Here is a 107,206-nt window from a genome sequence, read left to right as displayed (position 1 = left end):
ACAACGACATCATCGAAGGTGACATCATCGAGACCTTCGAGATGCGCGAGAAGCCGCGCGTCTAAGCTGTCTCAGCCTTACCGGTGCGGGGCCGTGGGGGTTTTTAGGCGGCCCCCCCCCCCCCCCCGGGGGGGGGGGGGGGGGGGGGGGGGGCCCCCCCCCCACGCCGTGAGCCGCCGCCGGACGGCTGGACTGCCGGCTAGAGCGTGGCCAGCAACTGCTTCATCCGGGTGATTTCCGCCTGCTGGGCGTCCACGATGTCATGGCCCAGCTTCACTGCATCCGGGGACTTGCCGGCGCTGATCTCCTGCTGTGCCATCTCGATGGCGCCCTCGTGGTGGCCGATCATCTGCTCGAGGAACAGCTTTGCGGCATCGGCCCCGGTGGCGGACTTGAGCTTTTCGATGCCGGCGTCGTCCACCATGCCGGTCATGCCGTGGCCGGAGTGGTCGCCCATCGCGGTGGGGATGCCCCAGCCTGCCAGCCAGCCGGTCATCTGCTGGATCTCAGGTGCCTGGGCGGCCTTGATCTTGGTGGCAAGCGCGGCCACCTCTGCCGGCATGCCGGATTTGGCCAGGATGATGTCGCTCATCTCCACTGCCTGCGAGTGGTGGGGGATCATCATCTGGGCAAACATGATGTCCGCCTGGTTATGGTCAGCGTTGGCACCGGTCGACATGCTGCCGGCGCTGGGCATGGCACTGGACATGGCGCCGGCGCTGCCGTGGTCCATCGGCATGCTGTTGCCGGAACCGGCGTTGGCGGCGCATCCTGCCAGGCCGAGCGAGGCAGCCAGGGCAGCAGCAATGGACAGGGTCTTAAAAGTGGTGTTCATGATTATCCTTCAGGGGAGGTACGGGAACTGGGCCGTGATGGGTGACGCGGTCCGGTTTACGTCCGGCTGATGGACAGTTCGCAGGGGGTGGGGCTGGGCGGCAGGTAGCCGTAGGCGGAACCGGCGTTCCCGGTTGACGGCAGCAGCGGCAGGGCCGCCTGCGTTGCCTGCGGCGGGGCAACGGTGATCGGGCCGCTGGGTGCCGTTGGGATGCACGGCGCCCCCGATTCCTGCGCGCCGGGGCAGGAATCACCGCAGACAGCGGGGGCAAGCCCCTGCATGGCCGTGGCGGAGGCGCCCGGCGTGTGCCCGGCATGGGCGGCGCCGGCAGAATGCGCGACGACGGTGTGCCCGGCAGGTGCCCCGTGCGAGGCGTGGCCGGAGGTCATGACGTGCATGCCCAGCAGTCCGGCGATGACGGTCAAGGCGGCGGCGAACAGCCAGGCCCTGTGAAGGAGGGCCGCCACGGCGCGGGTGGTCATGGCGGTGCCTCCTTCCGCTCGGTCCGCAGTACTCAACGTACCTCGGACGGGTTCAGTTTCAGGCGCCGGAGCAGCTGGGCGTTCAGCGCCACCACCACGGTGGATGCGGACATCAGTACGGCCCCTGCGGCGGGGGAGAGGACCACGCCGGCAAACGCCAGGACGCCGGCGGCCAGCGGCACGGACACGATGTTGTAGCCGGTGGCCCACACCAGGTTCTGCCACATCTTCCGGTAGCTGGCCCGGGACAGGTCCACCATGGACAGCACGGCCCGTGGATCGTTTCCTGCCAGCACCACGCCGGCGGATTCCACCGCCACGTCGGTTCCGGCGCCGATGGCGATGCCCACTTCGGCGCGGGCCAGGGCAGGGGAGTCGTTGACGCCGTCGCCCACCATGGCCACCTTCAGTCCGCGGCCCTGCAGCTCGGCCACCTTCTTGTCCTTGTCGGCGGGCAGGACCTCGGCGAATACCTCGTCGATGTCCAGGTCCGCGGCCACGGCCCGGGCAACCTGGCGCGCATCGCCGGTGACCATGGCCACCTTGACTCCCCGCCGCTGCAGGGCTGACACGGCCTGCCGCGACTCCGGCCGCACCGCATCCTCCATGCTCACGGCACCCAGGACGGACCCGCCGTCGACCACGTGCAGCACGGCCGCTCCACGGTCCATCCATGCACGCGTCCGGATGGCCAGGGAATCGGGTTCGACGACGCCGAGCTCGCGCAGGAGGGCAGGCCCGCCAACGTGCACGGCCCGGCCGTCCACGGTGGCCCGGACTCCGCGGCCCGTCAGCGAGGTGAATTCGGTGGCCGCCGGCAGCGTCAGGTTGCGTGCCTTGGCCGCCCGCACGATGGCCCGCGCCACTGGGTGCTCGCTGTCGGACTCCACGGCGGCGGCCAGGGCAAGGACCGCGTCAGCATCGGCTCCTTCGGCCACGGCGACGTCCTTCAGCTCGGGCTCTCCGGTGGTCAGGGTGCCGGTCTTGTCGAACAGGACTACGTCGATGGTGCGCATCCGCTCCAGCGCCATCCGGTTCTTGATCAGGACACCGGCCCGTGCTGCCTGTTCCGTGGAGATGGCTATCACCAGCGGGATGGCCAGGCCAAGGGCGTGGGGGCAGGCGATCACCAGGACGGTGACGGTCCGGGTGACGGCGTCGGGGACGCTTCCCAGCAGGGTCCAGGCGATGAAGGTCAGGACGCCGGCCCCGGCGGCAAAGTAGAAGAGGAACGCCGCGGCGCGGTCCGCCAGTGCCTGGGCGCGGGACGATGACGCCTGCGCTTCCTCCACCAGCCGCTGGATCCCGGCCAGGGCGGTCTGGTCCCCCACGGCCGTGACCCTGACGCGGACACTGCTGTCTGTGGCTACGGTTCCGGCCACCACGGGGTCTCCGGCGCCGCGGGCCACGGTCTTGGATTCGCCGGTGATCATGGACTCGTCGAACTCGGCCTGGCCCTCCACTACGTTGCCGTCAGCCGGCATGCGGGCGCCGGGACGGACCAGGACCAGGTCCCCGGGGTTGAGTTCGGACACCGGGACGGTCTCGGTGCCGCTGTCCGTGATGCGTTCGGCCTCGTCCGGGAGCAGTGCGGCGAGGGCGTCAAGGGCGCCCTGCGCGGAGCCGAGGGCCCGCATTTCGATCCAGTGCCCCAGGAGCATGATGGCCACCAGCAGTGCCAGCTCCCACCAGAAGTCCAGGTCGAAGCCGCCGATCCCCAGGCTGGTGACCCAGGACGCGGCGAACGCCACGGTGATGGCCATGGCGATCAGCAGCATCATGCCCGGGGCGCGGTCCTTGAGCTCCTGCAGGCCGCCCTTGAGGAATGGCTGGCCGCCGTAGAAGAAGATGACGGTGCCCAGGACCGGAGGGATCCAGGCGGAGCCGGGGAACTCCGGCGGCATGTAGCCCAGGAGGTGGGCCATCATGGGGCTGAAGTAGACCACCGGAACGGCAAGGGCCAGCGTCAGCCAGAACTTGTTCTTGAACATGGCCGTGCTGTGCCCGGCGTGCTGGCCGTGGGTGTGGACGGTGTGGTCGTCGTCGGCGTGGTGGCCGGGCTGGGCATTTCCGGTGTGCTGGGTGTGCGCGGCACCGTGGGCCGGCGGTTCGGTAAGCGTGCCGCTGGGCGGCTGGTGGTGGTGGGAGCCGTCGGGATGGTGAGAGTCGTGATGGTCCTGCATTGTTCCTCCTTGGAGGCAATCGCTGGCTGTGTCAGGCAAGGGTGTAGCCGGCGGATGTGACGGCCGCGCGGACGGCGGCGTCAGACGCCGGGCCAGTGACGGCAAGCCGGGACAGGCCGCCGGGCACCAGGTCAACGGAGGCCGACGTCACGCCGGCAAGCGCGGACACAGCCATCTCAACGGACCGGACGCAGTGACCGCACGTCATGCCCTCCACGGCGAAGTTCCGCAGGGTGGAGGCGGCGTCGGAAGGTACGACGGCGGCAGTTGCGTCCTGCGGCGCGGTTGCAGGCAGGCTTCGGGACGGCTCCACGGCCCTGGATGGGGCGCAGCAGCTGCAGCCGGAGGCAGCGAGGGGGAGTGGGACGCGGTTCCCGATGTTCATGTCAGTTCCAATCCGTTGAAGGAATCAAGGGGTGCTGGGGTTGAACGGCTGTGAAAGGCTGGCGCGCGCACCGGCCGGGACATACCACTTCACTGACAACACCCCAAATATACCCCCAGGGGGTATCAGCGTCAAGCACTCTACTGCATCCATCCGCCAACTTCCATGGGACCTCCCGCACTACCTTCTGCTGTCCCGGGCGACCATACTGGAAGTAGCGAGGACAGAGCCCGCCCGCTGGGGGCTGGCCTTTGCGCGGGAGGTGGACCTGTGACGGAGCTCAGTGATTTGTATGTCTATTCGAGCGCCCTCGGGGACAGCGAAAGTGATGCCGGCATCTTCAGGGTGGACCTGGGGCCTGACGGCCCCACATTCCATTGGTCCGAGGGCATGTACCGCCTGCACGGTTACCAGCGTGGGGAAGTGGTCCCCACCCTGGAGTTGATCTTCGCCCACAAGCATCCCGATGACCGGGAGCGGTGCGAGGAAATCGTGGCGCAGGTTTCCAGTACCGGGGGGTTCTTCTGCATGTACCACCGGATCGTTGATGCGCGGGGCAGGACCCGGCGGGTGCTGACCTCGGGAGAGTCGGTTCTTGGCGCCGACGGCTCCGTGGCGGCGCTCGAAGGCGTGACCGTGGACCTCAGCCGGACGCTGCAGCGCGAAACCGAGGAGACGGCCCGGGACGCGGTGGCAGGCGCCACGGCCACCAGGACCGTCATCGACCAGGCCCGCGGCATCCTCATGGGCCAGCTGAAGCTCGGTTCTGACGACGCCTTCCAGATGCTGGTGAGCACCAGCAGCCACCGCAACGTAAAGCTGGTGGTGGTGGCGGCGGAGCTGGTGCAGCTGGCTAACTCGCCGGAGGCACGGAACTACCTGGACCGGGCTGTGCGGGCCATCCAGGTGCACGGCCGGACGGAGCACGCCGGAGACCGCCGCGCCGGTTAGGCCCTGTGGCCCGTAAGATGGATGGAGGTGCGCCGGGAAGTCTGGTCGGCATGGATTTGTCGAACCCGGATTAAAGGACGCCTGCATGGACTCCGCAACGCCCCCTCCCAGCCGGAACAGGTTTGTTGGTTCCACCGTTTTTTCGCGTGGCAGCTACGCCGAAGCACTGCGCATCGGCGAGATCCTGCGCAAGGAGACCGTGGGCGGCGCCCTCCTGGTCCTTGCCGCTGTCATCGCCCTCATTTGGGCCAACTCCCCGGCGTCGGACAGCTACTTTGCCCTCCGCGACTTCACCGTGGGCTACGAGCCATGGCACCTTGAACTGAGCCTCGGGGCGTGGGCGGCAGACGGACTGCTGGCCATCTTCTTCTTCCTGGTGGGCCTGGAGCTCAAACGCGAATTCGTTGCCGGTGACCTGCGCCAAATCAGCAAGTCGATCGTCCCCGTGGCCGCCGCCGTGGGTGGCGTGGCGGTCCCGGCGGTGATCTACGCCCTCGTGAACCTCGCCAGCCCCGGGACACTGCGCGGCTGGGCCATCCCCACCGCCACGGATATTGCGTTCGCCGTTGCCGTCCTGGCGATCATCGGCTCCCACCTGCCCAGCGCGCTGCGGATCTTCCTGCTGACACTGGCCGTGGTGGATGACCTGATCGCCATCACCATCATCGCGTTCTTCTACTCCAGCGACATCCAGGCCACGCCCCTGCTCCTGGCGCTCATCCCGCTGGCCATCTACGCGTTCCTGGCGCAAAAGTACCGCCGGTTCTTTGGCCGCCACGCAGCCGCCGCCTGGCTGATCCTGCTTCCGCTGGGCGCGGTGACCTGGGCTCTGGTGCACGCCTCCGGCATCCACGCCACCGTTGCCGGGGTCCTGCTGGGCTTCGCCATCCCTGTGATCCGTTCGCAGGCCTCGGGCGGACCGGAAGCCGGCCCCGGGCTTGCAGAGATTTTCGAGCACCGGTTCCGGCCCATTTCCGCCGGTGTTGCCGTGCCCATTTTTGCCTTCTTTTCCGCGGGCGTGGCTGTGGGCGGCTGGGATGGCCTGGGCTCGGCCCTGGCCGATCCGGTGGCACTGGGCATCATCCTGGGCCTGGTCCTGGGCAAGCCGGTGGGAATCCTGGCCACCACCTGGGTCCTGACCAAAGCCACCAGGGCCACCCTGGACAGCTCCTTCAAGTGGATCGACGTGTTCGGCGTTGCCCTGCTGGCAGGCATCGGCTTCACCGTCTCCCTGCTGGTGGCGGAGCTCAGCTTCGGAAACGGCAGCCTGCATGACGACCATGCCAAGGTGGGTATCCTGGCCGCGTCACTGATCGCCGCGCTGCTCGCGACGGCCGTGCTGCGCACCCGCAACCGCCAGTACCGGGCCGCCGAAGAGCTGGAGCGGGTGGATTCGGACCAGGACGGCGTCCCGGACGTCTATCAGGAACGCGCCTGACGCCTCGCCGGGCTCCAGGTGGACATCTAGGCCGGCGCGAGTGGCTTCGCCGGGGGCTGTGGCTTGGCTGAGACTTCCACCGTGACCGGGGCCGGGTCCACGTGGCGGATTTCCAGGGCCTCCGGATCCAGCAGCTTGCGCGTGCCGGTGCGGGCGTCCAGGATCCAGAAGAGTTCCAGGGCCGGGACGACGTCGGTCACCCGGCCTTTGTGGAAGAGCCTGCCGCGGTGCCACGCCTCGATCTGGTCCCCGATGCGGAGCTGGGCCGTACGTACTCCTTGTGCCTCCATGCGGGCTGCCTCCTGCTGTTGTATCCCCGTAAGCACAGCTTGCCGGGGCCAGGTTGCCGGAGTGTTTCCGCGCGGTGATTTTTCTGTGTCGGCGGTGCCGGGCCAGGGACGTCGGGGCGGTCAGTCCTCCACGGGGAACGCAACGGCTTCGCCCACGACCCGCAGGCACAGCTCCATGCCGGGCCGGGCGATCGAGGCGTTCCAGTGCCGGATGGTGATGACTTCTCCGCCACCCGGGTAGCGGTGGTCGGCGTGCTCCGCCACTTCCTGGGGCACGTTGAGCTTCAGCCGCACCGTGGTTTCGGGACCGAAGTAGTCGGTGTCCACCACCACACCGCGGATGGGGCCGTCCTCGGCAATGCGGATTTGTTCCGGCCGCAGCATCAGCTGCACCCGCCCCTGGGCCGGCGGGCGGCGGACGGGGATGCCGCCCAGTGAGCAGGTGGCCAGCGAGCCTTCCAGCCATGCGTCCAGGATGACGGCGTCGCCCAGGAACTCGGCGGTGGCCCGGTCTGCCGGGCGGGTGTAGACCACAAAGGGGTTGCCGATCTGTGCCAGTTTGCCGCCGCGCATCACGGCAACCTGGTCGGCGAAGGAGAGGGCTTCAGCCTGGTCGTGCGTGACCAGGATGGTGGTGACTCCTGCTTCCGCAAGGACCTTGGCCACGGCGCGGCGGGTGGCAACGCGCAGGCCCGCGTCCAGGGCGGAGAACGGCTCGTCCAGGAGCATCAGTTCCGGTTCCCGGGCCAGGGCGCGGGCCAGGGCCACTCGCTGCTGCTGGCCGCCCGAGAGCTGGTGCGGCCGGCGCTTGGCCATGGACGCATCAAGCGACACCATCTCCAGGAGTTCGGCCACGCGCGCGGCAGCGGCGCGGCGGCCGCCGTCGAGCTTGGCCGGATCCAGGCCGAAGGCAACGTTCTGGCCCACCGTGAGGTGAGGGAACAGGGCACCGTCCTGGGCCACGTACCCGATCTGCCGCTTGTGCGCCGGAAGCCAGGCGCCTTCACCGGCCACGACTGTTCCGTTGAGGGAGATGCTCCCCGTGTCCGGGTGTTCAAACCCGGCGATCAGGCGCAGCAGCGTGGTCTTGCCTGAACCGGACGGGCCGACGATGGCGGTGGTCCCGCCCTTGGCCACGGACAGGTTGACGCCCTTCAGGACCGCCTGGGATCCGAAGTTCTTGGTGACGTCCGTAATCTGCAGGTGGCTGTTGGTGGTTGCTGCCACGGAGGGCGCCACCCGCGGCTCGGGCAGCCTGCGGGTTGATGGTGCTGTCACTGTCCGGCTACTTTCTTGGACTGTTGGAAGAGGAGATAGGTCATGGGGGCGGAAAGCAGGATCATCAGCAGGGCATAGGGCGCGGCGCCGGCGTAGTCGATTTCGCTGCTCTTGCTCCAGAACTCGGTGGCCAGGGTCTTGGTGCCGTTGGGGGACAGCAGCAAGGTGGCCGTCAGTTCGTTGGCGATGGCCAGGAACACCAGGGCCGCGCCGCCGGCAGCGGCCGGAGCGGTCAGCCGCAGGGTGACGCGGATGAAGGCCAGCAGCGGCGGCTTGCCCAGGGCCTGGGCTGCCTCATCCAGTTCCTTGGGGGCCTGTGCCAGCCCCGCACGGAGGTTCACCAGGGCCCTCGGGAGGAAGAGGAGCACGTAGGCTGCCACCAGCACGCCGGCCGTCTGGTAGATCCCCGGCACAACCCGGATGCTGACGGTGACGAAAGCCAGCGCCACCACGATGCCGGGCATGGAGCTGGTGACGTAGTTGGACAGTTCCAGGGACTTGCTGAACCAGCCGGGCTTCCGGACCGCGAGGTACGCCATAGGGAAGGCCACCACTACGGTGGCCAGGGCCCCGGCGAGTCCGTAGCCGAAGGTGGCAAGGAGGGCCGGAAGGAATTCGGCAGCAGTCCAGACCTCGGCCCCACCGGCAAGGATCCACTTCAGTACGTAGTACAGGGGGAGGCCGAACGCGAGGGCCGTCAGCGCCAGCAGGAAGATCTGGGCCGGCGCCTGGTAGGCGTGCAGCGGAAGCCGCAACGCCCTGCCCTGGACACCCGAGCCGATCCTCGCGTACCGGGCTGTGCCGCGGCTGCGGACCTCGGCCACCAGCAGGAGCAGGCAGAAGAACACCAGCACGCTGGCCAGCATGTTCCCGGCGGCCCCGTTAAACGTGGACCGGTACTGGGTCATGATGGCCGTGGTGAACGTATCGAACCGGATCATGGCGAACGCACCGTATTCGGCGAGCAGGTGCAGCCCCACCAGCAGGCCGCCGCCCGTCAGGGCGATGCGCATCTGGGGGAGCACCACCCGGAAGAAGGCCCGCCACGCGCCCAGTCCGAGCGCGGCGGCTGACTGCTCGATGGCGGGGTCCAGCCGGCTGAGGGTGGCTGCCGCCGGAATGTACACCAGCGGGAAGTAGGACAGGGTGGAGATCAGGATTCCCGAGCCCAGCCCGCCCAGCGACGGGATGGCCGAAACCCAGGCGTAGCTGTTCACGAACGCCGGGATTGCCAGCGGCGCGGCCAGCAGGACCGCCCAGATCCGGCGCCCGCGGAGGCTGGTCCGTTCCACCAGCCATGCCCCCGCCACGCCAAGCAGCAGGCACAGCGGGATAGTGGCGGCCATCAGGAGCAGGGTGTTGGCCAGCAGTTCCCCCACACGCGGCCGCAGGATGAGCCCGACGGCGGTGTCCCACCCGGTCGCCACCGTCATGTAGACCACGTACCCCAGGGGGACGAGGGAGAAGAGGGCGATCAGCACCGCAAGGACGGACACCGCGGAAACGCCGAAAGGCGGGCGGGGGCTGGTGCCCCGGCCCGCCGTCGTCGTGCTCCGCCTGGAGGGAGCCGATAGATCGGTGGTCACGGAATTAGAGGAGTCCGGCCTGGGTCATCAGATCGCTGACCTTCTGGGAGTTGAGCTTGGCTGCGTCAACCTTGGGGGCCTGCAGGTCCTTGATGGGAACCAGCTTGTCGTTGGCGGGCACATCGGATCCGATGGCGTACTCGAAGGACGTTCCGTTCTTCAACACTTCCTGCCCCTTCTTGCCGGTGATGAACTTCAGGAATGCCTGCGCAGCGGCAGCATTTTTGGAGGACTTGAGCACGCCGCCGCCGGAGACGGACAGGAACGCGCCCGGGTCTTCGTTCTTGAAGTAGTACGGCGTGACGTTGTTGGAGTTCTCGCCGGTCTTGGCCTGGTCGCCATAGTAGTAGTAGTGGTAAATCAGCGCAGCATCAACTTCACCGGCGTTGACCGCTTTCATGGCCGTGCTGTTTCCCTTGTACGCCTTGGAGTTGTCCTTCATGGCCTTCAGCCAGTCCTCGGTGGCGCTTTCGCCCTTGAGTTCAAGCAGGGCCGAGACGATGGCCTGGAAGTCGGCGCCCGTGGGGGAGGCGGCCCAGCGGCCCTTCCACTCGGGCTTGGCCAGGTCCAGCATGGACTTGGGCAGCTGGTCCTCCGTGAGCTTGGTCTTGTTGTACACCAGGACGGTGGAGCGGGCGGCGATGCCCGTCCACTTGCCGGTGGACGGCGAGAACTGGGCAGGGACCTGGGCCAGGGTGTCCTTGTTGACGTCGGCGAACAGGCCGGCGTTCTCCACCTGAGTCATGGCGGGGGAGTTCTCGGTCAGGAAGACATCGGCGGGGGACGCCTGGCCTTCCTGGATGATCTGGTTGGACATCTCGGTGTCATCGCCCTGGCGGAGGGTCACCTTGATGCCGGTTTCCGCGGTGAAGGCGTCCACCCATTCCTTGGTGAGGCTCTCGTGCTGGGCGTTGTACACCGTGATCTCGCCGGAGGGGGCGCCGTTGGAAGCGGCGCTGTTGCCGCCGGCCGGGGTGCCGCCGCCGCAGGCGGTCAGGCCAAGAGCTGCGGTGGCGGCGAGTGCGATACCTGCCAGCGCGCTGTTGCGGATCTTCATTGAGGCTGCTTTCGGTGGGGAAAAAAGTCTGCTTGAACCTAGGTCCTATTAGGCAACATGAATGTTGCCTATGTCAGAAAACTGTAGGGTAGGCAAACCTAAGCACCAAGCTGGAAAGCGCTTTAAGTGACGAGGTTCACATCAATTACGAAAGCATGGCGTGACGTAATTCGATGCAGGGTGGGGAAGTGTGATGTGCTGCGCAAAAGCCCCGGCGCTGCCCTGATTTGGGCAGCGCCGGTGCTTTTGCGCGTCGAAAAGTGATTGCCGTGTCGCGAAGCAGCTCCGCTACTTGTTGGGGTTGGGGTCGTGGAGGTCCTGTTCGCCGATGTCGGCCGCGCCCAGGAGGCTCTCCGCGGGAGCGTCCCCGGACGGATGCATGCGCACGCTCAACTCGGGGTGGTGCAGATCCAGGGCAGGGCGCTCGGATCGGATCCGGGGGAGCGAGGTGAAGTTGTGGCGTGGCGGCGGGCAGGATGTGGCCCACTCAAGTGAGGCGCCGAAGCCCCAGGGGTCGTCCACCGTGACTTTCTTCCCGGCCCGCCACGTGATGTAGACGTTCCAGAAGAACGGGATGAGGGAGGCCCCCAGCAGGTAGGAGCCGATGGTGGAGAACTGGTTCATCCAGGTGAAGTTGTCCTCCGGCATGTAGTCGGCGTACCGGCGGGGCATGCCCAGGACGCCGAGCCAGTGCTGGATGAGGAAGGTGGCGTGGAAGCCCAGGAAGAGCATCCAGAAGTGGATCTTGCCCAGGCGCTCGTTGAGCATGGTGCCCGTGAACTTGGGCCACCAGAAGTAGAAGCCGGCGAACATGGCGAACACCACGGTGCCGAACACCACGTAGTGGAAGTGCGCCACTACGAAGTAGGAGTCCGAGACGTGGAAGTCCATGGGCGGCGAGGCCAGGATGATGCCGGTGAGGCCGCCGAAGAGGAACGTGGCCAGGAAGCCCATGCTCCACAACATGGGGGTCTCGAACGTCAGCGACCCGCCCCACATGGTGCCGATCCAGTTGAAGAACTTCACGCCCGTGGGCACCGCGATCAGCATGGTCATGAAGGCGAAGAACGGCAGGAAGATGGCGCCGGTGACGTACATGTGGTGCGCCCACACGGTCACTGACAGAGCGGCGATCGCGATGGTGGCGTAGACAATGCCCTTATAGCCGAACAGGGGCTTGCGGCTGAAGACCGGGAAGATCTCCGAGACGATGCCGAAGAACGGCAGCGCGATGATGTACACCTCGGGGTGCCCGAAGAACCAGAACAGGTGCTGCCAGAGAATGGCTCCGCCGTTGGCCGGATCGAAGATGTGCGCACCGAACTTGCGGTCCGCACCCAGGGCGAAAAGGGCGGCGGCCAGCGGCGGGAAGGCCATCAGCACCAGGATGGCGGTGACCAGGGTGTTCCAGGTGAAGATGGGCATCCGCCACATGGTGAGCCCCGGGGCGCGCATGCAGATGATGGTGGTGATGAAGTTGACCGAGCCCAGGATGGTGCCGAAGCCGGACAGTGCCAGCCCGAAGACCCACAGGTCTCCGCCGATGCCGGGGGTGAACGTGGTGTTGGACAGCGGTGCGTAGGCAAACCAGCCAAAGGAAGCAGCACCTTGGGGGGTGATGAACCCGGACACGGCGATGGTGGAGCCGAACAGGAAGAACCAGAACGCCAGCGCATTCAGGCGGGGGAACGCCACGTCGGGGGCGCCGATCTGCAGCGGCATGATCACGTTGGCAAACCCGGCGAACAGCGGGGTGGCGAACATCAGCAGCATGATGGTGCCGTGCATGGTGAACAGCTGGTTGTATTGCTCCTTGGTCTGCAGGATCTGCATGCCGGGCTCGAACAGCTCGGCGCGGATCAGCAGCGCCATCACGCCGCCCGCGCAGAAGAACACGAATGACGCGATCAGGTACATGTAGCCGATGGTCTTGTGGTCAGTGGAGGTGATCCAGTTGACCACAATGGTGCCTTTGGGGCGCCGGACCACTGCCGGCGCAGCCGTGGCCGCGGTTCCGCCCATTCTCTGGCCTGTGGTGGTCATTGCGGTGCCGTCCTTTACTCTGCTGGTTCCGGAAGCTGCGGTGCCGGGGCTGACTGCGGCTGCCTCACGAAGTCGCTGCCGAGGCTTCCGGTATTGCCCTTTGCCCTCAAATCGGCGATGTGGCTGTCATACTCCTGCTGGCTGACCACTTTGACTTTGAAGAGCATCTCGGAGTGGTATTCCCCGCACAGCTCGGCGCACTTGCCCATGTATTCGCCCGTGCGGTTGGGCGTGATGTCGATGTAGGGGTTGTACTGTTCGTGGCCCGGGTAGAGGTCGCGCTTCTGCAGGAAATCCACCACCCAGAAGGAATGCTGCACGTCACGGGACTGCAGGTGCAGTTCCACTTTCTTTCCCACCGGCAGATAAAGGGTGGGAAGCCGGTCCGGGGCACCGTAGTCGCCGGTCAGGTGGGCCTGCTGGCCCGCGTCCTCGTGGACCTGTTCCTTGACGTAGTTGAAATCCCATGACCACTGTTTGCCGAAAACATCGATCACCACGTCAGGGTTGGGATAGCGTTCGTCGATGGCGCGCTGATCCCGGTCTGTGAAAACGAACAGGACGCCGATGACGATCAGCGGAACTGCCAGGTAGAACACTTCCAGCGGAAGGTTGTAGCTCAACTGTGCGGGGAAGCCCACCGTGTTCTTCCTGCGCCGGTAGGCCACGATGACCCAAATCATGAGACCCCAGGTGATGATGCCCACCGTGAGTGCGGCGATCCAGGAGTTGACCCACAGGTCCATGATGAGCGGCGTTTTGTCTGTGGTCCCGCGGTCTCCGGGCAGGAAGCCGCGGGAGACCAGGTCCGAACAGGAGGTCAGTGCCGGCAGGGAAAGAAGGCCCGCGGCCAGTGCCGCGAACCGACGCATGCTGTGGTTTTTGGATGGTCTTCTACCCACAATGGTCCCTCCGGCATGCTCCAGAAGCCCAACTGCATGAGCCCACCACGGCCCCTGGGGGCAGCGGTTGTGTGCCCCACCCTACGCGCGCAGGATCCTGATGTGAAGAGGTTTGGCTGCGTCTGGGAATTGGCTGGGAGCACGCAGTGCCCGGGCTCGGAAACGGCGTTACGCCGTCATACCTTTTGCCGCCTGGAGGGTGAGCAGTCAGCGGGTCGCGGCCGAGGGTCAGGCGATTCCCGTGGTGCCCAGCAGGCTTCCCACCGCGAAGGTGAAGGCCATGGCCAGCGCACCGCCCACCACGAGGCGCAGAGTGGCCTTGCGCTTGGAGCTGCCGCCGATCTTGGCGCTGACAGTACCGGTCAGGGCGAGCGCCAGAATGACGGCGACGAACGTGACCGGGATACGGGCCTGTTCGGGCGGGAAGATGATGGCCAGCATGGGCAGGATGGCGCCGACGGTGAAGGCGATGGCGGAGGCGAATGCGGCATGCCAGGGACTGACCACTTCCTCTTCGTCAATGTTCAGTTCCGCGGACAGGTGCGCCTTCAGCGCGTCCTTCGCGGTCAGCTCTTCGGCCACGGTCCGTGCGGTGGCTTCGCTGAGGCCCTTGGCCTGGTAGATGTGGGCAAGTTCTTCGAGTTCGCCCTCCGGGTCATCCCTGAGTTCCTGGCGTTCCTTCTCAATGAGGGCCCGCTGGCTGTCGCTCTGGCTGCTCACGGACACGTATTCGCCGAGGGCCATGGACACCGCACCGCCCACCACCGCGGCGGTGCCCGCCACCAGGATGGGTGCAAGGTCGTTGGTCACGCCCGCGACGCCCACCACTGTGGCCGCCACGGAGACGATGCCGTCGTTGGCGCCCAGGACGCCGGCGCGCAGCCAGTTCAGGCGCGCTGCCACGCTGCTGTCGTGCGGCTCGTTGCGGCTCAGCTTGAGAGTTTCAGACATGCTGGCAGTAAACCACCGCGGGATTCCCTTCGCCACGAAGGTTTGCATCCCCTAACAGCCGCGGCCGGAGAGGGGGCGTCAGGCCGGGGCGTGGACTTTGGTCCGCGGGAGCCGACTTTCGGCCCTTGCTGTGGCGTGCCTGCCCGCAAGAAGCTGGAAGCGTTCCCATTGAAGGATCTGCCATGGACGTCCGCATCCTCTCGCAGGTGCTGTACCTGCGGGCAACGTGGCGCCAAAGGGACGGGTGGGACGCCGCCCGCATCGCCGCCCACCAGGAACAGGCGCTGCACCGGCTTCGCGCCGCCACCTATGCCGGATCGGAGTTTTACCGCCGCCGGCATGCCGGACTGCATGACGCGCCGCTCACAGAGTTGCCGCCCGTTACCAAAGCGGAGTTGATGGAGAACTTTGACGAAGCGGTTACCACCCCGGACTTGAGGCTGGCCGATCTCGAAGCCCATCTGCGCTTCCTCACCCAAAGCGGAGGTGACCCCGCCCGGCCGTTCAGGGGGCGATGGCGGGTTGCCGCGACAGCCGGGACCTCCGGGCGGCGGGGAATTTTTGTCTGGAACCGCTCCGAGTGGGCGTCCGTCCTGGCATCGTACGCCCGCGTCAATGATTGGGCGGCCGTCGCCACCGTCCCCGGTAAACCTGTGAAAATGGCGCTGGTCAGTTCCCGGGTGCCCACCCACCAGTCCGCCATCGTCGGTGCATCCCTGGCCTCACGCTTCGTGCCGACGCTGCGCCTCGACGTCACCGCGCCCATCGACGAAACCGTCAGCGCCTTGAATGCCTTCCAGCCCCGGGTGCTGGTGGGCTACGCCTCGGCCTTGAGGCCGCTGGCGGCCGAACAACGGGAGGGACGGCTGCACATCGCACCCGCGGGCGTCATGTCGGCCTCCGAAGTACTTACTGCCCAGGCGGCGGCGGAGATGCAGGACGCCTGGGGAAGTGCACCGTTCGACATATACGCCGCCACCGAAACGGCCGGGATCGCCTCGCCCTGCGTTTACCGCAACCGGCATGTCTACGAGGATCTGGTCATCGTGGAGCCCGTGGACCGCGGCGGCAGCCCGGTCCCGCCGGGAACAACCGGCGCGAAACTGCTGGTGACCGTGCTGTTCTCCCGTACCCTGCCGCTGATCCGCTACGAAATGTCGGACACCGTCCGCTTGGACGGGCGTGGCTGCCCCTGCGGCCGGTCCTTCAGCCTCTTGGAGGACATTGAAGGCCGCATGGAGGACGTCCTCCAACTGCCGGGCAGGAAGGGCAGTGCCAGCATCCACCCCAACGTGTTCCACGCCGCGCTCGACGACGTGGCCACCTCAGGCTGGCAGGTCATCCAGGACCCTTCCGGCCTGCGCGTCCTCGTCGCTGGGATCACGCCCGGGCATACCACGGCCGGCATCCGGGCGGCAGTGGCAGCAGCACTAGCCGGGGCAGGAGCGTCACCGCTTCCGATTGACGTGCAGGTGGTGGATCGGCTCGAACGGACTGCCTTGGGTAAGGCGCCCTTCGTCCGGGCACTGCGGCCACGGGCATGACCATGAACTATAGACACAGCCAGGGCTCACCCCGGGACCGGGCTCTCCTGCTCCGGAATCATGCAACGGCCGGGTAGCTGCTGAGAATGTAGTCGGCCGCGGCGGGGCCGGTCATCCGCAGCCCGGAGTCCCGGATGTCCACGCCGCAGCGCAGCATTCCGGCACGGAAGGCCTGGTCCGGTTTGGGGGTCAGTCCGTGGAGTTCCGCCCAACTGACGTAAAGGCCGTAAAGGCAGTCGGGGCCGAGGCGTGAGTCGCCGGAGGGATCGGGGGTGGTTGCTTCATTCAGGAATTGCTGGAAATGCGAGGCGGACATGCCCATGCTCTTTCGCTCTTGCATAATATGCTGCCGTTCGGCTACAGCAGCTGCTCCCGCTGGGCCTTTGCAGAAGGGCCCGGGAGGGCGGGCGTGGCGCCCGTCACATCCCCAAATTTACCCGTGAGTAGGAGTGAAGTTCAACGGGGCCGGGCCGGCACTGCGGCCCACCGCTTTCAACGTGTTTATACGCGTGCCTATCGTGACGGTCCTTTGGTGGTGAGCAGAGTCCCTTGGGCAGGCGGCACCGGTCCGTTTGCGCGCACTTGCAAGGAAGCAAGGGAGAGGGGACGACGGCGATGGACACCTACGGCAATGACCTGACCGGCGGGGCGAGAGCAGGCAGGCGGACGTTCGGAATAGAGGAGGAACTGCTCCTGGTGGATCCGGCCAACGGGGAGGCCGTGCCCATGGCCCGCGGGTTGCTGAACCCCGTGGGCGTCAGGGTGGCCGCGCTGGGCACCTCACCGCTGCCCGCCAACCCGCACCCCGTGCAGCTGCGGCGGTTCAAGGCCATGGCGGAGGAATACGGGCTGACGGCACGCGAACAGCTCGCAGACGGCACCGGCGCAGTCCGCCAGCTGGAGGTGCTGCCCCGCACCGGGGACCTGCAGCGGGTGGCGGAGGACGCCGCGAACTCCACGGTGGCCGGGTCCTGAGCCACCCAACCAACCCAGGGACCAACCCTGGGGCCACGCTCAGTACGTGGTGGCGTTGGGCAGGATCAACGGCGGCAGCGGTGCCTGGTTGAAGTCGAAGGATTTGGCCAGGTCGCCCAGCTGCGGGTTGGCTTCGCGGACATCCGGGCGGGGATCCGGCCGGCCATCGGTGGCGGGATCGATGCGCTCGCCGCCCAGGAAGTCGTCCTCAATGAACTTGAAGTAGGCGTCCTGGCTGAGGACCTGGTGGTCGATGTACCCCTTCCTGGCGTAAGGACTGATGACCAGGGCCGGGACGCGCAGCCCGTAGCCGTTGTTGTCCACCACCGGCGGGGTTTCGTGGTCGTAGAACCCGCCCCAGTCGTCCCAGTTGAGGAAGATGGCGGTGCTGTTCCAGTCCGGCCCGCTCATGACCGCGTTGATCAGCCCTGCCACGTACGCCTGGCCGGTGCTGATCTTGGCTGGGGGATGTTCGCTGACCTTGTCCGTGGGCGACACCCAGGTGACGGCGGGCAGCGTGCCTTTCCGCGCGGCGTCGTAGAACCCGCTCAACGGCTGGACGTTGCCCTGTTCGCCATCCTCCTTGACCGTGTCGAAGTACAGCAGCGGATTCCACAGGCCCGGGGTTTTTGCGTCCTGCTTGACCGGATCACAGGTGGCGGCATCGTTGCGGCAGTCTGGTTCGGTCCCGTTGAACACGTAGTAGGCCCAGGACACCTGATGCTTGTGGAGCAGGAATGTCAGGTCCGTCCAGGCGTAGTCCGGCAGGTCCAGCTTCTTGGCAGCCTCGGTGAGCTTCTTCTTCAGGTCCGGAGACACGGGCGCCGCATCCACTGCCGCCTGGCAGACCGCGTATGAATCGGTGGGCTTGCAGCTGGTGCCGATCAGCTGGTCGATCTGCGCCGCGAGGGCCGGATCGATGTCGGCGGCTTCCAGCGCCTCCCGGCAGGGGTCCAGGTCCATTCCGGCCTGGCACTGTCCGATCAGGGTGTTCTTGATCATCTGCGGCTCCGGGACCGGGTCCGGGTCCTGCAGGGCGTTTACGCACGACGTCGGGTCCCCGGCCTTGCTGCACTTGGCCGACCACTCAGAGACCAGATACAGGTGCGCCGGCAGGCTCCAGGAAGCCGCGGAGGCGAACATGTGGTCCTGGAGGGTGAAGTTCTGCGCGTAGGTCCAGTAGTTGGGCAGGTCCCGCCCGTCGTGGTATCCCATCACATCATTGGGCATGTTGTCGGTGTACTGGCATTTGGCGCTGCCGGCGCCGCAGCCGGACAGGCCTTTCTCCGCCTGGGCCACGAATCCGTCCATGGCCCCGCCGTTGATGTCCATCGTGGCGTCGGTATGGCTGTGTGGTCCGCCGGCATTGCTGTCCGCGGAGTTGTAGAAGGGCTTGGTGCAGCCGCCGTCGGCAGGGTCGGGAAGGCACACGGCAGGCGTCCCGTCCTTCATGGGGATCCCGTCAGCGCCCGGGTAGGTTCCGAAATAGCTGTCGAAGGACCTGTTTTCCTGGGTGATGATCACCACGTGCTTGATCTTGCCGATCCCGGTGCCGGAATCCGGCTCCCCTGCGGGGACGGCCGGTGGCACCGTGGCGGGCGATGGTGATGCGGGGAGGCCGGCGTGAAAGGCCGTGGGAAGGACGACGGCAAGGAGTACCAAAGCGAGCACTGCCGCACCTGCCAGCACGGCGGCCCGCCGTCGTCCGTTCTGCCATAACTTCACGTCAGGACTCCTTACGGTAAACGTCGTCGCCAAAGGTATTGACGCCCGGGTCGCCGGCCAGCCCCAGGCGGGGGAGGTGGAACAAGTCCTCGATGGTGGCCAGCAGGCTGTAGTGGTTGTACGGAGTGGTCGAGGAGGTACCCGTCTTGCCGAACGGGGACAGGACCAGCGCGCCCACCTGTCCTCCTGCCGTTCCACCCGCCGGGGCGCTGCCCGGATCGGTGGAATCCGTTTCGTTGCCCTCGGCCTCGTCGAAAGTGATCACCAGCATCCCGTCCTGCTTGTAGGCGGGCGAAGACAGAATGGCCGGCACCTGCTCCTTAAGCCAGCTGTCCGCCGCCGCCAGGCCACCCTCGGAGCCGTCGATGCAGGTGTTGTCATGCCCGTCATGGCACAGGTTGGGCGAGATGTAGGCCAGGTTGGGGGTGGTGGCCACGGTTTTCAGGTCGTCATGGAGCGCGGAGAAGTTGACCACGTTCGCCGCGCAGTCCGGAGACGACGTGATGGACCGGAAGTACACGAAGGGGTTGTGGTGCGTGGAATACTGCTCCTCCGGGGTGGCCTTGATGTGGTCATCCGCCTCGCCCAGGACCGGATGCTCGCACGGCTGCTGCATGTCCTCCATGTAGCCCTTCCACGTCTTGCCCTGCGCGGTGAGCTGCCCGGCCAGGGTCTGGGTGTCCTGGGGGTAGACACAGCCGTCGCCCTGCAGAGCGCCGTCCGGGTCGGTGCCAGTGGCGATGAATTCCGTATAGGTATGGCAGTCGCCCACCGTGCTGTCGTTGGGGCGCTGTCCGGAGATCTGGGCCAGGTAGTTGGGCAGTGAGTTGTGGGCCACGCCGTAGTAGTTCTTCAGCAGCACGCCTTTCTTGCGAAGCGTGCCGGACAGGTACGGGGCCGCGGAGTTGTCCCCCCAAACACTGGAGTATCCCTTGTTCTCCAGATTGATCACGAAAATGTGCCGTGGGGTCCCGGCTGCCTTTGCTGAGTCCGCGGGTTTGGTGCCGGTGCCCGCCCCGGCGGTGGAGCTTGGGGATGCCTCGCTGCCAGGCGGCGTGGTTTCACCCTGCGTCGGTGGGGCGCTGGCGGACGGGGCCGGCGAGGGCCGGGGAGCAGGGGGCTGGCAGGCGACCAGCCCGGTCAGCACCAGGGCCAGCATGGGGAGCGCCGCAAGTGACGGCAGCACGCGCCCCGGGGAGCGCCACCGCCTTCTGGCGGATGGGCGGCCTGGTCTCTGGTTCACGCGCGGCCCCTGCTGTCCGATACCGAAAATTTACGTCCCAGCGTTGGCCACACTCTTGCATACCGGAACCCCGTTTTGCAGGGGGAGAAGCTGTGAGTTGGCAGTGAATCGGGGCAGTGCCACACGCCCTTGGCCGTAGGTCTTTCTGCCCTACAAGGTCCGTGCCGGCAGGCGTTGACTTATATCGCGGGAACCCAAGGCCCGCCGGGCGGAGCCGCACTGGGCGGCCGCCTGAACCAGAAAGGAAAGTTCAGTGAAGAAGTGGTATCGGTGGCAGGACTACGCAACGGTTGCCGCCGGACTCTTTACCGCGGTGGCGGTCCTGTTCACGCGGCAGCAAAACATGTCCACCACCCTCATGCTCGTCTTCGGCGGGCTCCTGGTGGTCAGTGGCATCATCAACCTGGCCATGCCGGGAACACCGGCCATGGAATACGTGCAGGCCATCCTCGCAGCAGGACTGGTCCTCTCGCCATGGCTCGGTTCGTACACGGGCGCGACAGGCGCCGCCTGGACGTCTTGGATCGCAGGGGCGGTGGCACTGGTGGTAACAGCGGTGGCCATTAAACCCAGCACCGACGTCCGCCGGACCTACCGCGTCTCGCATTAGCAAAGGGAATCCGCCATGACCGAAGTGCTGCGCTACGAAGTGGGATCCGGCACCGTGCTCGTCGAGGCCGCCGATGACAGCTACGGCGTGGACCATCCGGCGCGGAACGAGCAGGGGATCCTGGACACGGGACGGCGGCTGGAGGACGCGCTTGCCAGCGTCCGCCCGGCGGCCCGCGCGGCACTGGAGGCCATGGCGGAACTTACCCCCGAACACATCGAGATCGAGTTCGGGGTAAAGCTTGCGGGGGACGCAGGGGCGGTGATTGCCAGGAGCAGTTCTGATGCCCACTTCGTCCTCCGCATGTCCTGGGCTCCCGCGGCGGCTGTCCCGCCCGGTGAAGAAATCACGCATGGCGGGTGACGGTGATGGTTGTTTTTCATGACAGGTCCGACGCCGGGCGGCGGCTGGGCAAACGGCTCGCCGCCCTGCGCGGACGGGACGTGGTGGTGCTGGGCCTGCCCCGTGGCGGTGTTCCCGTGGCATTCGAGGTGGCAAAGGCCCTGGACGCGCCGCTGGACGTAATTGTGGTCCGGAAACTGGGGGTTCCCTTCCAGCCGGAGGTGGCCATGGGGGCCATCGGGGAAGGCAACGTCCGGGTCCTGGATCCGCGCACCATCTCAATGGCCCGCGTGTCCCAGGAAGACCTGCAGCAGGTGGAACGGCAGGAACGGGCCCTGCTGGAAAGCAGGGTGGCCCGGTTCCGCCAGGGACGCCCGCGCATTGATCTTGCCGGCCGCACGGTGGTCATTGTGGATGACGGCATTGCCACGGGCTCCACCGCCAGGGCAGCCTGCCAGGTGGCCCGCCACCTCGGCGCGGCGAAGGTGATCCTCGCTGTGCCTGTTGCCCCCGCCCGGACCATCGTGGAGCTTAAGGAGCCGGACGACGTCGTCTGCCTCCTCTCGCCCCAGGAATTCCAGGCGGTGGGCTACTACTACCACGACTTTTCGCCCACGGAGGATGGTGAGGTGGTGCAGCTTCTGGACGCCGCCGCCTCTCCGCCGTCCCCACGGGGTGCGGAAGGCGGCGACGGGAGCCTGGAGGATGAGGTGGAAATCCCGTCAGGAATGGCCGTGCTGCGGGGCAGCCTCTACCTGCCGGCCAGGTGCGACGGAACCGTCCTCTTCGCCCACGGCAGCGGCAGCAGCCGGCACAGCCCGCGCAACCGCTTCGTGGCCTCCGTACTGCACGGCGCAGGCCTGGGCACCCTGCTCCTTGACCTGCTCACTCCGGAGGAGGAGGTCAACCGCGCCAACGTGTTCGACATCGGCCTGCTGGCGCAGCGGCTTTCCTCCGCGACCCACTGGCTGGAAGCGCGCCATGACGGCTCCGCCGGGCGGATCGGCTACTTCGGGGCCAGCACCGGCGCAGCGGCGGCGCTGTGGGCCGCCGCCGAGCCGGGAGCCCAGATAGCCGCCGTGGTTTCCCGCGGCGGACGGCCCGATCTTGCCGGCCCCCGGCTCGCCGCCGTAAGGGCCCCCACGCTCCTGATCGTAGGCGGCGCCGATACCCAGGTGCTGGCCCTCAACCGCCAGGCGATGGCCAGCATGCAGGCACCCACCCGGCTGGAGATCGTCCCCGGCGCCACCCACCTCTTCGAGGAACCGGGCACCCTTGCCACGGCGGCCACCCTTGCCGCGGACTGGTTCCGGCACTACCTCCTGCCGGCACCGGTGGGGCGGTCCATGCCGGAGGCCAAGGGATGAACGCCTCCCGCGACACCGGCGGCCGGTGGGCCGAGCCCCCCGCCGAACGTGCTGCCGAAGCCGCCCAGATCCGCAGCCTCGCCCACCCGCTCGCCACCGCTGACGACCTGGAACCCCTCGTCCGCCTCGCTGCCCCGGCCCGCTTCGTCTGCCTGGGCGAGGCATCGCACGGCACCCGGGAGTACTACCACTGGCGGGCCCTGCTCAGCCGGCGGCTCATTGAGGAGTACGGCTTCACCTGGATCGGCGTGGAGGGCGACTGGCCGGACTGCTGGCGCATCAACCGCTGGGTCAGGGGGGAAACCGGCCAGGACATGGACGCCCGCCAACTGCTGGCCGGTTTTGAACGTTGGCCCACCTGGATGTGGGCCAACCAGGAGGTGGCCGAATTCCTTGAGTGGCTCCGGAAATGGAACCTGCGCCTGCCGGAACACCAGCGGACGGGCTTCTATGGCCTTGACGTGTACTCGCTCTGGGATTCACTGCGGGAAATCTTCTCGTGGCTGGAGGAGAACGCCAGCGAGGCGCTTCCGGCGGCGCTGCACGCGTGGCACTGCTTCATCCCGTTCCGCGAGGACCCGCAGCGGTATGCCCTGAGCAACCGTCTTGTGCCGCAGTCCTGTGAAGCGGACGTGGTGGCACTGCTGGCCGAAGTACGGCGGCGGACACTGCACCGGATGCAGGACGACCCGGCCGCCTTCGACGCCATCCAGAACGCCATCGTGGCCACCAACGCCGAACGCTACTACCGCACCATGGTGCGCGGCGACCAACAGTCCTGGAACATCCGCGACCACCACATGAGTGACACCATCGACCGGCTCGCCCGGCACCACGGGCCGGAATCGAAGGGCCTGGTGTGGGCGCACAACACGCACGTGGGGGACGCCCGGGCCACGGACATGGCCCGCGACGGCATGGTCAACATCGGCCAGCTGGTCCGCCAGCGGCACCCTGGCGAGGTGGTACTGGCCGGGTTCGCCTCCTACGCCGGGTCAGTCACCGCCGCCGAGTCCTGGGGCTCCCCGGAATGGGTGATGGACGTTCCGGCCGCTGTCCACGGAAGCCACGAGGAGCTCCTCAATGAGGCGCTTCGGGAGCCGGCGGTCCTGGTGTTCGGCCCGGACAGGACCGGGCCGTGGCTGGAGTCCTGGCGCGGCCACCGGGCTATCGGGGTGGTGTACAACCCGCACCGGGAGAGGGGCAACTACGTGCCCACCCGGATGGGGGAACGCTACGACGCACTGTTCTGGCATCCGCGGACCGAGTCGTTGCGGCCGCTGCACCACGAATACCAGCCCGGTGAACCCGAGCTGGAGACCGAGCCCACGGGCTTCTAGCCATGACCGGAGGAGCGCCATGACCACAGGAGTTGAGGGTTCCACCCGCTGGCCTGCCATCACCAAGAACGTGGCCGCCTTCCCGGTGCAGCCAAACCTGCTGGACTACGACGCCGCGCGCAGGGACTTCAGCTGGGACCAGGCGCGGCAGGCGCTGGCCGGGTTGCCGGGCGGCCGGGGCCTGAACATCGGTTACGAGGCCGTGGACCGCCACGTGGCGGAAGGCCGCGGCGCCAAGGAGGCGCTGCGCTTCGTAAGGGCCGACGGCGGCACCCGGTCCCTGAGCTACGGTGACCTTGCGGAGGCGTCCGGGAGGTTCGCCTCAGTGCTGCGGAGCCTGGGCGTGGGGCGCGGCGAACGCGTGTTCTCGCTGCTGGGCCGCAGCCCGGAGCTGTATGTGGCGGTCCTTGGCACCTTCAAGAACGGCAGCGTCTTCTGCCCGCTCTTTTCCGCCTTCGGTCCCGAACCCGTGCGGCAGCGGCTGCACCTGGGGAGCGGGCGGGTGCTGGTGACCACAAGGGCGCTGTACCGCAGGAAGGTGGCGCCCGTGCGGGACTCCCTTCCGGACCTCCGCCACGTCCTGCTCGTGGACGCGGACGGCGGCGGGGAACATGTACCCGCCGAACCCGGAACCCTGGACCTGGCAGCGCTCCTGTCCCAGGTGGACCCCGTCGAGGAGATCGCGGACACCCAGCCGGAGGACATGGCTCTGCTGCACTTCACCAGCGGCACCACCGGCACCCCGAAAGGCGCCATCCACGTCCATGATGCCGTGGCCGCACACTACGCCACGGGCCGCTTCGCGCTGGACCTGCACCCGGACGACGTCTACTGGTGCACTGCGGATCCGGGCTGGGTGACCGGGACGTCCTACGGCATCATCGCGCCGCTGGTGCACGGGGTCACCGCCATTGTGGATGAGGAGGAACTGGACGCGGACCGCTGGTACCGGATCCTCGCCGGGCAGCACGTCACCATCTGGTACACCGCACCCACGGCGCTGCGGATGCTCATGAAGGCCGGCGCGGAGCGCGCTGCGGGGCATGACCTCTCCGCGCTGCGGTTCATCGCCAGCGTGGGGGAACCGTTGAACCCGGAGGCCGTGGTGTGGGGCCAGGAGGTCCTGGGCCTGCCCGTGCATGACAACTGGTGGCAGACCGAAACCGGCGGAATCATGATCGCCAACTATCCGGCCATGGACATCCGGCCCGGTTCCATGGGCCGCCCGCTGCCGGGCATCGAGGCGGCGCTTGTGGCGCGGGACGCCGACGGCAAGGCGGTCATCAATGACGGCCAGGCTGTCCTGGTCACCGACCCGGACACCATGGGGGAGCTGGCGCTGCGCCCCGGCTGGCCGTCCATGTTCCGCGGCTACCTCAACGAGGAGGAGCGGTACCGCCGCTGCTTCGCGGGCGGCTGGTACCTGACGGGGGACCTGGCAAAGCGCGACGGCGACGGCTACTTCTGGTTCGTTGGCCGCGGCGACGACGTCATCAAGTCCTCCGGCCACCTGATCGGCCCCTTTGAAGTGGAGAGCTGCCTCATGGAGCACCCGGCCGTGGCCGAGGCAGGAGTGATCGGGGTGCCCGACCCCGTGGCCGGCGAAGTGGTCAAGGCCTTCGTGGAACTCAAGGCCGGCCATGAGCCCAGCGAGGACCTCCAGTTGGACATCATCGGCTTCGCACGGAAACGGCTGGGCGCCGCGGTGGCACCCCGGCTGCTGGACTTCACCACCACCCTGCCCAAGACCCGCAGCGGCAAGATCCTCCGCCGGCTGCTGAAAGCCCGTGAGCTCGGGCTGCCGGAAGGCGATACCTCCACCCTGGAATCCCCGGCAGCGCCGGCCGCGGCAAGGCAGGACCGGCCATGACCGGCCTCAAGAACCAGGGCGTCCCGGACGCCGGACATGCCCTGCACCTCCTGCGGCAGATGCTGCGGGTGCGCCGGCTGGAGGAAAAGTGCATCGAGCTCTACAGCGCGGCCAAGATCCGCGGTTTCCTGCACGTCTACATCGGCGAGGAAGCCGTGGCCGCGGGGGTCATGGAAACTCTGGCACCCGATGACGCCGTGGTGGCCACCTACCGCGAACACGGGCACGCCCTCCTCCGCGGCGTCTCGGCGGGAGCCATCCTGGCCGAAATGTACGGCCATGCCGAGGGCTGCTGCAGGGGCCGCGGCGGTTCCATGCACCTGTTCGACGCCGCCACCCGCTTTTACGGCGGAAACGCGATCGTGGCCGGCGGCCTGCCACTCGCCGTCGGGCTGGCACTCGCGGACCGGATGGCCGGGCGCCAACGGGTGACCGTGTGCTTCTTCGGCGAAGGCGCGGTGGCCGAAGGGGAGTTCCACGAAAGCATGAACCTGGCCGCGCTGTGGCAGCTGCCGGTGCTGTTCTGCTGCGAGAACAACCTCTACGCGATGGGAACCGCCCTGGGCCGCTCCGAATCCCAGACGGACATCGCGCTCAAGGCCGCCGCGTACGAGATCCCTGCGTGGGCGGTGGACGGCATGGACGTGCTCGCCGTCGAGGAGGCCGCCCGGCGCGCCGTGGATGCCGTGAGGTCCGGCGGCGGGCCCCACTTCCTGGAACTGCGCACCTACCGCTTCCGCGCCCACTCCATGTTCGATCCCGAGCTGTACCGGGAAAAGTCCGAGGTGGCGCAGTGGATGGAACGCGATCCCATCAGCCTGCTGCAGGGCGCCATGGAGGCGGCGGGACAGCTGCCGGCGGAGGACTGGACCGCGCTGCAGGCGGACGTGGAGGCGGAGATCAGCACCGCCGTCGGATTCGCCGAAAACGGGACGCCGGAACCGGTGTCCGAACTGCTCCGGTTCGTCTACAGCGACCGGCCGGACGACGGCAACGGCGGGACAGGGAATGCAGAGGCGACAGGCAATCCAGAGGCGACAGGGAAAGGCAGGGCAGCAGGATGAAAACCACGTACCGGGAAGCCATGCGCGCGGCCCTCCGCGACGCCATGCAGCGCGACGATCGGGTGTTCCTCATGGGCGAGGACGTGGGCCGGTACGGCGGCAGCTTCGCCGTCAGCCTTGGGCTGCTGGAGGAGTTCGGGCCGGAACGGATCCGCGATACCCCGCTCTCCGAATCCGGCTTCGTGGGAGCCGGGATCGGCGCGGCGCTGGGCGGCATGCGTCCCATCGTCGAAATCATGACCGTCAATTTCAGCCTGCTGGCCCTGGACCAGATCATCAACAACGCCGCCACCTTGCTGCACATGTCCGGCGGCCAGTTCAACGTGCCCATCGTCATCCGGATGACCACCGGCGCGGGCCGGCAGCTGGGCGCGCAGCACTCGCACAGCCTGGAGGGCTGGTACGCGCACATCCCGGGCCTGCGGATCCTGGCCCCGGCCACCCTGGCGGACGCCCGCGGCATGCTGTGGACCTCGCTGCAGGACCCGGACCCCGTGCTGATTTTCGAGCACGGCTCGCTGTACAACGTGGCGGGGGAGATCGACGACGACGCCGGCGCGGTGGACATCGCCAAGGCCGCGGTCCTGCGGCACGGGGACGCCCTGACGCTCATCACGTATGGCGGGACGCTGCCCATGGTGCTGGACGCCGCGGAACAGCTGGCCGGCGAGGGCATCGAGGCCGAGGTGATCGACCTGCGGAGCCTCCGCCCGCTCGATGAACACACCATCCTGGACAGCGTGGCCAGGACGCACCGGGCCGAGGTGGTGGACGAGGGCTGGCGCAGCGGCAGCATCTCCGCGGAGATCACGGCCAGGATCGCGGAGAAGGCCTTCTACGACCTGGACGCGCCGGTGGAGCGGGTGTGCAGCGCAGAGGTCCCCGTCCCGTACGCCAAGCACCTGGAGCAGGCAGCGCTGCCGTCGGTGGAGCGGATCATGGCCGGCGCCCGAAGGGCCGTGGGCGCCGGTGGCTGAGTTCCGGATGCCGTCCCTGGGCGCGGATATGGAGCACGGCAAGGTGGTGGAGTGGCTGGTCAAACCCGGGGACTACATCCACAAGGGCGACCTGGTGGCCGCCGTGGACACCGACAAGACCGTCATGGATATCGAGTCGTTCCAGGAGGGCGTGCTGGCCGAGTTCCTGGTGGACATCGGCGACACCGTGGACGTGGGCACCCCCATCGCCCGGATCACCGCCACCCCCGCCGAAGTCCCGCCCCCCTCGAAAGCGCCGCCACCCGAACCGCCGCCCGCCCCACACCCGCGTGCCGCGGGCGGCCTTCCGGAGCCGGGCGCAAAGGTCCCGCCGCCGGTCCGGCACCTTGCGCACACGCTGGGGGTCGACGTCGGACGCATCAGCGGCAGCGGTCCCGGCGGCGAAGTGACCAGGGCCGACGTCGAACGCGCGGCGGCTCCGTCCGTCACCGGGGCGCCTCCACGCAAGGAGGAAGAGCAGCCCGAAGCCCGCCCCACACCCGCCGAAACGCGCCGCGTCCGGTCCTCGCCGCTGGCCCGGCGCCTGGCCGCGGAACTTGGCGTGGACCTTCAGGGCATCGCGGGCACTGGCCCCGGGGGAGCGGTGACCGAGGACGACGTGCTCTCTGCCGTCCCGCCCAGGGGGCAGCCGGCCGCCCCGGTTAGCGCGGAGAAGCCGGCGGAAGCACCGCCGTCGGAAGCCGCGGAACCATCGGAACCAGCAGCACCGGAACACGTGGAGCCGCAGGAAGCGCCCCGGCGCGGCCGCAGGGAAGCCGGCAGCAAGGCGGAGAGCCTGCGGCAGGCCATCGGGGCCCTGATGTCCCGGTCCAAGAAGGACATCCCGCACTACTACCTCTCCACCACCCTGGATCTCGCGGCAGCGATGGCGTGGATGCAGGCCGCCAACCAGCAGCGGCCGGTCTCAGCGCGGCTGGTGCCGTCCGCCCTGCTGCTGAAGGCCACCGCGCTCGCGGCCAAGGAGGTGCCGGACATGAACGGCTTCTTCGCCAAGGGTGCCTTCCAACCCAGCAGCGCGGTGCACCTGGGCGTGGCGGTGGCCCTGCGGCACGGCGGCCTGGTGGCCCCTGCCCTGCACGACGCCGACACCCTGACCCTCGATGAGCTCATGGACCAGCTCCGCGACCTGGTGGCCCGCGCCAGGGCGGGCCGCCTGCAGCGTGCGGAGATGGCGGACCCCACCATCACCGTCACCAACCTGGGCGATCTCGGCGTCGAAAGCGTGTACGGGGTGATCTATCCGCCGCAGGTGGCCATGGTGGGCTTCGGCAAGGTCCTGGAACAGCCGTGGGCGCACAACGGGATGCTCGGCATCCGGCAGGCGGCCATCGCCACGCTGTCCGCGGACCACCGGGTGAGCGACGGGCTGCGCGGCGGACGTTTCCTGGGCCGCATCGACGAACTGCTGCAGGCACCGGACAGGCTGTGAGCCGCCCGTGACCATTGGACCCGTGAACGAGGAGGAGCCGTGAACGAACAGGACGCGCGCCAGGCGGTGGAGTCGGCGATCGGGAAAGTAGCCCCCGACGTCGAACCCGAAGACCTGGCCCCCGGGGCACGGCTGCGCCAGGACCTGGAACTGGACTCGCTGGACTTCCTCCGCCTGGTGGAGGTCATCGCGGAGAGCACCGGCGTGGATATCCCGGAAGCCGACTATCCCGCCGTGGCCACCGTGGACGGGTTGGTCACGTATGTCGCCGGGCACGGATAGAGGATCTATCCCGCCGTGTGGTCATTCCCGCGCATCCTGACGGCGACCACCACGCCGGAGGCCGCGGTGAGGACCCCGACGGCGGCGATCGCGGTGGGGATCCCGTACAGGTCGGCGAGGACGCCGGAGAGGAGGGCACCCACGGCGAATCCGCCGTCGCGCCAAAGCCGGTAGACCCCCACTGAGCGGGCCCGCCAGGTGGGGTGGGCGACATCGCCGATGGCGGCCAGCAGGGTGGGGTAGACCATGGCGGTACCGAGGCCCAGCACGACGGCGGCGGCGAGCCAGGGCCCGAAGCCGTGCGCTGAGGCGATGATTGCCAGGGCGCCTGCCTGGACCAGCATGCCGGCCGCGATGAACCATTTGCGGCCCCACCGGTCGGAGGCCGCGCCGGTCACCAGCTGAGCGGCGCCCCAGGCGGCGGGGTAGGCGGCGGCCAGGATGCCGATCTGGCCAAGGTCCAGCCCGGCACCGGCGAACAGGACCGGGAAGAGGCCCCAGGCCAGGCCGTCGTTGAGGTTGTTGACCAGGCCGGCCTGGCTCGCGGCAGAGAGCGACCGGTCCTTGAAGCTGGTGAGGGTGAAGACCTGGCCGGTGGTGAGGCCGGCATGGGCGGTGCCCCGTCCCTTGGCATGCTGCGCGGCCTCCGCCCTGGCATGGTGGTGGGTTTCCCTCACGGCCAGGACCGTCAGGCCCAGGCCGAGGGCGATGTACGCGGCTCCCAACAGGAAGGGTGCGGGCCGGAGGCCATAGGCCGTGGCGAGGTACCCGGTGGCGAGGGCCGTGACGGCGACGCCCAGGTAGCCGGCTGCCTCGTTAAAGCCCATGGCCAGGCCGCGCTGCTTGGGGCCCACCAGGTCCATTTTCATGATCACGGCGGTGGACCAGGTGAGGCCCTGGCTGACGCCCAGCAGCACGTTGGCTGCCACGATCCAGCCCCAGGACGGGCCGAAGATGAGCATAAGCGGGACCGGCACTGCGGCCAGCCAGCCCGCGATGAGGACGGGCTTGCGGCCGTACCGGTCGGACAACGTCCCGGCGAAGTAGTTCATCGCTGCCTTGGACAGGCCGAAGGCGAGGATGTAGGTCAGCGCACCCGTGTAGAGGTCCAGGTGGAAGGTCCGGGACGCGAGCAGGGGCAGGACGGTGCGTTCCTGCCCCAGGGTGCCGCCTACCAGGGCATTGACGGCAACCAGCAGCATGAACTGCGCCAGGTTTTGCCGCAGGCCCAGCACAGTTGGGGTTGATCCGGCGGTGCGGCGGGGGAGGGTATTGCCCGGCATCGGGTGCTCCGTTCCTGGTGGGGACATCGGGTGTTTCCTGGACATTAAGGTGGCCCGGGCGTGCGGGGGCACGCCCGGGCCGGGATGCCCGGGCAGGAGGGGGGTCATGCCCGGGCGGTCTTGGGGTGGTTCAGCCGTGGTTAGGCTGCGGGGACGCTGTTCCGCCAGGCGTTCCAGCCGGCGTAGCTGCCGTCGAGTTCGACGACGTCGTACCCGGCACGGCGCAGGGCGCTCGCGGCCACGGAGTTCCGTACACCTGACTGGCAGTAGCTCACGATGGTTCCACCGATGGGCAGCTCGTCCAGGTGCCACATGACGCGGCCGCCGCTGAGCTGGTACGAGCCCGGCACGTGTCCCGCCTTGTGCTCGGTCTTGTTGCGGACGTCCAGGACCATGGCGGCGTCGAAGTTGTCGAGTTCTCCGGGCTGGATCAGCTTGGGGGTGAACGTGGGCAGGCCTTCGATGCCGGTCAGGTAGCCGGCCACGTTGTCGATGCCCACGCGGACCAGGTGGTCCCACATGTCCTGGGCCTGTTCCTGGTCCTTGGCCAGGAGCACCAGCGGGTTCTTGTCCGTTTCCGGGTTGACCACCCAGGCGCCGTAGCTGGCAACGGACTTGCCGGCCGGGACGTTCAGGGAGCGCACCACGGTGCCTTCGTGGACCTCACCGTTGGAGCGGGTGTCGATGAAGGTCAGGGTGTCCTCCGCCAGGCCCGCGGCGACGGCGGCGGTGTCCAGCTCCTTCAGCGGGGCACGTTCACCCATCACGTCAGGACCCACGCGGTTTTCGCGCTTCATCCGGCCGAAGTAGGCGTGCGCGTCGGGCTGGCCGTCGAGGAGTTCGTTGATGAAGCCCTGCTCGTCGTTGGCGGCGAGATAGGGGCCCCACCAGGCGTAGAGGCGTTCGTACCCGACGGTTGAGGACGGGATGGCGCCGAGGGCCTTGCCGCAGGCGCTGCCGGCGCCGTGGGCGGGGTGCACCTGGACGTAGTCCGGGAGGGTGAGGAACTTGTCGCGCAGGCTGGCGAAGAGCTGCTTGGCGCCCTCAAAGCGGGTGTCGATGCCGCCGGCGGCTTCATCCAGCAGGTCGGGACGGCCCAGGTCGCCGGAGAACACGAAGTCCCCGGAGAGCAGGTAGCCGGGCTTGTCGCTGAACGCGCCGTCCGTCACCAGGAAGGACAGGTGCTCGGGGGTGTGGCCCGGGGTGTGCACCGCCTTGATGCTGATGTTGCCCAGGGCGATGGTGTCGCCGTCGTAGAGCCGTTCGCCGTCAAACTCGTACTGCCAGTCCGGGCCGCCTTCGCCGGAGACGTAGATCTTGGCGCCGGTGGCGGCGGCGAGCTCGCGGGTGCCGGAGAGGTAGTCGGCGTGGATGTGGGTCTCGGTGACCGCCACGATCTTCATGCCGTTCCTGGCGGCCAGGTCCTGGTAAACGGCGATGTCACGGCGGCCGTCCACCACAATGGCTTCACCCTTGGCCTGGCAGCCGATCAGGTAGCTGGCCTGGGCGAGGTCTTCGTCGTAAATGCGCTCGATAAGCATGTGGTGCTCTCCTTCAGTTGAAAGGGGATTGGGAAGTTGTTCTGAATCCAGTATAGATACCCCGGGGGGTATATCGCAACGAGGGGTATGCGCCCGTTTGGAGCGACAGGTCAGGCGTGCTGGTGCCCGGCTTCGGCGCGCAGCTGGTCCACGTCCAGGTTTTTGACTGCCTGGATGACTTCCTCCAGGCCGGTGGCGTTGAGGGCTCCCGGCTGGGAGAACACCAGGGTCTTGTCCTTGAAAGCCATGAGCGTGGGGATGGCAGTGATGTTCGCTGCTGCGGCCAGCGCCTGCTCGGCTTCAGTGTCCACCTTGGCGAAGGTGATGTCCGGATGGCGTTCCGCGGCCCCGCTGAAAATCGGGGCGAACATGCGGCAGGGGCCGCACCAGGCTGCCCAGAAGTCAACGAAGACGATGTCGTTGTCCTCCAGCGTCTGGGCGAAGGATTGCTGGGTGATGTCGATGGTTGCCATGGTCTGTCGAGTCCTTTCGGGCGAATCTTGTTGGTTTGCCCAGTGCCGCGAGGGGCGGGGCTTAGGTGGTGGGGAGTCCGGCGCGGGTCCAGGCGGTCATGCCGCCGGCCATGGTGTCTGCCTTGTAACCGGCGCCGTTGAGGGCATCGGCGACGGCGGCGCTGCGGTTACCGCTGCGGCAGACGGCGATCACGGGCACGGCCGGGTCAAGCTCACCCAGGCGGGCCTGCAGCTGGCCCATGGGGATGTGCAGGGCGCCGGGGATCATGCCCTCGGCGACCTCAAAGTCCTCGCGGACGTCCAGGATGCGCGCGTTGGAGCGGCGCTGGTCAGTTTCGGTGATGGTGATTTCAGCCATGATGGTTTCTCCTTCGAAGTGGTTGTCGGCTGGTGGTGATGTGTCTAGCGGACGGGTTCGCCGGCCTGGCGCCAGGCGGCCATGCCACCGCGCACCGAGTAGGCGTCGTAGCCCTTGGCGGCCAGCATCCGGGCCGCGGAGGCGGACCGTACGCCGGAAGCGCAGACGGCAATCACCGGCCGGGTCTTTTGGATACCGGCCGTACTGGTCTGCAGCCGGTCCAGGGGGACGTGCTTGGCCTGGGGGGCCCGGCCGGTCCGCCATTCCTGGGCGGACCTGACGTCGATCAGCGTGGCACCCGAACCCAGCAGTTCCTTGGCCTGGGCCACGGAAATCGTCTTATAGGGCTTGCTGAAGGCCTTCTTGAGGGAATCGATCAATCCCATGGTGTTCTCCTCTGTGGGTAGGTCAGGCGGTGACCGTGCCGGCGGTGACCCACGCCGCGACGGCGAAGATGAGTACCGCGAATGAGATGCGGATGTGCTTGTCGTGCAGGCGGCGGGCAAACCGGGCGGCAACCAGTGATCCCACGATCGCCGGGATGGCGAACGCCAGGGTGGTGGCCCAGTCGATGGTGTAGCCGGCTGCGTGGGCGCTGAACCCGGCAGCCGAGTTGACCACGATGATGGCCAGGGAGGTTCCCACGGCCTGCTTCATCCGCAGGCCCAGGAAGATGGTCAGTGCGGGGGTAATCAGGAAGCCGCCGCCCACTCCGAGGAGGCCGGTGAGGAAGCCGACGAGCAGGCCTACGCCCACGGCCTTTGGGGCGCAGGACCGGAAGGCCCGGTGCGGCCCGATGCTGCAGGAGCCCTCGGTTTCGCGGGGTTTGCTGAGCATCCGGATTCCCGCCACCACCATGATCGCGGCGAAGGCCAGCATCAGGATGTTCGGATCCAGCAGCTTGCCCACGGCCGCGCCTGCCCAGGCTGCCGGGATGCCGGCCGCCCCGACCAGGGCGATGACAGGCCAGTTCAAGCCCTCACGGATGCGGGGGAACAGGGCCGCCAGCGAGGAGATTCCCACCACCAACAGCGAGGTGGGAATGGCCTGGGCGGGGCTCATGCCCACGCCGTACACCAGGGCCGGAACGGCAATGATGGACCCGCCGCCGCCTACTACGCCCAGTACAACGCCGACGACGAGCCCCAAACCCAGGGCCGCGATCATGCCGCAGCGCCCTCTTCAGCCGGCTGCACGGGAAGCTGCAGGATGGCGCTTTCGCGGGTGGGTTCCTTGGCGGCCTTGTTCCACGGCATGGCAGAGAGGGCCTTGCCCATGGCGCAGGTGTTGGTGGCGGCCGAGAACGTCAGCCCGGTGCCGATGGCGCCGGCCAGCATGCGGACCTTGGGCGAGACGAACTTGCCGCCGGCCAGGCCGAGCATCACCAGGGAGCCGGCTGCCAGGCGGACCTGCCGTTCGAGGTCCCAGCGGTCTTTGCCCTTGACCACGTCGCCGCCCGCGGCGGCAAAGCCGGGAACCCCGCCGGTGAGGACATAGGCGGTGTCCAGGCCCACGGTGGCCATGCGCTGGCGGGCCTGCTCGGCGCGGACGCCGGACTGGCAGACCAGGACCACGCGCGAGCCCAGCCGGGCGGCCAGTTCATCGGTGTGCTCGGACAGCAGCGGCAGCGGCACGTTGTAGGAGCCGCGGATGTGCATGGACTCGAATTCGGCGGCAGAGCGCACGTCGATCACCATGAGGTCCTGGTGCTCTTTGATCCAGGACTGCAGGGTCTCGGGAGCGAGTGCGGTCACGGCGCCTGCTTTGGAAGGGGAAGTCATAAGTAGCCTCTCGGGAGGGGTCTGGTGGATACCCCACCGAGTATTACAGATACCCCCGGGGGTAGTCAAAACACCCACCGGGGTATATAGTTGAGGGCAAGCCCCCCATCAATGGAGACCCCTTATGGAACTGAACCCAACCGAACTCACACCCGTGATCAACCGCCTCAAGCGCGCGCAGGGCCAGCTCGCCGCCGTCACCCGGATGCTTGAGGAAGGACGGGACTGCAAGGACGTCGTCACCCAGCTGGCGGCCGTATCCAAGGCCCTCGACCGGGCCGGCTTCGCCATCATCGCCACCGGACTGGAGCAGTGCATCGTCCAGAAGGACGAGACCATGGACCGGAAAGACCTGGAGAAGCTCTTCCTCTCCCTGGCATAATTCGACCCCCCGGCAGCCCAAAGGCAGCGGACCATCCGGCAACTCTAAGGAGCACCATGAGCTACACCCTGGCCACCACCGTCTCCCTCCCTTGGGCGGAAGCCGTGGACCGCACCCGTGAAGCCCTTGCCGCCCAGGGTTTCGGAATCCTGACCGAAATCAACGTCCGTTCCACCTTCGAAGCCAAGCTTGGCACTGAAGCCGCGGACGCCGTCGGGGATTACGTCATCCTCGGCGCGTGCAACCCCGCCCTTGCCAGCCGCGCCCTGGCCGCCGAACCTGAAATGGGCGCCCTGTTGCCCTGCAACGTCGTCGTGCGCCGGAACCAGTCCGCGGACGTGACCACAGTGGAAGCCATCGACCCGCAGACCATGGTCCAGCTCAGCAGCGCCCCTTCAGTTAAGGAAGTAGCAGACGACGCCGGCACGCGCCTGCGCAAAGCCCTCGCCAGCCTGGGCGGGGAAAGCAACTGATGGCTTCGGACAGCGGACCCGCGGTGGGCGCCCCGGATGAAGGCACCCGTGGGCTGCTCATTCATGCCGCCGGCCCGCTTGGGCACGACGCGCTCACCGGCATCCTGCGCAGCGCCGCCAACGCCCGCGCCGCGCTGGGTACCGCTGCCGCCATTGAAGTAGTGGTCCAGGGCCCCGGCGTTCAACTCCTCGCCAACGGTGCGGCCCTGAACGAAGCCGTGGACGACGCCCGCCAACTGGGGGTGCAGCTCCTCGCCTGCGGCAACAGCTTCCGGTCGGCAGGGCTCGAGGACTCAGACCTCACGGCAGGGGTGCAAACGGTGCCTGCAGCCATCGCCCACCTGGCCCGGCGCCAGTGGGACGGATGGGCCTACGCCCGCCTCTGAGCCCGGCGCCGGCATCATGAGGCGCACCTGTCGGCAGCGGCCCAAGGGGCGGTGAATACCCGGGCGACGGAACACCGGCTGCTTGGTGGCATCGGCAGCAATCGCCGTGATCTACTGATAAGTAGCCTGACGATTTTGTTGCAGCGATCAAGGGAGCTCCCGCTGATGCCTGAACTGTCCGCCGTCGCCCTCATATGCACCCTGACACCTTCCCCGGAGCCGTCCAGCAGCGAACTGATGGCCCAGCACATCCTGGACGAACTGGAAGGCCACGGCGTCGCCACCGACTCACTGCGCGTCGTCGACCACGACGTCAAGCGCGGCGTCCAAGTGGACATGGGCAACGGTGACGAGTGGCCCAAAATCCACGCGAAAATCCTGGCGGCGGACATCCTGGTCCTCTCCACCCCCATCTGGACGGGCCACCCCTGCAGCGTCGCCCAGCAGGTGATGGAGCGCCTGGACGCCGACCTGTCCGAAACGGACGACGACGGCAGGCCCGTCATGTACGGAAAGGTTGCCACCGTTGCCGTGGTGGGCAATGAGGACGGGGCGCACAAGACTATTGCGGACATGATGCAGGGACTGAACGACGTCGGCTTCAGCCTTCCCGCCCAGGGCGGCACGTACTGGGTGGGCGAGGCAAAGCAGACCGTGGACTTCAAGGACCTCGACCAGGTGCCGGACGCGGTCGCAGCCACCAACGCAGGTCTTGCCCGCAACGCCGTGCACCTGGCCAAGTTCCTTCGCTCGAACCAGTACCCCGCCAAGTAAGGCTGCCCCGCCAGGAAAGGCGCCGGAACAGAGCCGGAATAACGAAAGGGAAAATCATGGCCGAACCCCTGGTCATCGTCTTCGATGTGAACGAGACCCTGTCCGACATGGCCCCGCTCGGCGAAGCGTTCGCGCAGATCGGCGCGCCACGAGGACTGGCAAAACTGTGGTTCGCCACGCTCCTGCGCGACGGCTTCGCCCTCGCCGCCTGCGGGGACAACCAGGCCTTCGCCGCCATCGGAACCGATGCCCTCCGCACCCTGCTGGAAGCCGAAGGGATCTCCGGGAACCTGGACACCGCCGTCGAACGCATCATGGCGGCCATGCAGAACCTGTCCCTCCACCCGGATGTCCCTGAGGGTGTCCGCTCCCTGGCCGCGTCCGGGCACCGGCTGGTCACCCTGACAAACGGGGCAACAGCCAACACGGACAAGCTGCTGGTTGCCGGCGGCATCCGGGACAAGTTCGGGCTGCTCCTCTCCGTGGAGGACGCTCCTGCGTGGAAGCCGGCCAGGTCAGCCTATGAGTACGCGGCGACGTCCACAGGATCCGATCCGTCAGGCATGCTGCTGGTTGCCGTGCACCCCTGGGACATCCACGGCGCAGCCAAGGCCGGACTTCGGACGGCATGGATCAACCGGACCGGTGCCCGCTACCCCTCCTATTTCCAGTCCCCGGACATCGTCATCCCGGCCCTGACCGGACTGGCGGCGGTCCTCGCGGCATAAGCAGGCAGTCCCGGGCCGGTACAAGCTGGCCCGGACCAGCCACCACAGCCAGGAAATGGAGACCACCTATGGCCCGGTGCGCCGGATGCCGTGGCCAATGGCCATCCTGGAGCATCTGGCTAGCGGACGATGGTCTGCACCCGGGCTGCCAAGGGGAGTTCCGCGCGGCGGAGCCGTTCGAGTTCGACGACGTCACGCCCGAACGAGAACAGGAGCAGCGTGAGTGCCACCGCCGGAGCCGCGGCAGCAACAGTTGGCGGTGCGGCGGGGACCAGGCTCGCCAGCAGGGCGAACGGCTGATAGGCCCCGATCAGCCTGCGGGACGGCCTGGGCTGCAGTGCCGCGCGGAGGTGGGGCAGGAAGAGCCCGGCGGCCACGAAGGCGTAGTACATGGCGCCGATGCCCAGGGCCCAGGGGCCAACCACCGCGGCGGACGCGACGGAGAGCACCAGGACCAGGGCGGCGTCGGTGGCGGCATCGAACCGTGCCCCTTCCGCCGACGAGGTTCCCGTGCGCCGCGCCACGGCACCGTCGAGCCCGTCCAGGAGGAAGGCGATGCCGCCCAGGACCAGGAGAAGAATGTTCACGCGGCCGCCGGTCAACAGCTGGGGGACCGCCAGCACCGCGCACAAGGCAACGAGGACCGCGCGCAGCAAGGTGACGCGGTCTGCCGGCGTTGAGAAGCGCGGAATGCGCCGCAGGACGGATCCGGCGGCGGCCCCGGCCACCAGGGCGCCGGAGGCCAGGCCCGCGAGCTGAAGCGCCGGTCCGGACGGCGACGCTGACGTCAGCCACACGCCAGCGAGTCCATAGAGGGCGACGGTGCCCAGCGCATCGGGCAGTGCCCGTTCAGCTGCGCCCATGTGCCACCTCCTCCCGCATGCTAACAACGGCCGCGGGAATCTTCACGGGCGGCGACGCGCGGCCGTAACCCGGGTGCCGTCGTCGGACTTTCCCCTGCGGCCTGCACGGACCACGCCCGCGGCGGCCAAAAGGGCGCCCGCTCCTTCGGCAACGGCGCTGAGGGTTTTCGAGAAGAACCAGACGGGGTCGTACATGGCGGGGATGGGCCCGATGGCGGGGATGTCCACGTACCGGTACAGCACGACGGCGGCGAATGCGCTGAGGGCCACCACCAGGGCCACGGCATAGGCCGCCCTGCTGCCGCGGACCAGGACGTAGACGCCGGCCACCAGCGCGGCTGCGGCCTCGAGCAGGAACAGCGTGCCCTGGCTGACGGTGCCCGGCTGCGCGTACTGGTAGCCCGGGGCCAGGAAAAGATGGACGCCGGCATCAATGAACAGCGCAAGAGCGGTCAGTAATCGTAGTGCCACGCTTATGTATACGCCGGATGTTCCCTTCCGGTTCACCCGGTACTGGCAGGAATGTGGGTTTTATGGGGAATATTTAGAGTCCGCACAGACTTGCGCGGTTAGCAGGCAGCGAAGTCTGCGGCCCTACCAGTAAGGAGAACTGCGATGACCCTTCCCAAGGAAATCACGCCGGGAACATGGAACCTGGACATGGCGCACAGCGAGATCGGCTTCAGCGTCCGCCATGCCGGCATCAGCAAAGTCCGTGGCCGCTTTACCCAGGCGCAGGCCGAGGCACGGGTGGGGCAGTCGCTGGCGGATTCGTCGGTGCATGCCACGGTGTCCACCGCCAGCTTCGACTCCGGCGACGCCAACCGCGACAACCACGTGCGCGGTGCGGATTTCTTCGACGTGGAACAGTATCCGGAGATGACCTTCCGTGGCACCCACATCGAAGGTGACGGCGAGGAGTACACGCTCACTGGTGACCTGACCATCAAGGGCGTCACCCGGCCCGTCGAACTCGAGGTCGAGTTCACCGGCGTCGCCGTGGACCCGTTCGGCGCCACCCGCGCCGGCTTCTCCGCCGAAACCGAGATCAGCCGCAAGGAATTCGGGCTGACCTGGAACGCAGCCCTGGAAGCCGGCGGCGTGCTGGTCAGCGACAAGGTGAAGATCAACCTCGAGGCAGCGCTGGTCAAAGAGGCCTGACACGGCGGTTTTCGCTGCGCCCGTTACTTTTCGACGCGCAAAGGCGGCGGCGCTACTGGAATATCCGTAGCGCCGCCGCTTTTGCGCCGCGAGGATGAATGTGCGCAGCGCCAGCGCCTGCGGGGGGAAGGCGGCGACCCCCCCTCCACCTCCCCAAGGGCTCACAGCGGTTCCGGCCGCACTTTCACGTTGCCCAGGGACCGGATCAGGGCGACGGCGGTGATGGATCCCGCGGCCATGATGGACGCCAGCACCACCACCTGGAACCGCCCGGCTTCCAGGGGTGAGGCACCGCCGAAGATCGCGCCCACAAACGCTCCCGGAAGCGTGACCAGGCCGGTGGTCTTGGTCTGGTCCGTGGACGGGATCAGGGCTGAGTGCACCGCCTGCCGGGCCTGCAGCAGGGTGGCCTGCCGCGGTGTTGCGCCCAGGGCCAGCCAGCCCTCCACCTGGTCCCACTGCTCAATAATGGCCTCGACAAACCGGCGGCCGGCCAGGGTGGCGATGGTCATGGAGTTGCCAATCACGATCCCGCCCACCGCCAGCGCGTACCGCGGCGAGAACTCAATGGCCCCTGTTCCAAACACAATGGCCACCGTCACCAGGATGCCGGCGGCCATGGTCCCGGCCACCACGGCGAACCGCCGCCAGGACCACGTGAGCCTGCGCGTCGCGGTCACGGACGCCACGCTGAACATCACCGCCAGCGCCGCCCCCACCCACAGCGGATTGGAGATGACCCCGCCCAGCACCAGGCTGATGACCGCGAGCTGCGCCGCGCCGCGGAGGATGGCCAGGGCGGGGGAGAGGTACGACGGCGTCCGCGCGCCCCACAGGACGCCCACCGTGAGTGCCGCCAGGATGGCAACGGCCGCCAGGGTGGGCAGCAGTGCGGCAAGGGCGGGCATGCCGCCAGCTTAGCGGCCGGGCGGGCGCCGGCCCCGCAGGACGCCGGGCTAGGAGTTGCTGTCCGAAATCGCCGAGCTGACTGCCGTCGGGCTGTCATACTCCCGGTCGGGAAGGGCCTCGAGGGCGTCCATCACGTTCTGGTCGGCGCCGGAGTCCTTGGCGCGGGACAGCAGGTCCTCGCGCTTGGCCGGGTAGTCGATGCCGCCCAGGAATTTCTGGATCTGGATCGGGTTGGGAGTGTCCGCCATGGTGCCGGTTTCCTTTCGATGTCGGCTGGCTGTTCGCCGTGGCCCACGTGGTTGGGGCTGCGGTGGAGCCATCGTAGTCCCTTTCTGGCCGGGCCTACAGAGGGTGCCGGAGCGTCACGACGAATTAAATGCTTGACGCACGAATATAGCCGGTGAATACTTTTGAGTGCTTCCAGCCCCCCTACTCAAAGGACCGATCAATGAAGAACCTGTCCCGCCGCACCGTGCTTGCCACCGGAAGTGTCACCACCTTGGCGTACGCCCTGGGGATGGCCTCACCTGCCCATGCTTCCCCCGCTGTTACTGCCCGGGCAGGGGAGCCGGTCACCAGCGCTCCGGCGCTGCGCTTAGGCAGCCGCAACAGCACTTTCACCCGCAGTGGTGCAGGCCCCCGGTACTGGAACATCTACGGGTACTCTTTCCCCCACAACGCACCCATCCCCGAGAGCGAGTGGAAGGCCAACATCGACTGGCTGGCCGCAAACTTCGCGGAGTTCGGATACGACATTGCCTGCACCGACGGCTGGATCGAAGGCTCCAGCCGCACCACCAGGAACGGCTACATCACCAGCTACAACGACTCCTGGCAAAACGACTGGGCCTACTGGGCGAAGTACCTGGCGGACCGTTCCATGAAGCTGGGTGTCTACTACAACCCGCTGTGGGTCCACCGGGCCGCCGTTGAGGATACGTCGAAAACGGTTCTGGGGCGTTCCGACGTCAAGATCGCGGACCTGGTGGCGCCAGGGGACTTCTTTGCCCGCGACATTGGCGGAAACCAGCTTTACTGGCTGGACGTCACCAAAGCCGGCGCCAAGGAATACGTGCAGGGCTACGTCCGGTACTTCAAGGACCTGGGTGTTCCTTACCTGCGGATTGACTTCCTCTCCTGGTACGAGAACGGCATGGACGCGAACATCGGCCAGGTCAATGCACCCCACGGCCGGGCAAACTACGAGCTGGCACTGTCCTGGATCAACGAAGCCGCAGGCGATGACATGGAAGTTTCCTTGGTCATGCCACACATGTTCGTCAACGGGGCGGCGGAACTCGCCAACGGGGACCTGGTCCGGATCAATGCCGACGCGGATAAAGGCGGCTGGGACCGGCTGAGCGGGATGCGCCAGAACTGGCAGGACACCTGGCCGAACTGGGCCAACCCATTCTGCGGATTTACCGGCTGGTCGCACCGGAACGGCAGGGGGCAACTCATCCTGGACGGGGACTTCATGCGGGCCAGCACTTTTGCCAGCGATGACGAGCGCAAGACCATGGTGAACCTGATGGTGGCAGCCGGATCGCCCCTGGCTATCGGAGATACCTACCAGCAGATTGGAAAGAACGGGTGGGTGTACACCAATAAGGAAGTTCTCCAGCTGAACGAGGACGGCCTGGTGGGCAAGCCCGTTTACAAGTCGGCCACCCCGTTCTCAGTGGACCCCGGCTCCCGTGACACCGAACGCTGGGCCGGTCAGCTCCCGGACGGTTCCTGGGGCGTGGCCCTGTTCAACCGCGGCGACACCGACACCGTCACCCGGACCATTGACTTCGCGGCGGACCTCGGATTGGCCACCGGCGCCAACATCCGTGACCTCTGGGCGCACCGGAACCTGGGCATGGACTCGAAGGTCAGCGCAGTGCTGGCCCCGCATGCCTCTGCCATCTTCCGGGTAACCCCGCCGAGGGGACACGGCACAACGCGCTACCCCGCTGCCTTCGCGGCATGGGGCGGCGGGGCGGGCTTCAACAACGACCACCCCGGGTACGACGGCAGCGGCTTCGTGGACGGACTCCAGGCCACCAGCGGCAGCGCGGACCCGCTGGTCACTTTCGCCGTCCAGGTTCCGCACCGCGGCAGCTACGCCATCCGCTACCGGTACGCCAACGCGACAGGGGACACCAGCACCATGACGGTCACTGCAGAAAAGGCCAACCGCATGGTGGTGGACGGGCCGGTGCGCATGAGCTTCCCGGCGCTCGCCTCGTGGGATACCTGGGGCGTAGCGGAAGGTGCCATCAAGCTTGAGGCCGGCCTCAACCTGATCACCGTCGGCAGGGGCGTCACAGACGAGGGAGCCATCAACCTCAACTGGATAGAGTTGGACATGTGAGCACACGGAAGCAGGCCTTCGGCGTCCCCGCCCTTAAGGATCCGCACCGGTCAGGACTGTTTTCCCTGGTGCTGCGGCACGCACCCATCTCCAGGGTGGAGCTCGCCAGGCAGGCGTCCCTGGACCCGTCCACCATCGCGCGGACCCTCCGCCCCCTGGTGGACCAGGGCTACGTTGTCGAGGCGCCCACCGCACCCAGCGGACGGGGCCGCCCGGAGCGGCTCCTCGAAGTGGTCGCCGGCAAGCACACGGCCGTCGGCATCAAAATCGGACCGCGGGTCATCTCCGGCGTTGTCACCGACCTCGGAGCCAACGTGCTGGCCAGGGGCGAGGACATAGATGTCCCCCTGGATCCGGTGGACACGTTCCGCGCGGTGGCGGCCCTCGTTGACCGACTGCTCACGTCCGTTCCGGGCGCCCGGGAGAAAGCCCTTGGCGTAGGGGTGGCCGTCAGCGGGCACGTGGACCCCGATGCCGGAACGTGCCGTTATTCCCCAATCCTCGGCTGGCGCGGGGTGGACGTTGCGAAGCCCCTGGCCGAACTGACAGCGCTTCCCGTCACCGTCCATAACGACGTCAATGCCCTTGCCGTCGCCGAGCACCTCTTCGGCGACGGCAGGAACGCCCGCAACTTTGCGGTCGTCACCCTGGGCCCGGGAGTTGGCCTGGGCCTGGTGATCGATGGCAAGGTCTACGGCGGCGCGCACGGAACCGCGGGGGAACTGGGCCACATCCCGCTGGTTCCGGACGGTCCGCTCTGCAGTTGTGGCAGGCGTGGCTGCCTGGAGGCGCTTGCAGGGGATGCGGCCATCGCGTCCGCCGCCGGTGCCACCGACGTGGATGCTGCCATGGAACTGGCGCGGACCGGCTCGGGCAGCCCGTCGGCCGGCGCGCGGTCAGCTTTCGCCGCTGCCGGTGGCTGGATCGGACGCGGGCTGGCGGTGGTCTGCAACCTCGCCGCCCCGGAATTGATCGTCATAACTGGCGAGGGCTCCGCGGCCTACGACCTGCTGGGGGAGGGTCTGACGGCCTCGCTTAAGGAGTATGCGTTCGAAGGCGAGGACTTCCTGCCGCGGCTCAAGGTCGCCGCCCCGGACGCGGACCTCTGGGGCAAAGGCGCAGCCTGCCTGGCCATCCAGCGGTCACTGAGCTGACCCGCTACGAAAACCTAACCGGGTACCCCGCCCAGCAGCTGCCGGACGTGCCGGCACAGAAAAGAGCACCACTTGCCTTCTACCGCCATACCCACAATCAGGCACCACCGTCACCGCCGCGGAAACCAGGAAAGCAAGGCGGAACAGCAGTTCCGCTCCGCCGTGCTCCTCGCCCTGGCAATCCCGGGGACGGGATGCCCCGAATGGCTCCAGGCAAACCATGACGGCGGCCGGGCCCGGTTCCTTCGCGCGGCCTTGGAATGGCGGGCCGAACTTGAGTCTTTCGAGTACATCCACTGGGAGGATTCCGTGAACCCGGCACTCCTGCATTTCAGCCGTCCATATGGATGGCACTGCGTCACCAACATGGGCGCCTCGCGAGTACCGGTGCCGGAGGGAATCATCGTGATCAGCAGCAGCCCCATCAGGGACGGGTACCTGCCGGCAGGGGCAACGGTGTGGCTGCTCCGCTGGGTCGAGTAGCCGGCCAGGGACCAGGGTTTGTTCCCGCGGCAGGAGGGGATAAGACTGTGGGTATGGGACGTGGAACGCTTCGGATCTTCCTGGGCGCGGCGCCCGGGGCCGGAACCACGTACGCCGCGCTGCGGGAAGCCTGCCGGCTGCAGGCCGGCGGCAGGAATGTCGCCGTCGGTATTGCCGCCACTCGTGGGCGCCCCGAAACGCAACAGCTCCTTGAAGGGCTCCACGCCGTGGCGCCGCGCCGCGTGCAGACCGCCGCCGGAGCGCAGGCCGATGAGCTGGATGCCGGGGCGCTGCTGGACCGGCGGCCGGACGTGGCCGTAGTGGATGACTACGCCCACGCCAACAGCCCGGGCAGCAGGAACAGCCAGCGCTGGCAGGACATCGAGGAGTTGCTGGCCGCCGGTATCGACGTGCTGTCCACCCTTTGCGTGCAGCAGCTGGCGTCGCTCAGGGATGCCGTCGCCGCGATCACCGACGAAGCGGCGCAGGCGACGGTGCCGGATGAGATTGTCCGGCGGGCCGACCACATCGAACTCGTGGACATCTCCCCGGCACTCCTGCGCCAACGGGTCGCGGAAGGCAAGGTCTTTCCGGAACACAAGGTTGACGCCGCCCTGGCCAATGAATACCGGCTGGGCAATCTCTTCGCGCTGCGCGAGATCGCCCTGATCTGGCTCGCTGACCGGGTGGATGAAGGCCTGGCTGCCTACCGGGAAAGCCAGGGAATCACCGCCACCTGGCCCACGCGTGAGCGGGTGGTGGTGGGGCTTGCCGGTAGCCCGGAAGACGAGGTGCTTATCCGTCGTGCAGCCCGGATCCTGTCCAAGGCGAACGGCAGTGAACTCCTGGCCGTCCATGTGCGCGGCACCCGGGCCCGGAGAGGGGCTTCCGAACAGGGGATGGATGCGCAGCGGCGGCTCATCACTGACCTCGGCGGCACGTGCCACACGGTCTCCGGAGATGACCCGGCGCAATCACTGCTGGAGTTCGCCCGGAGCACCAACGCAACGCAGATCGTCATCGGCGCGTCACCCGGGCGCCTGTGGAGCCGCATCCTGGGGATGGGCGTGGCGTCCAAGGTGGTGCGGGAATCCGGGGACATCGACGTGCACCTGGTTTCCCATCCGCAGTCCGGGCGCGGGCTGCCCCGCAAAGCGCCCGCCGCGCTGGGCCGTGCCCGCACCGTGGCCGGCTACATCCTCGCTGTAATCCTTCCCGTCCTGGCAACCGCGGTGCTGTCGCTGGGCCAGGAACTGAACCTCGCCACCCAGGCGCTGGTCCACCTGACCGGTGTACTGGCGGTGGCGTTCATTGGCGGGCTGTGGCCGGCCGTGCTCGCCGCAGTCCTGGCCTCGCTGCTGCTCAACTACTTTGAAACGGACCCTGTGGGCACGCTGGACATCAGCGACCCGCAGAACGTCTTTGCCCTGTTGGTATTCCTTGGCGCCGGGGTTGCGGTGTCACTGGTGGTGGGCCTGTCGGAACGGCGGGCGCAGGACGCCAGCCGTTCCCGTGCCGAAGCCGCCACCCTGGCGGACCTGGCCAGGGACGCCCTGCTGGCCGACGATACCGTGGCGGGATTCCTGGACAAGGCCCGCGAAACCTTCCAGGTCCGGGCCGCCGGCCTCTTCACCCGCTCCGACGACAGGCAGGCGGGGTGGGAACTGCAGGCCTATTCCGGGGACGCGGCGCCACCTTCCCCGGACAGGGCCTCCGCGGTGACGGACAACGTGGAACTGGCCGATCCACGCACCGCCCTGGTCCTTTCCGGCCGCACGCTGACGTCCGGGGACAGGCTCCTCCTTACGGCCCACGGCGCCCATCTCCTGCTGCTGCGGCAGCACGACATCCTGCAGCGCAGGCTGAAGAGCACCACGAAGATGGCGGAGGGCAACAGCGTCCGCACTGCGATCCTCAACGCGGTCAGCCATGACCTGCGCACCCCGCTGGCCGGGATCAAGCTCGCCGTGACCGCACTCCGCCGTCAAAAGCGGAGGCTGCCGGCGGAGGTGCAGGCCGAGATGCTGGCCACCATCGAGTCCTACTCGGAGCGCCTGGAGGCACTCATCTCCAATCTCCTGGACATGTCCCGGGTTTCCAGCGGTTCCGCCGCGCCGCACCTGGCACCGGTCACGTGGCGCGATGCCATCGAGGACGCGCTGCGCGGCATTCCCACGGAGCACATCCGGGTGGAGCTCGCCCCCAACCTGCCGGCCGTCGAGGCTGACCTGGGAATGCTGGAGAGGGTCATCGCCAACATCGTGGAAAATGCGCTCAAGTATGCCCCGGGTTCCGATGTGGTCATCGTGGGGGTAACCGGCGTGGCGAACGCAGGGGACGACGGCGCCACGCCCTTTGGCGAATTGCGGATCGTCGATCACGGCGCGGGTGTGCCCGCTGCCGCCGTCGTGGAAATGTTCCAGCCGTTCCAGCGACTCGACGATGCTCCGGACGGGCTGGGCATCGGGCTTGGCCTGGCCGTGGCGAAAGGTTTCACGGAGGCCATGGGTGGCCAGCTGGTACCCGAGCCGACCCCCGGCGGCGGCCTGACCATGGTCATCCGGCTGCCGCTTTCCACCGGCCACTACGCATCAGGCTTTCGCCGGGAAGCAGGCAGTAAAAAAGTATGAGAACTGTTCTGATCGTCGACGACGAGCCGCAGCTGCTGCGGGCCCTGCAGGTCAACCTGCAGGCCGAGGGCTACCAGGTGCTGACGGCCCTGGACGGGGCCACCGCCCTGAAGCACGCGGAGGGCGGGCATCCCGATGTCATCGTCCTTGACCTGGGCCTGCCGGACATCAACGGGGTGGACGTGATCACCAGGATCCGCCGGACCAGCAGCACGCCAATCATCGTGCTCTCCGCAAGGCACGGCTCCGTGGACAAGGTCCGTGCCCTGGATGCCGGGGCCGATGACTACGTGACCAAGCCGTTCGGGCTGGACGAACTGCTGGCCAGGCTGCGCGTGGCGGGGCGGCGGAGCGTCGCCCCTGAAGCCCCCGACCCTGGTCCCGCCGTCGATGCGGGGGACTTCGAGGTGGACCTGGCCAACCGGAAGGTGACCCGCGACGGCGCCCCGGTCCGGCTCACGCCTCGCGAGTGGGCCATCCTCCAGCTGTTGGTGAAGAACCCCGGGCGGCTGATCACCCAGCAGCAGATGCTCGCCAAAATTTGGGGTCCCGGCTACGACAACGAGACCCATTACCTCCGCGTCTACATGGGACAGCTGCGCCGCAAGCTGGAGGCTGATCCGGCACGGCCGCGCCACCTGCTCACGGAAGCCGGGATGGGCTACCGCTTCGAACCGTGAGCCGCCAAAATCCGGGAGTCCCCGGCTGGACCGGTGTCAGCGGACGATCTTGAAGTTGAAGGAAGGGGTGCCCAGCGCGCCCCAAAGGCGCAGCCATACCGGCAGGAGCATTTCGGTGCCCCGGGCGGTGGTGATGTCGCCGAGGTCGATGACGTCCTGGTGTCCGAAGTCCTTCAGGAGCGCTGTGACGGTGTTCTTGGCGTCCGCGTCGTTGCCGGAAACGAAGACAGTGCCGGGGTCGGCGAGCTGCGCCGGCCGTGCCATAAGGTCCGCGTTGAGCGTGTTCAGCGCCTTCACCACCCGCGCCCCCCGGAAGGCGCGCTGGATCTGCTCGCCGAGCGAGTCCGTGTCCTTGACGAACAGGGTGGGCGGCATGCCCTTGCTGAAGTCGAGCGGGTTGGCGATGTCGAGGATGACCTTGCCGTCCAGGTTGCCGGCGCCGGCCGCCGAGAGGACGTCCAGGGAGGCGCCGCCGTTGGTTGCATTGACAACGAGTTCAGCACCGGCCGCCGCATCGGCGAAACCGGCGACGGTGATACCAGGGTTCCCGGCGGCCCAGGCCGCGAACGGGGGAGTGCCCATGGCGTCGGGCTCGGTGCGGGCGAGGGTGGCCTCGGGGTCCCGGGTGCCGATGGTGACGGAATGGCCGAGTTCGGCGAGACGCGCTGCGATGGTCCGGCCGACGATGCCGGTTCCGAGGACGGCGGTATTCATGGATGCTCCTTGTGGTCTTCGGACCCGTCCAGTTTGTGACGGATCGTTCTCATACTTTGTGACGGATCGTTCCGTCTGTCAAACTGGAGGGGATGCAGGATGCGGGAAGTTTCGAAGGAGTGTGGTTTTTGTGGTGCGCAGGACGGGCGAGGAAAACCGGCGCAATGTTCTTGACGTGGCCACCCGGCTGTTCTACCAGCAGGGCATTAGGGCCGTGGGGATGGATGCCGTGGTCAAGGAGTGCGGGGTGGGCAACGCCACCGTCTACCGGCAGTTCCCCACCAAGGACGCCCTCGCCACTGCCTACGTGGAAGGCCGGGCCGAGGCATGGTTTGAACGTATGCTCCAGGCCGCCGGCGGCCAGCCCGGACCGCGGGAGAAGATACTGGCCGTCTTCGAGGTACTCGCCACGGACTGCGCCGGGGAAACCTACCGCGGCTGCCCGATGCTGAACACCAATACCGAGTTCCCGGACGGCCGGCATCCCGCCCACATGGCAGCGGTGGGCCATAAGCAGCAGGTGCGCGACTGGTTCCGTTCGCTCGCGGCCGACGCCGGGGCCGACTCCCCGGACCAGCTCGCCGAGGAGCTGCTGATTGTCCTCAACGGCGCCTACGCCACGGCGGCCGTGCTCGACGGCGGCACGTACGGGCGGCGCGCCCTGGCCCTTGCCCGGCGGCTGGTCGACGAGGCCTGCCCCCTCCCGTAGCGGTTTGCGCACATCGGTTCGGCGGCGGGCGGGGCACCTGGGGCGGCGGCCGCCGTCGTGAATCACGCGTAAAGGATTCGTCAATAAAGGCCCTTTACGCAGGTCGGGCCTTTTCGCCGGTGCTAGCTTCGGCAGTGGTCGCGTTGCAGAGGGCAGCGCGGGAAGGCGGACATGACCACGTTAAGCAGGCCCCCGGCAGATCCATCGGCGCCGCACGCGCGCGGCCAGAAGGCCTTGAAGGACTGGCTGCTGTTCGGGCTGCAGGACAGCAAGGGTGCGCACCCCGGACCCGGGGGTGTGCCCACCAGCCATGAAAAGAAGCACGCGTGGTGGCAGGTCATGTGCCTCACGGGCGTGGACTACTTCTCCACGTTGGGCTACCAGCCCGCCATTGCCGCGCTCGCCGCAGGCGTGATCTCGCCGCTGGCCACCCTGGTGCTGGTGGCCGTGACCCTGCTCGGGGCACTCCCGGTCTACCGGCGCGTTGCAGGGGAAAGCCCCCGTGGTGAAGGCTCCATCGCCATGCTGGAACGGCTCCTTCCCCGCTGGGGCGGCAAGCTCCTGGTCCTGGTCCTGCTCGGGTTCGCCGCCACCGACTTCATGATCACCATGACGCTTTCGGCAGCCGACGCCAGCGCGCACCTGCTCGGCAACCCCGTCGCTCCGGGGTGGCTCCAGGACCAGAACGTCCCCGTCACGCTGTTCCTGCTGGCGCTGCTGGCGGCCGTGTTCCTGCGGGGATTCAAGGAAGCGATCGGCGTCGCCGTGGTCCTGGTGGTCCTGTACCTGGCCCTAAATGCCGTGGTGGTGGTTGCCACCCTGGGGCAGGTGCTCTCCCACCCCGCAGCCATGGGGGACTGGTGGACCAACTTGTGGGTATCGCACGGGAACCCCGTGATGGCGGTGGCCATCGCGCTGCTGGTGTTCCCCAAGCTGGCCCTTGGCCTGTCCGGCTTTGAGACCGGCGTCGCCGTGATGCCGCAGGTCAAGGGAGCCGAGGACGACACCGAAGAAAATCCGGCAGGCCGCATCCGCGGAGCCCGGCGGATGCTCACCACCGCCGCTGTGATCATGAGCGTGTTCCTGCTGACCACCAGCTTCATTACAGTCGTCCTGATCCCGGAGCAGGAATTCCAGCCCGGCGGCCAGGCCAACGGCCGCGCCCTGGCCTACCTGGCGCACGAATACCTGGGCGTGGGTTTCGGCAGCGTGTACGACATCAGCACCATCGGCATCCTCTGGTTTGCCGGTGCCTCGGCCATGGCTGGCCTGCTGAACCTGGTTCCCCGGTACCTGCCGCGCTACGGCATGGCCCCCGGATGGGCCAAAGCTGTCCGGCCCCTGGTGCTGGTCTTCACCCTGATCGGCTTTGCGATCACCTTCATCTTCAACGCCGACGTCGACGCCCAGGGCGGTGCGTACGCCACCGGCGTGCTGGTGCTGATGACGTCCGCCGCGGTGGCCGTGACGCTGTCAGCCCGCCGGCGCAGGCAACGGAACCTCACCTTCGGCTTCGGCGCCATCTCCGTGGTCTTCGCCTACACCACGGTGGCCAACATCTTTGAACGCCCGGAAGGCATCAGGATCGCCGCGATCTTCATCCTGGGCATCATCGTCATCTCGCTGCTGTCACGGGTGCGGCGTTCCTTTGAGCTGCATGCCACCCGGGTGCACCTGGACCAGCAGGCGCTGGAATTCATGTCCAGCACCCTGGACGGGCCCATCGCGATCATCGCCCACGAACCGCTGCGGATGACCGCGGAAGCGTACCGGGACAAACTCGAATCGGCCATCGAGGTAAGTCACCTGCCGCTGGCCGGGGAGGCCCTGTTCCTCGAAGTGGTGGTGGACGATTCCTCCGACTTCGAAACCGAACTGTTCGTCCACGGTGTTAACCGCCACGGCTACCGCGTCCTCGAAGTGCACGGACCGGTGGTTCCGAACACCATCGCCTCCGTGCTGCTGCACATCCGGGACGTGACCGGGCTGATGCCGCACATCTACTTCCGCTGGACGGAAGGCAACCCCATCACCAACCTCCTGCGCTTCTTGTTCCTCGGCGAGGGCGAGATTGCGCCCGTGACCCGGGAAGTCCTGCGCGAAGCCGTCCCGAACGTCACCCAGCGGCCCTGGGTCCACGTCGGCTGACCGGCGGCCACCCGGGCGGCGTCCGCGAGCGTCAACGGGACGTCCGTGCGAAAGGCTGCCTCGGCGTCGTCCTCCCGTACACCCGCCGCCAGCACCACCACATGCACCATGTCGCCGTAGGAATCATTGCAGGCCAGGATGTCGCCGGGAACTTTGTGCCCCTGCGGGCCGGCCGCCGGCCAGGGCTGGAAGATGACCCACCACGTCTCGCCGTCCTGGTCCGGGAAGAGGTAGCCGGTGGCCGACTGCAGGGCACGGCCGTTCAGTCCGCGGCCGCCGTAGCCCTCCACGGCCACGGCTACCGCGGCAAACTTGACCGTGCCACGGTCCTCCGGCGCCTCATCCCACCGCATCGTCGCTCCCGCCTCCACCCATGCTGCCTTTGCCTCAATCAAAGGGCCGCGCGGGCCTGATCGGGGTGGGCGGGGCGATTAATTGACGGATTATTTACACCCCCGCACCGCGGCGCCCCGGGAGGGAGGAACGCGGCTGCGGCACCATAATGGGATCCATGCGCCGCCCCGTGACCATCCGCCCCATGTGCCCCGACGACTGGGAAGCCGTCCACGCGATCTACGCTGCCGGGATCGCCACGGGGGAGGCAACCTTCGAGAGCGAGCCGCCCACCTGGGAGGCGTTCGACGGCGGCCGGCTGGCTGAACACCGGCTCATCGCCGAGGAGGGTGGCCAGGTTCTGGGATGGGCCGCGGTGACCCGTGTGTCGTACCGCGAGGTGTACCGGGGCGTCGTGGAACACTCCATCTATGTGGCGCCGGAGACGCATGGGCGCGGCGTGGGCCGGATCCTGCTGGGCGCCCTCATCGGGTCCACGGAGGCGGCAGGGATCTGGACCATCCAGTCGAGCATTTTCCCGGAGAACACGGCGAGCCTGGCGCTGCATCAAAAACTGGGATTCCGGGTGGTGGGAACCAGGGAGCGGATTGCCCGGATCAGCCACGGGCCAAAGGCCGGGCACTGGCAGGACACGCTGCTCCTGGAGCGCCGCAGCCATGTGGCGGGCACTGAGTAGCTCCTGCCTTGTCAGAGTCCAAGGACCCTGTTGGGGCGTCCGGGCCAGGCCCTAGCGTCATGGGAAACGTTTACCCGAGGACAGTACGGAGCACATCATGCAGTTCCCCGCAGCCCTGCGCCGCAGTGCAGCCGCTTCCGCCGCCGCAGCAGCCCTTATCCTCCCAGGGGCGTCCGCGCCGGCTTTCGCCGCACAGGACCCCGTCCAATACGTCAATCTGGGGGACTCCTACTCAAGCGGCTGGGGCTCGTTGGCGCCGACCGCCGCCGTCAATCCGGCGTTCGGCAGCCCGGCCTGCCTGCGCGGCGGCCCTGCCGACGTGGCGTTGTTCGACCAGCTCCAATCGGTGGCCCTCACCGGTGACTATGCGTGTGCAGGCGCGACTGTCGGAACAACAACCTCGGGTATTCCCACCATCGCCCAGCAGGCGGCCAAGGCGTCCCTTGACGGTGTGCTCAACAGCACCACAGGGCTGGTGACCCTTACAGCCGGCGGAAACGATGTCAATTTCGGCCAGATCATCGCAGCATGCGCCGCAGACACGTCGGCGGAGGCTACCGGGTGCCAGGCGGCCGCAGCCTATGGGATCGACCTCGCGAACAACGTCGCTGTCGCCGGGACGGTCCAAACAATCCGCGGGTACGCGGCAAATGCCAAGATCGTCTGGCTCGGGTACCCCCGACTGTTTGCGACGGCCGGGGAATCCACCACAGTCATCGCCGGCGGCGGTGTCATGTCCGCGGCGGCCGCAGCGGTCTTCGACCAGGGCACGGACCAGCTCAACGCGGTCCTCGCGGATAAGGCACGGGGCGCCGGCGCGCAGTTCGTGGATGTCGCCCCCAAATTCGATGGCCACGAGATCGGTTCCTCGGGCTCCTGGTTCAACCTCGGCCCCTACACGCAGTTCAACTTCCACCCGACCGCTGACGGATACTCAGACGGCTACTACCCCGCTATGGTCAGCGCGATTAAACCTTCCCAGCTCGTGAAGGGCTGACCTGTCCCACCGGCAGGGACGCCCCGGAGTGCCGCGGCACCATGGCGGGACTGAATAGCGCGGAAACGGCTGCGGCCCCCCGTCGGAGCGGCGGTGGGCACAAACCGTCTCTCAGTGCAGGAGGTGAAGTCCCAGACCCAGGACGCCCGCCGAGAGGACGATCCAGGGCTCGGGAATTTTGGACCGCCAGAGAACTCCCAGGGTGACGAGACCGATGGAAGCGGTGACCGGGTCCGTAACCGCTTCACGAGTAAGGACAACCACAGCGCCTGCGAGTGCGCCTGCCGCGGCGGCGGTGGCCCCGGCAACGAAAGCCCGGAGGCGGGTGTTTCCGCGGTGGCGGACAAACCATCTTCCGAGGAGGACGACGGCGAGGTAGATCGGGGCAAAGATGGCGACCGTGGCGACGAACGCGCCGGGAAACCCAGCGATGAGATAGCCAATGAACCCTGCAGTGATAACGACGGGGCCCGGGGTGATGAGGCCTATGGCAACGGCGTCCAGGAACTGGGCCTGGTCCAGCCAGTGATGTTGGTCGACCACTCCGTCACGCAGCAACGGGACGATCGCCAGGCCGGAGCCGAAGACCAGCGCCCCCGTTTGCAGGAAGAACAGCCCCAGCGGTATCAGCGGGGCGGCCCCGCCAGTGCCCAGGGCTGCCATGGGCGCGGTGGCCAGGGCGGGGACCAATATATTGCCGTGTGAAGAGGGCGGCTCCGGCGGTCCGGTGCCGGTGGCGTCGTTTTTCCTGCGCTTTCGCCAGTCCGGCGGGGCATCGAGGAAGAGGATGGCCAGCCCGGCTCCCATGATCAAGGGGATGGGTTCGGAGCCTGTTAACGCGGTGACGGAGAAGACGGCGGCGCTGATTGCCCAGAGCCGCCAGTCGCCGCGGTCGGTGAGCCTGAGGAGTTTATAGGCAGCGATGAGGATGATCGCCATTACGGCTGGGGCGATGCCGTAGAAAAGAGCCTGGACGATGCCTGCGCCCGAGTAAAGGGTGTAGAGCGCGCCGGCGGCGATGACCATCACGAAAGCGGGGCCGACAAACACGGCAGCGACTGCGAAGGCGCCCCAGGCGCCGCGTTGGAGGTATCCAATCCACATGGCTACCTGGGCGGCCAGCGGGCCGGGCATGGCCTGCCCGAGGGCCACACCGTCAAGGAATTCCTGCCGGTCGATCCAGGCCCGCCGCTCGACAAGGTCCCGCTGCATGTATCCCACAGTGGCGATCGGACCGCCGAACCCGGTGACGCCCAGGTGCAGGAAGTAGAGGAGGAACTTCCGGAACGGGATGTCCCCGCCGGAGGCTTCGCCGCCCGCGCCCGTCGTGTTGTTCACGTGGTGGGTTCCATGATGCGAAGGACCGGGTGGCCGTTGATGTCCTGGAGTGGGAAGTACACCTTGTGGCTAGCCTGGTCGACGGCCACGGTGTGCGCATGGTCCGCCAACTTGGCCGAGGCTACAGGTGCCAGCGTCCGGTCGTGTTCGTCGAAGATGCTCACGGTGCCGTCTTCGGCGGCGAGATAGAGCCGGTGCAGGCCGACGTCGAAGGCCAGTACGTCCGGGGCGTCGCCGGTATCGAAGTGGGCTGCGGCTTGCTTGCTGCGGAGGTCTAGGACATAGAGTTTGGCGTTGCCTTCGCAGGCAATGAAGGCCAGCTGGCTCATTCCGTCGATGTAAAGGCCGTGGTTCCCGTCGCACCCGTCGACCCTGATCCGGTCGGTGACGGCGTCGGTGGCGGGATCGATGACGAGCAGTTCGCCTGTGCTTTGGGCGTTCACGAACACTTTCCCCGAGCCAGGGTCATAAATGACGTTTCCGGTTTCGCCGCCTACCTCGACAGATGGCATGTCCTTTCCGGTTGCGACGTCGATGACGGTCAGGACGTGGTCATGCTCGTTTGAGACAAAGGCCTTGCCGTGGGCCGGGTCGTAGGCGATCCCGTCCGGAAGGTCCCCGGATTTCACCCGGCCAGTGACCTGCAGGGTATCCGTGTCCACGAATGCGAGTTCATTGGTGCCCGAGGCGGCGGCCAGGAGCAAGTGCCGGTCAGCGGCCACCATCACACCGTGGGCCGAGGCGATCCCGGGGACGCTGCCGGCTACCGCGGCCTTGTCCAGGTCCACGGCTTCAACCGTTCCGTCGCCCAGGTGGGCGATGTACAGCATGCGGTTGGTCGGGTCAATGGACTGGTAGTCCAGCCGGGTCGGGCCGCCGGGCAATTTCAGGTCCTGCACCTGCTTCAGCGGCAAGGCGGAAACGGCTGCGGGGCCGGGGCCGGAGCAAGCAGCCAGTACCAGTGCGGCCAAGGCGGCCGGTATCGCGAGACCGGCCCGGCCGCGGCGGGTGCAGGAACCCGGCACGATTGATTTCCTGCCCGTCATAGGACCACGACGTTCACGGCAAAGGCCACGACGGCGCCTGCAACGGTCACCAGGACTTTTCGCGGCAACGGTCGGGCGGCGGACGCTGCCAGGGCCGGCGCCAGGCCGCCGGCAACCAGGCACCCGGTGTCGCCTATGCTGACCAACGGCATGAAGTCTTCGTTCAATGCCCATAAGTTCGCCAACAGCCGCCATACCAGTACTGCAACGAATGTGCCGGAGGCGCCCACGGCCAGCGGGGCAGTTGGCCAGTGGACGAACTTCGCGACGGCTGCCACCGCAAGCCCCGAAAGGACCGCTGCGAGCAGGATCAGCATAAGCGGGATCATGGGCTCCTCCTTACGACCCTTGACGGCCAGGGGATCGGACTCACCGATCTGTGAGCGCCGGTCGTTACCGCGAGGGCAGGGTCAGGATCTCGGCGCCGTTCTCCGTAATGGCGATGGTGTGCTCCGTGTGCGCCGTCCTGCAGCCCGTGGCGCTCCTCAGCGTCCAGCCGTCGTCGTCGGTCACCAGTTCTGCCGTGTCCTTCATGATCCAGGGCTCCAACGCCAGCAGCAGGCCGGGGCGGAGCTTGAAACCCCGCCCGGGGCGTCCCATGTTGGGCACGTGCGGGTCCTGGTGCATGGTGGAGCCGATGCCGTGGCCGCCGAACTGCGTGTTGATGGGGTAGCCCGCATCGGTGAGGACGCGGCCGATGGCGTAGGAGATGTCCCCGATCTTGGCATTCGGACCGGCGGCGGCGATCCCTGCGGCGAGGGCCCGTTCGGTGGTTTCGATCATCGCCACGCTCTCCGCCGGCCGTGATTCCCCCACGAGGAAGCTGATGGCTGCGTCCGCGGCTACCCCGTTCCTGACGACGGCGAGGTCCAGGGTCAGCAGGTCGCCGTCGGCCAGTTCGTAGTTGTGGGGCAGTCCGTGCAGCACGGCATCGTTGACGCCCGTGCAGATGTAGTGGCCGAAAGGGCCGCGGCCGAACGACGGCGCGTAGTCCACGTAGCAGGATTCAGCCCCCGCCTCGGTGATCATCTCCTTGGTCCACTGGTCGATGTCCAGGAGGTTGGTCCCCACGGTGGCGCGGCTCTTCATCGCCTGCAGGATGTCGGCCACCAGGGCACCGGTTTCCCGCGCGAGGTCCACTTCAGCGGGGGTCAGGATCTCGATCATGGGGTGCCCTTCATCTGCCGGCCAATAGCTGTAGGGGCCATCCTATTTGTCCTCCCATGGGCGGCTGCAAGAAACGGGGTTGACTGCGGAATATCTGTGGATTGCCAAAGACATAGATAGGTGTAAATATTTACGTGTGTCTATGTCTTTGGAGCTGACCCCGGTTGAAGCTGTGGCCTGCTGCCCGCCGCTGGCCCGGGAACCCCTGTCCGAATCGGAGGCGGAAGGCATTGCCCCGCTGCTCAAGGCCCTGGCCGATCCGGTCCGGCTGCGGCTGATGTCCATGGTGGCCTCGCATGAGGGCGGTGAAGCCTGCGTCTGCGACCTTAACGATGCGTTCGAGCTGTCCCAGCCCACCATCAGCCACCATCTGAAGGTCCTCCACGAGGCCGGGCTGCTGGACCGGGAGAAGCGCGGCGTCTGGGTCTACTACCGCGCCCGGACCGGGGCGCTGCAGAACCTGGCCGCACTGATCGGCGGGCAGGCCCAGTGAGAGTGCCGGGCCGCCGCGCCGCCGCCGAATTCACCGGCACCGCGTTCCTGGTCATGGCCGTGGTGGGCTCCGGCGTCATGGCCTCACGGCTGTCACCGGACGACGCCGGGCTGCAGCTTTTGCAGAACAGCCTCGCCACGGGTGCGGCGCTGGTGGCGCTGATTGTGGCCCTGCAGCCAGTCTCTGCGTCATTTAATCCCGTGGTGACCCTGGTGGAAAGGGCGCTGGGGATGATCGATACCACCACCGCCGGGGCCCTCATCGCCGCACAGGTCCTGGGCGGGTTGGCCGGTACCGTCGCGGCGAACCTGATGTTCGGGCTGGACGCCGTCACGTTCTCCACCCACCAACGCAGTGGTCCCGCGCTGTGGCTGGCTGAGGTCATCGCCACCGTGGGGCTGCTGGTGGTCATCTTCGGCACCGTCCGCTCGGGCCGCGCTGATCGGGTGGCGTTCGCGGTGGGCGGCTACATCACGGCCGCATACTGGTTCACCAGCTCCACGAGTTTTGCCAACCCCGCGGTGACTATCGCCCGGACGGTCACGGACACCTTTGCCGGCATCGCACCGCCGTCGGCCCCTGCCTTCATCCTGGCGCAGCTGCTTGGCGGCGCCGCCGGGTACCTCCTGGTCCGGTTCCTTTACCCAACCCTCGCAACTCCCGCCGTCGTCCCGTCTGACCGAAAGGTGCTCTCATGAGCCAGAAGCCCTCCGTCCTGTTCGTCTGCGTCCACAATGCCGGCCGCTCCCAGATGGCCGCCGCGTTCCTCACCAGCCTTTCGAAGGGCGCCATCGAGGTCCGCTCCGCGGGCTCGCAGCCGGCGGACAAGGTCAACCCCGCCGCCGTCGAGGCCATGGCCGAGGTGGGCATCGACATGTCCGCGGAGATCCCCAAGATCCTCACCACCGAGGCCGTCAAGGACTCGGACGTGGTGATCACCATGGGCTGCGGCGACGAATGCCCGTACTTCCCGGGCAAGCGCTATGAGGACTGGGTCCTGGAAGACCCGGCCGGCAAGGGTGTGGAGTCGGTCCGGCCCATCCGCGACCAGATCAAGGCCCGCGTCGAAGCCCTCATCGCCTCCCTTGTCCCCGTCGAGAGCTGAAAGGCGGACACCATGACATCCAAGGAGTCCCTGCCGGTTGCCGTGATCGGCGCCGGACCCGTGGGCCTCGCCGCGGCCGCGCACCTGCTGGAACGCGGGCTGGAACCGCTAGTCCTCGAGGCCGGCCCGGCCGTTGGGGCTGCCATCCGGCAATGGGGGCACGTCCGCGTGTTCTCCACCTGGAAATACAACCTGGACCCCGCCTCGGTGCGGCTGCTGGAGCGCAACGGCTGGGAAGCGCCCCGGCCCACCGCACTGCCATACGGCTCCCAGATCGTCTCCGAGTACCTGGAACCGCTGGCCGCCACCCCCGAACTCAAGGACCGGATCAGGACCGGGTCACGGGTTCTCGCCGTCACCCGGCAGGGCATGGACAAGGGCCGCAGCCAGGGCCGCGACCAGATGCCGTTCCTCCTGCGCATAGGGCACGACGGCGGCGAGGTCACCGAGGTGCTGGCCCGCGCCGTCATCGATACCTCCGGAACGTGGAGCACGCCGGCGCCGCTGGGATCATCCGGTCTGGCGGTTCCGGGGGAGTCTGAGGCCCGGGCTGCCGGGCTGGTCACCGGTCCGCTGCCGGACGTTTCCGCCGGTGGTTTCGCCGGCCGCCGCACCCTGGTCATCGGTTCCGGACACTCGGCCGCCAACATGGTCCTTGACCTGGCCCGGGTGGCCCGCGCCAACCCCGGCACCGAGGTCCTGTGGGCAATCCGCGCCGCCACCCCCGCCCGGGCCTATGGCGGGGGCGACGCCGACCAGCTGCCCGCCCGCGGCCAGCTCGGAGCCCGGCTCCGCACCGCTGTCGACACCGGGGCAGTCCAGCTCCTGACCAACTTCCACACTGCTTCCCTCGAAACCCATGGCGACTCCGTCACCGTGCACGCCGCGGACGGCCGGTCCGTATCGGTGGACCGCCTCATTCCCGCCACCGGATTCCGGCCGGACCTGGCCATGCTGTCGGAGCTGCGGCTGGACCTGGACCCCGCAGTGGACGCCCCCAAGGCGTTGGGCCCGCTGATCGATCCGGACTTCCACAGCTGCGGCACCGTCCCGGCCCACGGCGCACGGATCCTCGAGCAGCCGGAGAAGGACTTCTACCTGGCGGGCATGAAGTCCTACGGCCGCGCGCCCACGTTCCTCATGGCCACCGGGTACGAGCAGGTCCGCTCCATCGCCGCCGCCCTGGCCGGCGACACCGAAGCCGCGGACGCCGTCGAACTCGAACTGCCGGAAACAGGGGTGTGCTCCACGAGCATTCCCGGGGACGCCGGTGACGCTGCCGTAGAGGCCTGCTGCTCCGCCCCGGCGCCGGTTTCCGTGACCATCGGGTTCCCCACCGGACTCGAGCACGGCCGCACCGGAGGGGCTGCGAACCCGTAGCGGGGCACGGCGGGACTGGCGTGGTCGGCTTGCGATGCGCCTAATCATTTTCGACGCGCATCCTCCGCTGTGCTGCGCAAATGTCGGCTTCGCTGTGGAATGTGCGCCCCGGAAATGCATTGGCGCGTCGCTAAGCCGTGGCTGCGCGGCCACCATCGCCGGCCGGCAACCGGGAATTCAGCCCAGCGACGGGTCCCCGGAGTTGATACCGATGGAGCGGCCCCGGGCGAAATGGGTGTTCGCGATGCTGTTGACTTCGTGCAGGCTCTTTCCGGGGTGGCTCAGCCGGATCCACTCGTAGTCCCACTCCTGCATGTCACGTACCCGGCCCGCCCGTTTGGCCGCGCGCACGTGGGCCGTCAGGTCGTCACCGCCGAGGACGGGGCGGGGCGGGGCCACAGCGGGTTGCGGCCGTGGCAGGGGAACTCTGGCTGGACGTGCCGGGGCTTTCGTGGAGCGGACGAGCGCCACGGTCATGGCAACCGCGCCCAAGGCAATAAGCAGGACCCACCAGTATTGGATGATGAGGGCGATGACGATGAGGACGAGGAAGGGGGCACACCCCATAGTGCCGCCGCCCTTGCCTCCCGAGCGGCGCCGTTTTGCTGCCATGCTGGTTCCTCCAGCGACGTGATGGAACGTTAGGAATCCACTCTCGCACCAGGCGGCCGCCATGTCATGGGTATTGGCTACGCAATTTTGGTTCCTTGAGTCCGAGGTCCCCCTGGATCCGGCTGGCGACGCGCATATTCACTCCCGACGCGCATCCTCCATACCGCTGCGCAAATTTGGGCTGCGATATGGAATGTGCGCCGCGAAAATGCACTTGCGCGTCGCCGGACGGTGTCAGTCGGTGATGTCGGTGCCCGTGCTGAGCTCCTGCCACTGCTCCAGCTCGGCGCGCTGCGCGTCCGCCACCTTGCCGAAGGCACCGAACGCATCGGTCCCCAGGACCAGCAGGGCCGGCGGGTTGGGGGATTCGACGACGGCGATGATCGCCCTGGCTGCCTTGTCCGGGTCACCGGGCTGGTTGCCGTGCGCGGTGTCGTGTTCCTTGCGGCGCTTGCCGGCGGTATCCGCGTAGTCCCCGATGGCGGTGGCCGACTGCGTGAGCGAGCGGCCGGCGAAGTCGGTGCGGAAGCCGCCCGGTTCGATGGCGGTCACGTTGATGCCCAGCGGCTTCAGCTCGTTGCGCAGCGAACCGGACATGCCCTCCAGCGCCGCCTTGGTGGCCGCGTAGTAGCCGGAACCGGCCGGGGTGATCCGCGCACCGATGGACGAGATGTTCAGGATGGACCCTTCCTTGTTGGTGCGCATGCCGGGCAACACGGCCTTGATCATGTCCACCGCGCCGAAGAAGTTGGTGTCGAAGAGGCGGCGGATGTCGGCGTCGTCCGCTTCCTCCACGGCGGCCCGGTAGCCGTAGCCGGCGTTGTTCACCAGCACGTCGATGCTGCCGAACTTCTCTTCCGCCTGCTTCACGGCCGCGCTGATCTGCGCCTTGTCCGTCACGTCCAGGGGTAGTGGCAGGGCTGTGTCCGGGAAACCGGCGGTAATGTCCTGGACGGTCTCCACCTTCCGGGCGGTGACGACGGCGTTGTGCCCGGACGCGAGCACGGCTTCAGCGAGTGCGCGGCCAAGTCCGGTGGAGCAGCCTGTGATGAGCCACGTTGCCATGGGTTTTCCTTTCATAGGGGAGTGGGTAGCAAGGCGACGGCGGGCGCCTAAGCCCGCTGCCGCCGTCGTGCGTGTTCCGTGAGTTCGTGGGCGCCGTAGCTGTTGTCGTCCGGGTTGACCGTGACGCCGGGGGCCACCAGCTGGTCGATGCGGTCCAGCACCTCGGGGGCCAGGACGGTGTCCGCGGCCGGGAGGTAGGACTCCAGCTGCTCCATGGTGCGCGGACCCACGATGGCCGAGGTAACGCCGGGGTGGTTGATGACGAACGCGATGGCCATCTCGATGAGAGTGACGCCGGCCCATTCGGCCACCTGCGCCAGCTCCTCCACGATGTCCAGCTTGCGCTGGTTGGCCGGCTGGCTCATGTCGAACCGGGCGCTGGGCCGGGCACTCGAGGTGGGCCGGGAGGCAGAATCCTTCCGCCACCGCCCGGAGAGCCAGCCGCCGGCCAGCGGGCTGTAGGTCAGCGTCCCCATGCCGTGCCGCTGGACCGTGGGCAGGACGTCCTCCTCGATGCCGCGGGTCAGGATGGAGTACGGCGGCTGCTCGGTGACGAACCGCTCGAGGTTGCGCTCGCGGGATGCCCACTGCGCCTCCACGATCTGCGAACCGGAGTAGGACGAGGATCCGATGTAGCGGACCTTGCCCTGGCGGACCAGGTCGGTAAGCGCGCCAAGCGTTTCCTCCACGTCGGTGTCCGGGCTGGGGCGGTGCACCTGGTAGAGGTCGATGTAATCGGTGTTCAGCCGGCGGAGCGAGTTCTCCACCTCGCGGATGATCCAGCGGCGGGAGCCACCGCTCTGGTTGGGGTCCTTTTCGTCCATGGGCATGAAGAACTTGGTGGCCAGGAAGACGTCGTCGCGCTTCCCGGCAAGCGCCTCGCCGACGATTTCCTCCGACACTCCGGCGGAGTAGACGTCCGCGGTGTCGACGAAATTGATGCCGGCGTCCAGGGCGCGGTGGATGATGCGGGTGGCGTCGGCGCGGTCGTCGTTGCCCCAGGGGCCGAACATCATGGCGCCGAGGCAGAGGGGGCTGACTTGGACGCCGGTGCGGCCAAGCGGGCGGTATTCCATCATTTCTCCTTAGGCTTCCGGGATGACCATGGCGAACCGCTCGGGGCGGGCAACGTCCGGGTCCGGGCCGCTGCGGACGCCGCTGTCCAGGGCATCGATGGCGGTGAGTTCGTCCGCAGTCAGCTCGAAGTCGAACACGTCGAAGTTCTCCGCGATCCGGCCCGGGTTGGTGGACTTGGGGATGGCGGAGCGGCCCTGCTGCAGGTGCCAGCGCAGCATCACCTGGGCGGGCGTCTTGCCGTGGGCCTGCGCGACGGCGGCAATCGCCGGGTCCCGCATGACGTTCTTCCGGTTCTCGCCCCAGCCCGGGTAGAAGGTGATGCCGCCGATCGGCGACCAGGCCTGGGTGAGGATGCCGTGGTCTTCATCAATCGTCTGGACAGCCGCCTGCTGGAAATACGGGTGCAGTTCGATCTGGTTGACGGCCGGGACCACGCTGGTTTCCGCGAGCAGCTGCTGCAGGTGGTGCGGCATGAAGTTGCTGACGCCGATGGCCCGCACCCGTCCGTCCTTGAGCAGGGTCTCCAGGGCCTTGTACGCCGCAACCGTCTTGTCGAACCGGTCCGGCGCGGGCTGGTGCAGGATGAGCAGGTCCAGTTGCTCCACGCCCAGCTTGCCCACGGCCTTGTCCCACGCGTGCAGGGCCTCGTCGTAGCCGTAGTCGCTGACCCAGACCTTCGTTTCGATGAACACGTCGGACCGGTCCAGGGCGGAGCGGCGGATCCCTTCGCCCACCTCGCGCTCGTTGCCGTACGCGGCGGCGGTGTCAATATGCCGGTAGCCCACCTCGAGCGCTGTCTGGACGGCCGCCGTCGTCTCTTCCGGCGGACTCTGGAAGACGCCCAGGCCGAGCGCGGGCATGGTGACGCCGTTGTTGAGTTTCAGTTCCATAACCATGCCTTCACGCTATGCGGGCACGGGGGTTTATGGGAGGGCTTGCCAGTGCCTCCTTCGAGGCCGGCGGTGATTCAGGCGCTGCGGCTTTCTGCGGATTGTGCATCCTGCTGGGGCCTGCCCGCCGTGAGGAGCTTGATGGCCAGCATCCCGGAAATGGCGGCGAAGGGCAGCTCAACAAGGGCAGCTTCCAGGATGGCGGTTACCAGCGGCGGCCCCTGGGCAGCGGTTGTCACGTCGAAGAGCGCATCGATGCACAGGCTCGTTGAGAACGCGGCCGCGGTAAGCGCCGCATAAATGCTGCCCCTGAAGAGGAACACCGCCGTCAGCAATGCGGCGAGGGCTTCGAACCCGTCCAGGGCGAGCCACGCAGTACTCCAGTTGTAGGCGACCGTCACGGACGGCATGGTGCCGCTCAGATAGAAGATCCAGACGGCGTAGAACAGCACTGCCGCAGCGCCGCTGGCGATCGCCGTCCGGCGCCACCCCAGGCCCCGGAGCCGCACCAGGATCCGCCTGCGGACACGCAGGACCAGCACGATGGCCAGGAGGACGAGCCCAATTTTGAGCCCGACAAAGTGCGGCCCGACAGACCATGCGGGGTCCCGGACAGCGGGCAAGGCGGCCAGTGCGGCCGCTCCGGCTACGGCAGCGATCACCCGGCCACCTTACCGTCAGACAGCAAGTTCTTCAGCCGTCTGTTCGGCCGCCGTGGCAGGAGAGGGTGCATGCCCGCGCAGCGGGACGTGCCGGATGAACAGGGCCAGGACAAAGCCTGCCGCCGCCACCAGGGATGCCCAGAAGAAGACGGACTGGATGCCGTCGGTCACAGCCGTCTTGAACAGGTCCCGGACCGCCTGCGGGAGGGACTGGAGCGCGGCCGGGGTGATCTGCCCGCTCTGGTGCAGCCCGCCGCCGCCCATGGCGTCGGAAAGCCGGCCCGCGTAGATGGAGCCAAGGACCGAGATTCCCAGGGAACCGCCCATGTTGCGGGCGAAGGTGGTGGTGCCGGTGGCGGCACCGATGTCACGGATGTGGACACTGTTTTGCGCGATGAGGTTGGTGGTCTGCATCATGCAGCCCATCCCTGCCCCAAGGACGGCCATGTAGACGCCGGACTGCCACGCCGGAGTGGCAAGGCCCATGGTGGAGAACAGGAACAGGCCCGTGGCCATCAGCGCCGACCCGATGATGGGCAGTGCCCGGTAGCGGCCGGTCCGGCTGACCACCAGGCCGCCGCCCAGCGACACCACCATGGCCGCAATCATCATTGGCATCAGGAGCAGTCCGCTGCTGGTGGCCGACTGGCCCTGGACGTACTGCTGGAACTGGGGCAGGAACGTGATGCCGCCGAACATCGCGAAGCCCACGATAAAGCCCAGCGCGTTGGCGAGCGAGAAGTTCCGGCTGCTGAACAGGCGCAACGGAATGACTGGCTCTGCCGCGCGCCGTTCGATAAAGAGGAAAAGCACCAGGCCGACGGCGGCCACGGCACCAAGGCCGATGATTTCGGGTGAGTTCCACTGGTACTGGCTTCCGCCCCAGCTCAGCATCAGCACCAGTGCGGTGATCCAGGCCGTCAGGACGGCGGATCCCCACCAGTCGATGCGGACTTTGGCGGTCCGCTCCCGGCGGGGCAGCTTGAGGGTGAACCAGCAGACCACCAGGGAAAGGAGGCCCAGGGGAAGGTTGACGTAGAACGCCCAGCGCCAGGAGGCGTTGTCGGTGATGAAACCACCCAGCAGTGGGCCGCCAATCATGGCCAGGGGCATGACGGCCATCATGATGCCCTGGTACTTGCCGCGTTCCCGCGGCGGCACCATCAGCCCGATCGCCGCCATGATGCCCACCATCAGGCCGCCGGCACCCAGGCCCTGGAAGGCCCGGAACCCGATGAGCCCGGTCATGTCCTGGCTTACTCCGCAGAGGGCGGAACCGGCCAGGAAGACCACGATCGAGGCCATGAACGTGCGGCGGTGCCCGAAGATATCGCCAAGCTTGCCCCAGATGGGAGTGGCCACCGTCGATGCCAGGACATAACCCGTGGTGACCCAGGCGAGGTGGTCCATTCCACCCAGTTCACCCACGATGGTTGGCAGCGCCGGTGCCACGATCATGTTGTCCAACTGGGCCAGCAGCATGGCGATGACCAGTCCGCTCATTGCCGTGATGATTTGCCGGGGTGAGAGTCTGGCCTGCCCGGCGTCCTGGTCTGTCATGCGAATTTGGTCCTAGCGATTTTTGGTTTGGGGTCCACTTACCGCGCGGTTAGTATGGTACTTACCGGCCGGTTAGTTAGCAAGAGCAGCTCGGTGGCGGGCCGGACCGAAAGGACAGCAAACACATGGGATCCACCAGCGATGCCCCCGCGCCCGCTGAGGGCGGGACGCGCGAAAACATCCAGGCCGTTGCCCTGCGCCTGTTCGCCGAACAGGGCTACGAATCGACCTCGATGCGCCAGATCGCCGAGGAACTCGGCTTCACCAAAGCGGCCCTGTACTACCACTTCAAAAGCAAGGAAGACATACTCCGCGCCCTGATGGAGGCAATGCGCACGCAGATCACCGACCTGCTGGAATGGGCGCGCACCCAGGAACCCGGACCGGAGCTGCGGCGCACCGTCATTGCCCGGTGGACCGGGATCGTCCAGGCCCAGGGCCTGCGCATGTTCCGCTTCCTGGGCTCGAACTACCGTCTGCTCAGGGACATCAAGTCGGAACCCGGGCAACGTGGCGGAATGGCGGCGGCCGTGTCCGAGCTGTTTTCCATCATCACCCCGCCCGGGGCCAGCGTGGAGGACCGCCTGCGGGTCCGTTTCGCGCTGCTCACCATCAACATGCTTGGCATGGCCGCCAGGGACATCGACGCCGATGACGACGAGATCCTTGAAGCTGCGGCACGCATCTCTGCCGGGCTGCTCCCGCCCGGATTTTGACACTCCCTCACCGTCCTGCACGTCCCGCTTCCGTAATTCCTGATGGGAACTCCAAATGCCTGTGCCGATCCTGTCCACCCGCGACCTGACAAAAACCTACGGCCGCGGCCCCGACCGCTTTGACGCCCTCCGGGGTGTTTCCCTGGAGATTGACCGCGGTGACTCCGTGGCTATCGTGGGTAAAAGCGGGTCCGGCAAGTCAACCCTCATGCACCTGCTGGCGCTTCTGGACACCCCGGGCGGCGGCTCCGTCCACGTGGAGGGTACCGATGCCCGGAGCCTGAGCGGGCGCAGGCTCAACGCCCTGCGAAACCAGATGTTCGGGTTCGTCTTCCAGCAGTTCTTCCTCAACCACGCCACCACCGTGCTGGACAATGTGGTGCTTCCGCTGAAGATCGCCGGCATGGGCGCCCGGGAACGCCGCGCCCGCGGCATGGCCGTCCTGGAACAGCTGGAACTGGCGGACAAGGCGCGCAACAAAGCCGGGAACCTCTCCGGCGGGCAGAAGCAGCGCGTGGTCATCGCCCGGGCCCTTGCCAACAACCCGCGCGTTCTGTTCGCCGACGAACCAACCGGGAACCTTGACTCCGCCACGGGCCGCATCGTGGAGGACATCCTCTTCGACCTCAACCAAAACCACGGAATCACCCTGATCACGGTCACGCACGACCATGACCTGGCCGCCCGCTTCAACCGCCGCGTCTACATCCGGGACGGGCAGCTCATCACCACTGACGAGGAGCACGCGGCATGAAACCGCTGGAAACCCTGAAAACCGCCATCACCAACAGCTTCCGCAGCAAGCTGCGCACCACCCTGACGGTGCTGGCCATCTTCGTCGGGGCCTTCACCCTCACCATCACCAACGGGCTGGGCACGGGAATCTCCAACTACATTGACAGCCAGGTGGCAGCCGTCGGGGCAAGCAATGCCTTCACGGTGACCAGGGCCGACACCGGCTCCGGCCTGGGCTCCGGCCCGCAGAAGTACGACCCCAACACCAGGGTGCTCGCCGGCGGCGGCCGGCCCGGCTCCACCCAGGTGGCCCTCACCCAGGCCGACCTGGACAAAATCGGGGCCGTCCCCGGAATCACCGGGGTATCCCCGGTCACGCGGTTGAACACGGCCTACATCCAGTGGAACAACCAGGACAAGTACCAGCTGTCCGTGAGTGTGCTCGCGGGCGCCCAGCCGCAGCTGGACGCGGGCCAGAACCTCGACGACGGGTCCCCGGCGCCGCAGATCATCCTCCCCTCAAGCTACGTGGCTCCCTTGGGGTTCAGCGACAGCGCCCAGGCGGTGGGCCAGGACGTTACCATCGGCATCCCCGACGCCACGGGCACCATGCGGACCGTGACGGCCAGGATCAACGGCATTGAACAAAGCGCGCTCCTCAGCTCGGGCGGGGCGTTCATCAACAAGGCGCTCTCCACCGCCCTCACCCAGGCCCAGGCCACCGGGACCCCCGCCACCTCGGCCCCGGTGTACACGGCGGCCACTGCCACCTTCGCCCCCTCCTCGGAATCGCAGATATCCGGGATGAAGAGCCAGCTCTCTGGGGCGGGCTACACGGCGCAAACACTTGATGACCGGATCGGGACCGTGAAGACCGTCATCAACGGCATCATCGGCGTTCTCGATGCGTTCGCGGTCATCGCCCTGGTGGCCGCAGGGTTCGGGATCGTGAACACCCTGCTGATGTCCGTGCAGGAACGTACCCGCGAAATCGGTTTGATGAAGGCCATGGGCATGGGCAGCGGATCGGTCTTTGCCCTGTTCAGCGCCGAGGCAGCGTTCATCGGCCTCCTCGGCAGCCTGATTGGGTCCGGCGCCGCCATAGCCTTGGGCACGGTGGTCAGCCACGCCCTGGCCCGCGGCCCCCTGAGCGATCTGGCCGGCCTGCAGATCCTGAGCTTCGCCCCGGGACCGGTGGCGGTGGTCATCGTCCTGGTGATGGCCATCGCGTTCATCGCCGGAACGCTTCCGGCATGGCGGGCTGCCCGACAAAACCCGATCGACTCCCTCCGCTACGAATAGGCGCTGCGCTGACGCCGCCCCCCGGAGGCACTGGGAGTACCCGCGCTTGCCGGGTACTGCCAGTGCCTCCTCCGCTGGGTGGCGGCGGCGTAGCGTGGAGGCATGACCAACAGTGACGACGTACGGAAGTTCCTCACCTCCCGCCGCGCCCGCCTCACGCCCGAGGAGGCCGGGCTGCCTGTCTACGGCGGCAACCGGAGGGTGGCGGGGCTCCGGCGCGAGGAAGTGGCCATGCTCGCGGGCCTGAGCATCGACTACTACATCCGGCTGGAGCGGGGGAACCTGTCCGGTGCCTCGGACAGCGTCCTGGAGGCGCTGGCCCGGGCCCTGCAGTTGGACGACGCAGAGACGGCCCACCTTTTCGACCTGGCCCGCGCGGCCACGGCTGCGCCGCGCGTGCGCCGGAAGCGGAGCCCCTTGACGGTCCGCCCCAGTGTGCAGCGGGTCATCGACGCGATTACGACGGCGCCGGCCTGGGTCCGCAACGACCGCGGCGATGTACTGGCCGCCAATGAGCTGGGCCGGGCGCTGTACCTGGACATGATGGCCGAGCCGGTCACGCCCCCGAACAGTGCACGGTTCACGTTCCTGAATCCCAAGGCGCGGGAGTTCTTCCGGGACTGGGAGCGCAGCGCGGATGACATCGTGGCGGTCCTGCGCTCCACCGCCGGCAGGAACCCGTTCGACAAGGACCTGTCCGACCTGGTGGGCGAGCTGTCCACCCGCAGCGAGGAGTTCCGCGTCCGCTGGGCCCGGCACGACGTGAAGTACCACCGCACCGGCCGGAAGCGGCTGCACCATCCGGTGGTGGGTGACCTGGACCTGACCTACGAGGCGATGGAGCTCGCGGCGGACCCCGGCCTGCGGATCAACATCTACACCGCCGAGCCGGGTACGCCGTCCGAGGATGCGCTGAAGATGCTGGCCAGTTGGGCGGCCACGCAGCGCGAACCCGGGCAGCCGGCCGCCGAGGTGCCCGCCCGGGAGGGCTGACCGGCGCTGCGCATAATCATTTTCGACGCGCACCTTACATTTCGCTGCCCGCATTTGGGCCGCGCCAGGGAGCCTGCGCGTCACAGGCGGTTTTGCGCGTCGAGGACGGCGGAACGCGTACGACGCCGGGCCAACGGTCGGGTGCCCTGCTTACCATGGAGCCACAACAGTCCGCCCTTCCGGCGGCGTGTGAACTCGGGGAGATGGCATGGCAAACAACAAGCCCTTACGCGGGCAGGTGGCACTGGTTACCGGAGGCAGCAGCGGACTTGGCAAGGCAGCGGCACTGGCGCTGGCCGGGGCAGGCGCCGACGTCGCTGTCATTGCCCGGTCGGCCGATGACCTGCAGGCCACCGTCTCCGAGATCAATGGTTCAGGTGATGGTGTTCGTGCAGTGGCCGTGCCACTTGACCTGGCTGATGCGGCAGAGGTGGCCCAGGCGGTGGAGAGGGTCCAGGAGAATCTTGGACCTGTCACCATCCTGGTGAACGCCGCCGGAACCGATGTTCCCGGTTCGGTTGAGGACATCGACGCCGCCGGATGGGACAGGGTGATGAACGTCAACCTCCGGGCGGTTTTCCTCCTGGCCAAGGCGGTGTTTCCCGGTATGCGCCGGGCCGGTGGGGGAACCATCATCAATATCGGGTCGGTGGCCGGGCGCCGCGGCTGGGCCAACGCCGGAGCGTACTGCGCCTCGAAGTTCGCGCTGACCGGACTGACCCAGTCGCTGGCAGCCGAGGGCAAGGACCATGGCATCCGGGCCTGCCTGCTCTACCCGGGCGCAATGGACACGCAGTGGGGAGCATGGACTCCTGATGACCGGGACCAGGAAACCGCAGCCGCCGCACCGGCCAACGAGTCGCTGCCACCGGGCCACGTGGCGGACCTGATTGCCTGGATAGCGCAGTCTCCGCGGGAGATGGTCCTCAACGAAGTCACGGTCACACCACTGCTCGAAAAGGGCTGGCCCTAAACGCCGGATTCCTGGCCGGTCGCCCTTCCGGGAACCGCGCCAGCTATCGAAACCAGCTGACCGGCGCTGCGCATACTCATTTTCGACGCGCACCTTACATTTCGCTGCCCGCATTTGGGCCGCGCCAGGGAGCCTGCGCGTCACAGGCGGTTTTGCGCGTCGAGGACGGCAGAACGCGTACGACGCCGGGCCACCCCTGCCGCGGCCAGCTTCCGTTCCAGGGTCCCGGGCGCCGCGAGTTCGGCCCAGTCCCACCGCACCACGTTGATCCCCATGGCACGGATCCGGTTCTCGCGCTTCTTCTCCTCCACAACCACCTGCGAAGCCGACCGACCGCCACGGAACTCGGGCTTCACGTACTTCTCCTCGCCGTCGAATTCGCCCACCACCCTGGACTCCTTCCAATAGAAGTCTGTGTAGCCCACCAGCCCCCTGGAATCGGTAAAGGGTTGCTGAAGGACCGGGGCTTCAAACCCCGCCACGTGGATCAGGGCCCTGCTCCAGGACTCCCCGGGCGAGCCCGAGGCGGGATCGGCAAAGGCAATCGCCGTCCGGATCCGCCGCGCAGCAGCAGCCGAATACAGGGCACCGATCCCGGCTTCCAGTTCAGCCTTGGCGAGCGCGGGCAGCTGCCGGGACGGGTCGGGCCGCAGCACATGATCCAGCGGCACCACCGCCTCGGTGAACGGACTGAAGGCCGCCAGGTCCAGGGCGGTCCGTACGCGGTCGGTGACAAGGAGGCCGTCCAAAGTGACCACATTCAAACCGGCCCGCGCCGCAAAGTGGCGGCTGACCCCGGCACGCGAGCGGCCGCCGTCGTTCTTCAATGTCAGGGCCCGCACTGGGTCGTTTCCAACGGTGGGGATTCCCCAAACGCTCGCTGAGGAATGCCGGGCGAAGACAACCGGTTTTTCGAACGTTTCCGCAGCCGCCTGGACGCCGATACGGTACTGCTCCCACGGCTTCAGCTCCCGCCACGTGGGTCCGTCAAGGTAAACACCCTGCCGGACCCGCACCAGCGCGCCGGCCCGTACCCGCTTGGCGAGGTCGTTGGCACTGAGTCCATGCAGCAGACGGTCGCGGGACAACAAAAGCGGGGGAAGGTCGGCCATGCATCCACGGTGCCCCGTGCGTTCAGGCACCTGAAGAGGCCCCCACTCCTATGTGGAAAAACCTGGCCTACGGTACCGCCGGATCCGCCATCAACCACGCCACCGCCTCGTCCAGGGATGTGAAGAACCGGGTGGGATGCATCGGCCTGTGCCGTCCCGTGTAGAAGCCGGCGAGCGTCTGGTCCACGGGCGACGTGCCCACCACGGCCGCGCGCGTCAGCGGCCAGCACCCGGCGAATGCGAGAAACGCCCCCTGGTCGATCCACGCCAAACCGGTCATTTCCACCAGCAGCGGAAGGGGCCGCCCACCGCTAAGGGCCCTGGCGCGCTCCATCAGCGCCACCGCGTCGCTCTCCGTCACCACGTCCCCGGGCGCCCACTTCAGGTGCAGCATCTCCCCGGAAAGCTCGATGGTCCCGGTGACGTCTTTCATGACTCCTACTTTGCTTCCGTTTTACGGAACACGCAAAAGTACGACGCGCCTTCTTCTTCCCGCGGCGCAGGTTCCACTTCGCTGCGCGGATTTGGGCCGCGCGGTGGAGGGTGCGCGTCAAAGGGGCATAAGCGCGTCGCCAACACCCCGGGAGCCTGCGCATGAAAAGCACGACGGCGGCGGCCCACCTCAGTGAGGCCGCCACCGTGTGCGTGTGCGGGCCTAGTGCCCCGCACCGTTGCCTGGCTTGCGCGTGGGAGCCACAGTGCCGCTCTTGCCGTAATCACCTTTGGGGTACCGCCCGGTTTCGGACTGGGCTGTCCGGCCTGTGGTTTCGCCGGCTTCGCCGTAGTCGGCCTTGACGTACCGTCCGGATCCCACGGTCTTGTCGCCCAGGGGTTCGGGCAGTCCGCCTTCTCTGCCGGCCCCGCCGTAGTTGCCGGCGATGTACTGGCCTTCCTCGTCCTCCGCATGGCGGCCGCGCTGTGCCCCGGCTTTGCCAAAGTTGCCTTTGACGTACCGCCCGCGCAGGTCGGGTTCCTCGGGCGTGTGTTCCGGGCCGGCGGCGTTCGGGGTGTTTTCGATGGTGCCGTTGTCGTTCATGGTCGTGCCTTTCCGAACGAACTCCACGTCCCTAAGGTGCAATTCGGAGCCTGCCGGGGTGCCGCCCGTCGGGCGGAACGCGGCTCCGTGCCTGCGGAATCGGGCGCCGTTGCAGGGCTGCCCGTCGGTCGGGTTTCGGACTGTTACCCAAGGACACTTTCGGCGTAGCATGAAAGTACCCGGATTGTCAATTAGTCCGGATGACACCCAAGATTGAAGCCAAAATCGCAAAGAAGGTACTGCGATGAGTGATGTCAGTCCCCTGAGAAATGCAGTCCGCAACGGCAGCGGACTCAAGCAACTGGGCGGAACCTGGGGCGAGCTTCTTGCGGAATTTCTCGGCACGTTCGTGCTGATCGCATTCGGCGACGGCGTGGTGGCCATGGCCGTCGCCGCGCTGCCGGGCTCCGGCAGGGCTGCGAATGCAACCACCATCTTCATGGCCGCGGGCGACTGGTTGCTGATCGCCTGGGGATGGGCCCTGGCGGTGGCGCTGGCAGTCTATGTGGCCGGCGGCGTCAGCGGCGCCCACATCAACCCGGCCGTGACCGTGGCGTTCGCGGTGCGCCGGAAATTCCCGTGGCGCAAGGTTGGTCCGTATATCGCGGCCCAGGTGGTGGGGGCTTTTGCCGGGGCGGCGTTGGTGTACCTGCTGTACTACAACGCCATTGACGCCTACAACAAAGCCGTGGGCACCGGCCGTACCGACCCCAAAGGCCTCGCCACCTACTCCATCTTCGCCACGTTCCCGGCGCCCTACTTCAACGGGAACCCCACCGGCCCGCTGATTGACCAGATCGTGGGCACCGCTTTCCTGGTCATGTTCGTCGTGGCCATCATCGATATGCGCAACACCGCCGTCCAGGCGAACCTGGGCCCGTTCATGATCGGCCTGGCCGTTGCCGCCATCGGCATCTCCCTCGGCGCCAACGCCGGTTACGCCATCAACCCGGCCCGCGACTTCGGCCCCCGGCTTTTCGCCTGGCTTGCCGGCTGGGGCCAAACGGCGCTGCCTGGCACAGTGGATGGCGCCTTCAGCTGGTACTTCTGGGTTCCCATCGTCGGCCCGCTGGTGGGCGGCGTCATCGGCGTCCTGGTCTACGACTGGTTCATCGGCGACGTCCTGGATGCCCGGGCCCGGCTGCGGGAGTCCACGCCTCCGGGCCGCGCCGGCGGAGAGACGCCGCCGGCAACCGAGGCCGAGCCGGCTGCGGCGAAGACGCGGACCATCCCGAAGAGGAGGGCTGCGTAAGCCCGGTGTCAGGCGCGGGCGCCAGAGCGGAAAAGCGCGACGGCGGCCCGCGCCTTTCGCGCGCGACGGGAGAATCCGGCGTCAGGTCCCGGTGCTGAAAAAGCCCCTGAGCTGGGTGGCTATGGCGGCGGCGGAGACCTGGTGGGTTTGGCCATCGAGGACGCGGTATTCGCTGCCGGCGATGGCTCCCGCGATGGCCCTTTGCCCCTGGGCCATGGGAGCGCCGGCTTTTCCGCCCACCATGACGAGGGTGGGAACGGTAATGGTGCGGAGCCTTTCCAGCGGGGCCACGAAGTTGTTGGTCACCCGGGTTTCGTAGGGCAGGGTGTTTGCCGCCGCGATCTGCTTCTTCCACACCCCGGGCATGAGTCGAAGGAGGTAGGGGAGAAAGGCCGGTGCTCCCACCATTTTGACCAGGAAGTACGATACGGCGCTGCCGCGCTTGCCTTCCTTCAGCAGGGCTTCCAGGTGCTCGCGGTGGCTCCCCGGCGTCCCGTCCGCACCCTGGACACCGGTGTAGGGCGCCTCATAGGTGGCCAGCCGCCGCATCGGCACTCCCGCTGCGGCAGCCTCGAGGGCCAGGGCAGCGCCGGAGGAGATCCCGTAAACGTAGGGGCTGGAGCCGGCCTCATTCAGCACGGCTTGGAGATCCTCGATCTCGCGTTCAGTGGCGTAGGGCAGAGTTTCGCTGCTGTCACCGCGTCCGCGGCGGTCGTAGAAATAGACCGTGAAGGCGTCCTTCAGTTCGTTCGCCAGGGCACGTGCAGGCCCGAAGTTCCGGCCGCAGAAGGCTCCGTCCACCAGGACCAGGCTGGGTCCGGTACCCATCCGCTCGACGCTGAGGGAGGTACCGTCGGGCGACAGCACCGTGGACACGGTGCCCGTTTCCTGGGTTTTGGTCATCGCGGCGCTCCATTCAATGGCAGGTCAAGGCGCAGCCCAGCCTCCCGGGTAACGCGTGCCGAGTCAAGGGTTTCGAGTCAGGGGTGTGGAAAACCGCTTCAGGCCGCCGGGTGGAACGTGCTGGCAAAACGGTGGAGGAGGCTTCCCGGTCCGCTCCAAACCCCATACGGGCGGTCAGGCCGCGGCCAGGGGCAGCGCGAGTTCCATGGTGGTTCCGTCCGGTCCGCTGCGGACAACTTTCACGGTGCCTCCGGCTGCGGAAGCAATCTCGCGGACCAGCGCCAGCCCGATCCCAAAGCTGCGCCGGCCCTGCGCCTCGCCCGTCCCGCCGGTACGGACAAAGCGGTCGAAGATCCGGTCCGGGTCCACGCCGCTGATCCCGGATCCGGTGTCGGAAACCCGGACCAGCGCCCACGAACCCTCAACGGCGGCGGAGACGGTGATGCTCCCGCCCGCCGGTGTATGCCCCAGCGCGTTGTCCGCCAGGGCCAGCACGGCGCGCCGGAACGAACTGGGATCGATGCGCACCAAAGCCGGGCCGCCGCCGTCGAACGCCACTTGGACGCCCTGTTGGCGGGCAAGGTCCTGAAGGCTCCCGGCCACGGACCCGGCAGCCAGGCCGACGTCCACCGGCTCCAGGTCCGGCACGGTCGCGGACGCGGTGGCCGCCAGGAGCAGCTCGTTCACGATCCCGGTCAGCGTGGATGCGTCTTCGCGGATCTTCGCAAGGGCCTGTGCCGGTTCCGATCCGGGTTCGGCTTTGCGCTGGGCCAGCTGGATGCGGGTGTCCAGGATGGCGAGGGGGGTGCGCAGTTCGTGGCTGGCGTCCTGGACGAACCTCCGTTGCCGGGCCAGCGCTTCGCCCAGGGGCCGGATGGCGCTGCGCGCGCTGAGCCACCCCACCAGCCCGGCCAGCACAATGCCCGCCAGGCCTGCAAGGATCATCCCCTCGATCAGGTCCCTGGAATCGAGGTAGGTGTACGGTTTCCCGGGCTCGGTGGCCCCGGGCAGGACCGGATGGGCCAGCTTGTACATCAGGAAGGCGGTGGCGGCTGCCAGGAGGATGAGGACCAGCGCGGCCACGCCGGCGCTGATCCGCAGCGCCACCTTCAGCGATGCGCGGCGCAGGATTTCCCGGTCCGGGTCGCCGGCGGCAGGGGAGGTGCTCGGCCCGGAAGTAGTCATGAGGGGTCGCCGATCTGGTAGCCAACGCCGTGGACGGTGCGGATGACGCTCCTGTCGATCTTGCGGCGAAGGTGGTGGACGTAGGTGTCGATCACACCGGGCTGGTCCGTCTCCTGGAAGTGCGCGGCGAGCAGTTCGTCCCGGGTGAACACCCGGTCGGGCTCCGCCGCCAGTGCGGCCAGCAGCTCGGTTTCCTTTGCGGTCAGCGAGACGGTGCCGCCGTACAGGGAACGGACAGCGCGCGACGCCGGGTGGAATTCCCACGTGCCGATGCCCACCGGCCCGGCCGGACCTTCCCCCGCGGGCTGGCCATAGGTGCGCGTCAGTGCGCGCAGGCGCGCAGCCAGCTCGCCGCCGTCGAACGGTTTTGTCAGGTAGTCGTTGGCGCCGGCGTCCAGGCCGCGGACTTTTTCTGCGGTGTCGCCCAGCGCGGTGAGGATCAGGATGGGGGTTCCGATGCCCTTGGCCCGCAGGGCGGTGATGACGCTGATGCCGTCCATCACGGGCAGGCCGCGGTCTATCACCATCGCGTCCCACGGCTGCGTCAGCCCAAGGTGCAGGCCCTCCTGCCCGTTTGCCGCGAGCCGGACCGTGAAGTCGGGCTCCAGCAGCTCGGCAATCAGCGGGCCCAGGACAGGATCGTCCTCCACCAGCAGCAGGGCCAACCCCTCACCTGTTGTCATGCCGCCTATTCTTCCGCAGCCGCCTCAACGCTTTCGTCCACGGGCTGTTCCGCGGCGGCCAGCCGGTTCTTCCGCCGGCGCTTCAGATACTCCACGATCCACGGCACCACGGAGACCAGGACCATGATCACGGCAATGACGTCGATGTTCCTGGCGATGATCTCGTAGTGTCCCAGCCAGGTGCCCAGGAGGGTCACCGACGTCGCCCATGCCAAAGCCCCCACCATGTTCCAGAGCGTGAACGCCTTGTATTCGTACCGCGCGATTCCGGCGGTGAGCGGCGCGAAGGTCCGCACCATGGGGACAAAGCGGGCCAGTACGACGGCGGCGCCTCCGTGGCGCCGGAAGAAGTCTTCCGTGACGGTCAGGTGGGAGGTTTTGAGGATGCGGGCATCGTCCTTGAACCAGCGGCGGCCGAACTTGCGCCCCAGCAGGTACCCCACCTGGTCGCCGCCGATCGCAGCTGCGGTGATGACGCCGATCAGCAGGGGGAGCGCCAGGTTCAGTTGCTGGTGCAGGAGACCGGCGGTGAAGAGGAGGGAGTCGCCGGGCAGGAAGGGGAACAGGACGCCGGATTCAATGAACACCATCGCGGCGATGATCCCCAGTGCGGCCGGGCCAAAGCCCTCCAGCAGGCCTGCGGGGTCTAGCAGCGACGGCGCCCCGGCGGCTGCCGGTGCCAGCGACATCAGAAGGCTGTGCATGGTTGCCCTTACGCCCGGCGGGAGCGGCGGAGGATCCTGGCGGGAACACGTTCCACCAGGGCGGGAGCGAAGCGGTTCCAGAGCCCTGCGAGCAGGATGGCAGCAGCGCTCGCGGCGAAGAAGGACGCCGTTACGTCGGTGGGGTAGTGGACCCCCACGTAAAGGCGGGACCAGGCGACGATCAGTGCGATGAGGGCACCGGCCGCCGCGACCGGCTTTGCCCAGCGGGTGCCGCGGGCCAGGAAGTACAGTGCGAAGGCCAGGGCCACCGCGAAGCTGACGTGCCCGCTGGGGAAGCTGTTGGAGCCGGTCTCGGGCGCCAGCGGGTCGAACAGCAGGGCGGGGTTGGGCCGCTGCCGGGCGAACAGGAGCTTGAAGGCCTCGCTCGCCACCCAGCCCGAGCATGCGGTCAGCCCGAACGCCACAGCGGTCACCAGGTCGCGCCGGAGCAGCCAAATGGCCAGGGCTGCGGCCGCGACCAGGAGCAGGCCCACCACCGGGCCGAACAGCAGATTAATCCCCATTGCCACGGCGGTCAGTACGGCAACGTGGTGCAGGCTGAGCGTTTGGTCAACACCCAGTTCTGCAGCCGTGTCGCCGGGGACCAGTTGCACGGTAAGGCCCAGCGCAACGACGGCGGCGCACAGCAGTGTGCCCAGCGGCAGCCAGTGGCGGGGCTGGGGGAGTGCCCTGAACTGGATGCCGGCGGCCGGGGGTGCCGCGGGGGCGGTCTGCGGGTGCGTGTGGTCTTCGTGAGCTGTTCCGAGCATTTCATCCTTGGTGGAGTAGCAGGGCGCTGTTCGGCCCGTACTTCCACTCTCCCCGTTGGGCTTTAAGAAAGGCTTAAGAAGTGCGCGGTTCCCGGTGTCTGCGGTGGTGCTTCGCCTTCGGCCCGCGTTGTGCTTTCGACGCGCAGATCCGTTTAGGGTGCGCAGGTTCCTTTTCGCGCCTCATATTTGGGCCTCGAAAGGGAGACAGTGCGTCGATGAGGTAGATGCGCATCGAAAAGTGAGCCGCAGGCTCCGGCAGCAGGAATGCGCGACGGCGGCCCGCGCCTTTTGCTCGAGAGGTGGTGGGGCGTTGGTGGATTGGCTGCGAAAGGTGATGGGGCGTTGGTGGATTGGCTGCGAGAGGTGGTGGGGCGTTGGGAAGGGGGAGTGGGTGCACGCTTGACGAGCTCCGCCGCACCAACATATCCTGAACGAACGGTCGGTAAATAATTCCGAGCCGCCCATCAGGTCTTTGCATAGGAGCAACCATGGCAGCGCAGAACTTGCAGTCAGTGCCGGCTGAGCTAACCCCGGAAGAGGATGCGGCAGGCCAGGCCCACTTCGACCGGATCATCGCCGAGGACTCACGGATCGAGCCCCGCGACTGGATGCCCGCCGCCTACCGCAAGACCCTGCTGCGCCAGATCAGCCAGCACGCGCACTCGGAGATCATCGGCATGCAGCCGGAGGCGAACTGGATCACCCGCGCCCCCAGCCTGAAGCGCAAGGCCATCCTCATGGCCAAGGTCCAGGACGAGGCCGGCCACGGGCTCTACCTCTACTCCGCCGCCGAGACCCTTGGACAGACCAGGGACAAGATGATGGACGACCTCATCGCCGGCAAGGCCCGCTACTCCAGCATCTTCAACTACCCGGCGCTGAGCTGGGCGGACATGGGCGCCATCGGCTGGCTGGTGGACGGCGCAGCCATTTGCAACCAGGTCCCGCTGTGCCGCGCGTCGTACGGTCCCTACGGCCGGGCCATGGTCCGCATCTGCAAGGAAGAGTCGTTCCACCAGCGCCAGGGCTTCGAGATCCTGCTCGAACTTTCCAACGGCACCCCCGAGCAGAAGCAGATGGCCCAGGACGCCGTGAACCGCTGGTACGCCCCGGCCCTGATGATGTTCGGGCCGCCGGACGACGATTCCCCCAACTCCAAGCAGTCCATGGCCTGGAACATCAAGCGGTTCAGCAATGACGAGCTCCGCAGCCGCTTCGTGGGCATGATGGTGGAGCAGGTCCGGGTCCTGGGCCTCACCCTCCCCGATGACCAGGTCCGCTTCAACGAGGACACCAAGAAGTGGGAGCACGGCCCCCTCGATTGGCACGAGTTCCAGGAAGTCCTGGCCGGCCGCGGTCCCTGCAACGCCCAGCGCCTGGAGCGCCGGAGGGCAGCGCACGACGACGGCGCCTGGGTCCGTGAGGCAGCGGCGGCTTACGCAGCAAAACAGTCAGCAAAGCAGCAGAAGGAATACGCAGCATGATCCCCACCGACTCCCCAACCTCGCAAGCTCGGCCGGGGACCCCGGTCGGCGTGGCCCCAGCCGGCAACCCGGAAATGCCCGCCCCGGCACCGGAACACCACGACCGCTCCGCCTGGGGCCTGTGGGAGGTCTTCGTCCGCTCCAGCCGCGGCCTGAGCCACGTCCACGCCGGATCCCTGCACGCCCCGGATGCCGCCATGGCCCTCCGCAATGCACGGGACCTCTACACCCGCCGAAACGAGGGCGTCTCCATCTGGGTGGTTCCCGCCGACGCCATCGCCGCGAGCGACCCCGACTCCAAGGGCTCGTTCTTCGAGTCCCCGCAGGGCAAGGACTACCGGCATGCCACGTACTACACCAAGAGCGAAGGGGTGAAGCACCTGTGAGCACCCATACTGAAGGCCACGGCGACATCTCCACCGGCGTGGCCGGCGGCGACTCCAACGCCTCCGCCACCCGCATCACCCCCGGCAACGCCCTCCGCCCGGAGGACATCGCCCTCGAGGTGAAAACCGGCCTGGTCAAGCCCTCCGAGGACGTCGCGGAGTACGCCCTGCGCCTGGGCGATGACGCCCTGATCCTCGCGCAGCGCCTCGGCCACTGGATCTCCCGGGCGCCAGAGCTGGAGGAGGACATCGCCCTGGGCAACATCGCCCTGGACCAGCTGGGCCACGCCCGCAGCTTCCTCACCTACGCCGGCGCCGGCATGCTCAAAGAAGACGGCACGGCCAAGTCCGAGGATGACCTGGCCTACTTCCGCCGCGAGCACGAGTTCCGCAGCGTCCAGCTGTTCGAGCAGCCCAACGGCGACTTCGCGGCCACCATCGCCCGCCAGTTCGTGGTGAGCTACTACCAGTACGAGCTCTACCGCCGCCTCACCGACTCCACGGACGCCACCCTGGCCGCCATCGCCGCCAAGGCCGTGAAGGAAGTGGACTACCACCGCGACCACAGCAGCCAGTGGATCCTGCGCCTGGCCGGCGGCACGGAGGAATCCCGCACCCGGATGATCCACGGCCTGCGCCTCATGTGGCCGTATGTCGGCGAACTGTTCCGCGACGATGAGCTGACGCAGCGCCTCGCCGAGGCGGGTGCCGCCGTCGCGCCGTCCAGCCTGAGAGAAGACTTTGACCGCCTGACCGCCGAAGTCCTCGCAGAGGCCGAGCTGGAGGTCCCGGACGTGCCCGCAGCCCCGGGCGGCGGCCGGCAGGGCAAGCACTCGGAGCACCTGGGCTACATCCTCGCGGAGATGCAGGTACTGGCCCGCGAGCACCCCGGAGCCAGCTGGTGACCGTCATGGACATTTACGTCAGCGACTTCGAGGCAAAGCGCACGACGCCGGCACAACAGTCGGCGGAGGAACGCGCCTGGGACATCGCGGCCACAGTGGTGGATCCGGAGATCCCGGTGCTCACCATCGCTGACCTCGGCATCCTCCGCAAGGTGGAGGTGGCGGACAACAAAGTCACCGTCACCATCACGCCCACGTACTCGGGCTGCCCGGCCATGGACGCCATCCGGGACGACCTTTACACGGCCTTCGCCAAGGAGGGTTACGGGGACGTGCACGTGGACCTGGTCCTGGCCCCGGCGTGGACCACGGACTGGATGACCGAGGCCGGCAAGCAGAAGCTGCAGGAGTACGGCATCGCCCCGCCCAGCGGCCACTCCAAAGCGGGCGGCCACAGTGGCCCTATCCGGCTGAGCCTGGCCGTGAAGTGCCCGCAGTGCAACAGCCTCAACACCAAGGAACTCACCCGCTTCGGTTCCACGTCCTGCAAGGCGCTGTATGTGTGCCAGGACTGCAAGGAACCGTTCGACTACTTCAAAGTCCTGTAAGGAACCCCCATGCCTGTTGTCCGCCAGACCGCCGCCGAAGAGGCTGAGGTGACCGGCCGCCGTCGTCCGTCCTTCCACACCCTCGAGGTGAAGGAGGTGCGCCGGCTCACCGACGATGCCATCGAGGTCAGCTTCCATGTGCCGGCCGAGCTTGCCGGCAAGTTCGACTACCTGCCCGGCCAGTACGTGGCCCTCCGCACCACGCTGCCGGATGAGAACGGCGAGCCGAAGGAAATCCGCCGCAGCTACTCCATCTGCGCCGAGCCGCGCAGCTTCCCGGACGGCACCAGCGAGATCCGTGTGGCCATCAAGAAGGACCTGGGCGGGCTGTTCTCCACGTGGGCCAACGCCGAGCTGAAGGCCGGGGACACCCTGGACGTGATGAGCCCCATGGGCGCGTTCGTGTCCAAGCACGGCCGGGACGGGCAGGCCGTGGAGCAGAACGTCATGAACTCCATGAACCACCCGGAGGAGCTGGCGGGGGAGCCAGGCAACTTCGTGGCCATTGCCGCCGGGTCCGGCATCACCCCGGTGATCGCGATCGCCCGGACGCTGCTGGCCGCCAACCCGGACACCCGGTTCGACCTGATCTACGCCAACAAGGCCGCCATGGACGTGATGTTCCTGGAGGAGCTGGCGGACCTGAAGGACAAGTACCCGCAGCGGCTGGCCATCCACCACGTGCTCAGCCGCGAGCAGCGGATCGCGCCGCTGCTGAGCGGCCGGATCGATGCGGAGAAGCTGCAGCAGCTGCTGGGCACCGCACTGCACGCGGACGATGTGGACGAGTGGTTCCTGTGCGGGCCGTTCGAGCTGGTGCAGCTGTGCCGGGACACCCTGGCCGAGCGCGGGGTGAAACCGGAGAACGTCCGGTTCGAGCTGTTCACGTCGGGCAAGCCGGACCGTCCGGAGGGGCAGGCCGGCCGTCCCGTGGTGGTGGACGAGTCCAAGGAGACGTACAAGATTACGTTCAAGTTGGACGGCCTGCAGGGCGAGGTGGCCAGCCCCACGCACGCCCGCGAGTCGATCTTGAACGCGGCGCTGCGGGTGCGCCCGGACGTGCCGTTCGCGTGCGCCGGGGGAGTGTGCGGCACCTGCCGGGCCAAGGTGGTCACCGGCAGCGTGACCATGGACGAGAACTACGCACTGGAGCAGGATGAGCTGGACAAGGGCTACGTCCTGACCTGCCAGAGCCACCCCACCAGCAAGGAAGTCACCGTCGACTTCGACGTGTAAGTCTTTCCCCTACTTGAGGAGTCCCATGATTTCCCTTTCCATCAGCAACGGCATCGCCGAAGTCGTGTTGGACGCCCCGCACAAGCTGAACTCGCTGGATGAGCAGGCGCTGCGGGATTTAGCACAGGCGTACGACGACGCTGCTGCCGCCGCCTCACGTGGTGAGGTGCGGGCGCTGCTGCTGAGGGGAGAGGGCCGGGCCTTCTGCGCGGGCCGGGACATCGCAGGGGTGACGCCGGAGAATGACGACGCCGCCGCGTACTTGGGCGGCCTGGTGGAGCCTCTGCTGAAGAAGATGGCCGTGTTCCCCGCGCCGACGTTCGCGGCAGCGCAAGGCGCCTGCCTGGGGGTGGGGCTGGGGCTGCTGCTGGCAACGGACGTGGTGTACGTGGCGGAGAATGCGAAGTTCGGGTCGCCGTTCGCCAAGCTGGGGGCGACGCTGGATTCGGGCGGCCACTGGTACTTCACCGAGCGGCTGGGCATGCACCGCACGCTGGACCTGATCTACACAGCGGACCTGATCTCGGGCGCCGAGGCAGTGGCGCAGGGGATGTTCAGCCGTGCCATGCCGGCTGATTCGCTGCTGGAGTCCACGCGTGCCATCGTGTCGCGGGTGGCTGCCGGCGCAACCGGGGCATTCGTTGCTTCGAAGGAGCTGGTGGCACACATCCGCGACCATCGACTGGGCCTGTGGCAGGCTATGCAGGAGGAGAACGACGAGCAGGCACGCCTCTGCAAGACCGACGACTACGCGGAGGGTTTCCGCGCGTTCCAGGAGAAGCGCGAGCCGAAATTCACGGGAATCACCCTCGTGTAATTAGCCTTTAGCAACCCTTGCAGAATTCTTGATTGAACCTTGCAAAGGCGTTTCAGAAATCTTTATTTGCGTTCGAAAGAGTAAGCGCAGCCGGGTAAATCCGGTTATACAGCGCTGCCGGTCTCAAACAGGCGGCGAAGACTGAACTTACTCTGGGGGCACACTTGTCTGAAGTTCTGAACACTGATGTCGATAGTCAAGAAGAGAATGGCTTCAGCCGCCGAAGGGTAGTCGCGGGGGTTGCGTGGTCGCTTCCGGTAATCGCCACGGCCATCGCCGCTCCTGCCGCAGCGGCATCCGGCATCTCTGCCACAGCAGCCCTGACAGGCCCCGGCTCAAGCATCACTTTCGTCAGCTCATCGGGTACCGGCACGGGTACCAACCACAACGGCACCGGGCCAACCGGATTCCAGATCACCAACAGCGGTACCACTTTTACGGGCGCCGTCAGCGGCACCGTGAATATCACGCCCACAGGAACGGTGGCTGCGGGGGCGGGCGTACAGTCAATCCAGGCAGGCTCCACCGCGCTGACGCTGACCGGGGCATCCTACTCAAGCACCCACGTGTACAACGCCACCTTCAGCTACGGCGGCGGCATCACTGGCGGCCAGACCTTGAACTTCCCCATGTCGTTCCAGTACGAGCGCATCTCGGGCTCGCAGCCGAGCAAGGTGACGTACAACTACACGCTGACCCTCACGCTCAGGCTTCCGGACGGCACCAGCCGAACCCTCACCGGCGCCCTGACGGTCAGTTACTGACAATGGTCTGGAAACGTGGCGGTCTGGTCGCTGAAGTCTGCACGAAACCCCGGGCCCGTGTCGCCCTGCTGCACCTCGACGCAACCCAGCCCGTGGTCCTGGAGGGAACTGCTGCGGTCATCTGGGACCTGATCGATGGCGAGCGGAGCGAGCAGGACATCTTCGCGGAGCTTCAGGGGACCTTCGAGGACCAGTCGGGACAAATGCAGGCCCAGGTAGAGGAATTCCTGGCGACCCTCGAAGCGCAGCGCCTGATTGAGGCTGCCCGCGGCGTTTCCCACTAACGGCATGGCGGCAGCGGGAACCACGGAGAGCGCAGGGCTGGCCTGGAAGCAGCGACTGCTTGAGGAATTGGCAAGGGGCGGCGATCTTCTCTGCCTAGATGTTTTGGGGCAGCAGTTTGCGGTGCGTTGGGGCCGTGCGGTCACATGGCAGCAACGGGTCAGCATGAGCATGGCTTGGGCTCGCTGCGCCAGCAGCCGTGAGCCTCTGCTGCCGCCCGTACCCGTGGAACCGCTATACGCCAGGCCGTTCACGGCCTCGGTGGCCTGTACGTCCGCGAAGCGCGAGGGCGGCACGTTCCAGCTCGCTGCAGCCTCCTTCGAGGAGCTGGCGGAGAACCTCACGTCCCGTCTCACGGTTGCCGCCATCCTGGCCAACGCAGGTGAGCTGACCATGCTCCACGCATGCGGCGTGGCGGACCCAGCGTCCGGGGCCGTGGTGGCACTGGTGGCCAAGTCGGGAACGGGAAAGACCACAGCGGCCTCCGTGCTCGCCAGGACCTATGGCTACGTCACGGACGAGACGGTGGCCATCGCGTGGGACGGTTCAGTGGTTCCGTATCCGAAGCCGCTGTCCGTCAAGCAGGAGGCCGGCGCTCCGAAGCGTCAGGCGGCACCGGACGAGTTTGGGCTGCAGCCAGCGCCGGCGTTGCCATACATCCAATCGATCGTGCTCCTAAAGCGAATCCAGGGGACGCGACAAATGGCTCCTGTGCTGGAGAGGGTACCGCTGGCGGACGCATTGCTCGCGCTGATTCCGGAGTCTTCCTCGCAGGCAGAAGTCGTGGATCCGCTGCAATCGCTCTGCCGCCTCATCGAGAGCGTTGGGGGAGTGTGGCAAGTGACCTATTCCGAGGCAGCGGACCTCCCGGCCGCGCTGGAACCACTGTTTCGCCTGGAACCAGCCATGGACACAGAGTGGGAGCCGGCGGCAACAACAGGTGTCCAGCTGGGACAGGCCCCGGTCGGCCACATCCAGCGCAGGGCTCCACGCGATGCGGTCGCAATCGGCGGTGAGCTGCTCGTCATGCTGGACACCCAGATAGTGCGCCTCAGCGGCATCGGTCCCGCACTATGGGACGCCTGCGCCAACCCCGTCAGCTTGGACGAGATAACCAGGCAGGTCGGCAACGTGCATGGCAAACCCGAAGGTTACCGCGAAGCCATTGCCGGAGCCGTAGAGCGACTCGTCGCCACGTCAATTTTGGAACGCGCCAGCAACCTGAACTGACCCGCACCCGAGCATCCAAGAACTTGAATCTAAGGAACCATCATGAGCACAACAGCAGCCTCTGCGGAGGCACCGCCGGGCCTGGACCTGGCGGACTACCTGAACGTACTCCGGACGTACTGGAAGGCCATTGTCGCCTTTACCCTGCTGGCCACCATGGCCGCCGCCGGCTGGACGGTCCTCCAGCCAAAGGTCTACTCCTCCGATTCCAGCGGCATCGTGGTCACTCCGGGTTCGGACAACGTGAGCCTGGCACTGGCCGGGGACAGCCTGGCCAAGGCAAAGGTCAAGGACTACGAGTCGGTGGCCAAGTCGCGGCTCGTCGCGGAGCGGGTCATCCAGGCCCTGGACCTGAGGACGTCCGCCGACGTCCTGCTTGGGAGCATCAGCATCAAGGTGCCGCTCGATACGGCTCAGATTACTGTCACCGCCCAGTCGACTGATCCCGGCACCGCCCAGCGCGTAGCCGACGCATGGGTCAATGGCCTTGCTGCCCAGGTGGAAGCCATCGAGACGGCACCTTCACCCGGAGATGCTTCCACCACATCAGCAGTACCCGACGTCGGATCGTCCCCGAACACAGTGACCGCTGTCCGTGTACTCCCGCTGGGTAAAGCTGTGCTGCCCACCAGCCCTACCTCACCTAACGTCAAGCTCAACCTGGCTCTGGGAGCTCTCGTTGGGTTGGCCGTTGGCGTAGGTTATGCCCTGATCCGTCGCCACCTGGACCGTCGGATTCGCCGCGCGGCAGACATTGAACGGCTGTTCGGTGTGCCCGTCATCGGCACCCTGCCGGTGGACCACCGGTTGGATGAGAAAAGCACCATTGTGGATGCCGGCGCCGCCGCGGAGCTTCATGACGCCGGCGGGGCCATGGCCGAGGCTCTCCGCGAGCTTCGTACCAATCTCAGCTTCCTGGACGTGGACCAGCCACCCCGGGTCATCGTGGTCACCAGCTCTCTCCAGGCCGAGGGCAAGTCGACCGTGACGGCAAATCTTGCGGTCACAATGGCGGCAGCGGGTGAAAACGTAGTGGTGGTCGACGGCGACCTCCGCCGGCCCACTCTGGTGGACGTTTTCAACCTTGTGCCGGGTGTCGGGGTCACCGATGTGCTCACGGGTACGACAGATTTGGCCGATGTTCTTCAGCCCTGGGGAGCACTGCCCAACCTCTCAGTTTTGGGGTCGGGCCGTATCCCGCCCAACCCCAGCGAGTTGCTGGGGTCCCGGGCGATGAAGAACATGCTTGCGGCCCTGGCCAAGGATGCCGTGGTCCTCATCGACGCACCGCCGCTCCTTCCCGTTACGGATGCTGCTGTCCTCTCCCGCGCAGCCGATGGCGCAATTCTCGTTATCCGTAGCGGAAAGACCACGCAGGATCAGCTGGACCAGTCCCTTGGGAACCTCGAGAAAGTCAAAGGACGGGTCTTGGGTGCCGTCCTCAACTACGTTCCCGTCAAAGGTAGGGATGCCTATTCCTACTACGGAACCTACAAAGCCGCTTCGATGCCGTCCGCGGAAGCGGCTACCATCGAGGGCCGGGAAGACGAAGACGTCCTTGGAGCGTTGGAAGCCGCGTCGGGTGGCCGCAGGGCCAGGGTGTAGAGGTGCCGTGACCCGGACTTTCCGTAAAACGCAGCTCGAGATCCCGGAAGGTGTGCTCCTCGGCCATGCCCTCGTGGGACGCGTGGCGGACAGCCTGGGCATCAGGGTCTTCTTCATCAAGGGGCCTGCAAGCGTCCTCCAGGGGCTTCGTCAAGCCAAACTGTCTGCAGACGTGGACGTCTTCGTGGATCCCGCCAGGCTTGACGAGTTATTGCAGGCACTCCGTGAACGCGGCTGGCATGATCGGCCGGTGGATCCGGACAGCAGGACCTTCCCCAAGCACTCCGTCACGGTCCACCATTCCGAATGGCCTTGCTGTATCGACGTTCATTTCCGCTTCCCAGGCATGGAAAAACCCCCGCGCGTTTGTTTTGAGAGCTTGTGGGTGAACACTGAGACCATTGCACTTGCCGGCCAGCAGATGAGGATTCCTGCCAGGGAGCTTGGCGTCTTATTCCTGGCGTTGCACGCCCTACGCGAGCCGCTCTTGCCTGCTTGCCGGCAGGAGCTTGACTACCTTGGCGAACTCGCACGCAGGGAGGGCCTGTCCGAGGGGCTCCTGGGGCTTGCTGGCACTACAGACGCCCTAGCGGCTGTTCGCCCCTTCCTGGAGGACCTTCTCCCCAAGACCACCAGCTTCGTCTGGCCGGAAGCCTCAGTGGAGTGGCGCAACCGCGTTGCGTCCCATGAACCTGGGAGTGCACGGGTCCTCGCTATCCTGCATGCCACATGGAGAGTGAAACCACGAATGTTGTGGGGGGCGCTTTTTCCACCGCCAGAGGTGTTCCTTGGTACGAACATCTATGCGGACATGTCCATGGCCGGACGGCTCAGGCAACATCGCGCCCGGTGGGCCCGGTTTCTGCGTGCCATGCCTCGCCTGGTTCGTGACCTCCGCGGACTCAAATCCAGCGGTGATTGACCTATCGAAATCAGTATCCAATTGCCGTTTAGCCCACCAGATTTGTTAAGGTTCACCTATGACTACGGGGAAAGCTATCACCAAAGCCGTCATTCCTGCTGCCGGATTGGGAACACGCTTCCTGCCCGCCACCAAGGCAATGCCGAAGGAAATGTTGCCGGTGGTTGACCGTCCGGCTATTCAGTATGTGGTGGAGGAAGCGATCGATGCCGGCCTCTCGGACCTGCTGATGATCACCGGCCGCAACAAGCGCGCGCTGGAGGATCACTTCGACCGCGAGCCCGGCCTGGAGGCAGCACTGGAGGCCAAGGGCGACAAGGACAAGCTGGGCCTAGTGGAGTACGCCTCCAACCTGGGTCCCATCCACTACGTCCGCCAGGGCGAGGCCAAGGGCCTGGGCCACGCAGTCCTGTGCGCCAAGCAACATGTCGGCGACGAGCCATTTGCCGTCCTCCTGGGCGATGACCTCATCGACGAGGCAGAGGACCTGCTGAGCACCATGATGGAGGTGCAGCAGAAGACAGGCGGCTCCGTGATCGCACTGATCGAGGTTGATCCGTCGCAGATCAGCGCCTACGGCTGCGCGGACATCTCGGTTGTCGAAGGCGAGGACTACGTCCGAGTCAACAGCCTGGTGGAGAAGCCTGCTGTCGCTGACGCACCGTCCAACCTGGCTGTTATTGGCCGCTACGTGCTCCACCACTCGGTGTTCGGCGTCTTGGAGAACACCGAGCCCGGCCGCGGCAACGAGATCCAGCTGACGGACGCCCTGCAGACCCTTGCCGCCAGGGAGGGCGAAGGCTCCGGCGTGTACGGCGTTGTGTTCAAGGGCCGCCGTTATGACACCGGTGACAAGCTGAGCTACCTCAAAGCAGTTATTACTCTCGCGTCCGAGCGTGTGGAGTTCGGTGAGGACTTGAAGACCTGGATGAAGAGCTTCGTGGGCTAGTCATTACGCTCTACTGCTCTTGGGAGGCCCGTTGCCGGAAGGCGGCGGGCCTCCCGTTTTGCGTGGCGAGAAGCGCCACGATGGCGCCGATCACAGCCCCTGAGGTGTTCGTCATGACATCTGAGGGGCTTGCAAAGCGGCTGTGAAGAAACAGAAGCTGCCCTAGCTCGATGCATCCGGACAAGAGCATTCCAAAAGCGCCGACTTGCCACCACCGTTTTCTGGGAAACGCCAAGGCGGCTACAAAACCCACGGGAAGGAATAACCCCATGTTCGCAGCTGCCTCCACAAAATTGTAGTCAAGCCAGCGAGGGATCCCGTAGTGGTGGAGGAAATCCAATGTAGTGGCGACCTGACCCGAGACCGGCTGATCTACGGGTGTTGGCCAGAAGGCGACAAAGGACAACGGCACCATTACGGCCGCGAGAATCAGCTGCCACAGCCGGTGGTTATGAAGGAACTTCAAAAGGGCCTCAGGTGGCCCGCAGAAGGGCGAACGCCGCGGTGGCCAAAGCGCAGGCCGCCAGCAGACTGAGGAAGGCGTAGCTCACAACCTGTGGCCAGGGGAGCGGGAAAGAATAGTCGTAGTCTCTCGGTGCTTTGCGCCAATGTCTCCCCATAGATCAAATAGATACCACATAAAGCAAAAGGTGGGTGCATCCCCGTTTCCGGGGATGCACCCACCTTCGCTGGTGCTAAGACGCGTTTTGCTAGGCAGCAACCTCGGCCTTGGCGCGGCGGCGAACCACCACAACGGAGGTTGCACCGGCGGCCAGTGCACCTGCGCCCACCAGAGTCCAGAGGATCAGACCGGAGTCGGCGCCAGTGTTGGCCAGGCCGCCCGTGTTGGCTAGCGGAGCGCCGCCGGCGTTGCCTGCAACTGAGCCGGTGTTGGCCAGGGAGGCAGCCACGGTGACCGTGACGGGACCAACGGTTACACCGGAGGTGTTGCCGGTTGCCGTCAGGGAGTAGGTGCCAGCTTCGCTGATGGAGATCGGCAGGGAAAATGCGCCCTTTGCGTCAGCGGTTGCGGACAGGGTCTGCGGTGCCTGGAAGACGGGAATCTTCACGGCAACTGATCGGCCCAGGCCTGCGCCGTTGGAGGCGGGAGCCTGGCCCGGCGTGACGGTGATGGTCAGGCCTTCGCCGGCAAGGAAGCCTTGACCACGGAAGACGAAAGTTTCGCCGGGGCCAACGGTTCCGTCGGACACGGCTGCCTGCGGCGGAAGCGCCGGGTAGGTTGCTGCCATTGCGGGTGCTGAGCCGATTAGTGCAATGGAACCTGCAAGAGCGAGTGCAGCGAAAGTCTTCTTCATGTGTGTCCCCCCGGAGACGTTTATGTTTTTGATACCCGATGTGGGGAAGTTTCCCCTCCGCACGAGACCATGTGCAGAAATACGGATAGATATCCCAAGGAAGAAGGTACCACCCGAACCGCGCTACGACCAAGCTCAATCCAGTCGGTTTACATAGCGGTACCAACCGGTCACTGCTCCTTGTCGCAGCTCGCAATCTTAGTTGGCAGTACAACGTCCTTTACAGGTTGGACTGTGGGCGTGACAACCACGTTAGGTTCGGTGTGTTGAACGATTTTTCCGAACGTGAACTCGACAGTCTTGCTTTCACCGGGCGCGAGCTGCTGGGCGATCACACCAACCGGGCGGTTCGCGTGTAGATAGGGCGCAAACGGAGTTTTCTGACTGTCGATGTTTGCTGATTCCACGTTTGATTGCACAGGGCCGTAAGTGACTATGTTGGTTTGCACGGTACCCGGCGCAATACCGTAAGCGCCTCCCCCAGTTACATACGCCGGCAGTGAGGTGGCCGCGTCAGCAGGAGCTGTGTTGGTGCTCGTTACGCGGACCATCGTTTGCTCGTAGCCGTCTGCGGGGCATTCCTTGACGAGCTGTACCGTGTGTTTGACGTAATAATCCATCTTGGCACCCGTCCCGTCGTTGAAGTAGACCCCAAACTGGGCCGGTAATACGCTAGGCCCAGAAATTGAGCCACTTAGGGCATACTTTGAAATTACGGACTGTTCGGATGTGTTAGCTGACCACACGAGGACACGTCCTTCCTCTGCTCCGCGCGTAATGCCGGCAACCAGGCCTTTGCCTTCACCCTTACCGCTTGAAAGAGCGGAGAAGACTTCCTTAGCTACGCCAGCGAAGTAGGCATCCTGCAGCTTGGGTTGCGTTATCTTTGCGTAAACGTCCGAAAGTAGAGTTGGCACGACGTTGTCTCCCCTTAATTCTGTCGGTAGTCCTGACGCTCTTACTACTGCGAGTTCAGGGCCATTGACAGAGACGGGCCCGGTCGACTGGAGAATATAACTGAGAACTACAGGGTCAATGGAAATCACCCCGTCGACCAGCCTCCCGGTCTTTGCTTGCCACATCGCTCGAGCAGTGGTCGCAGCAGTAGGGAAATCAGGAGTGAGGTTGACGTCTTGCATGTATTTGCCCATCCGGGCCGAATAGATCTGCTGCTGCTGAGAATCAATTGGCAACACTGGCGACATGATGCCAAGATCCCCGGCGCTGCTTTGGGCATCTAGTGCCAGTTTGCCTTTGTCGATTGATAATTCTGCCAACGCTCCAGGAATGCCGCCTGACGCCCTCGCTTCCGCGTTGTTCTGGATCATAAGAAGATAGGTACGGGGAGATGTACTCCCCATCATTTCTGGTGCCACCGAAGCAAGATCGGCAGCAGTGTCGAAGATTGCTCTGTATGAGTTCAGTTGGGAGGTGGCCTGAACGAGGGGCTGACGAATCTGCGGCAACAATTTGTCAGAATCGATATCGCCGAGGCGGGCGGCTGAATCTCGTATGGCCTGGGCAGCCGCAGAGAGTTCCGTACGTACGCCACCTAGGGGCGCCAAGTCAACGCCATCATGGTTAGGCGCGAGGTTGTCCCAGTCCAACGCTTGGTAACTATCTGCAAGCGGCATGACGGCTAGTTGTACGACATCATTCCCGGAGATAGCGAGTTCGCTCGCGGCACGAAAATTTTCCCCAATCAAGGGCAACGAGGTTGACATAGACCAGACGGGGAAACGCGCTATGTCAGCTGCCTTCCGAGTATGGATTGCCATCCCATCGACTGTTTGCCGAACGGCCAATTTGTCGTCTAACTCGATCTCATGCTTGAGCTGCGGAACGAGTGATGCGGCGGAAGTCAACTCTGACTGGAGTTCAGCCGCTTTGGTGGTCAGCCACAGGGCTAGCGTCCCTGACAGCAAAAGGAACGTGGCAAAGCAGATTAGAGATGTCTTCCATCGTTTCTTGCGCACGGAAACGCCAACTTTGAACCTGCGCATTCCGCCCTCCTTATTCACCGTCATGACAGAGGCGGCCTTTCAATACTTGGATAATTATGGGACAAGGAAATCTAGTAAGCGCCAGTGCCGCGAAGGACGGCTCTAATCGTCCTAAGAATGATGATTAGGTCTCCGACGAGTGACCAATTCTCCACATAATAAAGATCAAGCCTTACCGAATCTTGCCAAGAAAGGGTGGACCGTCCGCTGACCTGCCACAGTCCAGTTAGCCCTGGCTTTACAAGCAATCGGCGACGCACGTCGTGTTCGTATTCCTCTACCTCTTGTGGAAGGGGTGGTCTCGGCCCTACCAGACTCATAGATCCACTTAGAGCGTTGAAGAGTTGAGGCAGTTCGTCCAAACTGTACTTTCTGAGGAGACGACCAATACGGGTAACACGCGGGTCGGCCTTAATCTTGAAGAGCAACCCATCGGCTTCATTGCGGCAAGTTAGGTCGGCGAGCAAGATTTCGGCATCGACTACCATCGACCGGAACTTGAGCAGTCTAAATGGTTTTCCCTCGAGTCCAACACGTTCCTGTTTGAAGAGCACGGGTCCTGGACTATCCAGCTTCACCAAAATCGCCACGGCCGCCATCAGGGGAGATAATGCCACAATAAGCAGACTTGAGGCGACGACGTCGAATAGTCGTTTGGCAACTCCGCGCCCCCCTTCAAGAGACGGGGTTGTTACGTGTATGAGAGGTAGCCCAGCAACCTGCTGGGTATGGATTCTCGGACCTGCTATATCTGTGAGCGCCGGCGCCATTATGAGTCCCAGGTTTCGTGCGGCCAACTCCCACCCCAAATGTCTTAGTGTTTGGGGGTGTAGCTGAACGCCGGCGGAGATTGCGACGGCATCCGCTTCACAGTCATCTATGGCCTGGAGAATTGAGGCGTAAGTCGGGGCGTGCCCGAGGACCGGTAGACCGGATTCTGGCTCAAAAGGGTCAATCGGGCTTAGCCCGGGCGTATACGCCGCCACAGGAAGATATCCGGCCCCTCGGGACCTCGAAAGCGAGTCGGCAAGATGGGCGACGGCGCTTGGACCCCCAATCAGCAGTAGCCTCGACATGCTCCTTCCGGCTACACGATTGAGATAGAGATGCTGGCGAAGAAGCCATCTAGAAAGAAGTAGACCTACAAGACCAACCGGGAGTGCAAACCCTACGAAACCCCGTGCTGTGTCGATACGGAGGACATACGAAAAAATTGCAACAAAGCCGAAAAGCCAGAGTGTCGCCGCCCCAACCCGTTTATACTCTTCGGCGCCTGCCCCTAGAATCTGACTTTGCCGACTGTTCCAAGCACCCAGCATAATCCACCAGGCAGCAATCAAACCGACGGACAAGAGGGCATACCCGGTATCACTACCGAGAGAAGAAAAGTTTGGCTCAAGACCAAATCGGACAATGTAGGCACCTACGACCGCCCATACGATTACGAACGCGTCGGTTAACCGAAGGGAGATGGAACTCCGTATGCGCCAATCCCCGCTATCCCCCAAGCTGGCCGCCCTCCGAATAAGGTAAGAAGTCAAAATATCTAAGAAAAACGTCTGAAACCACAGAAGATATTCAGGGAATCAAGCTCACTGGCGGTCGCAATGGGTGCTACGCAAACTTTGCTGACCAATTTATTCAAATCCATCAAACTTTCAACGAGGACTATAAGGCCTCGCGGACAAAGGTTCTATCTGACACGAAAAACCTTTTTAGGCCGTTGCTCTACTAAATGTTGCTGAGCTTCACCGTAGTACGTGTAAGCGTAGGAGTCTGGTCCCTTAGAGGGAAGCAGATTTATCACGACGCCGAGTACATCCGCCTCTACCATTTCAAGCGCAGCCACCGCTTTGGTGAGGTCGGGAGACTTGACACGACTCGCCCCTACTACGAGGACGACGCCGCCCACTTCTTGAGCTAGAACAGCGGCATCAGTCACCGGAAGAAGAGGGGGAGCGTCGATGATGACAGCATCAAATGCCTCTTCAAGTTGACATATCAAGTCTTTCATCGCTGCAGAGCCCAGCAGCTCACTCGGATTAGGCGGAAGTACCCCTGACGTCAGTACATAAAGATTATCCTCGCCCCAGTACTGTAATAGACTATTGATATCGGCGTTACCGACTAGGGCTGTTGTCAGGCCCGCGTTGCGATCTAGGCCAAGATAGTCGTGGACCCGAGGTCGCCGCAGATCCGCATCAACCAGAACCACCGTCTGACCAGCCTGTGCTAGCGAGATGGCCAAGTTGGTCGCAGTAGTCGTCTTACCTTCTCCAGGAAGGGAAGACGTGACGAGGACGGCTTTTGATTTATGGGCAACGTGCGCAAATTGAAGGTTGGTGCGTATCTGCCGGAATGACTCGGCGCGGGCATTTCGACCATTCGTTTGGGTCAAAAGCGGCCTTTTTACAGCTTCGGGATCGTAGCTTATTCCGCCGAGAATCGGAGCAGTGATAACTCGCGAAACTTCACTTTCATTGCGAACTCTTGTATCGAGAGTAGACCTGAGTATAGCGACTGCGAGTCCAAGTACTAATCCACCAAAGAGCCCCACAGCCAAGTTTGCCCGAGTGTTCGGCGCGGACGGTGATACAGGTGCGGTCGCTGGAGTGACCACAGAAAGCTTGACTGGCGAATTGCCGCCCTTTGCTGGGCTTTCCAGGTCTTGCACAACTGCCACCAAGCTGTTGGCCACCGCCTGTGCTATAGCAGCGGCTTGTACAGGCGAAGAATCTTGGGCTGTGATCGAAATGAGCACAGTACTGGTGTCTGTGTGCGCAGAGATTTTATTTGCCAACTGGTTAGCCGAGACCTGTAGGCCTAGGGCGTCAATCGCGGGTTGAAGAACTGCTGGTGTGGTAGCAGTCTCTGCGTAGGACTGGACACGTGCTTGAGTAAAAGTGTTTCCCTGCTGGAGCTCGGAGACTGAGCCGGAACCTTGTATGGCCACAAACAGTTGGGTCTTAGCTGTATAGGTCGGGGTCAGCGAGAGCGAAAGCGCTGCCGCGGCGAGTAAGCCGAGTGTCGTACATGTGACGATTGTGATCCAACTGCGTCTGGCTACCCGCAGATAATCGCGTAACTCCAAAGCGATGCCCTTTCTAGAGTTGTTCCAGTGCACGATGGAACCTAAGTATTCGGCGGAACGCCGGGTCCAGTGACCGTGCGCTCCTATAGAACAATTCAGCCTTTTAGACCAGTCCACACATAGCTTTTGCAGCTAGAGGTATGAGGTCAAAAGGCTGTAAGAGTTGCGTTGTCTTCCAAAGCGTTCACTACTGGGGGACTTAAGTTCGCGAGTCATGGACGTTGTCACGAAACCACTGAACTGTTTGCACGAGGCCTTGTTCAAGCGAAATTTTGGGTGTCCACCCGGACTCAGTCAATTTCGAAACATCCAACAGCTTCTGTGGAGTGCCATCCGGTTTCGTGTGATCCCAGTGCACAGTGCCCTCATAGCCCACTGCGCTGGCCACCAACGATGCCACCTCCTTGATGGTCACGTCAGTGCCCGTTCCGACGTTCACCTGGTCAGGCCCGTCATAATTCTCGAGGAGGTGTATGCATGCATCTGCCATGTCATCGACGTGGAGAAACTCACGTCGCGGAGTGCCCGTTCCCCAGTTAGTCACAGAGTTTTCGCCTGCACGGAAAGCTTCCTCATAGCGACGGATCATGGCCGGAAGAACGTGTGACGTCGTCCTTGAGAAGTTGTCGTTGGGACCATAAAGGTTCGTAGGCATGGCAGAAATCCACGGAAGACCATATTGCCGTCGGACTGCCTGGACTTGCATAATGCCGGCAATCTTCGCTATGGCGTAGGCATCATTTGTTGATTCAAGGTGGCCCGTCAGGAGCGAATCTTCTTTTATAGGTTGTGGCGCGTATTTGGGATAGATGCATGATGAACCAAGGAAAAGCAATCGAGAAATGCCTGTCGCAAGTGCGGCATCCATGACGTTTAGTTGTATCTGAAGGTTGTCGGTCAGGAAGTCGGCCGGGTAGGTCGAGTTTGCGAGGATTCCACCTACCTTGGCCGCGGCGAGAATCACGTACTCGGGTTCCGTTTGCTTGAAAAACCGGAGAACCCCTTGCCTATCTCTGAGATCCAATTCCGACGAAGTGGCACCCACTAAATTTGTGAAGCCTTGCTTGCGGAGAGCTCGCCAAAGCGCGGAACCCACAAGCCCGCGGTGCCCTGCTATGTATATTCTCGCGGACTTGTCCATGGGAGCGGGGCTGAAAACGACGTTATCGCCACCACTCACTCCACTCGGGTTGAGCACCATCTCTTTACTCCTCCCAGCTTACGAGCTTGACAGAGTCGATCCAGGGGCGCCCTGAGTGGCGCAAAGCTTCGACGTCAGCATCTACCATGATCCGAGCCAAATCCGGAGTCTCGACAGTCGCTTTCCACCCGAGCTTCGCGTGAGCCTTCGACGCGTCTCCTATAAGTGCGTCCACTTCAGTGGGGCGGAGGTAGCGCTCGTCGAAGCGGACGTAGTCGTGCCAATTGAGCCCGACATGATCAAAGGAAACTTCGAGGAAGTCTTTGACTGAGTATCCCGCCCCGGTTGCGAGTACGAAATCCTCGGGTTCATCGACTTGCAGCATTCGCCACATTCCCTCTACGTACTCTGCTGCGTATCCCCAGTCTCTGATAGCGTCCAGATTCCCCATGTAAAGAGAATCCTGCCGGCCCGCTTTGATTGCAGCGACAGCGCGTGTTATTTTGCGCGTAACGAACGTTTCGCCGCGACGGGGAGATTCATGGTTGAACAGGATCCCATTCACGGCGAACATTCCGTATGCTTCTCGATAATTCTTTGTAACCCAGTAGCTATATACCTTGGCTGCGCCATAGGGCGACCGCGGGTAAAACGCGGTCTCTTCGTTCTGAGGCGGCGGTGTAGCACCGAACATCTCGGACGAGGAAGCTTGGTAGAAACGCGTTTCGATTCCAGCCATACGTACTGCTTCCAAGAGTCGAATAGAACCCATGCCAGTCGTATCGCCGGTGTGCTCCGGTTCCTCAAAAGAAACTCGCACGTGAGATTGGGCAGCCAAATTATAAACTTCGTGGGGCTTGATTTGCGCCATCAATGTGACGAGCCGCGCTCCATCGCTCAGGTCACCATAGTGCAAAAAAAGGCTCGCGTTGGCGTCATGGGGGTCCAGGTATAGATGATCGACCCTTGATGTGTTAAACGTTGATGCCCGTCTTATGAGACCGTGGACCTCGTAGCCCTTCTTCAGGAGCAGTTCCGCAAGGTAAGAGCCATCCTGCCCCGTGATGCCCGTAATAAATGCGCGTTTCGCCAACGCTGTTCCCCCCGCTGCTATAAGTCTTGGATTCATCTGGTGCTGCTGAACGATAGACGTTCAGCAGTCAGACGTGGTTCAGTAGAGACTATAGCCGGTGGAGGTTTCGAGTACGGACTCACTGTCGTCCTTCTTGGTGGCTGGTCGCTCTTCCGGCACATAGGAAGACCCTTCCGTCATTCAAGATGGAAGAGTTTGGGAATCAGAACGCAGGCTGGTCTATGTCGGCGACCCGAAGCCAGGGCTGGTATCGTACCTCGTGGCCACGACCGGGGGACGAGTGTGTGCAGTTCCGAGCCCAGTAGCGGCCTTGACAGGCTCTCGCACAGATTCGGAAAACGCATGTGACAACTTTACCCGTACGCAAAGTGGCTGACATCCCGTTTGCAATTGCCAACCTTCGAGACGCAAGCCGCTGGCTTTGCGAGCGCTCGAAGACAGGGCGGCGAGGCGGTCACGTACATCTTCTCAATTCCTATAGTTTGGCTCTCGCAGAGACAAATGCAGAATTTCGCGAATGTGTTCGCACTGCCACAAGCAATTTCCCTGATGGAAAACCCATATCCCTCATTACAAAAATCACGTCGAGGCCCTTGTCTCAGGTTCGGGGACCAAGCGTATTTGAACGAGTTATGGACGACGGACGACGCTACGGACTGCGACATTACCTCCTTGGGTCAACTCCTGAGACCCTCGAACTCCTAGTCTCTTCTTTAAGGGATAGATACCCTGGAGTCGAAATTGTTGGATCCATGAGCCCTCCTTTTAGCGCTATGTCGCCGAGAGAGTACGAGAGCCAAGATCGAAGAATTGAGGATACGAATCCGGATATCGTTTGGGTGGGGCTCGGCACCCCTAAGCAGGACTTTGAAGCCCAAAGACTAGCTACCGCAGGAAACTTCTTTGCTGTGGCGGTTGGTGCAGCCTTCGATTTTTCTGCTGGTACAAAAAAGGAGGCACCCCGATGGATTACCGCGCTCGGATTCGAATGGCTCTTTCGATTGGCTGCTGAACCCAAACGCTTGTGGCGACGATATCTTATTGGTAATTTTGTTTTTCTCTACTCGGTGATTCGACGAGGACTGTAGCTAATGGTGCTCACAAAGAAACTATGTCCCTGGTCTAAGGCGAGGGAATTAGATGGAGTACCTATGAAAACTAGGCGTCCCCTCGTCGTTATTTTGCAGGCCTACATTCCAACTTATCGCGCGAAGTTTTTCGAAGAACTTATTCACAGGGCCGGTGGTCGAGGGATAGATGTAGTCGTTGTAGCTGGGCGACCTTCAGGTTCGCAGTCGAAACGAAAGGACGCAGTAGCTCCCCCCTTCGTCGTGCCACTGAAGCAGAAAGAATTCAGACTGTTAGGTCGCAGGGTGACCCTTCGAAAGTGGCCGCGGGCAGCGGCGGCAGCCGACCTCGTGGTTTTAGAGCAGGCAAGACGGAACATCGATGTCTACCGTCTCTTACTTCCAAGAAGCCTCAGGCCAACGCGAATAGCGCTTTGGGGGCACGGTGCAGACTTCGCAGGCAGTCGAGGTTCTTTCGATGTCGTGCTAAGGAAACTCCTGACACGAAGGGCCGACTGGTTTTTTGCTTACAGCGCCGTTGGGGGAGCCGCCGTTCAAGCGCTAGGGATGCCGGTTGAGCGGATCACAGAGTTGAAGAACTCGACTGATACCACTAAATTGCGGGGCGACATAGTCCAGCTCGAAGAGTCAGAACTGTGGTCGTTCAAGGAACTCCATTCCCTTGGGAACAACAGTGCCGCCTACATTGGCGCCCTGGATGCAGGAAAGCGCATCGAACTTTTGATCGAAGCCGGCCAAGAAATCGCCAGACGAGTTCCAGGATTTCGTCTCTTGATTGCTGGTGACGGCCCACTTAGGAGCAAAGTTTGTAGAGCTGACTCTCAATATCCGTGGCTTACCTACATTGGCACAGTGGATGGGTCAGCCAAGGCCCTTCTGCTCGCCTCCGTAAAGGTGCTTCTGATACCTGGAAGTGTTGGCCTTGTAGCGGTGGATGCGCTTACTGCAGGTGTCCCCATCGTGACGACTGGTGATAATGCCCACGGTCCGGAATTTTCCTATTTGGAACCAGGGCTTACAGCGGAGGTGACGATACCTGAGGCTGCTGCCTACGCTGGTAAGGCCATTTCCCTTATGAATGATGACTGCAAATTAGCCTTGATGCGCGAATCGTGTCTTGAGGCAAGTACAGATTATTCTGTCGAAGATATGGCAGATAGGTTTCTTGAAGGCCTTATGTCAGTCTTTTCTGATCACGTAAGAGTGTGAAAATGCCTATGCGCGGATTACTCGAACCGGCGGACGATGCGGTCTTGCTTCTAGCCGTACTATTACGCGAACTTTTTGCCGATCAAAGCCTCGCGCCGTCACTCCGCAATGTCGGGAATACTACGAGGAATTGGCGCAGCTTTGCTGCGTTGGCTGTTATAGCAGCCTTTATTTGGGCTTGTGCCCACGGTAAAGTTTTTCAATCCACAAAGGAATTATGTGCATCATGCATATTTCCATTTGAGGAAAGCTTATGGATCTCACGGCGCGAAACCAAAGCTCAGCCTCGATTCATTCTCAAACCGCAGCTGGAGGTCATTCGTTGAAACGTCCCTCAGTTACGTTCGTAATGGCTGCACGAAATGCGGCCAAAACCATCAAACGGTCCATGGATTCTGTTATCTGCCAAGACTACGACGGCGACGTGCGTCTGATCGTGGTGGATGATGCTTCAACGGATGACACTTACGGCATCGTTGCCGGGTACCCAGATGTCCTCTTACTGTCAAATGAGAGCCGACTCGGTAGGTCACGGTCAAGGAACAGAGCACTCCAACAGGTGACAACCGAACTTGTTGCTATACAAGATGCGGACGATTATTCACTTCCGCACCGACTATCTGAAACTGTCGGGCTGCTTGGGCGCAATGCTTCCAGAATTGCTGGTGGTCAAGTCGAATGGATGGATCCTTCTGGACAGGTATTTCAAGGGGCCTGCTGGCCTCAAGCACCTGCAGACACAAAAGGCCTCCTTTTGAGAGGGCATATGCCTATCGCCCACCCCACAATGATTGCACCACTGAAGCTGATGTTGGCGGTCGGCGGCTACGATCCTGCATATCCGGTGGGAGAAGATCTGGATTTATTACTTCGTATCATGCATAGATTTCCGGAACTTGAGTTTGTCAATGCTCAAAGTACTATATCTGGGTACCGTCGTCGTCAGCTCGATAGCTACGGGTATCTTCTCCGAGCAGCCTACTGGCGGGCGCGGGTAATTCATGCAAATTCCGACAGGACACTTGACAAAACCTCCGTGCCTTGGTTCTCCGAAGCTACTCTCGGCTACGTACGTCAACGCGCAAAACGGGTCAAAAACGTTCTCGGAACAGTTGGCCACAGTTGAGCACCTCAACGGGGAAAGTGGAACCAGGGCGAAGCATAAGTGTCCAAGTGTTCGGTGGGACATTAGCGCTCGCATTCGTCTCCGTCGGTTTCATGCTTCCTGGACTAGTTCGTACGAAGTTTGCCAGTTTAATTTTCGGAGCGAGTGGCATTGCATTTGTGGGGCAACTATCACAGATTCAAACGGTTCTTATCTCGCTGGGCGCTGCCGGAGTCGTTACCGCTTCGCGCGTTATTCTCGCTCGTAAGAACATGGAATCTGATCAACTGGCTGCGGCTCAAAATTGGTTTCTTCTACTCCCCACTTTGCTTGCAGTCGCCTTCGCAGCTCTGGTAATCGCTTTCAGTCCGCAAGTCGCCGTTCTCGTGCTGGGTTCTGAAAGATTCACCCCCCTCGTGATTGCTGCAGCTGCCGGTATACCCCCTGCCGTCTATGGTCAAATATCGTTAGCCATCGCACAGGTCCGCTCCGGTCGACCGCGGCTTGTTGTCGCTGCGATGCTATCCGCCGCGGTGGGAAGCGTTTCGGTCGCTGGTTTATTACTTCTACATGATGAGTTCTGGGCAAGCACCAGCTTTTTCGTTGCTCCGCTTGCCCAAGCCATTGTCATCTCAAGCATATGCTTTGAATCCCGATTCTCCTTTGGCTACTTTCCGCGTCTACCGCGAGCAAATTTGCATGAGGTTATATCATTATCCTGGTCCTCAGCGCTATTGGGTATATTCGCTGCCACCGCGGAGCTAGCAGGACGTACTGTTGTTGTGCAGAGGTATGGGCTTGAGTCGCTGGCGGCCTATCAGCCCGTGGTGCTTTTAGTCACGCAGTTTGTAGGGTTGTTCTTAAGCGCACTAGCAACGTCATCGTTGATTGAAATCGCTAAGCTACGGGATCACGTGATGCTTGCTAGCAAGCTGAACGAATTGGTGATTAAGTTGCTGCCGGTTATAGGTGGCCTGTTGGCGATATTGTCTGGTTGCGCGCAAGTATTCATTTTTATTTTTTATAGTCCGTCTTTAGTTGATATTGCATTTCCTCTCGTCACTTTGGCGCTAGCGGGAGAGATCGCTCGTGCATACGCGTGGACTCTCGGATCTTGTTTACTGCCGCAGGGTCTTACGCGGCCGTGGCTTATGAATGGGCTTGTAACAGTGGCTGTTCAACTGGCCGTGTCCGGCCTTTCGGGATACTTATTTGGCCCCCTCGGATTGGTTACCGGCCTAGTGGCAGCTAACGCATTTGCGGCTTTGTTTACATTTTACCTAGTTGTGCGTGCTGGAATCATTGTTCGGAGTCGTGGGTTGTTGTTGGTGCTGATAATAATGCTTTTCTTGGCATTTGCGCCGTCCGCTACCAGCGGTCCAATAAATTTCGTTAGCGTCGGTGGAGGTGTTTTGTTGTTGGCGTACTCCAAGTTTGGACCGCGAATAATGGTGTTTTTGAGGCGGCCTGGACGATGAGGAATAGACTGTCACTTGTGCCACTTCGCGGAGGATTCGGTAATCAACTATTTTGTTGGGCATACGGAATGAATCTCAAAGAGTCTGGTTCCCGTGTCATCTTTGATCCCAGTCCAGAGCTGGGTCGGGGCTTTGCTCTCGAAGGTCTCATCGATCAGGGCGACATACTCAAATTGCCGGCGAAGTTGTGGACGAAAAGTCGCCTGCTCGGTCGCCTCTCGAGTTACGTGCCCTTTCTCACCTGGATACTGGAGGATGAGTCAAGACCGGCGGAAGTGAAGCCTATTCACCATCCGGTCGCGGTGCATTGGGGCTACTGGCAGTCGCATGACTACTTCCACAGCGTTTCTGATGTGGTGTACAGCAGGCTGTCGAGTTGGCTTCGCTATGATGAGTGGCCGAAAAAATCTCATTGCGCAGTTCATGTCCGGAGGGGCGACTACGTGAGTGACGCAGGAGCCGCGGCAACTTTAGGTGCCCAGCCAAAGGACTATTATGAACGCGCTATGAGGCATATGAGTATCCTTGGTTTTAAACAATTTGTAATCTACAGCGATGACCGAGAGTGGGTTTCTGAGAATCTCACCCGCAGGAATGTCACGCTGGCACCCGAGGGTAGCGCGATGGACGACTTCCTAGGCATGGCTTCGTCGTCGGCTCTCATCATGTCAAACAGTTCTTTCAGTTGGTGGGCAGCCTACCTTGCCTCTCGACGAGAAATCCCAGTTGTGGGGCCTGCCTCTTGGTTTTCTGACGAAGATCACGACGCAACCCGACTGATGATGGACGGGTGGGCGCGGATATGACAGAGGACCGTTCGAGCCTCGATTCCGTTGTTATAGGTGTGTGTACCTACCAACGCGTTTCTCAACTGGGCGTTCTTCTCGCCGAGCTGCAACGGCAAATTCTTGCTTGTTCTGACTGGAACGTCCGAATTATTGTCGCGGACAATGATGAGAAAATGACAGCGAAAAGCGCGGTTGAGAAGGCTTCCAAAGACTTCCCGCGTGTCCGCATCGAGTATAATTGTGTCCCTGAAAAAGGCGTGGGATTTGCCCGGAATGCGATATTCGATTCGCTTAAAAGTGACGAGTTGCTTATCTTCTTTGATGATGACCAAGAGCCGTGTCCCACCTGGTTGGCGGCGCTTCTGAACCGGCACCTGAGTGTGCCGGACGAAGTCCTCGTCGGTCCAGTGATTCCTGTTCTCCCGGACAGTGTCCCCCAGTGGGCGGTTGAGGCCGCTGCTTGGGGGAGGCGTGAGCAGCCTGATGGTTCTATACGGAGCCACGCCGGGTTTGGGAATATTCTCATACCTCGCTCCACTTTGGAGTCCGGTCTCTGTCGTGTTCCTGAGCCATTCTTGCGCGGGCCGGGGGAGGATACCTACATTACGGTTGCGCTTCGCTCCGCGGGTTATGTGATCCGATACGTGGATGCCGCGCGCGCAGTTGAGCCGGTGGCAAATGAGCGGCTGAATATCCCGTGGCTAAGGCAGCGAGCAACGGTCAGTGCTGAAACCTGGGTCCAGGTGGTCCGTTTCACTGGAGGCTCGAAGGTACGCCTCGTAGCGTCGGCAATTAAGACACTGTTCGGTTTCTGCATTTTGAAGATGCAGCGCAACATTTCCCGTGACCAGGCTCTACTTATGAAGCTCGAAGTGTCCGCTGGGCGGTTAGTCGGATATTGGCGAGGTTTTGGTTCTTGGCTTCACTCCTAGGTTCTCTGGTTCTACCCATGAAAGATTAACGGTGAAAGTATTATGCGCAAAGTAGTTGTGATAGGGCAGGGATACGTTGGGCTGCCGCTTTCGGAAGCACTTGTAGAGGCCGGTTTTAAGACGGTCGGCTTAGATTTGAATCGCGTCGTGGTGGATCAACTGAATTCCGGTAATTCGCATGTCGACGACATATCGGATCACACAATCAGTTCGATGATTGCCGGCGGCTACTTGGCATCGTGCGATGACTCAGTTATCAGTGATGCTGACGTGATTGTTATCTGCGTGCCCACCCCGCTAAGTGCAGCTGGCGGCCCCGACTTGGGGGCGGTAGAAGCTGCGGTCAAATCCGTCGCTGAGAATTTGCGTCCAGGGTGCCTCGTCGTGTTGGAATCGACGACATATCCAGGCACAACGGAAAATCTTGTTCTTCCTATCCTTGAGGCCTACGGCCACACTTTGGATACGGACTTCTTCTTGGCTTTTTCGCCTGAAAGAATTGACCCCGGTAATAAAACGTTTGGCCTTAAGAATACGCCCAAGGTGGTTGGCGGCGCTTCAAATGAATCAACGCAGCGAGCCGTTGAGTTCTATAGCTGTATAGTCGACACCGTTGTGCAGGTAAAAGGTACAAAAGAAGCCGAAACGGCCAAGCTCTTAGAAAATACTTATCGTCATATAAATATTGCTCTCATGAATGAAATGGCTAAGTTTTGTCATGAACTCGATATTGATTTGTGGGAAGTTATTCGCGCGGCCAAAACAAAACCTTTCGGGTTTCAGGCATTTTACCCGGGCCCTGGTGTCGGGGGGCACTGCATTCCCATCGATCCGAACTACTTGAGTTTTGAAGTCGAGCGTAACCTCGGTTACCCATTCAGATTTGTTGAACTCGCACAGGAGATAAATAACTCCATGCCGCGCTATGTCGTGGACCGACTATCTGACGCGTTGAACAGTATCGGGCTACCTGTGAAGGGAACAAAAGTATTGCTGCTGGGCGTTACGTATAAGGCGGACATTTCAGACCAGCGTGAGTCGCCCGCAGTTCATGTTGACAAATTACTTCGCAACAAAGGTGCTGACGTTATTTTCCACGATCCCCACGTTAAGTCCTGGGTTCGTGATGGATTAGTAAGCGAATCAGAATCAGATTTGGCCAGTGCTGTGGCTGCAGCGCAAGCGGTAGTTCTTTTGCAGAATCACAGCGTGTACGACGTCGACGCGATCGCCGAGGCCAGTGCGCTGTTCTTCGATACTAGGGGTGTGACCGCGAAAAACAGTATCAAGCTCTAGAGATGACGTGAGATGAGGGATCGACTGAACCGGGAAGAAATCGGGTCACTCCTGACTGGGCGAGCGAGGACGCACTCTTCTGGTCGAGCATCGTGCCCTCATTTATTGTTGTCTTGGTGATAGCGGTGGACGACAACTTTGAATTGCTGGTCGGACCGCACCGGTCGGGTGTATAGACTTGGCCAGTGCATAGTTCAGGACAGGAAGTCTTCACGTCATCTCTCAAGGTGGCATTGGTACACAGCTTTTATTCCTCGCGGAATCCGAGCGGTGAGAATGCTGCTGTTCTTCAGCAAGCAGAGGCAATGAGGCGGGCCGGGTATGAAGTTGAAGTCTTCGCGCAACGGACTGATGAGCGCGAGTTGGGGCGGTTGTATCCGATCGAAGCGAGTATCACGGTGTCTACCGGCATTGGTCCGAAGCCGCTGCTGGGTGAATTTGAACCGGACGTAATCCACATACATAACTTGTTTCCCAATTATGGAAAAAAGTGGATTCGTTCCGTTAGTGCCCCCGTGGTCTCTACTATGCATAATTATCGACCGCTGTGTGCCGCTGGAACGTTTTATCGGGGGAGTGAGAGTTGCACCGCGTGCCTAGACAGGGATTCGAGTATCCCGGCGATTGTCCACGGATGCTATAGGGGACGACTTCAGTCCGTGCCCGTTTCGATAGGGCAGAGGTTTGCCAACGAGCCTGTGCTGGCGGACTCTGACGCACTGATTGTTCTATCCGAACAGATGCGGGAAATGTACGCACGGGCTGGTGTTCCCTGGACGCGAATGCATACTCTGCCGAACTTTCTTCCGCAGGAACTCGACTGCGGGCCGGGGGAAGGGGATGGAGGGTATTGGCTGTACGCTGGACGGCTCTCGCAAGAAAAAGGTGTGCTTGAGCTGCTGAGGAAGTGGCCCAAGGGACACAGGCTTATCTTGGTTGGATCAGGCGATTTAGAAGACGAAGTTCGCTCGTTTGCCAGTGATGACGTGATACTCATGGGCGCCGTGAGTAGGGGGCAACTTCTTACATTGATGCAAGACGCGGTCGGCGTTGTTTTCCCTTCGAGATGTTTTGAAGGATTCCCGTTGGTCTACCCCGAGGCGCTCTCGGCTGGAACTCCTATTCTCACTTGGGAACCGAATGTTGTTTCGAGATTAGTATCATCCGAGCTAACAGGGCTTGTGGGGGGGCTCGAGGATATAGGTAATCTGCTGGACCATGCATATGAATTTTTCCCGCGAATCCGCGCGCATTGTAGGACCGTCTACGAAGAGAAGTACACGGAGAAAAAATGGATTCCAGCGCTTGGTACGGTTTATCAATCGATCTTGTGACTTCTGCTCTCAGTGAGAAGTTGCGGCGGTATAGTACCATCATGCAATGGTATCAATTGTAGTTTTTTGTCATTTTATTCATTAGTGGCGGATGTCGGTTACTCTAAGTAGAGAGCCGGTCAAATACTCCCTACTTTGTCCTTATTTATGTTTGTGAGGTTCAAATGTGTGGAATCGTGGGATACGTAGGCCGTTCGACTGACGGTGCAATTAACGGTCACAGTGCGCTGGACGTTGTCCTTGAGGGGCTGCGCCGCCT

General features: G+C 65.0%; 109 protein-coding genes. 58 read left to right on the top strand and 51 right to left on the bottom strand.

Going from position 1 to position 107,206, the window contains the following annotated elements:
- Positions 1–199: 199 nt before the first annotated feature.
- The 4 genes from J2X98_RS17425 to J2X98_RS17410 are packed head-to-tail and all read right to left on the bottom strand — an operon-like array spanning position 200 to position 3,885.
- Positions 200–835: a DUF305 domain-containing protein gene (locus J2X98_RS17425; RefSeq protein WP_307310677.1), complete on the bottom strand. Its 636-nt coding sequence runs from the start codon at positions 833–835 to the stop codon at positions 200–202.
- A 56-nt stretch (positions 836–891) separates the two neighbouring features.
- On the bottom strand, positions 892–1,317 hold the full coding sequence (locus J2X98_RS17420) for a hypothetical protein (RefSeq protein WP_307310675.1): 426 nt from the start codon (positions 1,315–1,317) through the stop codon (positions 892–894).
- Between the two features lie 32 nt (positions 1,318–1,349).
- Positions 1,350–3,500 carry a heavy metal translocating P-type ATPase gene (locus tag J2X98_RS17415; protein WP_141940307.1) on the bottom strand — a complete coding sequence of 717 codons (2,151 nt, stop codon included), beginning with the start codon at positions 3,498–3,500 and terminating at the stop codon, positions 1,350–1,352.
- Between the two features lie 31 nt (positions 3,501–3,531).
- Complete coding sequence (locus J2X98_RS17410; protein ID WP_307310672.1) at positions 3,532–3,885, bottom strand: heavy-metal-associated domain-containing protein; 354 nt, start codon at positions 3,883–3,885, stop codon at positions 3,532–3,534.
- 270 nt (positions 3,886–4,155) lie between these two features.
- Between J2X98_RS17410 and J2X98_RS17405 the strand changes: the two genes are divergently transcribed.
- Positions 4,156–4,836 (top strand): PAS and ANTAR domain-containing protein, encoded by a 681-nt coding sequence (locus J2X98_RS17405; RefSeq protein ID WP_307310670.1) that lies wholly within the window; start codon positions 4,156–4,158, stop codon positions 4,834–4,836.
- A gap of 85 nt (positions 4,837–4,921) precedes the next feature.
- A complete protein-coding gene (gene nhaA / locus J2X98_RS17400) occupies positions 4,922–6,274 on the top strand; it encodes a Na+/H+ antiporter NhaA (protein ID WP_307310668.1) in 1,353 nt (450 codons plus the stop codon).
- Between the two features lie 26 nt (positions 6,275–6,300).
- On the opposite strand, the gene J2X98_RS17395 is transcribed toward nhaA, so the two are convergent.
- The 7 genes from J2X98_RS17395 to J2X98_RS17365 all read right to left on the bottom strand — a co-directional run bounded on the left by J2X98_RS17395 (position 6,301) and on the right by J2X98_RS17365 (position 14,381).
- Positions 6,301–6,564, bottom strand: coding sequence for a hypothetical protein (locus J2X98_RS17395; RefSeq protein WP_141940311.1), 264 nt, complete (start codon positions 6,562–6,564; stop codon positions 6,301–6,303).
- Between the two features lie 120 nt (positions 6,565–6,684).
- Positions 6,685–7,842, bottom strand: coding sequence for an ABC transporter ATP-binding protein (locus tag J2X98_RS17390; RefSeq protein WP_307310666.1), 1,158 nt, complete (start codon positions 7,840–7,842; stop codon positions 6,685–6,687).
- Entirely contained in the window at positions 7,839–9,428 is a 1,590-nt protein-coding gene (locus tag J2X98_RS17385; RefSeq protein WP_307310664.1) for an ABC transporter permease, read from the bottom strand. The genes J2X98_RS17390 and J2X98_RS17385 overlap by 4 nt, the downstream gene beginning before the upstream one ends.
- 4 nt (positions 9,429–9,432) lie before the next feature.
- Positions 9,433–10,485, bottom strand: a complete 1,053-nt coding sequence (locus J2X98_RS17380; protein WP_141940312.1) for an iron ABC transporter substrate-binding protein — start codon at positions 10,483–10,485, stop codon at positions 9,433–9,435.
- Positions 10,486–10,773: 288 nt separating this feature from the next.
- Positions 10,774–12,528: an aa3-type cytochrome oxidase subunit I gene (ctaD, locus tag J2X98_RS17375; RefSeq protein WP_373460915.1), complete on the bottom strand. Its 1,755-nt coding sequence runs from the start codon at positions 12,526–12,528 to the stop codon at positions 10,774–10,776.
- A gap of 14 nt (positions 12,529–12,542) precedes the next feature.
- Entirely contained in the window at positions 12,543–13,400 is an 858-nt protein-coding gene (gene ctaC / locus J2X98_RS17370; protein WP_141940313.1) for an aa3-type cytochrome oxidase subunit II, read from the bottom strand.
- A 258-nt stretch (positions 13,401–13,658) separates the two neighbouring features.
- Positions 13,659–14,381, bottom strand: coding sequence for a VIT1/CCC1 transporter family protein (locus tag J2X98_RS17365; RefSeq protein ID WP_141940314.1), 723 nt, complete (start codon positions 14,379–14,381; stop codon positions 13,659–13,661).
- 182 nt (positions 14,382–14,563) lie between these two features.
- Here J2X98_RS17365 and J2X98_RS17360 point away from each other — a divergent pair, with 182 nt between their 5' ends.
- Complete coding sequence (locus J2X98_RS17360; RefSeq protein ID WP_307310659.1) at positions 14,564–15,925, top strand: phenylacetate--CoA ligase family protein; 1,362 nt, start codon at positions 14,564–14,566, stop codon at positions 15,923–15,925.
- A 58-nt stretch (positions 15,926–15,983) separates the two neighbouring features.
- On the opposite strand, the gene J2X98_RS17355 is transcribed toward J2X98_RS17360, so the two are convergent.
- Entirely contained in the window at positions 15,984–16,241 is a 258-nt protein-coding gene (locus tag J2X98_RS17355) for a hypothetical protein (RefSeq protein ID WP_307310657.1), read from the bottom strand.
- Positions 16,242–16,540: 299 nt separating this feature from the next.
- On the opposite strand from J2X98_RS17355, the gene J2X98_RS17350 reads away from it, so the two are divergent.
- Positions 16,541–16,900 (top strand): hypothetical protein, encoded by a 360-nt coding sequence (locus tag J2X98_RS17350; RefSeq protein ID WP_307310655.1) that lies wholly within the window; start codon positions 16,541–16,543, stop codon positions 16,898–16,900.
- A 39-nt stretch (positions 16,901–16,939) separates the two neighbouring features.
- Here J2X98_RS17350 and J2X98_RS17345 read toward each other — a convergent pair whose 3' ends face one another.
- Positions 16,940–18,625, bottom strand: coding sequence for an alkaline phosphatase family protein (locus tag J2X98_RS17345; protein WP_307310653.1), 1,686 nt, complete (start codon positions 18,623–18,625; stop codon positions 16,940–16,942).
- A gap of 1 nt (position 18,626) precedes the next feature.
- On the bottom strand, positions 18,627–19,811 hold the full coding sequence (locus J2X98_RS17340) for an alkaline phosphatase family protein (protein ID WP_307310651.1): 1,185 nt from the start codon (positions 19,809–19,811) through the stop codon (positions 18,627–18,629).
- Between the two features lie 310 nt (positions 19,812–20,121).
- Between J2X98_RS17340 and J2X98_RS17335 the strand changes: the two genes are divergently transcribed.
- Genes J2X98_RS17335 through J2X98_RS17295 form a run of 9 tightly spaced genes read left to right on the top strand, consistent with a single transcriptional unit; the run spans position 20,122 to position 29,170 of the window.
- Entirely contained in the window at positions 20,122–20,478 is a 357-nt protein-coding gene (locus tag J2X98_RS17335) for an SPW repeat domain-containing protein (protein WP_141940318.1), read from the top strand.
- Positions 20,479–20,493: 15 nt separating this feature from the next.
- Positions 20,494–20,841, top strand: a complete 348-nt coding sequence (locus J2X98_RS17330; protein WP_141940319.1) for a CU044_2847 family protein — start codon at positions 20,494–20,496, stop codon at positions 20,839–20,841.
- A 5-nt stretch (positions 20,842–20,846) separates the two neighbouring features.
- Positions 20,847–22,187 (top strand): phosphoribosyltransferase family protein, encoded by a 1,341-nt coding sequence (locus J2X98_RS17325; protein WP_307310693.1) that lies wholly within the window; start codon positions 20,847–20,849, stop codon positions 22,185–22,187.
- The gene (locus J2X98_RS17320) at positions 22,184–23,527 is read left to right on the top strand and encodes an erythromycin esterase family protein (RefSeq protein ID WP_307310646.1); all 1,344 of its coding nucleotides are present in this window, start codon (positions 22,184–22,186) and stop codon (positions 23,525–23,527) included. The genes J2X98_RS17325 and J2X98_RS17320 overlap by 4 nt, the downstream gene beginning before the upstream one ends.
- A gap of 19 nt (positions 23,528–23,546) precedes the next feature.
- Positions 23,547–25,397, top strand: coding sequence for an acetate--CoA ligase (gene acsA, locus J2X98_RS17315; RefSeq protein WP_307310644.1), 1,851 nt, complete (start codon positions 23,547–23,549; stop codon positions 25,395–25,397).
- Positions 25,394–26,461, top strand: a complete 1,068-nt coding sequence (gene pdhA / locus J2X98_RS17310) for a pyruvate dehydrogenase (acetyl-transferring) E1 component subunit alpha (protein ID WP_141940322.1) — start codon at positions 25,394–25,396, stop codon at positions 26,459–26,461. The genes acsA and pdhA overlap by 4 nt, the downstream gene beginning before the upstream one ends.
- A complete protein-coding gene (locus tag J2X98_RS17305) occupies positions 26,458–27,438 on the top strand; it encodes an alpha-ketoacid dehydrogenase subunit beta (protein WP_141940323.1) in 981 nt (326 codons plus the stop codon). Before pdhA ends, J2X98_RS17305 begins: the two co-directional genes overlap by 4 nt.
- On the top strand, positions 27,431–28,888 hold the full coding sequence (locus J2X98_RS17300) for a dihydrolipoamide acetyltransferase family protein (RefSeq protein WP_307310637.1): 1,458 nt from the start codon (positions 27,431–27,433) through the stop codon (positions 28,886–28,888). The genes J2X98_RS17305 and J2X98_RS17300 overlap by 8 nt, the downstream gene beginning before the upstream one ends.
- Before the next feature lie 39 nt (positions 28,889–28,927).
- A complete protein-coding gene (locus J2X98_RS17295; RefSeq protein ID WP_141940325.1) occupies positions 28,928–29,170 on the top strand; it encodes an acyl carrier protein in 243 nt (80 codons plus the stop codon).
- 5 nt (positions 29,171–29,175) lie between these two features.
- Here the strand turns inward: J2X98_RS17295 and J2X98_RS17290 are convergent, their stop codons facing one another.
- The 7 genes from J2X98_RS17290 to J2X98_RS17260 form a co-directional block, all read right to left on the bottom strand.
- A complete protein-coding gene (locus tag J2X98_RS17290; protein ID WP_307310691.1) occupies positions 29,176–30,453 on the bottom strand; it encodes an MFS transporter in 1,278 nt (425 codons plus the stop codon).
- 140 nt (positions 30,454–30,593) lie between these two features.
- On the bottom strand, positions 30,594–31,994 hold the full coding sequence (locus tag J2X98_RS17285; protein WP_307310634.1) for an MBL fold metallo-hydrolase: 1,401 nt from the start codon (positions 31,992–31,994) through the stop codon (positions 30,594–30,596).
- Positions 31,995–32,104: 110 nt separating this feature from the next.
- On the bottom strand, positions 32,105–32,467 hold the full coding sequence (trxA, locus tag J2X98_RS17280; RefSeq protein WP_141940327.1) for a thioredoxin: 363 nt from the start codon (positions 32,465–32,467) through the stop codon (positions 32,105–32,107).
- A gap of 61 nt (positions 32,468–32,528) precedes the next feature.
- Positions 32,529–32,825, bottom strand: a complete 297-nt coding sequence (locus J2X98_RS17275) for a rhodanese-like domain-containing protein (RefSeq protein WP_141940328.1) — start codon at positions 32,823–32,825, stop codon at positions 32,529–32,531.
- A gap of 44 nt (positions 32,826–32,869) precedes the next feature.
- A complete protein-coding gene (locus J2X98_RS17270) occupies positions 32,870–33,211 on the bottom strand; it encodes a rhodanese-like domain-containing protein (protein ID WP_141940329.1) in 342 nt (113 codons plus the stop codon).
- A 22-nt stretch (positions 33,212–33,233) separates the two neighbouring features.
- Positions 33,234–33,992, bottom strand: coding sequence for a sulfite exporter TauE/SafE family protein (locus J2X98_RS17265; RefSeq protein WP_307310628.1), 759 nt, complete (start codon positions 33,990–33,992; stop codon positions 33,234–33,236).
- Entirely contained in the window at positions 33,989–34,606 is a 618-nt protein-coding gene (locus J2X98_RS17260) for a rhodanese-like domain-containing protein (RefSeq protein WP_141940331.1), read from the bottom strand. The genes J2X98_RS17265 and J2X98_RS17260 overlap by 4 nt, the downstream gene beginning before the upstream one ends.
- A 124-nt stretch (positions 34,607–34,730) precedes the next feature.
- Here J2X98_RS17260 and J2X98_RS17255 point away from each other — a divergent pair, with 124 nt between their 5' ends.
- The 5 genes from J2X98_RS17255 to J2X98_RS17235 all read left to right on the top strand — a co-directional run bounded on the left by J2X98_RS17255 (position 34,731) and on the right by J2X98_RS17235 (position 37,349).
- Positions 34,731–34,988, top strand: a complete 258-nt coding sequence (locus J2X98_RS17255; RefSeq protein WP_043452296.1) for a metal-sensitive transcriptional regulator — start codon at positions 34,731–34,733, stop codon at positions 34,986–34,988.
- Between the two features lie 56 nt (positions 34,989–35,044).
- A complete protein-coding gene (locus tag J2X98_RS17250) occupies positions 35,045–35,461 on the top strand; it encodes a DUF302 domain-containing protein (RefSeq protein WP_141940332.1) in 417 nt (138 codons plus the stop codon).
- Entirely contained in the window at positions 35,461–35,847 is a 387-nt protein-coding gene (locus tag J2X98_RS17245; RefSeq protein WP_307310624.1) for a DsrE family protein, read from the top strand. Before J2X98_RS17250 ends, J2X98_RS17245 begins: the two co-directional genes overlap by 1 nt.
- A 165-nt stretch (positions 35,848–36,012) precedes the next feature.
- A complete protein-coding gene (locus tag J2X98_RS17240) occupies positions 36,013–36,621 on the top strand; it encodes a flavodoxin family protein (protein WP_307310621.1) in 609 nt (202 codons plus the stop codon).
- Positions 36,622–36,677: 56 nt separating this feature from the next.
- Positions 36,678–37,349, top strand: a complete 672-nt coding sequence (locus tag J2X98_RS17235) for a haloacid dehalogenase type II (protein ID WP_141940335.1) — start codon at positions 36,678–36,680, stop codon at positions 37,347–37,349.
- Between the two features lie 119 nt (positions 37,350–37,468).
- Here J2X98_RS17235 and J2X98_RS17230 read toward each other — a convergent pair whose 3' ends face one another.
- Together J2X98_RS17230 and J2X98_RS17225 are read right to left on the bottom strand one after the other, a co-directional pair.
- A complete protein-coding gene (locus J2X98_RS17230) occupies positions 37,469–38,212 on the bottom strand; it encodes a CDP-alcohol phosphatidyltransferase family protein (RefSeq protein WP_307310618.1) in 744 nt (247 codons plus the stop codon).
- Between the two features lie 42 nt (positions 38,213–38,254).
- Complete coding sequence (locus J2X98_RS17225; RefSeq protein WP_307310615.1) at positions 38,255–38,683, bottom strand: hypothetical protein; 429 nt, start codon at positions 38,681–38,683, stop codon at positions 38,255–38,257.
- A gap of 144 nt (positions 38,684–38,827) precedes the next feature.
- On the opposite strand from J2X98_RS17225, the gene J2X98_RS17220 reads away from it, so the two are divergent.
- On the top strand, positions 38,828–39,373 hold the full coding sequence (locus J2X98_RS17220; protein ID WP_141940337.1) for a YceI family protein: 546 nt from the start codon (positions 38,828–38,830) through the stop codon (positions 39,371–39,373).
- 161 nt (positions 39,374–39,534) lie between these two features.
- On the opposite strand, the gene J2X98_RS17215 is transcribed toward J2X98_RS17220, so the two are convergent.
- Complete coding sequence (locus tag J2X98_RS17215) at positions 39,535–40,281, bottom strand: ABC transporter permease (protein WP_307310612.1); 747 nt, start codon at positions 40,279–40,281, stop codon at positions 39,535–39,537.
- 48 nt (positions 40,282–40,329) lie between these two features.
- Positions 40,330–40,530, bottom strand: coding sequence for a DUF2795 domain-containing protein (locus tag J2X98_RS17210; protein WP_141940339.1), 201 nt, complete (start codon positions 40,528–40,530; stop codon positions 40,330–40,332).
- 200 nt (positions 40,531–40,730) lie between these two features.
- On the opposite strand from J2X98_RS17210, the gene J2X98_RS17205 reads away from it, so the two are divergent.
- The 5 genes from J2X98_RS17205 (at position 40,731) to J2X98_RS17185 (ending at position 47,588) form a co-directional block, all read left to right on the top strand.
- A complete protein-coding gene (locus J2X98_RS17205; RefSeq protein WP_307310609.1) occupies positions 40,731–42,641 on the top strand; it encodes a CBM35 domain-containing protein in 1,911 nt (636 codons plus the stop codon).
- The gene (locus J2X98_RS17200; RefSeq protein WP_307310606.1) at positions 42,638–43,795 is read left to right on the top strand and encodes an ROK family transcriptional regulator; all 1,158 of its coding nucleotides are present in this window, start codon (positions 42,638–42,640) and stop codon (positions 43,793–43,795) included. Before J2X98_RS17205 ends, J2X98_RS17200 begins: the two co-directional genes overlap by 4 nt.
- Positions 43,796–43,867: 72 nt before the next feature.
- Positions 43,868–44,278, top strand: a complete 411-nt coding sequence (locus J2X98_RS17195; RefSeq protein WP_307310603.1) for a hypothetical protein — start codon at positions 43,868–43,870, stop codon at positions 44,276–44,278.
- A gap of 53 nt (positions 44,279–44,331) precedes the next feature.
- Positions 44,332–46,908 carry a DUF4118 domain-containing protein gene (locus J2X98_RS17190; RefSeq protein ID WP_307310601.1) on the top strand — a complete coding sequence of 859 codons (2,577 nt, stop codon included), beginning with the start codon at positions 44,332–44,334 and terminating at the stop codon, positions 46,906–46,908.
- The gene (locus tag J2X98_RS17185) at positions 46,905–47,588 is read left to right on the top strand and encodes a response regulator (RefSeq protein WP_307310598.1); all 684 of its coding nucleotides are present in this window, start codon (positions 46,905–46,907) and stop codon (positions 47,586–47,588) included. Before J2X98_RS17190 ends, J2X98_RS17185 begins: the two co-directional genes overlap by 4 nt.
- 36 nt (positions 47,589–47,624) lie before the next feature.
- On the opposite strand, the gene J2X98_RS17180 is transcribed toward J2X98_RS17185, so the two are convergent.
- On the bottom strand, positions 47,625–48,302 hold the full coding sequence (locus tag J2X98_RS17180; RefSeq protein WP_307310596.1) for an NADPH-dependent F420 reductase: 678 nt from the start codon (positions 48,300–48,302) through the stop codon (positions 47,625–47,627).
- Positions 48,303–48,432: 130 nt separating this feature from the next.
- Between J2X98_RS17180 and J2X98_RS17175 the strand changes: the two genes are divergently transcribed.
- From J2X98_RS17175 to J2X98_RS17160, 4 genes are all read left to right on the top strand, one after another.
- The gene (locus J2X98_RS17175; RefSeq protein WP_307310593.1) at positions 48,433–49,011 is read left to right on the top strand and encodes a TetR/AcrR family transcriptional regulator; all 579 of its coding nucleotides are present in this window, start codon (positions 48,433–48,435) and stop codon (positions 49,009–49,011) included.
- A 171-nt stretch (positions 49,012–49,182) separates the two neighbouring features.
- Entirely contained in the window at positions 49,183–51,159 is a 1,977-nt protein-coding gene (locus tag J2X98_RS17170; RefSeq protein WP_141940344.1) for an amino acid transporter, read from the top strand.
- Positions 51,160–51,670: 511 nt separating this feature from the next.
- On the top strand, positions 51,671–52,189 hold the full coding sequence (locus tag J2X98_RS17165; RefSeq protein ID WP_307310589.1) for a GNAT family N-acetyltransferase: 519 nt from the start codon (positions 51,671–51,673) through the stop codon (positions 52,187–52,189).
- Positions 52,190–52,286: 97 nt separating this feature from the next.
- Complete coding sequence (locus tag J2X98_RS17160) at positions 52,287–53,186, top strand: SGNH/GDSL hydrolase family protein (RefSeq protein ID WP_307310585.1); 900 nt, start codon at positions 52,287–52,289, stop codon at positions 53,184–53,186.
- Between the two features lie 111 nt (positions 53,187–53,297).
- Here J2X98_RS17160 and chrA read toward each other — a convergent pair whose 3' ends face one another.
- The 4 genes from chrA to map form a co-directional block, all read right to left on the bottom strand.
- Entirely contained in the window at positions 53,298–54,524 is a 1,227-nt protein-coding gene (chrA, locus tag J2X98_RS17155; protein WP_307310582.1) for a chromate efflux transporter, read from the bottom strand.
- On the bottom strand, positions 54,521–55,549 hold the full coding sequence (locus J2X98_RS17150; protein WP_307310579.1) for a YncE family protein: 1,029 nt from the start codon (positions 55,547–55,549) through the stop codon (positions 54,521–54,523). Before J2X98_RS17150 ends, chrA begins: the two co-directional genes overlap by 4 nt.
- A gap of 17 nt (positions 55,550–55,566) precedes the next feature.
- A complete protein-coding gene (locus J2X98_RS17145) occupies positions 55,567–55,899 on the bottom strand; it encodes a hypothetical protein (RefSeq protein WP_307310575.1) in 333 nt (110 codons plus the stop codon).
- Positions 55,900–55,963: 64 nt separating this feature from the next.
- On the bottom strand, positions 55,964–56,737 hold the full coding sequence (map, locus tag J2X98_RS17140; protein WP_141940350.1) for a type I methionyl aminopeptidase: 774 nt from the start codon (positions 56,735–56,737) through the stop codon (positions 55,964–55,966).
- Between the two features lie 142 nt (positions 56,738–56,879).
- On the opposite strand from map, the gene J2X98_RS17135 reads away from it, so the two are divergent.
- Genes J2X98_RS17135 through J2X98_RS17120 form a run of 4 tightly spaced genes read left to right on the top strand, consistent with a single transcriptional unit; the run spans position 56,880 to position 59,715 of the window.
- Complete coding sequence (locus tag J2X98_RS17135; RefSeq protein WP_307310570.1) at positions 56,880–57,230, top strand: ArsR/SmtB family transcription factor; 351 nt, start codon at positions 56,880–56,882, stop codon at positions 57,228–57,230.
- Positions 57,227–57,928, top strand: coding sequence for an aquaporin (locus J2X98_RS17130; protein ID WP_307310569.1), 702 nt, complete (start codon positions 57,227–57,229; stop codon positions 57,926–57,928). Before J2X98_RS17135 ends, J2X98_RS17130 begins: the two co-directional genes overlap by 4 nt.
- Positions 57,925–58,335, top strand: coding sequence for an arsenate reductase ArsC (locus tag J2X98_RS17125; RefSeq protein ID WP_307310567.1), 411 nt, complete (start codon positions 57,925–57,927; stop codon positions 58,333–58,335). Before J2X98_RS17130 ends, J2X98_RS17125 begins: the two co-directional genes overlap by 4 nt.
- Before the next feature lie 12 nt (positions 58,336–58,347).
- On the top strand, positions 58,348–59,715 hold the full coding sequence (locus J2X98_RS17120) for an FAD-dependent oxidoreductase (protein ID WP_307310564.1): 1,368 nt from the start codon (positions 58,348–58,350) through the stop codon (positions 59,713–59,715).
- Between the two features lie 177 nt (positions 59,716–59,892).
- Here the strand turns inward: J2X98_RS17120 and J2X98_RS17115 are convergent, their stop codons facing one another.
- The 6 genes from J2X98_RS17115 to J2X98_RS17090 all read right to left on the bottom strand — a co-directional run bounded on the left by J2X98_RS17115 (position 59,893) and on the right by J2X98_RS17090 (position 65,581).
- Positions 59,893–60,327 (bottom strand): hypothetical protein, encoded by a 435-nt coding sequence (locus J2X98_RS17115; protein WP_307310561.1) that lies wholly within the window; start codon positions 60,325–60,327, stop codon positions 59,893–59,895.
- Positions 60,328–60,561: 234 nt separating this feature from the next.
- On the bottom strand, positions 60,562–61,392 hold the full coding sequence (locus J2X98_RS17110) for an oxidoreductase (RefSeq protein WP_307310559.1): 831 nt from the start codon (positions 61,390–61,392) through the stop codon (positions 60,562–60,564).
- Between the two features lie 47 nt (positions 61,393–61,439).
- Positions 61,440–62,468, bottom strand: coding sequence for an aldo/keto reductase (locus J2X98_RS17105; RefSeq protein ID WP_307310688.1), 1,029 nt, complete (start codon positions 62,466–62,468; stop codon positions 61,440–61,442).
- 9 nt (positions 62,469–62,477) lie between these two features.
- Positions 62,478–63,359: an aldo/keto reductase gene (locus tag J2X98_RS17100; protein ID WP_141940358.1), complete on the bottom strand. Its 882-nt coding sequence runs from the start codon at positions 63,357–63,359 to the stop codon at positions 62,478–62,480.
- Positions 63,360–63,436: 77 nt separating this feature from the next.
- Complete coding sequence (locus J2X98_RS17095) at positions 63,437–64,021, bottom strand: hypothetical protein (protein ID WP_141940359.1); 585 nt, start codon at positions 64,019–64,021, stop codon at positions 63,437–63,439.
- 15 nt (positions 64,022–64,036) lie between these two features.
- The gene (locus J2X98_RS17090) at positions 64,037–65,581 is read right to left on the bottom strand and encodes an MDR family MFS transporter (RefSeq protein WP_307310556.1); all 1,545 of its coding nucleotides are present in this window, start codon (positions 65,579–65,581) and stop codon (positions 64,037–64,039) included.
- A 125-nt stretch (positions 65,582–65,706) separates the two neighbouring features.
- On the opposite strand from J2X98_RS17090, the gene J2X98_RS17085 reads away from it, so the two are divergent.
- From J2X98_RS17085 to J2X98_RS17065, 5 genes are all read left to right on the top strand, one after another.
- A complete protein-coding gene (locus J2X98_RS17085; RefSeq protein ID WP_307310554.1) occupies positions 65,707–66,297 on the top strand; it encodes a TetR/AcrR family transcriptional regulator in 591 nt (196 codons plus the stop codon).
- A 55-nt stretch (positions 66,298–66,352) separates the two neighbouring features.
- Positions 66,353–67,051 (top strand): ABC transporter ATP-binding protein, encoded by a 699-nt coding sequence (locus tag J2X98_RS17080; RefSeq protein ID WP_141940362.1) that lies wholly within the window; start codon positions 66,353–66,355, stop codon positions 67,049–67,051.
- Positions 67,048–68,334, top strand: a complete 1,287-nt coding sequence (locus J2X98_RS17075) for an ABC transporter permease (RefSeq protein WP_307310548.1) — start codon at positions 67,048–67,050, stop codon at positions 68,332–68,334. The genes J2X98_RS17080 and J2X98_RS17075 overlap by 4 nt, the downstream gene beginning before the upstream one ends.
- A 102-nt stretch (positions 68,335–68,436) precedes the next feature.
- Entirely contained in the window at positions 68,437–69,327 is an 891-nt protein-coding gene (locus J2X98_RS17070) for a helix-turn-helix transcriptional regulator (protein ID WP_307310547.1), read from the top strand.
- Between the two features lie 208 nt (positions 69,328–69,535).
- Positions 69,536–70,300: an SDR family oxidoreductase gene (locus J2X98_RS17065; protein ID WP_307310545.1), complete on the top strand. Its 765-nt coding sequence runs from the start codon at positions 69,536–69,538 to the stop codon at positions 70,298–70,300.
- Positions 70,301–70,440: 140 nt separating this feature from the next.
- Here J2X98_RS17065 and J2X98_RS17060 read toward each other — a convergent pair whose 3' ends face one another.
- The 3 genes from J2X98_RS17060 to J2X98_RS17050 form a co-directional block, all read right to left on the bottom strand.
- Complete coding sequence (locus J2X98_RS17060) at positions 70,441–71,412, bottom strand: hypothetical protein (RefSeq protein ID WP_307310544.1); 972 nt, start codon at positions 71,410–71,412, stop codon at positions 70,441–70,443.
- Between the two features lie 67 nt (positions 71,413–71,479).
- Positions 71,480–71,845 carry a DUF7793 family protein gene (locus tag J2X98_RS17055; RefSeq protein WP_307310542.1) on the bottom strand — a complete coding sequence of 122 codons (366 nt, stop codon included), beginning with the start codon at positions 71,843–71,845 and terminating at the stop codon, positions 71,480–71,482.
- A gap of 222 nt (positions 71,846–72,067) precedes the next feature.
- On the bottom strand, positions 72,068–72,448 hold the full coding sequence (locus J2X98_RS17050) for a hypothetical protein (RefSeq protein WP_141940368.1): 381 nt from the start codon (positions 72,446–72,448) through the stop codon (positions 72,068–72,070).
- 244 nt (positions 72,449–72,692) lie between these two features.
- Here J2X98_RS17050 and J2X98_RS17045 point away from each other — a divergent pair, with 244 nt between their 5' ends.
- Positions 72,693–73,700 carry an MIP/aquaporin family protein gene (locus J2X98_RS17045; protein ID WP_307310538.1) on the top strand — a complete coding sequence of 336 codons (1,008 nt, stop codon included), beginning with the start codon at positions 72,693–72,695 and terminating at the stop codon, positions 73,698–73,700.
- Positions 73,701–73,781: 81 nt separating this feature from the next.
- Here J2X98_RS17045 and J2X98_RS17040 read toward each other — a convergent pair whose 3' ends face one another.
- From J2X98_RS17040 to J2X98_RS17020, 5 genes are all read right to left on the bottom strand, one after another.
- On the bottom strand, positions 73,782–74,603 hold the full coding sequence (locus tag J2X98_RS17040) for an alpha/beta fold hydrolase (RefSeq protein WP_307310535.1): 822 nt from the start codon (positions 74,601–74,603) through the stop codon (positions 73,782–73,784).
- Positions 74,604–74,777: 174 nt separating this feature from the next.
- Positions 74,778–75,788, bottom strand: coding sequence for a sensor histidine kinase (locus J2X98_RS17035; protein ID WP_307310533.1), 1,011 nt, complete (start codon positions 75,786–75,788; stop codon positions 74,778–74,780).
- Positions 75,785–76,471, bottom strand: a complete 687-nt coding sequence (locus J2X98_RS17030; protein WP_307310530.1) for a response regulator transcription factor — start codon at positions 76,469–76,471, stop codon at positions 75,785–75,787. The genes J2X98_RS17035 and J2X98_RS17030 overlap by 4 nt, the downstream gene beginning before the upstream one ends.
- Before the next feature lie 5 nt (positions 76,472–76,476).
- Entirely contained in the window at positions 76,477–77,175 is a 699-nt protein-coding gene (locus J2X98_RS17025) for a DedA family protein (protein WP_307310528.1), read from the bottom strand.
- Between the two features lie 8 nt (positions 77,176–77,183).
- The gene (locus J2X98_RS17020; RefSeq protein ID WP_307310525.1) at positions 77,184–77,945 is read right to left on the bottom strand and encodes a phosphatase PAP2 family protein; all 762 of its coding nucleotides are present in this window, start codon (positions 77,943–77,945) and stop codon (positions 77,184–77,186) included.
- Positions 77,946–78,433: 488 nt separating this feature from the next.
- Between J2X98_RS17020 and paaA the strand changes: the two genes are divergently transcribed.
- The 12 genes from paaA (at position 78,434) to galU (ending at position 89,073) form a co-directional block, all read left to right on the top strand.
- Positions 78,434–79,429 (top strand): 1,2-phenylacetyl-CoA epoxidase subunit PaaA, encoded by a 996-nt coding sequence (paaA, locus tag J2X98_RS17015; RefSeq protein ID WP_141940375.1) that lies wholly within the window; start codon positions 78,434–78,436, stop codon positions 79,427–79,429.
- 50 nt (positions 79,430–79,479) lie between these two features.
- Positions 79,480–79,815 carry a 1,2-phenylacetyl-CoA epoxidase subunit PaaB gene (gene paaB / locus J2X98_RS17010; protein WP_373460917.1) on the top strand — a complete coding sequence of 112 codons (336 nt, stop codon included), beginning with the start codon at positions 79,480–79,482 and terminating at the stop codon, positions 79,813–79,815.
- The gene (paaC, locus tag J2X98_RS17005) at positions 79,812–80,720 is read left to right on the top strand and encodes a 1,2-phenylacetyl-CoA epoxidase subunit PaaC (RefSeq protein WP_307310517.1); all 909 of its coding nucleotides are present in this window, start codon (positions 79,812–79,814) and stop codon (positions 80,718–80,720) included. Before paaB ends, paaC begins: the two co-directional genes overlap by 4 nt.
- Before the next feature lie 5 nt (positions 80,721–80,725).
- Positions 80,726–81,268, top strand: a complete 543-nt coding sequence (gene paaD / locus J2X98_RS17000; protein WP_307310685.1) for a 1,2-phenylacetyl-CoA epoxidase subunit PaaD — start codon at positions 80,726–80,728, stop codon at positions 81,266–81,268.
- Positions 81,269–81,277: 9 nt separating this feature from the next.
- Positions 81,278–82,504: a 1,2-phenylacetyl-CoA epoxidase subunit PaaE gene (gene paaE / locus J2X98_RS16995; RefSeq protein WP_307310514.1), complete on the top strand. Its 1,227-nt coding sequence runs from the start codon at positions 81,278–81,280 to the stop codon at positions 82,502–82,504.
- 25 nt (positions 82,505–82,529) lie between these two features.
- The gene (locus tag J2X98_RS16990) at positions 82,530–83,321 is read left to right on the top strand and encodes an enoyl-CoA hydratase/isomerase family protein (protein WP_307310511.1); all 792 of its coding nucleotides are present in this window, start codon (positions 82,530–82,532) and stop codon (positions 83,319–83,321) included.
- 164 nt (positions 83,322–83,485) lie between these two features.
- Complete coding sequence (locus tag J2X98_RS16985) at positions 83,486–84,085, top strand: hypothetical protein (protein WP_307310509.1); 600 nt, start codon at positions 83,486–83,488, stop codon at positions 84,083–84,085.
- Positions 84,086–84,087: 2 nt separating this feature from the next.
- A complete protein-coding gene (locus J2X98_RS16980) occupies positions 84,088–84,369 on the top strand; it encodes a PqqD family protein (protein ID WP_307310506.1) in 282 nt (93 codons plus the stop codon).
- A 223-nt stretch (positions 84,370–84,592) separates the two neighbouring features.
- Complete coding sequence (locus J2X98_RS16975) at positions 84,593–85,597, top strand: hypothetical protein (RefSeq protein ID WP_307310503.1); 1,005 nt, start codon at positions 84,593–84,595, stop codon at positions 85,595–85,597.
- A gap of 42 nt (positions 85,598–85,639) precedes the next feature.
- Complete coding sequence (locus J2X98_RS16970; protein WP_307310501.1) at positions 85,640–87,202, top strand: polysaccharide biosynthesis tyrosine autokinase; 1,563 nt, start codon at positions 85,640–85,642, stop codon at positions 87,200–87,202.
- Positions 87,203–87,284: 82 nt separating this feature from the next.
- The gene (locus tag J2X98_RS16965; RefSeq protein WP_307310498.1) at positions 87,285–88,124 is read left to right on the top strand and encodes a nucleotidyltransferase family protein; all 840 of its coding nucleotides are present in this window, start codon (positions 87,285–87,287) and stop codon (positions 88,122–88,124) included.
- A gap of 58 nt (positions 88,125–88,182) precedes the next feature.
- Entirely contained in the window at positions 88,183–89,073 is an 891-nt protein-coding gene (gene galU, locus J2X98_RS16960; RefSeq protein ID WP_307310496.1) for a UTP--glucose-1-phosphate uridylyltransferase GalU, read from the top strand.
- 10 nt (positions 89,074–89,083) lie between these two features.
- Here the strand turns inward: galU and J2X98_RS16955 are convergent, their stop codons facing one another.
- From J2X98_RS16955 to gmd, 7 genes are all read right to left on the bottom strand, one after another.
- Positions 89,084–89,488, bottom strand: coding sequence for a VanZ family protein (locus tag J2X98_RS16955; RefSeq protein ID WP_307310684.1), 405 nt, complete (start codon positions 89,486–89,488; stop codon positions 89,084–89,086).
- A 295-nt stretch (positions 89,489–89,783) separates the two neighbouring features.
- Positions 89,784–90,389, bottom strand: a complete 606-nt coding sequence (locus J2X98_RS16950; RefSeq protein ID WP_307310493.1) for an LPXTG cell wall anchor domain-containing protein — start codon at positions 90,387–90,389, stop codon at positions 89,784–89,786.
- A 170-nt stretch (positions 90,390–90,559) separates the two neighbouring features.
- Entirely contained in the window at positions 90,560–92,392 is a 1,833-nt protein-coding gene (locus tag J2X98_RS16945; RefSeq protein WP_307310489.1) for a DUF4012 domain-containing protein, read from the bottom strand.
- A gap of 71 nt (positions 92,393–92,463) precedes the next feature.
- Positions 92,464–93,900, bottom strand: coding sequence for a sugar transferase (locus J2X98_RS16940; RefSeq protein WP_307310683.1), 1,437 nt, complete (start codon positions 93,898–93,900; stop codon positions 92,464–92,466).
- A gap of 185 nt (positions 93,901–94,085) precedes the next feature.
- Positions 94,086–95,516, bottom strand: a complete 1,431-nt coding sequence (locus J2X98_RS16935; RefSeq protein ID WP_444964472.1) for a polysaccharide biosynthesis tyrosine autokinase — start codon at positions 95,514–95,516, stop codon at positions 94,086–94,088.
- A gap of 166 nt (positions 95,517–95,682) precedes the next feature.
- Entirely contained in the window at positions 95,683–96,684 is a 1,002-nt protein-coding gene (locus J2X98_RS16930) for a GDP-L-fucose synthase family protein (protein WP_307310486.1), read from the bottom strand.
- Between the two features lie 4 nt (positions 96,685–96,688).
- Positions 96,689–97,717 carry a GDP-mannose 4,6-dehydratase gene (gene gmd, locus J2X98_RS16925; protein ID WP_307310679.1) on the bottom strand — a complete coding sequence of 343 codons (1,029 nt, stop codon included), beginning with the start codon at positions 97,715–97,717 and terminating at the stop codon, positions 96,689–96,691.
- Between the two features lie 344 nt (positions 97,718–98,061).
- Between gmd and J2X98_RS16920 the strand changes: the two genes are divergently transcribed.
- The 8 genes from J2X98_RS16920 (at position 98,062) to J2X98_RS16885 (ending at position 106,947) form a co-directional block, all read left to right on the top strand.
- Positions 98,062–98,805, top strand: a complete 744-nt coding sequence (locus J2X98_RS16920; RefSeq protein WP_307310483.1) for a WecB/TagA/CpsF family glycosyltransferase — start codon at positions 98,062–98,064, stop codon at positions 98,803–98,805.
- Positions 98,806–98,808: 3 nt separating this feature from the next.
- Positions 98,809–100,014 carry a glycosyltransferase family 4 protein gene (locus tag J2X98_RS16915; RefSeq protein ID WP_307310480.1) on the top strand — a complete coding sequence of 402 codons (1,206 nt, stop codon included), beginning with the start codon at positions 98,809–98,811 and terminating at the stop codon, positions 100,012–100,014.
- A 253-nt stretch (positions 100,015–100,267) separates the two neighbouring features.
- Positions 100,268–101,140: a glycosyltransferase family 2 protein gene (locus J2X98_RS16910; RefSeq protein WP_307310477.1), complete on the top strand. Its 873-nt coding sequence runs from the start codon at positions 100,268–100,270 to the stop codon at positions 101,138–101,140.
- A 47-nt stretch (positions 101,141–101,187) separates the two neighbouring features.
- Complete coding sequence (locus tag J2X98_RS16905) at positions 101,188–102,597, top strand: hypothetical protein (RefSeq protein WP_307310475.1); 1,410 nt, start codon at positions 101,188–101,190, stop codon at positions 102,595–102,597.
- Positions 102,598–102,665: 68 nt separating this feature from the next.
- On the top strand, positions 102,666–103,403 hold the full coding sequence (locus J2X98_RS16900; protein WP_307310472.1) for an alpha-1,2-fucosyltransferase: 738 nt from the start codon (positions 102,666–102,668) through the stop codon (positions 103,401–103,403).
- Positions 103,400–104,317 (top strand): glycosyltransferase family 2 protein, encoded by a 918-nt coding sequence (locus J2X98_RS16895; protein WP_307310469.1) that lies wholly within the window; start codon positions 103,400–103,402, stop codon positions 104,315–104,317. The genes J2X98_RS16900 and J2X98_RS16895 overlap by 4 nt, the downstream gene beginning before the upstream one ends.
- 42 nt (positions 104,318–104,359) lie before the next feature.
- Positions 104,360–105,613 carry a nucleotide sugar dehydrogenase gene (locus J2X98_RS16890; RefSeq protein ID WP_307310466.1) on the top strand — a complete coding sequence of 418 codons (1,254 nt, stop codon included), beginning with the start codon at positions 104,360–104,362 and terminating at the stop codon, positions 105,611–105,613.
- Between the two features lie 185 nt (positions 105,614–105,798).
- On the top strand, positions 105,799–106,947 hold the full coding sequence (locus tag J2X98_RS16885) for a glycosyltransferase family 4 protein (RefSeq protein ID WP_307310463.1): 1,149 nt from the start codon (positions 105,799–105,801) through the stop codon (positions 106,945–106,947).
- The last annotated feature ends 259 nt before the right edge of the window (positions 106,948–107,206 follow it).

It is taken from the genome of Pseudarthrobacter enclensis (genome assembly GCF_030811655.1).
Classification (GTDB): Bacteria; Actinomycetota; Actinomycetes; order Actinomycetales; family Micrococcaceae; genus Arthrobacter; species Arthrobacter enclensis_A.
This window is presented reverse-complemented; position numbering and strand designations above follow the sequence as displayed.

What these genes read in the sequence shown, in the direction of transcription:
- J2X98_RS17425 (WP_307310677.1), bottom strand. Translation starts at nt 835, where the DNA reads ATGAACACCACTTTTAAGACCCTGTCCATTGCTGCTGCCCTGGCTGCC.
- J2X98_RS17420 (WP_307310675.1), bottom strand. Translation starts at nt 1,317, where the DNA reads ATGACCACCCGCGCCGTGGCGGCCCTCCTTCACAGGGCCTGGCTGTTC.
- J2X98_RS17415 (WP_141940307.1), bottom strand. Translation starts at nt 3,500, where the DNA reads ATGCAGGACCATCACGACTCTCACCATCCCGACGGCTCCCACCACCAC.
- J2X98_RS17410 (WP_307310672.1), bottom strand. Translation starts at nt 3,885, where the DNA reads ATGAACATCGGGAACCGCGTCCCACTCCCCCTCGCTGCCTCCGGCTGC.
- nhaA (WP_307310668.1), top strand. Translation starts at nt 4,922, where the DNA reads ATGGACTCCGCAACGCCCCCTCCCAGCCGGAACAGGTTTGTTGGTTCC.
- J2X98_RS17395 (WP_141940311.1), bottom strand. Translation starts at nt 6,564, where the DNA reads ATGGAGGCACAAGGAGTACGTACGGCCCAGCTCCGCATCGGGGACCAG.
- J2X98_RS17380 (WP_141940312.1), bottom strand. Translation starts at nt 10,485, where the DNA reads ATGAAGATCCGCAACAGCGCGCTGGCAGGTATCGCACTCGCCGCCACC.
- ctaD (WP_373460915.1), bottom strand. Translation starts at nt 12,528, where the DNA reads ATGACCACCACAGGCCAGAGAATGGGCGGAACCGCGGCCACGGCTGCG.
- ctaC (WP_141940313.1), bottom strand. Translation starts at nt 13,400, where the DNA reads ATGCGTCGGTTCGCGGCACTGGCCGCGGGCCTTCTTTCCCTGCCGGCA.
- J2X98_RS17365 (WP_141940314.1), bottom strand. Translation starts at nt 14,381, where the DNA reads ATGTCTGAAACTCTCAAGCTGAGCCGCAACGAGCCGCACGACAGCAGC.
- J2X98_RS17360 (WP_307310659.1), top strand. Translation starts at nt 14,564, where the DNA reads ATGGACGTCCGCATCCTCTCGCAGGTGCTGTACCTGCGGGCAACGTGG.
- J2X98_RS17355 (WP_307310657.1), bottom strand. Translation starts at nt 16,241, where the DNA reads ATGTCCGCCTCGCATTTCCAGCAATTCCTGAATGAAGCAACCACCCCC.
- J2X98_RS17350 (WP_307310655.1), top strand. Translation starts at nt 16,541, where the DNA reads ATGGACACCTACGGCAATGACCTGACCGGCGGGGCGAGAGCAGGCAGG.
- J2X98_RS17330 (WP_141940319.1), top strand. Translation starts at nt 20,494, where the DNA reads ATGACCGAAGTGCTGCGCTACGAAGTGGGATCCGGCACCGTGCTCGTC.
- J2X98_RS17325 (WP_307310693.1), top strand. Translation starts at nt 20,847, where the DNA reads ATGGTTGTTTTTCATGACAGGTCCGACGCCGGGCGGCGGCTGGGCAAA.
- J2X98_RS17320 (WP_307310646.1), top strand. Translation starts at nt 22,184, where the DNA reads ATGAACGCCTCCCGCGACACCGGCGGCCGGTGGGCCGAGCCCCCCGCC.
- acsA (WP_307310644.1), top strand. Translation starts at nt 23,547, where the DNA reads ATGACCACAGGAGTTGAGGGTTCCACCCGCTGGCCTGCCATCACCAAG.
- pdhA (WP_141940322.1), top strand. Translation starts at nt 25,394, where the DNA reads ATGACCGGCCTCAAGAACCAGGGCGTCCCGGACGCCGGACATGCCCTG.
- J2X98_RS17305 (WP_141940323.1), top strand. Translation starts at nt 26,458, where the DNA reads ATGAAAACCACGTACCGGGAAGCCATGCGCGCGGCCCTCCGCGACGCC.
- J2X98_RS17290 (WP_307310691.1), bottom strand. Translation starts at nt 30,453, where the DNA reads ATGCCGGGCAATACCCTCCCCCGCCGCACCGCCGGATCAACCCCAACT.
- J2X98_RS17285 (WP_307310634.1), bottom strand. Translation starts at nt 31,994, where the DNA reads ATGCTTATCGAGCGCATTTACGACGAAGACCTCGCCCAGGCCAGCTAC.
- trxA (WP_141940327.1), bottom strand. Translation starts at nt 32,467, where the DNA reads ATGGCAACCATCGACATCACCCAGCAATCCTTCGCCCAGACGCTGGAG.
- J2X98_RS17275 (WP_141940328.1), bottom strand. Translation starts at nt 32,825, where the DNA reads ATGGCTGAAATCACCATCACCGAAACTGACCAGCGCCGCTCCAACGCG.
- J2X98_RS17270 (WP_141940329.1), bottom strand. Translation starts at nt 33,211, where the DNA reads ATGGGATTGATCGATTCCCTCAAGAAGGCCTTCAGCAAGCCCTATAAG.
- J2X98_RS17265 (WP_307310628.1), bottom strand. Translation starts at nt 33,992, where the DNA reads ATGATCGCGGCCCTGGGTTTGGGGCTCGTCGTCGGCGTTGTACTGGGC.
- J2X98_RS17260 (WP_141940331.1), bottom strand. Translation starts at nt 34,606, where the DNA reads ATGACTTCCCCTTCCAAAGCAGGCGCCGTGACCGCACTCGCTCCCGAG.
- J2X98_RS17255 (WP_043452296.1), top strand. Translation starts at nt 34,731, where the DNA reads ATGGAACTGAACCCAACCGAACTCACACCCGTGATCAACCGCCTCAAG.
- J2X98_RS17250 (WP_141940332.1), top strand. Translation starts at nt 35,045, where the DNA reads ATGAGCTACACCCTGGCCACCACCGTCTCCCTCCCTTGGGCGGAAGCC.
- J2X98_RS17245 (WP_307310624.1), top strand. Translation starts at nt 35,461, where the DNA reads ATGGCTTCGGACAGCGGACCCGCGGTGGGCGCCCCGGATGAAGGCACC.
- J2X98_RS17240 (WP_307310621.1), top strand. Translation starts at nt 36,013, where the DNA reads ATGCCTGAACTGTCCGCCGTCGCCCTCATATGCACCCTGACACCTTCC.
- J2X98_RS17235 (WP_141940335.1), top strand. Translation starts at nt 36,678, where the DNA reads ATGGCCGAACCCCTGGTCATCGTCTTCGATGTGAACGAGACCCTGTCC.
- J2X98_RS17230 (WP_307310618.1), bottom strand. Translation starts at nt 38,212, where the DNA reads ATGGGCGCAGCTGAACGGGCACTGCCCGATGCGCTGGGCACCGTCGCC.
- J2X98_RS17220 (WP_141940337.1), top strand. Translation starts at nt 38,828, where the DNA reads ATGACCCTTCCCAAGGAAATCACGCCGGGAACATGGAACCTGGACATG.
- J2X98_RS17215 (WP_307310612.1), bottom strand. Translation starts at nt 40,281, where the DNA reads ATGCCCGCCCTTGCCGCACTGCTGCCCACCCTGGCGGCCGTTGCCATC.
- J2X98_RS17210 (WP_141940339.1), bottom strand. Translation starts at nt 40,530, where the DNA reads ATGGCGGACACTCCCAACCCGATCCAGATCCAGAAATTCCTGGGCGGC.
- J2X98_RS17205 (WP_307310609.1), top strand. Translation starts at nt 40,731, where the DNA reads ATGAAGAACCTGTCCCGCCGCACCGTGCTTGCCACCGGAAGTGTCACC.
- J2X98_RS17190 (WP_307310601.1), top strand. Translation starts at nt 44,332, where the DNA reads ATGGGACGTGGAACGCTTCGGATCTTCCTGGGCGCGGCGCCCGGGGCC.
- J2X98_RS17185 (WP_307310598.1), top strand. Translation starts at nt 46,905, where the DNA reads ATGAGAACTGTTCTGATCGTCGACGACGAGCCGCAGCTGCTGCGGGCC.
- J2X98_RS17180 (WP_307310596.1), bottom strand. Translation starts at nt 48,302, where the DNA reads ATGAATACCGCCGTCCTCGGAACCGGCATCGTCGGCCGGACCATCGCA.
- J2X98_RS17170 (WP_141940344.1), top strand. Translation starts at nt 49,183, where the DNA reads ATGACCACGTTAAGCAGGCCCCCGGCAGATCCATCGGCGCCGCACGCG.
- J2X98_RS17165 (WP_307310589.1), top strand. Translation starts at nt 51,671, where the DNA reads ATGCGCCGCCCCGTGACCATCCGCCCCATGTGCCCCGACGACTGGGAA.
- J2X98_RS17160 (WP_307310585.1), top strand. Translation starts at nt 52,287, where the DNA reads ATGCAGTTCCCCGCAGCCCTGCGCCGCAGTGCAGCCGCTTCCGCCGCC.
- J2X98_RS17145 (WP_307310575.1), bottom strand. Translation starts at nt 55,899, where the DNA reads ATGATCCCGCTTATGCTGATCCTGCTCGCAGCGGTCCTTTCGGGGCTT.
- map (WP_141940350.1), bottom strand. Translation starts at nt 56,737, where the DNA reads ATGATCGAGATCCTGACCCCCGCTGAAGTGGACCTCGCGCGGGAAACC.
- J2X98_RS17135 (WP_307310570.1), top strand. Translation starts at nt 56,880, where the DNA reads ATGTCTTTGGAGCTGACCCCGGTTGAAGCTGTGGCCTGCTGCCCGCCG.
- J2X98_RS17125 (WP_307310567.1), top strand. Translation starts at nt 57,925, where the DNA reads ATGAGCCAGAAGCCCTCCGTCCTGTTCGTCTGCGTCCACAATGCCGGC.
- J2X98_RS17120 (WP_307310564.1), top strand. Translation starts at nt 58,348, where the DNA reads ATGACATCCAAGGAGTCCCTGCCGGTTGCCGTGATCGGCGCCGGACCC.
- J2X98_RS17115 (WP_307310561.1), bottom strand. Translation starts at nt 60,327, where the DNA reads ATGGCAGCAAAACGGCGCCGCTCGGGAGGCAAGGGCGGCGGCACTATG.
- J2X98_RS17110 (WP_307310559.1), bottom strand. Translation starts at nt 61,392, where the DNA reads ATGGCAACGTGGCTCATCACAGGCTGCTCCACCGGACTTGGCCGCGCA.
- J2X98_RS17105 (WP_307310688.1), bottom strand. Translation starts at nt 62,468, where the DNA reads ATGGAATACCGCCCGCTTGGCCGCACCGGCGTCCAAGTCAGCCCCCTC.
- J2X98_RS17100 (WP_141940358.1), bottom strand. Translation starts at nt 63,359, where the DNA reads ATGGAACTGAAACTCAACAACGGCGTCACCATGCCCGCGCTCGGCCTG.
- J2X98_RS17090 (WP_307310556.1), bottom strand. Translation starts at nt 65,581, where the DNA reads ATGACAGACCAGGACGCCGGGCAGGCCAGACTCTCACCCCGGCAAATC.
- J2X98_RS17085 (WP_307310554.1), top strand. Translation starts at nt 65,707, where the DNA reads ATGGGATCCACCAGCGATGCCCCCGCGCCCGCTGAGGGCGGGACGCGC.
- J2X98_RS17080 (WP_141940362.1), top strand. Translation starts at nt 66,353, where the DNA reads ATGCCTGTGCCGATCCTGTCCACCCGCGACCTGACAAAAACCTACGGC.
- J2X98_RS17075 (WP_307310548.1), top strand. Translation starts at nt 67,048, where the DNA reads ATGAAACCGCTGGAAACCCTGAAAACCGCCATCACCAACAGCTTCCGC.
- J2X98_RS17070 (WP_307310547.1), top strand. Translation starts at nt 68,437, where the DNA reads ATGACCAACAGTGACGACGTACGGAAGTTCCTCACCTCCCGCCGCGCC.
- J2X98_RS17065 (WP_307310545.1), top strand. Translation starts at nt 69,536, where the DNA reads ATGGCAAACAACAAGCCCTTACGCGGGCAGGTGGCACTGGTTACCGGA.
- J2X98_RS17060 (WP_307310544.1), bottom strand. Translation starts at nt 71,412, where the DNA reads ATGGCCGACCTTCCCCCGCTTTTGTTGTCCCGCGACCGTCTGCTGCAT.
- J2X98_RS17055 (WP_307310542.1), bottom strand. Translation starts at nt 71,845, where the DNA reads ATGAAAGACGTCACCGGGACCATCGAGCTTTCCGGGGAGATGCTGCAC.
- J2X98_RS17050 (WP_141940368.1), bottom strand. Translation starts at nt 72,448, where the DNA reads ATGAACGACAACGGCACCATCGAAAACACCCCGAACGCCGCCGGCCCG.
- J2X98_RS17045 (WP_307310538.1), top strand. Translation starts at nt 72,693, where the DNA reads ATGAGTGATGTCAGTCCCCTGAGAAATGCAGTCCGCAACGGCAGCGGA.
- J2X98_RS17040 (WP_307310535.1), bottom strand. Translation starts at nt 74,603, where the DNA reads ATGACCAAAACCCAGGAAACGGGCACCGTGTCCACGGTGCTGTCGCCC.
- J2X98_RS17035 (WP_307310533.1), bottom strand. Translation starts at nt 75,788, where the DNA reads ATGACTACTTCCGGGCCGAGCACCTCCCCTGCCGCCGGCGACCCGGAC.
- J2X98_RS17030 (WP_307310530.1), bottom strand. Translation starts at nt 76,471, where the DNA reads ATGACAACAGGTGAGGGGTTGGCCCTGCTGCTGGTGGAGGACGATCCT.
- J2X98_RS17025 (WP_307310528.1), bottom strand. Translation starts at nt 77,175, where the DNA reads ATGCACAGCCTTCTGATGTCGCTGGCACCGGCAGCCGCCGGGGCGCCG.
- J2X98_RS17020 (WP_307310525.1), bottom strand. Translation starts at nt 77,945, where the DNA reads ATGCTCGGAACAGCTCACGAAGACCACACGCACCCGCAGACCGCCCCC.
- paaA (WP_141940375.1), top strand. Translation starts at nt 78,434, where the DNA reads ATGGCAGCGCAGAACTTGCAGTCAGTGCCGGCTGAGCTAACCCCGGAA.
- paaD (WP_307310685.1), top strand. Translation starts at nt 80,726, where the DNA reads ATGGACATTTACGTCAGCGACTTCGAGGCAAAGCGCACGACGCCGGCA.
- paaE (WP_307310514.1), top strand. Translation starts at nt 81,278, where the DNA reads ATGCCTGTTGTCCGCCAGACCGCCGCCGAAGAGGCTGAGGTGACCGGC.
- J2X98_RS16990 (WP_307310511.1), top strand. Translation starts at nt 82,530, where the DNA reads ATGATTTCCCTTTCCATCAGCAACGGCATCGCCGAAGTCGTGTTGGAC.
- J2X98_RS16980 (WP_307310506.1), top strand. Translation starts at nt 84,088, where the DNA reads ATGGTCTGGAAACGTGGCGGTCTGGTCGCTGAAGTCTGCACGAAACCC.
- J2X98_RS16970 (WP_307310501.1), top strand. Translation starts at nt 85,640, where the DNA reads ATGAGCACAACAGCAGCCTCTGCGGAGGCACCGCCGGGCCTGGACCTG.
- galU (WP_307310496.1), top strand. Translation starts at nt 88,183, where the DNA reads ATGACTACGGGGAAAGCTATCACCAAAGCCGTCATTCCTGCTGCCGGA.
- J2X98_RS16955 (WP_307310684.1), bottom strand. Translation starts at nt 89,488, where the DNA reads ATGGTGCCGTTGTCCTTTGTCGCCTTCTGGCCAACACCCGTAGATCAG.
- J2X98_RS16950 (WP_307310493.1), bottom strand. Translation starts at nt 90,389, where the DNA reads ATGAAGAAGACTTTCGCTGCACTCGCTCTTGCAGGTTCCATTGCACTA.
- J2X98_RS16945 (WP_307310489.1), bottom strand. Translation starts at nt 92,392, where the DNA reads ATGCGCAGGTTCAAAGTTGGCGTTTCCGTGCGCAAGAAACGATGGAAG.
- J2X98_RS16930 (WP_307310486.1), bottom strand. Translation starts at nt 96,684, where the DNA reads ATGGTGCTCAACCCGAGTGGAGTGAGTGGTGGCGATAACGTCGTTTTC.
- J2X98_RS16915 (WP_307310480.1), top strand. Translation starts at nt 98,809, where the DNA reads ATGGTGCTCACAAAGAAACTATGTCCCTGGTCTAAGGCGAGGGAATTA.
- J2X98_RS16910 (WP_307310477.1), top strand. Translation starts at nt 100,268, where the DNA reads ATGGATCTCACGGCGCGAAACCAAAGCTCAGCCTCGATTCATTCTCAA.
- J2X98_RS16900 (WP_307310472.1), top strand. Translation starts at nt 102,666, where the DNA reads ATGAATCTCAAAGAGTCTGGTTCCCGTGTCATCTTTGATCCCAGTCCA.
- J2X98_RS16895 (WP_307310469.1), top strand. Translation starts at nt 103,400, where the DNA reads ATGACAGAGGACCGTTCGAGCCTCGATTCCGTTGTTATAGGTGTGTGT.
- J2X98_RS16890 (WP_307310466.1), top strand. Translation starts at nt 104,360, where the DNA reads ATGCGCAAAGTAGTTGTGATAGGGCAGGGATACGTTGGGCTGCCGCTT.